General features: G+C 71.2%; 101 protein-coding genes, 1 tRNA gene and 1 pseudogene (1 of these 103 only partly in view). 42 read left to right on the plus strand and 61 right to left on the minus strand.

Annotated elements, in window-relative coordinates; translation table 11 throughout:
* A protein-coding gene (locus tag ACW9J6_RS20380; RefSeq protein ID WP_457118334.1) for an EcsC family protein crosses the window boundary here: on the plus strand, positions 1 to 123 show its 3' end. Its footprint begins 813 nt before the window's first position; only the last 123 of its 936 coding nucleotides appear in the window; its start codon lies beyond the left edge, outside the window; its stop codon occupies positions 121 to 123.
* Positions 124 to 446: 323 nt separating this feature from the next.
* On the opposite strand, the gene ACW9J6_RS20385 is transcribed toward ACW9J6_RS20380, so the two are convergent.
* Genes ACW9J6_RS20385 through ACW9J6_RS20405 form a run of 5 tightly spaced genes read right to left on the minus strand, consistent with a single transcriptional unit; the run spans position 447 to position 4284 of the window.
* A complete protein-coding gene (locus ACW9J6_RS20385; protein ID WP_457118335.1) occupies positions 447 to 1157 on the minus strand; it encodes a glutathione S-transferase in 711 nt (236 codons plus the stop codon).
* A gap of 3 nt (positions 1158 to 1160) precedes the next feature.
* Positions 1161 to 1823 carry a YidB family protein gene (locus tag ACW9J6_RS20390; RefSeq protein ID WP_457118336.1) on the minus strand — a complete coding sequence of 221 codons (663 nt, stop codon included), beginning with the start codon at positions 1821 to 1823 and terminating at the stop codon, positions 1161 to 1163.
* A 53-nt stretch (positions 1824 to 1876) separates the two neighbouring features.
* On the minus strand, positions 1877 to 2602 hold the full coding sequence (locus ACW9J6_RS20395) for an SDR family NAD(P)-dependent oxidoreductase (protein WP_457118337.1): 726 nt from the start codon (positions 2600 to 2602) through the stop codon (positions 1877 to 1879).
* Entirely contained in the window at positions 2595 to 4040 is a 1446-nt protein-coding gene (locus tag ACW9J6_RS20400) for an ANL family adenylate-forming protein (protein WP_457118338.1), read from the minus strand. Before ACW9J6_RS20400 ends, ACW9J6_RS20395 begins: the two co-directional genes overlap by 8 nt.
* Entirely contained in the window at positions 4027 to 4284 is a 258-nt protein-coding gene (locus ACW9J6_RS20405) for an acyl carrier protein (RefSeq protein WP_457118339.1), read from the minus strand. The genes ACW9J6_RS20400 and ACW9J6_RS20405 overlap by 14 nt, the downstream gene beginning before the upstream one ends.
* 85 nt (positions 4285 to 4369) lie before the next feature.
* Here ACW9J6_RS20405 and ACW9J6_RS20410 point away from each other — a divergent pair, with 85 nt between their 5' ends.
* From ACW9J6_RS20410 to ACW9J6_RS20440, 7 genes are all read left to right on the plus strand, one after another.
* Positions 4370 to 5245: a hypothetical protein gene (locus ACW9J6_RS20410; RefSeq protein WP_457118340.1), complete on the plus strand. Its 876-nt coding sequence runs from the start codon at positions 4370 to 4372 to the stop codon at positions 5243 to 5245.
* A gap of 16 nt (positions 5246 to 5261) precedes the next feature.
* Positions 5262 to 6959, plus strand: a complete 1698-nt coding sequence (locus tag ACW9J6_RS20415) for a thiamine pyrophosphate-binding protein (RefSeq protein WP_457118341.1) — start codon at positions 5262 to 5264, stop codon at positions 6957 to 6959.
* A gap of 95 nt (positions 6960 to 7054) precedes the next feature.
* The gene (locus ACW9J6_RS20420) at positions 7055 to 9643 is read left to right on the plus strand and encodes a heparinase II/III domain-containing protein (protein WP_457118342.1); all 2589 of its coding nucleotides are present in this window, start codon (positions 7055 to 7057) and stop codon (positions 9641 to 9643) included.
* Positions 9644 to 10353: 710 nt separating this feature from the next.
* A complete protein-coding gene (locus tag ACW9J6_RS20425; protein WP_457118343.1) occupies positions 10354 to 11196 on the plus strand; it encodes a transporter substrate-binding domain-containing protein in 843 nt (280 codons plus the stop codon).
* Between the two features lie 11 nt (positions 11197 to 11207).
* Positions 11208 to 11894 (plus strand): aspartate/glutamate racemase family protein, encoded by a 687-nt coding sequence (locus ACW9J6_RS20430; protein WP_457118344.1) that lies wholly within the window; start codon positions 11208 to 11210, stop codon positions 11892 to 11894.
* A gap of 13 nt (positions 11895 to 11907) precedes the next feature.
* On the plus strand, positions 11908 to 12567 hold the full coding sequence (locus ACW9J6_RS20435; RefSeq protein WP_457118345.1) for an amino acid ABC transporter permease: 660 nt from the start codon (positions 11908 to 11910) through the stop codon (positions 12565 to 12567).
* Between the two features lie 38 nt (positions 12568 to 12605).
* A complete protein-coding gene (locus tag ACW9J6_RS20440) occupies positions 12606 to 13391 on the plus strand; it encodes an amino acid ABC transporter ATP-binding protein (protein ID WP_457118346.1) in 786 nt (261 codons plus the stop codon).
* Between the two features lie 22 nt (positions 13392 to 13413).
* Here ACW9J6_RS20440 and ACW9J6_RS20445 read toward each other — a convergent pair whose 3' ends face one another.
* The 6 genes from ACW9J6_RS20445 to flhA all read right to left on the minus strand — a co-directional run bounded on the left by ACW9J6_RS20445 (position 13414) and on the right by flhA (position 18048).
* On the minus strand, positions 13414 to 13860 hold the full coding sequence (locus ACW9J6_RS20445) for a hypothetical protein (protein ID WP_457118347.1): 447 nt from the start codon (positions 13858 to 13860) through the stop codon (positions 13414 to 13416).
* A gap of 9 nt (positions 13861 to 13869) precedes the next feature.
* Entirely contained in the window at positions 13870 to 14196 is a 327-nt protein-coding gene (locus tag ACW9J6_RS20450) for a flagellar protein FlgN (protein WP_457118348.1), read from the minus strand.
* An 80-nt stretch (positions 14197 to 14276) separates the two neighbouring features.
* The gene (locus ACW9J6_RS20455) at positions 14277 to 14735 is read right to left on the minus strand and encodes a rod-binding protein (protein WP_457118349.1); all 459 of its coding nucleotides are present in this window, start codon (positions 14733 to 14735) and stop codon (positions 14277 to 14279) included.
* 74 nt (positions 14736 to 14809) lie between these two features.
* Positions 14810 to 15211 carry a hypothetical protein gene (locus tag ACW9J6_RS20460; RefSeq protein WP_457118350.1) on the minus strand — a complete coding sequence of 134 codons (402 nt, stop codon included), beginning with the start codon at positions 15209 to 15211 and terminating at the stop codon, positions 14810 to 14812.
* A 3-nt stretch (positions 15212 to 15214) separates the two neighbouring features.
* A complete protein-coding gene (fliR, locus tag ACW9J6_RS20465; RefSeq protein WP_457118434.1) occupies positions 15215 to 15928 on the minus strand; it encodes a flagellar biosynthesis protein FliR in 714 nt (237 codons plus the stop codon).
* Between the two features lie 38 nt (positions 15929 to 15966).
* Entirely contained in the window at positions 15967 to 18048 is a 2082-nt protein-coding gene (flhA, locus tag ACW9J6_RS20470; RefSeq protein ID WP_457118351.1) for a flagellar biosynthesis protein FlhA, read from the minus strand.
* 180 nt (positions 18049 to 18228) lie between these two features.
* Here flhA and ACW9J6_RS20475 point away from each other — a divergent pair, with 180 nt between their 5' ends.
* Positions 18229 to 18735, plus strand: coding sequence for a GNAT family N-acetyltransferase (locus ACW9J6_RS20475; RefSeq protein ID WP_457118352.1), 507 nt, complete (start codon positions 18229 to 18231; stop codon positions 18733 to 18735).
* A gap of 70 nt (positions 18736 to 18805) precedes the next feature.
* On the opposite strand, the gene ACW9J6_RS20480 is transcribed toward ACW9J6_RS20475, so the two are convergent.
* The 12 genes from ACW9J6_RS20480 to ACW9J6_RS20535 form a co-directional block, all read right to left on the minus strand.
* The gene (locus ACW9J6_RS20480; protein ID WP_457118353.1) at positions 18806 to 19072 is read right to left on the minus strand and encodes a flagellar biosynthetic protein FliQ; all 267 of its coding nucleotides are present in this window, start codon (positions 19070 to 19072) and stop codon (positions 18806 to 18808) included.
* Positions 19069 to 19503: a flagellar hook assembly protein FlgD gene (flgD, locus tag ACW9J6_RS20485; RefSeq protein WP_457118354.1), complete on the minus strand. Its 435-nt coding sequence runs from the start codon at positions 19501 to 19503 to the stop codon at positions 19069 to 19071. The genes ACW9J6_RS20480 and flgD overlap by 4 nt, the downstream gene beginning before the upstream one ends.
* A gap of 128 nt (positions 19504 to 19631) precedes the next feature.
* The gene (gene flbT, locus ACW9J6_RS20490; RefSeq protein WP_457118355.1) at positions 19632 to 20078 is read right to left on the minus strand and encodes a flagellar biosynthesis repressor FlbT; all 447 of its coding nucleotides are present in this window, start codon (positions 20076 to 20078) and stop codon (positions 19632 to 19634) included.
* Positions 20079 to 20086: 8 nt separating this feature from the next.
* The gene (gene flaF, locus ACW9J6_RS20495; RefSeq protein ID WP_457118356.1) at positions 20087 to 20434 is read right to left on the minus strand and encodes a flagellar biosynthesis regulator FlaF; all 348 of its coding nucleotides are present in this window, start codon (positions 20432 to 20434) and stop codon (positions 20087 to 20089) included.
* 278 nt (positions 20435 to 20712) lie between these two features.
* Positions 20713 to 21744 carry a flagellar hook-associated family protein gene (locus ACW9J6_RS20500; protein ID WP_457118357.1) on the minus strand — a complete coding sequence of 344 codons (1032 nt, stop codon included), beginning with the start codon at positions 21742 to 21744 and terminating at the stop codon, positions 20713 to 20715.
* A 3-nt stretch (positions 21745 to 21747) separates the two neighbouring features.
* Positions 21748 to 23202, minus strand: coding sequence for a flagellar hook-associated protein FlgK (gene flgK, locus ACW9J6_RS20505; protein ID WP_457118358.1), 1455 nt, complete (start codon positions 23200 to 23202; stop codon positions 21748 to 21750).
* Between the two features lie 74 nt (positions 23203 to 23276).
* A complete protein-coding gene (locus tag ACW9J6_RS20510; protein WP_457118359.1) occupies positions 23277 to 24473 on the minus strand; it encodes a flagellar hook protein FlgE in 1197 nt (398 codons plus the stop codon).
* Between the two features lie 86 nt (positions 24474 to 24559).
* Positions 24560 to 25885, minus strand: a complete 1326-nt coding sequence (fliI, locus tag ACW9J6_RS20515) for a flagellar protein export ATPase FliI (RefSeq protein WP_457118360.1) — start codon at positions 25883 to 25885, stop codon at positions 24560 to 24562.
* Between the two features lie 3 nt (positions 25886 to 25888).
* Positions 25889 to 26617, minus strand: a complete 729-nt coding sequence (gene flgF / locus ACW9J6_RS20520) for a flagellar basal-body rod protein FlgF (RefSeq protein ID WP_457118361.1) — start codon at positions 26615 to 26617, stop codon at positions 25889 to 25891.
* A gap of 5 nt (positions 26618 to 26622) precedes the next feature.
* Complete coding sequence (locus tag ACW9J6_RS20525; protein WP_457118362.1) at positions 26623 to 27879, minus strand: DUF1217 domain-containing protein; 1257 nt, start codon at positions 27877 to 27879, stop codon at positions 26623 to 26625.
* 307 nt (positions 27880 to 28186) lie between these two features.
* The gene (locus ACW9J6_RS20530; RefSeq protein ID WP_457118363.1) at positions 28187 to 29422 is read right to left on the minus strand and encodes a DUF1217 domain-containing protein; all 1236 of its coding nucleotides are present in this window, start codon (positions 29420 to 29422) and stop codon (positions 28187 to 28189) included.
* Between the two features lie 528 nt (positions 29423 to 29950).
* Positions 29951 to 30460: a hypothetical protein gene (locus tag ACW9J6_RS20535; protein WP_457118364.1), complete on the minus strand. Its 510-nt coding sequence runs from the start codon at positions 30458 to 30460 to the stop codon at positions 29951 to 29953.
* A 241-nt stretch (positions 30461 to 30701) separates the two neighbouring features.
* On the opposite strand from ACW9J6_RS20535, the gene ACW9J6_RS20540 reads away from it, so the two are divergent.
* The gene (locus ACW9J6_RS20540) at positions 30702 to 31028 is read left to right on the plus strand and encodes a PilZ domain-containing protein (protein WP_457118365.1); all 327 of its coding nucleotides are present in this window, start codon (positions 30702 to 30704) and stop codon (positions 31026 to 31028) included.
* Here ACW9J6_RS20540 and ACW9J6_RS20545 read toward each other — a convergent pair.
* The 6 genes from ACW9J6_RS20545 to ACW9J6_RS20570 form a co-directional block, all read right to left on the minus strand.
* Positions 31010 to 31690 (minus strand): response regulator transcription factor, encoded by a 681-nt coding sequence (locus ACW9J6_RS20545; protein WP_457118366.1) that lies wholly within the window; start codon positions 31688 to 31690, stop codon positions 31010 to 31012. The two genes, ACW9J6_RS20540 and ACW9J6_RS20545, sit on opposite strands and share 19 nt — an antisense overlap.
* 658 nt (positions 31691 to 32348) lie before the next feature.
* Positions 32349 to 32696, minus strand: a complete 348-nt coding sequence (locus ACW9J6_RS20550; RefSeq protein ID WP_457118367.1) for a hypothetical protein — start codon at positions 32694 to 32696, stop codon at positions 32349 to 32351.
* A gap of 211 nt (positions 32697 to 32907) precedes the next feature.
* Positions 32908 to 34803 carry a cobaltochelatase subunit CobT gene (cobT, locus tag ACW9J6_RS20555; protein ID WP_457118368.1) on the minus strand — a complete coding sequence of 632 codons (1896 nt, stop codon included), beginning with the start codon at positions 34801 to 34803 and terminating at the stop codon, positions 32908 to 32910.
* Positions 34804 to 34807: 4 nt separating this feature from the next.
* Positions 34808 to 35302 (minus strand): DUF29 domain-containing protein, encoded by a 495-nt coding sequence (locus ACW9J6_RS20560; RefSeq protein WP_457118369.1) that lies wholly within the window; start codon positions 35300 to 35302, stop codon positions 34808 to 34810.
* Between the two features lie 15 nt (positions 35303 to 35317).
* Positions 35318 to 36301, minus strand: coding sequence for a cobaltochelatase subunit CobS (cobS, locus tag ACW9J6_RS20565; protein WP_457118370.1), 984 nt, complete (start codon positions 36299 to 36301; stop codon positions 35318 to 35320).
* 207 nt (positions 36302 to 36508) lie between these two features.
* On the minus strand, positions 36509 to 37129 hold the full coding sequence (locus tag ACW9J6_RS20570) for a J domain-containing protein (RefSeq protein ID WP_457118371.1): 621 nt from the start codon (positions 37127 to 37129) through the stop codon (positions 36509 to 36511).
* A gap of 137 nt (positions 37130 to 37266) precedes the next feature.
* On the opposite strand from ACW9J6_RS20570, the gene ACW9J6_RS20575 reads away from it, so the two are divergent.
* Complete coding sequence (locus ACW9J6_RS20575; protein ID WP_457118372.1) at positions 37267 to 37545, plus strand: BolA family protein; 279 nt, start codon at positions 37267 to 37269, stop codon at positions 37543 to 37545.
* On the opposite strand, the gene ACW9J6_RS20580 is transcribed toward ACW9J6_RS20575, so the two are convergent.
* The 5 genes from ACW9J6_RS20580 to ACW9J6_RS20600 all read right to left on the minus strand — a co-directional run bounded on the left by ACW9J6_RS20580 (position 37457) and on the right by ACW9J6_RS20600 (position 41840).
* Positions 37457 to 38722, minus strand: coding sequence for an MFS transporter (locus ACW9J6_RS20580; RefSeq protein ID WP_457118373.1), 1266 nt, complete (start codon positions 38720 to 38722; stop codon positions 37457 to 37459). The genes ACW9J6_RS20575 and ACW9J6_RS20580 overlap by 89 nt on opposite strands.
* A gap of 481 nt (positions 38723 to 39203) precedes the next feature.
* The gene (locus ACW9J6_RS20585) at positions 39204 to 40370 is read right to left on the minus strand and encodes an acetyl-CoA acetyltransferase (protein WP_457118374.1); all 1167 of its coding nucleotides are present in this window, start codon (positions 40368 to 40370) and stop codon (positions 39204 to 39206) included.
* A gap of 83 nt (positions 40371 to 40453) precedes the next feature.
* Positions 40454 to 41155: a 7-cyano-7-deazaguanine synthase QueC gene (gene queC / locus ACW9J6_RS20590; protein ID WP_457118375.1), complete on the minus strand. Its 702-nt coding sequence runs from the start codon at positions 41153 to 41155 to the stop codon at positions 40454 to 40456.
* A gap of 125 nt (positions 41156 to 41280) precedes the next feature.
* Positions 41281 to 41562, minus strand: a complete 282-nt coding sequence (locus ACW9J6_RS20595) for a Fis family transcriptional regulator (protein ID WP_457118376.1) — start codon at positions 41560 to 41562, stop codon at positions 41281 to 41283.
* On the minus strand, positions 41559 to 41840 hold the full coding sequence (locus tag ACW9J6_RS20600; protein ID WP_457118377.1) for a type II toxin-antitoxin system RelE/ParE family toxin: 282 nt from the start codon (positions 41838 to 41840) through the stop codon (positions 41559 to 41561). The genes ACW9J6_RS20595 and ACW9J6_RS20600 overlap by 4 nt, the downstream gene beginning before the upstream one ends.
* Positions 41841 to 42021: 181 nt before the next feature.
* Between ACW9J6_RS20600 and ACW9J6_RS20605 the strand changes: the two genes are divergently transcribed.
* Positions 42022 to 43257 (plus strand): MFS transporter, encoded by a 1236-nt coding sequence (locus ACW9J6_RS20605; RefSeq protein ID WP_457118378.1) that lies wholly within the window; start codon positions 42022 to 42024, stop codon positions 43255 to 43257.
* Here ACW9J6_RS20605 and ACW9J6_RS20610 read toward each other — a convergent pair.
* The 3 genes from ACW9J6_RS20610 to queE form a co-directional block, all read right to left on the minus strand.
* A complete protein-coding gene (locus ACW9J6_RS20610) occupies positions 43184 to 43882 on the minus strand; it encodes a nucleotidyltransferase family protein (protein ID WP_457118379.1) in 699 nt (232 codons plus the stop codon). The genes ACW9J6_RS20605 and ACW9J6_RS20610 overlap by 74 nt on opposite strands.
* A 3-nt stretch (positions 43883 to 43885) precedes the next feature.
* Entirely contained in the window at positions 43886 to 44242 is a 357-nt protein-coding gene (gene queD / locus ACW9J6_RS20615; RefSeq protein WP_457118380.1) for a 6-carboxytetrahydropterin synthase QueD, read from the minus strand.
* A gap of 106 nt (positions 44243 to 44348) precedes the next feature.
* Complete coding sequence (queE, locus tag ACW9J6_RS20620; RefSeq protein ID WP_457118381.1) at positions 44349 to 44981, minus strand: 7-carboxy-7-deazaguanine synthase; 633 nt, start codon at positions 44979 to 44981, stop codon at positions 44349 to 44351.
* Positions 44982 to 45286: 305 nt separating this feature from the next.
* On the opposite strand from queE, the gene ACW9J6_RS20625 reads away from it, so the two are divergent.
* The gene (locus tag ACW9J6_RS20625; protein ID WP_457118382.1) at positions 45287 to 46729 is read left to right on the plus strand and encodes a D-alanyl-D-alanine carboxypeptidase family protein; all 1443 of its coding nucleotides are present in this window, start codon (positions 45287 to 45289) and stop codon (positions 46727 to 46729) included.
* A 312-nt stretch (positions 46730 to 47041) separates the two neighbouring features.
* Here the strand turns inward: ACW9J6_RS20625 and ACW9J6_RS20630 are convergent, their stop codons facing one another.
* On the minus strand, positions 47042 to 47749 hold the full coding sequence (locus ACW9J6_RS20630) for a TetR/AcrR family transcriptional regulator (RefSeq protein ID WP_457118383.1): 708 nt from the start codon (positions 47747 to 47749) through the stop codon (positions 47042 to 47044).
* Between the two features lie 75 nt (positions 47750 to 47824).
* On the opposite strand from ACW9J6_RS20630, the gene ACW9J6_RS20635 reads away from it, so the two are divergent.
* A complete protein-coding gene (locus ACW9J6_RS20635) occupies positions 47825 to 48964 on the plus strand; it encodes an HlyD family secretion protein (RefSeq protein ID WP_457118384.1) in 1140 nt (379 codons plus the stop codon).
* The gene (locus tag ACW9J6_RS20640) at positions 48961 to 50532 is read left to right on the plus strand and encodes a DHA2 family efflux MFS transporter permease subunit (protein ID WP_457118385.1); all 1572 of its coding nucleotides are present in this window, start codon (positions 48961 to 48963) and stop codon (positions 50530 to 50532) included. The genes ACW9J6_RS20635 and ACW9J6_RS20640 overlap by 4 nt, the downstream gene beginning before the upstream one ends.
* A 268-nt stretch (positions 50533 to 50800) precedes the next feature.
* Here the strand turns inward: ACW9J6_RS20640 and glnA are convergent, their stop codons facing one another.
* Positions 50801 to 52213 carry a type I glutamate--ammonia ligase gene (gene glnA, locus ACW9J6_RS20645; RefSeq protein ID WP_457118386.1) on the minus strand — a complete coding sequence of 471 codons (1413 nt, stop codon included), beginning with the start codon at positions 52211 to 52213 and terminating at the stop codon, positions 50801 to 50803.
* A gap of 106 nt (positions 52214 to 52319) precedes the next feature.
* Complete coding sequence (locus ACW9J6_RS20650; protein WP_012336219.1) at positions 52320 to 52658, minus strand: P-II family nitrogen regulator; 339 nt, start codon at positions 52656 to 52658, stop codon at positions 52320 to 52322.
* A 175-nt stretch (positions 52659 to 52833) separates the two neighbouring features.
* On the opposite strand from ACW9J6_RS20650, the gene ACW9J6_RS20655 reads away from it, so the two are divergent.
* Positions 52834 to 54321 (plus strand): NAD(P)H-hydrate dehydratase, encoded by a 1488-nt coding sequence (locus ACW9J6_RS20655; protein ID WP_457118387.1) that lies wholly within the window; start codon positions 52834 to 52836, stop codon positions 54319 to 54321.
* Between the two features lie 9 nt (positions 54322 to 54330).
* Here the strand turns inward: ACW9J6_RS20655 and ACW9J6_RS20660 are convergent, their stop codons facing one another.
* The 6 genes from ACW9J6_RS20660 to ACW9J6_RS20685 all read right to left on the minus strand — a co-directional run bounded on the left by ACW9J6_RS20660 (position 54331) and on the right by ACW9J6_RS20685 (position 64643).
* Positions 54331 to 56943, minus strand: coding sequence for a peroxidase family protein (locus tag ACW9J6_RS20660; protein WP_457118388.1), 2613 nt, complete (start codon positions 56941 to 56943; stop codon positions 54331 to 54333).
* Positions 56944 to 58009: 1066 nt separating this feature from the next.
* On the minus strand, positions 58010 to 60436 hold the full coding sequence (gene lon, locus ACW9J6_RS20665) for an endopeptidase La (RefSeq protein WP_457118389.1): 2427 nt from the start codon (positions 60434 to 60436) through the stop codon (positions 58010 to 58012).
* A gap of 265 nt (positions 60437 to 60701) precedes the next feature.
* Positions 60702 to 61973 carry an ATP-dependent Clp protease ATP-binding subunit ClpX gene (clpX, locus tag ACW9J6_RS20670; RefSeq protein ID WP_457118390.1) on the minus strand — a complete coding sequence of 424 codons (1272 nt, stop codon included), beginning with the start codon at positions 61971 to 61973 and terminating at the stop codon, positions 60702 to 60704.
* Between the two features lie 246 nt (positions 61974 to 62219).
* Positions 62220 to 62846 (minus strand): ATP-dependent Clp protease proteolytic subunit, encoded by a 627-nt coding sequence (locus ACW9J6_RS20675; RefSeq protein ID WP_457118391.1) that lies wholly within the window; start codon positions 62844 to 62846, stop codon positions 62220 to 62222.
* Between the two features lie 109 nt (positions 62847 to 62955).
* Entirely contained in the window at positions 62956 to 64383 is a 1428-nt protein-coding gene (gene tig, locus ACW9J6_RS20680; protein WP_457118392.1) for a trigger factor, read from the minus strand.
* A 175-nt stretch (positions 64384 to 64558) separates the two neighbouring features.
* A tRNA-Leu gene (locus ACW9J6_RS20685) sits at positions 64559 to 64643 on the minus strand.
* A gap of 168 nt (positions 64644 to 64811) precedes the next feature.
* Here ACW9J6_RS20685 and ACW9J6_RS20690 point away from each other — a divergent pair.
* On the plus strand, positions 64812 to 66215 hold the full coding sequence (locus ACW9J6_RS20690) for a multicopper oxidase family protein (RefSeq protein ID WP_457118393.1): 1404 nt from the start codon (positions 64812 to 64814) through the stop codon (positions 66213 to 66215).
* Between the two features lie 151 nt (positions 66216 to 66366).
* On the opposite strand, the gene ACW9J6_RS20695 is transcribed toward ACW9J6_RS20690, so the two are convergent.
* Positions 66367 to 66768, minus strand: a complete 402-nt coding sequence (locus ACW9J6_RS20695; protein ID WP_457118394.1) for a MucR family transcriptional regulator — start codon at positions 66766 to 66768, stop codon at positions 66367 to 66369.
* Between the two features lie 360 nt (positions 66769 to 67128).
* Between ACW9J6_RS20695 and ACW9J6_RS20700 the strand changes: the two genes are divergently transcribed.
* The 6 genes from ACW9J6_RS20700 to ACW9J6_RS20725 all read left to right on the plus strand — a co-directional run bounded on the left by ACW9J6_RS20700 (position 67129) and on the right by ACW9J6_RS20725 (position 72647).
* Positions 67129 to 67875: a YebC/PmpR family DNA-binding transcriptional regulator gene (locus ACW9J6_RS20700; protein WP_457118395.1), complete on the plus strand. Its 747-nt coding sequence runs from the start codon at positions 67129 to 67131 to the stop codon at positions 67873 to 67875.
* Between the two features lie 66 nt (positions 67876 to 67941).
* Entirely contained in the window at positions 67942 to 68169 is a 228-nt protein-coding gene (locus tag ACW9J6_RS20705) for a hypothetical protein (protein ID WP_457118396.1), read from the plus strand.
* Positions 68170 to 68272: 103 nt separating this feature from the next.
* A complete protein-coding gene (gene serS, locus ACW9J6_RS20710; RefSeq protein WP_457118397.1) occupies positions 68273 to 69577 on the plus strand; it encodes a serine--tRNA ligase in 1305 nt (434 codons plus the stop codon).
* Positions 69577 to 70338, plus strand: coding sequence for a 5'/3'-nucleotidase SurE (gene surE, locus ACW9J6_RS20715; RefSeq protein WP_457118398.1), 762 nt, complete (start codon positions 69577 to 69579; stop codon positions 70336 to 70338). Before serS ends, surE begins: the two co-directional genes overlap by 1 nt.
* A 5-nt stretch (positions 70339 to 70343) precedes the next feature.
* Positions 70344 to 71009 carry a protein-L-isoaspartate O-methyltransferase family protein gene (locus ACW9J6_RS20720; protein ID WP_457118399.1) on the plus strand — a complete coding sequence of 222 codons (666 nt, stop codon included), beginning with the start codon at positions 70344 to 70346 and terminating at the stop codon, positions 71007 to 71009.
* A gap of 156 nt (positions 71010 to 71165) precedes the next feature.
* Positions 71166 to 72647, plus strand: a complete 1482-nt coding sequence (locus ACW9J6_RS20725; protein ID WP_457118400.1) for a peptidoglycan DD-metalloendopeptidase family protein — start codon at positions 71166 to 71168, stop codon at positions 72645 to 72647.
* Between the two features lie 364 nt (positions 72648 to 73011).
* Here ACW9J6_RS20725 and ACW9J6_RS20730 read toward each other — a convergent pair whose 3' ends face one another.
* Both ACW9J6_RS20730 and ACW9J6_RS20735 read right to left on the minus strand, forming a co-directional pair.
* Positions 73012 to 73335 carry a nucleotidyltransferase domain-containing protein gene (locus tag ACW9J6_RS20730; RefSeq protein WP_457118401.1) on the minus strand — a complete coding sequence of 108 codons (324 nt, stop codon included), beginning with the start codon at positions 73333 to 73335 and terminating at the stop codon, positions 73012 to 73014.
* Positions 73336 to 73387: 52 nt separating this feature from the next.
* Positions 73388 to 75259, minus strand: coding sequence for an ABC-F family ATP-binding cassette domain-containing protein (locus tag ACW9J6_RS20735; protein WP_457118402.1), 1872 nt, complete (start codon positions 75257 to 75259; stop codon positions 73388 to 73390).
* A 152-nt stretch (positions 75260 to 75411) separates the two neighbouring features.
* Here ACW9J6_RS20735 and ACW9J6_RS20740 point away from each other — a divergent pair, with 152 nt between their 5' ends.
* Both ACW9J6_RS20740 and ACW9J6_RS20745 read left to right on the plus strand, forming a co-directional pair.
* Positions 75412 to 76755, plus strand: coding sequence for a nucleotide sugar dehydrogenase (locus ACW9J6_RS20740; RefSeq protein ID WP_457118403.1), 1344 nt, complete (start codon positions 75412 to 75414; stop codon positions 76753 to 76755).
* Between the two features lie 85 nt (positions 76756 to 76840).
* Positions 76841 to 77791 carry a DMT family transporter gene (locus tag ACW9J6_RS20745; RefSeq protein WP_457118404.1) on the plus strand — a complete coding sequence of 317 codons (951 nt, stop codon included), beginning with the start codon at positions 76841 to 76843 and terminating at the stop codon, positions 77789 to 77791.
* Between the two features lie 357 nt (positions 77792 to 78148).
* Here the strand turns inward: ACW9J6_RS20745 and ACW9J6_RS20750 are convergent, their stop codons facing one another.
* Together ACW9J6_RS20750 and ACW9J6_RS20755 are read right to left on the minus strand one after the other, a co-directional pair.
* Complete coding sequence (locus ACW9J6_RS20750) at positions 78149 to 78760, minus strand: c-type cytochrome (RefSeq protein WP_457118405.1); 612 nt, start codon at positions 78758 to 78760, stop codon at positions 78149 to 78151.
* 69 nt (positions 78761 to 78829) lie between these two features.
* Positions 78830 to 80089, minus strand: coding sequence for a PQQ-dependent sugar dehydrogenase (locus ACW9J6_RS20755; protein ID WP_457118406.1), 1260 nt, complete (start codon positions 80087 to 80089; stop codon positions 78830 to 78832).
* A 337-nt stretch (positions 80090 to 80426) separates the two neighbouring features.
* On the opposite strand from ACW9J6_RS20755, the gene ACW9J6_RS20760 reads away from it, so the two are divergent.
* Together ACW9J6_RS20760 and ACW9J6_RS20765 are read left to right on the plus strand one after the other, a co-directional pair.
* Entirely contained in the window at positions 80427 to 81644 is a 1218-nt protein-coding gene (locus tag ACW9J6_RS20760) for a CoA transferase (RefSeq protein ID WP_457118407.1), read from the plus strand.
* A gap of 461 nt (positions 81645 to 82105) precedes the next feature.
* Positions 82106 to 82792, plus strand: a complete 687-nt coding sequence (locus ACW9J6_RS20765) for a Crp/Fnr family transcriptional regulator (RefSeq protein WP_457118408.1) — start codon at positions 82106 to 82108, stop codon at positions 82790 to 82792.
* Positions 82793 to 82837: 45 nt separating this feature from the next.
* On the opposite strand, the gene ACW9J6_RS20770 is transcribed toward ACW9J6_RS20765, so the two are convergent.
* Positions 82838 to 83467 (minus strand): TetR/AcrR family transcriptional regulator, encoded by a 630-nt coding sequence (locus ACW9J6_RS20770; RefSeq protein ID WP_457118409.1) that lies wholly within the window; start codon positions 83465 to 83467, stop codon positions 82838 to 82840.
* Between the two features lie 137 nt (positions 83468 to 83604).
* Between ACW9J6_RS20770 and ACW9J6_RS20775 the strand changes: the two genes are divergently transcribed.
* The 4 genes from ACW9J6_RS20775 (at position 83605) to ACW9J6_RS20790 (ending at position 87127) form a co-directional block, all read left to right on the plus strand.
* Positions 83605 to 84798 carry an HlyD family secretion protein gene (locus tag ACW9J6_RS20775; protein ID WP_457118410.1) on the plus strand — a complete coding sequence of 398 codons (1194 nt, stop codon included), beginning with the start codon at positions 83605 to 83607 and terminating at the stop codon, positions 84796 to 84798.
* A gap of 59 nt (positions 84799 to 84857) precedes the next feature.
* Positions 84858 to 86369, plus strand: a complete 1512-nt coding sequence (locus ACW9J6_RS20780) for a DHA2 family efflux MFS transporter permease subunit (RefSeq protein WP_457118435.1) — start codon at positions 84858 to 84860, stop codon at positions 86367 to 86369.
* A gap of 187 nt (positions 86370 to 86556) precedes the next feature.
* On the plus strand, positions 86557 to 86835 hold the full coding sequence (locus ACW9J6_RS20785; RefSeq protein ID WP_457118411.1) for a BrnT family toxin: 279 nt from the start codon (positions 86557 to 86559) through the stop codon (positions 86833 to 86835).
* Entirely contained in the window at positions 86819 to 87127 is a 309-nt protein-coding gene (locus ACW9J6_RS20790) for a BrnA antitoxin family protein (protein ID WP_457118412.1), read from the plus strand. The genes ACW9J6_RS20785 and ACW9J6_RS20790 overlap by 17 nt, the downstream gene beginning before the upstream one ends.
* Here the strand turns inward: ACW9J6_RS20790 and ACW9J6_RS20795 are convergent.
* The gene (locus ACW9J6_RS20795) at positions 87114 to 87626 is read right to left on the minus strand and encodes a hypothetical protein (RefSeq protein ID WP_457118413.1); all 513 of its coding nucleotides are present in this window, start codon (positions 87624 to 87626) and stop codon (positions 87114 to 87116) included. The two genes, ACW9J6_RS20790 and ACW9J6_RS20795, sit on opposite strands and share 14 nt — an antisense overlap.
* Positions 87627 to 87672: 46 nt before the next feature.
* Positions 87673 to 87948 carry a DUF6894 family protein gene (locus ACW9J6_RS20800; RefSeq protein ID WP_457118414.1) on the minus strand — a complete coding sequence of 92 codons (276 nt, stop codon included), beginning with the start codon at positions 87946 to 87948 and terminating at the stop codon, positions 87673 to 87675.
* 236 nt (positions 87949 to 88184) lie between these two features.
* Here ACW9J6_RS20800 and ACW9J6_RS20805 point away from each other — a divergent pair, with 236 nt between their 5' ends.
* The 7 genes from ACW9J6_RS20805 (at position 88185) to ACW9J6_RS20835 (ending at position 93828) form a co-directional block, all read left to right on the plus strand.
* The gene (locus ACW9J6_RS20805) at positions 88185 to 88766 is read left to right on the plus strand and encodes a LemA family protein (protein ID WP_457118436.1); all 582 of its coding nucleotides are present in this window, start codon (positions 88185 to 88187) and stop codon (positions 88764 to 88766) included.
* Positions 88767 to 88776: 10 nt separating this feature from the next.
* Positions 88777 to 89553, plus strand: coding sequence for a TPM domain-containing protein (locus ACW9J6_RS20810; protein ID WP_457118415.1), 777 nt, complete (start codon positions 88777 to 88779; stop codon positions 89551 to 89553).
* Entirely contained in the window at positions 89543 to 90175 is a 633-nt protein-coding gene (locus tag ACW9J6_RS20815) for a TPM domain-containing protein (RefSeq protein WP_457118416.1), read from the plus strand. Before ACW9J6_RS20810 ends, ACW9J6_RS20815 begins: the two co-directional genes overlap by 11 nt.
* Positions 90176 to 90640: 465 nt before the next feature.
* A complete protein-coding gene (locus ACW9J6_RS20820; RefSeq protein WP_457118417.1) occupies positions 90641 to 91009 on the plus strand; it encodes a hypothetical protein in 369 nt (122 codons plus the stop codon).
* Between the two features lie 55 nt (positions 91010 to 91064).
* Positions 91065 to 92147, plus strand: coding sequence for an ABC transporter ATP-binding protein (locus ACW9J6_RS20825; RefSeq protein ID WP_457118418.1), 1083 nt, complete (start codon positions 91065 to 91067; stop codon positions 92145 to 92147).
* Positions 92048 to 93052 (plus strand): ABC transporter permease, encoded by a 1005-nt coding sequence (locus ACW9J6_RS20830; protein ID WP_457118419.1) that lies wholly within the window; start codon positions 92048 to 92050, stop codon positions 93050 to 93052. The genes ACW9J6_RS20825 and ACW9J6_RS20830 overlap by 100 nt, the downstream gene beginning before the upstream one ends.
* Positions 93049 to 93828, plus strand: a complete 780-nt coding sequence (locus ACW9J6_RS20835) for an ABC transporter permease (RefSeq protein ID WP_457118420.1) — start codon at positions 93049 to 93051, stop codon at positions 93826 to 93828. The genes ACW9J6_RS20830 and ACW9J6_RS20835 overlap by 4 nt, the downstream gene beginning before the upstream one ends.
* Positions 93829 to 93831: 3 nt before the next feature.
* On the opposite strand, the gene ACW9J6_RS20840 is transcribed toward ACW9J6_RS20835, so the two are convergent.
* From ACW9J6_RS20840 to ACW9J6_RS20860, 5 genes are all read right to left on the minus strand, one after another.
* Complete coding sequence (locus ACW9J6_RS20840; RefSeq protein WP_457118421.1) at positions 93832 to 95229, minus strand: pilus assembly protein TadG-related protein; 1398 nt, start codon at positions 95227 to 95229, stop codon at positions 93832 to 93834.
* A gap of 44 nt (positions 95230 to 95273) precedes the next feature.
* Positions 95274 to 95981 carry a TadE/TadG family type IV pilus assembly protein gene (locus ACW9J6_RS20845; protein ID WP_457118422.1) on the minus strand — a complete coding sequence of 236 codons (708 nt, stop codon included), beginning with the start codon at positions 95979 to 95981 and terminating at the stop codon, positions 95274 to 95276.
* Positions 95981 to 96544, minus strand: coding sequence for a TadE/TadG family type IV pilus assembly protein (locus ACW9J6_RS20850; RefSeq protein ID WP_457118423.1), 564 nt, complete (start codon positions 96542 to 96544; stop codon positions 95981 to 95983). Before ACW9J6_RS20850 ends, ACW9J6_RS20845 begins: the two co-directional genes overlap by 1 nt.
* A gap of 65 nt (positions 96545 to 96609) precedes the next feature.
* A complete protein-coding gene (locus ACW9J6_RS20855) occupies positions 96610 to 100980 on the minus strand; it encodes a translocation/assembly module TamB domain-containing protein (protein WP_457118424.1) in 4371 nt (1456 codons plus the stop codon).
* The gene (locus tag ACW9J6_RS20860; protein WP_457118425.1) at positions 100980 to 102932 is read right to left on the minus strand and encodes an autotransporter assembly complex protein TamA; all 1953 of its coding nucleotides are present in this window, start codon (positions 102930 to 102932) and stop codon (positions 100980 to 100982) included. The genes ACW9J6_RS20855 and ACW9J6_RS20860 overlap by 1 nt, the downstream gene beginning before the upstream one ends.
* A 264-nt stretch (positions 102933 to 103196) precedes the next feature.
* Here ACW9J6_RS20860 and ACW9J6_RS20865 point away from each other — a divergent pair, with 264 nt between their 5' ends.
* The gene (locus ACW9J6_RS20865; RefSeq protein WP_457118426.1) at positions 103197 to 104093 is read left to right on the plus strand and encodes a histone deacetylase family protein; all 897 of its coding nucleotides are present in this window, start codon (positions 103197 to 103199) and stop codon (positions 104091 to 104093) included.
* A gap of 86 nt (positions 104094 to 104179) precedes the next feature.
* Entirely contained in the window at positions 104180 to 104320 is a 141-nt protein-coding gene (locus ACW9J6_RS20870) for a TFIIS helical bundle-like domain containing protein (RefSeq protein WP_457118427.1), read from the plus strand.
* Positions 104321 to 104347: 27 nt separating this feature from the next.
* On the opposite strand, the gene ACW9J6_RS20875 is transcribed toward ACW9J6_RS20870, so the two are convergent.
* Positions 104348 to 105706 carry a leucyl aminopeptidase family protein gene (locus ACW9J6_RS20875; protein WP_457118428.1) on the minus strand — a complete coding sequence of 453 codons (1359 nt, stop codon included), beginning with the start codon at positions 105704 to 105706 and terminating at the stop codon, positions 104348 to 104350.
* Positions 105707 to 105901: 195 nt separating this feature from the next.
* On the opposite strand from ACW9J6_RS20875, the gene ACW9J6_RS20880 reads away from it, so the two are divergent.
* Together ACW9J6_RS20880 and ACW9J6_RS20885 are read left to right on the plus strand one after the other, a co-directional pair.
* The gene (locus tag ACW9J6_RS20880; protein ID WP_457118429.1) at positions 105902 to 106129 is read left to right on the plus strand and encodes a hypothetical protein; all 228 of its coding nucleotides are present in this window, start codon (positions 105902 to 105904) and stop codon (positions 106127 to 106129) included.
* Between the two features lie 148 nt (positions 106130 to 106277).
* Positions 106278 to 107117, plus strand: a complete 840-nt coding sequence (locus ACW9J6_RS20885; RefSeq protein WP_457118430.1) for a tetratricopeptide repeat protein — start codon at positions 106278 to 106280, stop codon at positions 107115 to 107117.
* A gap of 6 nt (positions 107118 to 107123) precedes the next feature.
* Here the strand turns inward: ACW9J6_RS20885 and ACW9J6_RS20890 are convergent.
* Positions 107124 to 107362: pseudogene (locus ACW9J6_RS20890) on the minus strand (1-deoxy-D-xylulose-5-phosphate synthase); the annotation flags it as partial.

A 107362-nucleotide genomic window follows, 5' to 3' on the forward strand; every position in this document is an offset into this window, starting at 1 on the left:
TTCATGGACCATTTCCAGACCATCGCCCGGGCGCATTTCACCGTGCGGCGCCTGGAGCGGCGCTACGGCAAGGAGCGGGTGCGGGAGGCCTACGAGGCGGAGCGGGCCGCGCTGGTGGGGTGAGGCTCCCCCGGTTGATGCCAATCTCCCCTTCTCCGGACGACTGTCGCGTCGGCGGACGGAGATCCGGAAACCAGCGCAAGACTCCGCGAAGCGTCTGCATTTTGCAGCGGTGCCGAGATCCGGAGCCGCTTCGCGGCAGAGTCTCGTGCTGGTTTCCGGGTCGCATTCCGCCGGCGCTGCATGCGCCCGGAAAAGGGGGAGCCCGTCACGACGCTGGTGGCTCCTGGCTTCATTCGCCGGGGTCCACGCGCCGGTGAAATCTCATCGCTCAATCGCCGCGTCGGCTCGCACGACGAGATCCGCTTCGATCAACGGATCTCGCCTCACCCGTCCAGTTCCGGATAGCGCCGAAAAATCCCGTCCTCGTTGAACGGCGGCCGCCGCGGGCTCGCCCGGTAGGCGGCGATTCGCGGGCGCCGACCGACGGCCGCGTGCAGCGCCGCCACCCGGGGCGTCGCGGCGAGCGCCCGCGCCGCTGCGACCGGGAAGGCGTACAGGAGCCCGTCCACGAGCTGGAACAGCGACAGGTCCGCGTAGGACAGGCGACGACCCACGAGGTGGTCCGCCCCCTCCGGGTTCGTCGCCAGGACGTGCTCGAAGAAGCCCAGGAAGGCCGGCAGGCGCTCCTCGCGGAACACCGTCGCGGCACGGGCCGCCTCCGGCTGCTGGTCCTCGTAGAACAGGCTGCTGGCGATCGGGTGGTGGGTGTCGTGCACCTCCGACACCGCGTCCGCCACGGTGAGCTGCATCTGGTGCGTGCGGATCCGCGCGGCCTCGCTCTCGCCGACGAGACCCAGACGCGGCCCGAGATAGAGCAGGATCGCGGCCGTCTGCCCAATCGTCAGGTCGCCGTCGCGCAGGACCGGGCAGGCGAAGGACGGGCGCGGGCCGTCCTCGGCGAGGAGGTCGTGCAGCGCGCCGAAGCCCCGCTCGCGGGCGACGTCGATGTAGGGGGCACCGGCCTCCTCCAGGGCCAGGCGCACGAACTCGCCGCGGCCCTGGATGCCCGGCCAGTAGAACAGCGCGTAGGCCACGCCCTACCAGCCCCGCACCTCGTCGTGCGTCGGCCGGCGGCCCTGGGGGGTGAGCCCGTCGATCACGCCCGGCAGAACCTGGGCGAGCTGCGAGAGCAGGTCGTCCCGGCCGAGGCCGGTCTGGCGGCTCAGGGTCTCCACCGTGTCGGAGCCGAGCGCCTGGGCGAGCTGCTGGGGCGCGATCGGCCGGTTCTGCCCGTGCCCGATCCAGGATTCGACCACGTCGCCGAGCCCGCCCTGCCGGAACCGGTCGATGAGCTGGTCGAGGCCGGCCGGACCGGCATTGTCGGGGACCTCGCGGTCGAGGCCGGAATACTGGCCCGCGCGCTGGTCGAAGGGGTTCGGGACCGCACCGCCCGGTCCGCCCGCCTGCGGCGCGGCCCCGCCCCCGAGCATGCCAGAGAATTCGGAGAAGGGGTTGTTCGGGTCGTCGCCCGGCGCGGACGGGGCCGGGCCCGCGGGCCGGAAGCCCTCGTCGCCGCGCGGATGCGGCGCCGGGCGAGCCCCGCCGCCGAAGATGTCGCCGAAGCCGCCCTGGAGGGCCTTCGAGGCGAGCAGCATCAGAAGCGCCTTCACGAGGGGCGACATCGAGGAGCCGCCCTCGCGGCTCTGCCCGCCGAAGACGTTGCCGAGCACCGACCCGATGACCTGATCCAGCAATCCCATGGGACCCTCCCGCCCTCGCCCAGCATCAACGGGGCGGGACAGACGCGGTTGCGTCACGCGGTGCTGCCGGCGTCGATGGTCATCACGCTGCCGGTGATGTTGCGGCCGGTCTCGCCCATCAGGAAGGCCACGGCATTCGCCACGTCCTGCGCCTCCGCGAGGCGCCGCAGGGCGGCGCGGCCGGCGATCTTGCGCCGCTCCGGCTCGCCGAGGCCCGCCGTCATCTCGGTGTCGATGAAGCCCGGCGCCACCGCGTTCACCGTGATGCCGAGCGGCCCGACCTCGCGGGCGAGCGAGCGCGTGAACCCGATCATCGAGGCCTTGGTGGCGGCGTAGACCGAGAGCGCGTTGTAGCCGGTCGAGGCGATGATCGAGCTGATGTTCACCACCCGCCCGGCGCCCTCGGCCATCATGGCGCGCAGGGCGTGCTTGGTCAGCACGATCGGCGCCAGCGTGTTGAGCCGCACCAGCGCCTCGATGTCGGCGAGCGGCATCATCGCGAGCAGGCCCTCGGTGCCGAGGCCCGCGTTGTTGACGAGCCCGTAGAGCGGGCCGTGGGCCTCGCGCAGGCGCCGCACGAGGTCCGGGATGGCGCCCACCTCGGCGAGGTCGGCGGCGGCGAAGTGGATCTCGCCCGGGGCGGCGGCCCGCGCGGCCTCCTCCAGCGCCTCGCTCGGGCGGCGCGCGAGCGCGATCACCCGGAACCCGTCGCCGGCCAGCCGCGCCGCGACGGCGAGGCCGAGCCCCCGGCTCGCACCGGTGACGAGCACGTTACGCATGTCCAACCTCCTGGCGGGGCGCGCCCCGCGCGAGCTTGCCGGCCTGCGTGACCGCGAGGCTCTCGGCGACGCGCAGCACCGCCGGCACCTTGTGGGCGGGCAGGGCGGCCCGGCAGGCGGCGAGGATCTCGGCCGTCACGCCCTCGGCCCCCTCCGTCCCGGAATCGAGCACCACGGTGGCGGTGACGAGCGCACCGGTGATCGGGTTGCGCCGCCCCTCGACCAGGGACATCCGCACCCGCGGGTGGCGGTTGATCACCGCCTCGACCTCCTCGGGATGCACCTTGAGGCCGCCCACGTTGATGATGCCGCCGCGGCGCCCGACGAAGTGGCAGCGCCCGTCGCGGATCTCGATCATGTCGCCGGTATCGACGAAGCCCTCGGCATCCATCAGCACCGGCGCGTCCTCGCCGAGGTAGCGCCGGGCGGTGCGGCCGGACCGGATGCGCAGGGAACCCTCCGCGACCCGCAGCTCCACCCCGGTGTCGCGCGGGCCGAGATAGCTCTCCGGGAAGCCCTCGCGCCCGTCCGTGACCTCGAACCCGACCCCGGCCTCGGTCGAGGCGTAGGCGTGGCCGACCGAGGCCGCCGGGAAGGCGGCGCGCAGGGCGTCGAGAAGCGCCTGGTCGGCGATTTCGCCCGAGAGGCGGACATAGGCGGGGCGGAAGGCGTCGAGGCCGGCGCTCATCAGGGCGCGGCGCCAATGCGAGGGCGTGCCGGAGACGTGGCTGGCGCCATGGCGTCCGAGCCGGGCCAGGAACGCGGCCACGGGCTCGTCCTTGGCGGAGAGCACCAGCGACCCGCCGCCCAGGACGCCGCGCAGGAAGATCTGGAGGCCGCCGTAGCGCCGGATGTCGTAGAAGGTGGACCAGACCGGCGCGGGCGCGCCCGGGTCGCGCGGCCGGATCGCCCCGGTGAGGCCGGCGAGGTCGTGGACGACCATCTTGGGGATGCCGGTGGTGCCGGAGGTCAGCAGCACCCACTCGGTCGCGAGCGGCGCGGCGCCGGGTTGGGGCGCGGGCGCGAGTGGGCCGATGGCGTGGACGGGGCGTCCCCCGACATCCGGCAGGGTGGCCGGGTCGCGGTCGGTGACCACGGCCTCGATTCCGGCCCGGTCGAGGAGGGCGGGGAGGTGGGCGGGGTCGAGATCCGGCGGCGCCAGGAGCAGGCGCCGGGCCACCCCGTCGAGGTCGATCAGCGCCAGGGCGGCCGGGAACTGTTCGCCGGTCGTCACCAGCACCGCCCGCCCGGCGAGCCCGTCCCGGGCGGCGCCGAGGACGCTGGCGCGCGGGAGCGCCGCGAAGGCGGCTTCCGCCTCGCGCCCGATCAGGCGGCCACCCGTCTCCCCGGCGTCCAAGAGCGCCCCGCGCAGCGAAAGAGGCGCGCCGCGCAGGGAGGGGGGCGCCCCGCGCGGAGAGATCGGCTCAGGCCGCGGCATCGACGGCGGCGCCCTCGTAGAGCGCAACGAACTCGCCGACCGTGACCGGGAACACGATCTCATCCGACATCGTGAACGGATCCACGTTCAACTCGCCTTCGAGCCGCGCCACAAGTATCGCGAAACATAAGGAATCGAGCCCGGTCTCGACCAGCGGGGTCTCGTCCGAGAGCGGGGCCAGCTTGCGCTGTTGTTCCTCGGCGATCTGCTTCATTTGCCCGAGAATTGTTAACCTTACAGACATCTGACACTGTCTCCATTTCTCGGCATCAGCTATACCAGTCGAGGCGAAAGCTCATCAAGGCGATCGCGGCGTTAGGGTGAACGGAATGGTCAGGGATGGCCGGGGCGCCGTGCGGCGGCGGCAGATCACGGAGGCCGACCTCGACGCGGTCGCCGGCCTGCTGCGGCGCGGGTTCCGGATGCGGCCGAAGGGCTACTGGCTGCGCGGCCTGCGCCGCCAGGCGAGCCGGCCGGTGCCCGAGGGCTATCCGCGCTTCGGCTACCTGCTGGAGGCCGAGGGACGGCCGGTCGCCGTGCTGCTGACGATCTTCTCCGAAGTTGAGCAGGACGGGCGGCGGATCGTGCGCTGCAACCTGTCGAGCTGGTCGGCGGAGCCGGCCTTCGCGGGTCACGCGGCGCTCCTGGTCGGCGCCGTGCTGCGCGACCCGGGCGTCACCTACCTCAACCTCTCGCCGGCCCCCCACACGGAGGCGATCATCGAGCGGCAGGGCTTCCGGCCGTTCAGCCGCGGGACCCTGCTCTGCCTGCCCTGGCTCGCCGATCCGGAGGAGCCGGTGCGCGTGCATCGGGTGCGCGGGCGGGTGCCCGCCGCGCTCGCGGCCCTGCCCGAGCGGGACCTCGTCGAGACCCACGCCGCCTATGGCTGCGTCTGCGTCGTCGCGGAGGCCGGGGACGGGCTGCACCCCTTCGTGTTCGCGCCGCGACGGATCCTCAAGCGCCTGCTGCCGACCGCGCACCTGATCTACTGCCGGGACCTCGCGGCCTTCCGGCGCTTCGCCGGTCCGGTCGGCCGCTCCCTGCTCGGCCACGGCCACCCGACGGTGCTCGTCGACACCGATGGCCCGCTGCCGGGCCTGGTCGGGCTCTCCCTCGGCCAGCGGCAGGGCAAGTACTTCCGCGGCCCCCATCCGCCCCGGCCGGGGGAGATCCCCTACACCGAGGGCGTGATCTTCGGACCCTGACGCGATGGAGACCGGAATGACGATCGGACATGCGGCGCGGAGCGCTCCCGCGGCGCGAAGTGCGGCCAGGGTGCTGGTGGACCAGCTCGTGGCGAACGGCGTGCGCCACGTCTTCACCGTGCCGGGCGAGAGCTTCCTGCCGGTGCTCGACGCGCTGCGGGATTCCGGCATCACGGTGACGACCTGCCGCCAGGAGGGCGCCGCCGCCATGATGGCGGAGGCCCACGGCAAGGCGACGGGCCTGCCTGGCATCTGCTTCGTCACCCGCGGCCCGGGCGCCACCAACGCCTCGGCGGGCCTGCACGTGGCGCAGCAGGATTCGACGCCGATGATCCTGTTCGTCGGGCAGATCGAGCGGCGCTTCCGCGGCCGCGAGGCCTTCCAGGAACTCGACTACCGGGCGGTGTTCGGTCCGATGGCGAAGTGGGCGACCGAGATCGACGACGCGGACCGGGTCCCGGAGATGGTGGCGCGGGCCTTCGCGACGGCGACCGCCGGCCGGCCCGGCCCGGTCGTGGTGGCGCTGCCCAAGGACATGCTGAACGAGACCACGCAGGCGCCGCTGGCGCCGCCCTTCCGGCCCGTGGAGGCGGCGCCCGGTGCGGACGACCTCGCAACCCTCGCCGACCTGATCGCCGCGGCCGAGCGGCCGGTCGTGGTGCTCGGCGGCAGCCGCTGGAGCGAGGAGGCCTGCGCGGCGATCGCGCGCTTCGCCGAGACCTTCGACCTGCCGATCGCCACGAGCTACCGGCGCAGCCCGCTCTTCGACGCGCTGCACCCGAACTACGCGGGCGATCTCGGCCTCGCCCCCAACCCGAAACTCGTCGCGCGCGTAAAAGCGTCGGACCTCGTGGTGCTGCTCGGCGGGCGCCTCGGCGAGATCCCCTCGCAGGGCTACAGCCTCCTCGACATCCCGGGGCCCGCGACGCGCCTCGTCCACGTCCATGCCGGCCCGGAGGAACTCGGCCGCGTCTACCAGCCCTTCCTCGCCATCAACGCCTCGCCGGCCCGCACCGCCCTGGCGCTGGCGCGGCTGCCGGCCCCGGCCCACCGCCCCTGGCGCGAGCAGGCCGCGGCCGCCCATGCCGATTTCCTCGCCTGGGGCGAGGTCGCGACGCCGCAGCCGGGCGCGGTCAATCTCGGCGAGGTCATCGTCCACCTGCGCGAGACGCTCCCGCGGGACGCGGTCCTGTGCAACGGGGCGGGCAACTACGCCGCCTGGATCCACCGCTTCTTTCGCTTCCGGACCTTCGCGGGCCACATCGCGCCGACCTCCGCCTCGATGGGCTACGGCGTGCCGGCCGCAGTGGCGATGAAGCGCCTGTGGCCGGAGCGGATCGTGGTGTCGATCAACGGCGACGGCGACTTCCTGATGAACGGCCAGGATTTCGCGACCGCCGTGCAGTACCGGCTGCCGATCGTGGTGATCGTCGCGGACAATGCGAGCTACGGCACGATCCGCATGCACCAGGAGCGCGAATTCCCCGACCGCGAGGTCGCCACCGACCTCGTCAACCCGGACTTCGCCGCCTACGCGCGGGCCTTCGGCGGCAAGGGCTGGACGGTCGAGCGGACAGACGACTTCCCGGTGGCCTTCGCGGAGGCGCTGGCCTGCGGGGAGCCTGCGATCATCCACCTCAAGATCTCCCGGGACGCCATCACCCCGGGCCAGACCCTGACGCAGATCCGCGCCAAGGCGCTGGCCGGGCGCTGAGCCCGGTCCGCGCCGCGGCTTGACAGGGTGCGGGCCCAAACGGCAGGTGCGGTGTCCCGTCTTCCACGACGCCCGCCCCTCCACCGCCCGCGAGCATGTCCGGCGCGCCACGTTTCCTGCCCGTCTCGGTGAGCTACGCCGGGGGCGCCGCCGCCGGGCCGCGTCCGGACGCGCACGTGGTCGCGCCCAACAACCGCTTCGCCCGGGTGGTGCTGAGCTTCGCGGACCTCGCCCCCGAGACCTGGGTCGAGTTCGCCTTCCAGCTCGCCTGGGATCCGGCCGAGCCCGCCGCCAACGCCCTCGACTTCGCGCTGGTGGGTGTCGACTTCCAGGCGCAGGACAAGTCGAGCCTCGATTTCGAGCAGGTGCCGGGCCTGACCCGCACGCTGCTCGACCCGCAGAGCACCTGGATCGCCGGTCCGGCCTATTGCGACGCCCCGGAGGGCACCTGCACGGCGATGGTGCGCGTCGCCTTCCTGGTGCCGGATCCCGCCCGCCACGCGGCGGTGAGCCTGCGCTCCTGGCGCAACGGCCTGCCCTTCGAGGTCGCGCGGCCGGAGCTGCGCCAGGCCGGCCCGGGCCGCGCCAAGCGGCGGCGGCGGCGGCTGAGCCTGCAGCCCGACTGGATCGACCTCGCGCTGGTGCCGAACCGGCCCCTGGTGGTGCGCGGGCAGATCCACGCCGCGCGCGCCGGCCGGGAGGGGGCGCTCGCCCGGCTGAGCTACCGGGATGCCGCTGGGGCCGTGATTCCGCCGCCCTATCCGGACACCGTCTCGACGCCGGATTTCGGGGCCGGGATCGCGCTGCCCGCCCACCGGCAGGCGCGGCGCTTCACCCTCGACCTCGTGCCGCCGCCGAAGGCCGCGGGCGTGCGGATCGGCTTCACCGCGCTCACCGTCGACGCCGATGTCGAGCTCACCGGCCCGCCGGAGATCGGGCTGGAGGATTCGCTGCGCCTGGAAGCCCTCTGCGGCGACGACATCATCGATGCCGGCACCTTCCTCGACCGGGTCGACGCGGCCTTGTCCCTGCGCGGCTCGCCGGCCCCGGCGGAGAGCGTGCCGCTACTGCTGGAGCAGTCGCGCATCCTCCAGCACGGGAAGCGGCCGGCCTGGCCGTCGCTGCGCCTCGCCCGGGCGGGCGAGTGGGAATTGCCCGAGGCGCCGAGCTGGAGCGAGGACCCGTTCGGATCGCCCGCGTGGCGGCTGGAATACCAGTCGCTGGGCTGGCTGCTGCCGCTCGCCGCCGCCGACACCGCGAAGGCGACCGAGATCGCCCTGGCGTGGTCGCGGGCCAATCCATGGGGCAGCCCGACGGACCCGCTGAGCCTGCACCCCCTCGCCATGGCGGTGCGGGCCGAGGTGTTCGTGGCGCTGCTCGCCCCCTTCGCCATCGGCTCGATGCGGGTCGAGCCCCTGCGCACGCTCGCGGGCGAGGCGGTGCGGCACGGCTTCGCCCTCGCGGAGATCGTCGGCCAGAACGCCGTGGCGCGCACGCTCCACCACGTCCAGGCCGCCGTGGCCCTGCGGGCGCTGGCCCAGGCGCTGCCGCGCTTTCCTCTCTCTGACTTCTGGACCTCGCTCGCGGCCCTGGCGCTGGAGGAGGGGTTCGAGGCGCTGAGCGCGCCCGACGGCAGCCTCACCGACCCGTCCCTGCACCAGCGGCTCGAACTCGCGAGCCTCGGCCACCTGCTGGCGGAGAGCCTCGGCGACGCGCCGCCCGGGCCGCTGATCCGCGGGCGGATCGGCCCGGGCCTGCGCCAGCTCTCCGGGCTCCTCGACCCGGGCGGGCGCCTGCCGCCCTTCGGCGACGCGCCCCAGGGGGTCGACCACCGCGCCTGGATCGGGCGACTGCTCGGCCCGGGCGAGCGGGTCGCGGTGGAGCGGGGCAGCCTCGTTCCGGCGCGGGGTGGCTCCGGGGTGATCGCCGTGCGCGCGGAGGGGCCCGGGGGGACGCGGGCGCATTTCGCCTGCCTGTTCGGGGAGCAGCGCCACGCCCACGGCCACGCGGATTGCACCTCCTTCGTGTTCTCGGCGGAGGGCGTGCGCTGGATCGTGGAGGCCGGCGGCTCGGGCCAGATCGAATCCGGCCTGGTGCGCCACTACCTGACCTCGGCGCGGGGCCACAACGTCGCTTGGCCGGACGGGCGCGAGCCGGGCGCCGGCACCGGCTGGCTCGCCGAGACGGCCCGCCTCGACGGGGCCACCGCCTACGCGATCGGCACCAGCGTGCACGGGCCCGATTACCGTCACCGCCGGGTGATCGTCACCCTGGACGACCTCACGGCGCTGGCGGTGTTCGACCGGTTCGAGACCGACGGGCGGCCGCTCTCGGTGGAGGGCCTGCTGCACTTCCCGCCGGACGTGCTGGTGGCGCTCGCCGGCCCGCGCCTCGTCCTGGCCAGCCGCGAGGTGCACCGGCTGCGGGTGGTGCCGCGGGTGGTGACGGGCAAGCGCGGCGGCCTCGCCCTGGTGAGCGGCCGCAGCGACCGGCCGGGCGGCCTGCAGGGCTACCTCTCGCTCAAGCCCGGCGTCCTCCACCCGTCGAGCACCCTGCGTTACGTCTTCCACGGCGAGGGCGCGGTCTGCGGCGGCGTCGCCATCGCGCTCGACGAGGGACGGGAGAAGGCCCTCGCCGGGCGGCTGGCGCTGGAGGCGGTGACGCGGCTGCTGGGTGAGACGTAGCCGGGACGCTGACGTCCTCTCCACCCGGAAGCGGTTCTGTCGCGCTGGAATGGAGTGTGCATGAGCTCGGCGGGCGGCTCGAGAGCCCATCGTACGGTCTCCCCGTCGGCCGGAACCACGCGGATCCGTTTGACCGGGGCGGTCATCATCCTCACCAGCATCGCGGCTGTCCGGGGACAATGTGAGGCACTTCTCCCCTCTCCCGAGTGGGCTAGCGGATCCACAGAACGCGAAAAATACACATGAGACAGATACTTACGTCGACACACAACGGTTCTCGGATATGGCGCGGGGAACCCCTCTCCCGTGCGGGAGAGGGGCAGGGGTGAGGGTCCAGGTGGTTCAGCAAGTATTCTGAAGTGTCCCGCTGCCAGCACGACCGCCCTCGCTTGATGACGGCACGGTCCGGGACCCTCACCCCTACCCCTCTCCCGCACGGGAGAGGGGATCCCGCGCCACTCTCGTTCCTGAATAAGCCACTGTGAATGCAAGACTTATTTTAGGAGCGAAGGACACCTTTGAAAGACCTGGACTGTCCCTACAGAGGCACGCACCCGGGGACAGGAGGACCCTTCGCATCATCCGGCACCGTATGAACCCCGCGGCCCCGAGGCCGCTCACCTTCGGCCTACGCGTAGCGCCGCCCGACCACTTCGCCTATGCACCGCCACCTGGGGTGCCGCCGCCTGGGAACGACGAGGGACACGACAATGGTTTCACGCAGAGATATCGCGTCGCTCCTCGGTGGCGGCACGCTCGCGGCGCTCTCGCCCGTGGGGAGCGCCCAGGCGCAGACCCCGCCCGCGGAGAACACCTTCCAACGCATCCGGCGCTCGAAGAAGCTCCGGATCGCCGCCGCAATCGGCACCGAGCCCTACTACAAGAAGGACATCGCCACCGGGCAATGGTCCGGCTTCTGCATCAGCATGGCCCAGGACCTCGCCAAGGCCATGGAGGCGGAACTCGAGATCGTCGAGTCCACCTGGGGCAACTCGGTGCTCGATCTGCAATCGAACAAGATCGACATCATGTTCGGGTTGTCGCCGACGCCGTCCCGCGCGCTGACCGTCGAGTTCACGCGGCCGATCATGAACAACACCTTCACGGTCATCGCCAAGCCGGGCTTCGAGCCGAAGACCTGGGCCGACCTGAACAAGCCGGAGGTCCGCGTCGCCGTCGACATCGGGTCGTCGCACGACCTGTTCGCGCGCCGCGTGCTCCCGAACGCGACCCTCGTCGCGCTCAAGACCCCGGACGAGGCGATTCTGTCCGTGCAGTCGAACCGTTCCGACTGCGTGATCCAGGTCGCGATGCTCTCCCTGGTGACCGCCAAGAAGAACCCGAAGCTCGGCCGGATCGTCGTGCCGACGCCCGTCAGCGCCCAGCCCACCTGCGCCGGCGTCCGCGCCGAGCCCGACCCCCGGTTCCGGACCTTCGTGGACAACTGGCTCGAGTACAATCGCGGGCTCGGTTCGGTGAAGAGCTGGATCACGTCCAGCCTGGAGATCGTCGGCATCCAGCCGCAGGACATCCCCGCGGAGATCGTGTTCTGACGAGCCGGCCGGTGCGCCCGCTGGGCATCATCATGCTCGACACCCGGTTCGAGCGGCCGCCCGGCGACGTCGGACACCCGGAGACCTGGCCCTTTCCCGTTCGCTACGCGGTCGTGCACGGCGCGACGGCGCGGCGCGTGGTCGAGGGGCACGACGCGGACCTGATCGACGCCTTCGTCGAGGCCGGCGAGGCCCTGCGCTCCGACGGCGCGGTCGGCCTCATCACCTCCTGCGGCTTCCTCGCGGCGCGGCAGCGGAGCCTCGCGCGCCGTCTGTCCCTCCCGGTCGCGACCTCCAGCCTGATGCAACTGCCACTGATCGCCCGCTGCCTGCCGCGGGGCCGGCGCCCGGCCGTGATCACCTACGACGCCGCGGCCCTCACCCCCGCCCACTTCTCGGAAGTCGGGGCCGATCCGGAGACGCCGGTCGTCGGCCTGCCGGCGGACGGACGGCTCCACGGCGTCATCGAGCGCGGCGAGCCCTACGACCGCGCCGCCCTCCGGCAGGAGGTTCTCGAAGCGGCCGACCGGCTCGTGTCCGGTCGCGACGATATCGGCGCGATCGTGATGGAATGCACCAATCTCCCACCCTTCTCGAAGGCGGTCGCAACCACGTTCGACCGCCCCGTCTACGACATCGTCACCCTCGGTCGGTGGTTCTACGAAGGCCTGGCCCCGTCCGCGTTCTCATACCCGTAGCGAGCGGTCCGCGATGTCGTACGAATGGGATTTTTCCTTTTTATTCCAATATAATAAGCTCATCCTCGTCGGGGCATTGTACACGTTGGGGTTCACGATCCTCACCTCGGTGTCGGGTCTGTCCGTCGGCGGCCTGATCGCCCTGCTGCGTCTGTCGGGCTCGACGATCGTGACGCTGCCGCTGATGGCCTGCATGGAGGTGTTCCGGTGCACGCCGGTTCTGGTTCAGCTGGTGTGGATGTACTACGCGTTGCCGATCCTGACCGGGGTCGAACTGGCGCCGGGCACGGCGGCTTTCGTAACGCTGACCCTCTACGGCGCCTCGTTCTTCGCCGAGATCATCCGGGGCGGCATCGCGTCCATCGACGCGGGGCAGTGGGATGCCGGCCGAGCCCTGGGCATGCGGCGGAGCGCCCTGATGCGGCGGGTTGTGCTGCCGCAGGCGCTGAAACGGATGATCCCGCCCCTCGTCAACCAGATCGTCCTGCAGTTGAAGAACACGTCGCTTCTGTCGGTGCTCGCCGTGCCCGACCTGCTCTACCAGGGACAGCTGATCACGTCGGCGACCTACAGGCCGCTCGAAACGTACACCATGATCGCCGTGATCTACTTCATCATCCTGTTTCCACTGACCACCCTGGCCTACGGCCTGGAGAAGAGGCTCGCCCGCTGAGCGCGGCGGAGCCGTTCGTCGATGCCGGGAGCAACGCGATGACCGACCCAGCGATGATCGAGGTCCAGCACGTTAAGAAGTCGTTCGGGACCCTGCCCGTGCTCAAGGACATCTCCGTCCGCGTGCCCCGGGGCGGTGTGGTCGCGATCATCGGTCCGAGCGGCTCGGGCAAGTCGACCCTGCTGCGCTGCCTCAACCTGCTCACCATCCCGGACGAGGGCAGCATTCGGATCGGGACGCACGCCGCCGCGTTCGGCAGGGGCCACCGGATGCCGAGGGACAAGGATCTGGCGGCCTTCCGCGCCACCGTCGGCATGGTGTTCCAGAGCTTCAACCTGTTCCCCCACATGTCGGTCGTGCGGAACGTCATGGAGGGGCCGGTCACCGTGCTCGGGCGGGGCCGGGACGAGGCGCGGGACCTGGCGCTCCGGCTGCTCGACAAGGTCGGCCTGCGGGACAGGGCGGACGCCTCTCCGGACCGATTGTCCGGCGGCCAGAAGCAGCGCGTGGCGATCGCGCGGGCGCTTGCCATGTCGCCGGACGTGATGCTGTTCGACGAGGCGACCTCGGCCCTCGACCCCGAGCTCGTCGGCGAGGTCCTCACCGTCGTGCGCCAGCTCGCGGCCGAGGGGATGACGATGGTGCTCGTGACCCACGAGATCGCCTTCGCCCGCGACGTCGCCGACACGGTGATGTTCATGCGCGACGGCTACGTCGTCGAGACGGGACCGGCCCGGGAGGTCATCGATACCCCGCGCGAGGCCGCAACGAAGGCCTTCCTCAGCCACTTCCACCGCGGGAGCGCCTCCCCGGCACCGGCCTGAGAGGCGGTCCCGCCTGCGCCCCTCACATCCGCAGGTCCTTGCGCGGCACGAAGTTGAAGTCCTCGACCAGCACGTCCTTCACGACCTCGGCCCCGAGCCGCTCGTTGACCTTGGCGCGGATTTCGTCGAGACGTTTGGTGATGTTGTACTTCGAGATCTTGCGGAAATCGAGGCTCGCGTCACCGTAGATCTGCCGGAACGCCTCGTCGATCACGAAGGAATTGGGCGGCACCGCGACCGTGTGCATGAGCTTGGCGTCCGCGGTGAACACCAGCACGGCGACAATGTAGCCCTGGAGCGCGCCGTCCGCGATGATCGGCACGTTGATGGCGCGCAGCTTCTGGTACTGGAGCCCTTCGAGGTAGGGCTCGGTCTTCTGCTGGAACAGCCCGGCGCCCCAGGTCACCACGCCGTAGCACGAGAGCAGGGTGACGATGCAGATCCACAGCCCCGTGACGACGATGCGCATGGCCGGGCCTCAGCGATGGGCCTGGGTGTAGGTGCCGTCCGATTCCGCGGCGCGCAGGGCGCCGGCGATGATCTCGGACACCTCCTCGACCGCCCGCAGGTGGAGGGCGACGACCTCCTGGTTGCGGACAAGCTTGTCCTGGACGCGCGCCAGGCAGGCGGCGAGGGCCGGATCGGCGCCCGTCTCCTCGGAGTGGCGGGCGAGGCGGGTGAGTTCGAGGAGGCTCTGGCTCTTGCGCCGGTTGATCTCCTCCTGATCGAAGGGCTGGCGCAGCAGCAGCGCCTCCGTCTCCGTGTCGAGGGTGGCTTCGAGCCGCGTCAGGGAGGCGATCAGCATGGCGGAACGTCCTGGTGTGGGGCCGGACGCGGTCCGGCGGGGGAGGGGATCGACGCGGCCGGCCCAGGTCGCCGAGGGCGCTAGCCCTGGGTCTTGTCCGTGGCGCCGGTCTGCGCCGGGTGGGACTTCTCCAGCATCTTGGCGATGCCGATGCCGCCGGCCTTGGCCACCTGGCCGCTGATCTGCTCGGCCAGCATCGACTTCCAGTAGCCGCCGGCGATGCCCTTGCCGTAGACGGAGCCCGCCTTGGCGGGCAGCATCGCCTCGACGAAGTGCTGCATCACCATCGCCTCGAACTGCCGGTAGGGAGTCGAGCGGCCCGCCGAGAGGGCGGTGTCGGTCTTGGCCGCCGTGAGCTGCGCCTGGGCGTCGTGCGGCATGTGCGTGGAGAGGCCGGCGCCGGACATCGCCGAGGCGAAGGCGGCCGGGTCGACGGGGCCGGTGGCGGTCCCGAGCTTGGAGGCGGCCTCCTGCGCGCGGGCGGGATCGGCCGCCCGGGCCACGTCGAGCACGATATCGGAGGGAGGCGTGATGCTCATGGTCGTCTCATGGGCGTCTGGCGGGTGGACGGCTGGCGCCGACGGTGAGGTGAATCGGCATTAACCGGGCTGGCTTACGGGAGGCTTGCGTCGCCGCCTGCCGCGAGCCCGTCGAGGCGCTCCAGGAGGTCGCGACGCTCGTCCTCGCGCCGGGCCTGCGCGCCGAGGCTCGCGACCTGGCGCTCGCTGCGCTTCTGCGCGAGGGCGCGCTCCCGCACCGCCTCCTGCTGCCGCTGCGCGGCCGCGTCGAGGGCGGATCTCTCGCCGGCGATGGTCCTGAGGCAGCGGGCGGCGGCTTCGAGGAACAGGCCCGCCACGGCGGTGTCGCCGAGCGAGCCGAGCAGGGCGGATTCCTGCGCGTCGGCGGCCTCGACGCGGCGGCGCGTCTCGGCAAGTTCCCACTCCGCCGCCCGGCGCATCTGCTCCTGGAGGGCCATCAGGCGCTTGGCGCGGGCGAGGCGGTTGGCGGTGCGCATCGCTCAGCCCTGCCGCAACCAGGCCGCGTAGGACCCGAGGAACTGCATCAGCACCTCGCCCTCCAGCGAGTAGACGATGAACAGCCCGCCGGCGATCACGAACGGGGTCGCGATGAAGAAGACCGGGATCGTGGGCGTCAGCTTGTTGGCGAAGCCGACCGCGAGGTTCACGATCACCGAGTAGATGATGAAGGGCGAGGTGATGCGCAGGCCGACCACGAACACGCTGGTGATCTGGTCGACGAGCTGGATCAGGGCGAATTGCGCGCCGAGCACCTGGCCCGGGGGCAGGCGGACGTAGGATTCGACGAGCCCGCGAAAGAGCTCCCAGTGCAGGTCGGCCGCGAACAGGAGCGCGGTTGCCGCCATCATCACCAGGGCGACGAGGGCGCCCTGCGGCTCGGTGCCCTCCATGGCGACGCCCGGGATGGCGTTGAAGCCGATCGCCATGGTGAGCGCGGTCGTCACGGTCTCGAGGACGAACAGGAAGATCCGCCCGAGCAGCCCGATGATGAAGCCCGTCAGGCTCTCCGCCAGGATCCACAGGAAGGTCACGGCCGGCTCCTGCCCGTCGAGGCGGCCTCGGAACAGCGGCAGGACCAGGGGGCTGAGGGCGAAGGTGACCGAGAGCGCCAGGAACAGCCGGACCTGCGGCGGGATGCGGGCGCTGGAGATGCCCGGCGCCACCATCAGGCAGGCGCCGATGCGGCAGAACATCAGGAAGATCCCGAGGAGGGCCTCGGGGGCGAAGCTGCTCACGAGATCGTCCCGAGGGAGCGGATCTCGACGCCCCGGGCGATCTCGAGATGCGAGAGCACCGGCAGCGTCGGGAAGATGCGCTCGATGATCATGCGCACGTAGGGGCGGGCGTCGGGCGCGGTGACGAGGGCGAAGCTGTGCACCTCCTTCTGCCGCGTGCGGATCGCCTCCGCCGCCTCGGTGCCGAACTGCTCGACGAGGCGCGGGTCGATGTCGAACTCCACCACCTCGCCCTTGGCGTCGCGCTTGAGGCTCTGGTGGAACGAGAGGTCCCAGCGGGCGCCGAGCCGCAGCACCGCCAGCACGCCATCCTCGGCGAGGTCGCCGCAGATCTGCTGGGCGATGCGCATCCGCACGTGCTCGGCGATCTGCTCGGCACGGCGCGCATGGGGGGTGATCTCGGCCACCGCCTCCAGGATCAGGTGCAGGTTGCGGATCGAGACGCGCTCGGCGAGCAGCAGCTTGAGCACCGCCTGCAGGCCCGAATAGGAGATCTGCGACGGGCAGATCTCGTCGAGCAGCCGCTTGTACTCGGGCTCCAGCCGATCGAGCAGGTTGCGCATGTCCTTGTAGGACAGGAAGTGGGGCAGGTTGTTGCGGATCACCTCGGACAGGTGGGTGAGCAGCACCGAGGTGCCGTCCACCGGCTCGAAGCCGGCGCGGCGCGCCTCGCCCGCGTAGGCGTCGAGCACCCAGAGGGCCTTCATGCCGAAGGCGGGCTCGCGCACCTCCTCGCCCGGCACGTCGGGCCGCGGCCCCTCGCCGACCACCACCAGGGATTCGCCCGGCCGGATCTCCTGGGTCGCCGCGAGCGTGCCGTGGATGCGGATCTGGTAGGATTTCGGCGGGACGGCGAGGCTGTCGCTGAGCTTGATGTCGGGGACGACGAACCCGTATTGCAGCGCGAACTTGCGGCGCATCTTCGCGACCCGGTGGCCGAGTTCGACCTTCGCGCCCGCCGCCTGGGCGGCGAGGTGGCGCCCGAGGCAGAGTTCGATCTCCGGGGTCTTGAGCGCCTCCTTGACCGAGTCCTTCGCGGCCGTGAGCTTGCGCTCCTCCTCGATGGCGGTTTTGGCGGCCTCGGCGGCCTTCTTCTCGGCGAGCCGGCGGGGAATCGCGTAGGCGACCGAGCCCATCAGGCCGGCGAGCACCATGAAGGGCAGGAAGGGCAGGCCCGGCACGATGGCGAAGAGGCCCATCAGCGCCGCCGCCACGGCGAGCGCCCGCGGATAGGCGCCGAGCTGCCCGAGCACCGCCTGCTCGGCGGTGCCCCGGGTGCCGCCCTTCGAGACCAGCAGGCCGGCGGCGAGAGAGACGATCAGCGCCGGGATCTGCGAGACGAGGCCGTCGCCGACCGAGAGCTTGGTGAAGACGTCGGCGGCGGTGCCGAGGGGCAGGCCGTGGCGGGTCGTCCCGATGATGATCCCGCCGAAGATGTTGACCGCGATGGTGATCAGGCTCGCCACCGCCTCGCCGCGGACGAATTTCGAGGCACCGTCCATGGAGCCGAAGAAGGCGCTCTCCTCCTCCAGCTCGCGGCGGCGGCGCTGCGCCTCCTTGTCGTCGATGAGCCCGGCATTGAGATCGGCGTCGATCGCCATCTGCTTGCCGGGGATGGCGTCGAGGGTGAAGCGGGCGCCCACCTCCGCGATGCGGGTCGCGCCCTTGGTGATGACCAGGAAGTTGACGGTGATCAGGATCGCGAAGACCACGATCCCGATCACGAAGTCGCCGCTCATCACGAATTGCGAGAAGCCCTGGATGACGTGGCCGGCGGCGTTCACGCCGGCCTGGCCGTTCGCCAGGATCAGCCGCGTCGTCGCGATGCCGAGCGCGAGGCGCAGGAGCGTGGCGATGAGCAGGACGGTCGGGAAGGCGGAGAATTCGAGGGGCTTCTGGATCCAGAGCGCCACCATGAGGATCAGCACGGAGAGCGCGATCGAGAAGGCGAGCCCGATATCGATCAGAACGGCGGGGATCGGCAGGAACAGGATCGCCAGGATCGCCACGATGCCGGCCGCGAAGCCGAAATCCCGCCGCGTCCGCTGCTCCAGCCCCACTGCCTCGACCAATGCCATCGCGGCTCCCCGCTCTCCCGTGATGGGGGGATCATTCGCGGGACAAGCTTGCGCGAGGGTGGCGGGGACCGCTCTCGAAAGGGCGAGGCGTTGCCCGACAGGGTGGTGCGGACCCTGGGTCAGCCATGATACAGCACGAACGAGGAGCGGACACGTCCATGCCGATCGCCGAGGAGAGCCGTGACGGGGATCGCGCTTCGTGGGCTGGGTGACAGCGCGAGCCCTGCGCTTCCCGACCTCCCGCCGGATCTCACTTTTACGTTGCTCGGCAGCTCTGCTGCCGACAGCGACTTCGCGTTCCAGGCCAAGCGGGAAGCGTTAGGACCCCACGTGGCGGTGCGCTGGGGGTGGGACGAGGCGTTTCAGCGCCGATTGCACGAGGAGCGCTACCGCGAGAAACCGTTCTTCGCGATCCAGCGCGGAGATCACCGCCTCGGGACAGTCTCACTCTCGGTGCTCACCACGCATGTCCGCTTCGGCGAATTCTACCTGCTGCCGGCGTTCCAGGCTCGCGGAACGGGCACGGCCGTGCTCCGTCACTGCCTGGCACTGGCTGACGGTCTTGGGCTCTCCGTGAGGCTGGAATACCTGCTCTGGAACCCGGTGGGTGCGCTCTACCGGCGCTGGGGGTTCGTGGAGCAAGGGCGTTCCGCCATCCACGCCTTCATGGAACGACCGCCGTGCTGACTGCCACCCCGGGGAGTCGACGATCGTGACCAAGGTCCGACCCACTCGCCCCGTGCGAATCAGTCTCCTTTTAGAACCCCGTCACGAGCCGCCCGTAGACCAGTTCGGTTAAGCTGTAGAGCTGCGTGCCGACGAAGGACGCGGTGATCAGCATGATGAGCAGGGTGACGACGATCTTCGGCACGAAGGTGAGCGTCACCTCCTGGATCTGCGTCAGCGCCTGGAGCAGGGCGACCACGATCCCGACCAGCATGGCGGCGGCCACCGAGGGACCGGCGCCGACCAGGATCGTCCAGATCGCCGAGCGCACCAGTTCCAGGGCGTCGATCTCGTTCACGACAGCGTCACCCCGCTGCCGAGGATCAGCGTGCGGCCGTCCCGGAGCGTCGCCTCCGGACCGTCGGTGGTGATCCGCACCGAGGACACCACGCCGCTGACCGTCCCATCCTGCGAGGTCACCGTGCGGCCGATCGCGCTGTCGGCCTGCCCCAGATAGCTGGAGGCCAGGATGGAATCGAGCTTCTGGTTCGTCTTGGTGCTCTGCTCGACCTCCGAGAAGGTGGCGAGTTCGCCCATGTATTGCGTGGAGTCCATCGGCTTGGTCGGATCCTGATTCTTCATCTGCGTGAGCAGCAGATTGAGGAAGGTGTCCGAGTTCATCGACAGGGCGGTCGAGGAGGTGGTGGCGGCCGAGGTGCCGCCCGAGGCCGCTCCGCTCGCTGCGCCCGTGCCCGCCGTGGCGGTGCTGGTGCCGGTGACCGTGGTCATCGCTGTCATCTCCTGTCGCCCGGCATCCCGCGCCGCGGCCTCGTCCGGTGTCGTGCGATCGCCGGCCGCCGGGAGCGCGACGCGGGGATCGACCTCGTTCGGGCGGCGGAGGGTCGCCGCCCGGATTCCTAGGCCGCGCGCCGGCGGCCGGGGACGGGGGTCGGCTCGGAGGAGGGCGCCTCGCCCGCCGCCACGCCGCCGCCCAGCACCGCGGCCTCGGCCGGGTAGAGCCCCCGGATCAGCTTCAGCGCCTCGAAGGGACGCCCCGCCGCGATCTGGGCCGAGGCGGCGAGAAGCCCGGCGCGGATCTCCGGATTGGTCAGCGCCGCCATCAGCCCCGCATGCAGTTCGTCGTAGAGGCGGCGGGCCTCGGCGGTCCGCGACGGGTCGATCAGCAGCACCTGCGCGGCGAAGTAGAGCTGGCGCAGGGGCGTCGTCGCCTGCTCCGGCTGCAGCACGTGCTGCTCCAGGAGGAAGGTGGCCTCGTTGAGGAGTTCCAGCGACACGCGACGGTCGACGCGCAGGACCGCTCCGTTCACGTAGACCCGCTCGCCGGATCGCAGGGAGAGGCGCATGCGCTGGCTCATCGCAGGCCGTCGCGGATGGCGGTGTTCACGTCGATCAGGGGTGCGAGGCTGCGCCGATGCTCGCGCAGGGCCTCGCTCGCCTCGCGCATGCTCCACAGGCCGATCGACACGAGATCGCTGCGCAGGGCCTCCGGCAGCCCGTTGGCCGGGCTGAGCAGATCCTCGATCAGGATGTCCCACAGGCGCTGCAGGAAGCTCACCGCCTCGCCGCGATCCTCGATCTTCGCGTCGGCGGCGTCGGCCTTGCGCAGGAGGGTCAGGGCGCGATCGAACGCCGCGCGCTCGCGCTCGCGGCACAGATCGGGCGCGTCCTCCAGGATCTCGTTGTAGGAAAAGCGGTACATCGTTGCTGATGCCTCGTCTGACTCGGACCTGGCGCGCCAGGCCGTCGGACCACCCGGTCGGCTCGAACCCGCTCCGGAAGGGAAGCGTGCGGTCCGGGCCGGGCGTTCGTCTTCAAGTATCTCAGGAGAGTTTGTGTTTAAGGTTAACACCGACGCTGCCTGAGACGGAGTTGGGTCGGATACCGTCCCGTGGGTTCACTCGACACGCTCTTCGAGCGCAGAACATCTACAGGAATGCGCGTACAAGACGGTCGTCGTAGCTGCACAACCTTCAGTGATCATCCCAGATAGCTGACGAGATTGAGTTGGCGCAACTGCGAGGTGAGAGAGTAGGAGATCTGGATCTGGGTGTTGACCTGGTCGAGCCGGGTCTTCGCGGCGGCGGTGTCGACGCCTTCGAGGTCGTTGATCCGGCTCGTCAGGAAGCCGCTCTGGGTGTCCATGCGGGTGTTCGCCGCCTTGATCTGCGCCTGCGTGGTGCCGAGGTCGGTCTGGAGCCCGATCAAGCCCTCGCCCGCCTGCGACAGCAGGTCGGTGACCTTCTTGGCGACCACGGCTTGCGTGGAACTGGGCATGGACTGGACGCCGATGCTCGACGAGAGGATGTAGGCCATGGCGAGGCTGCGGAACGGCGTCGCGTTGGCGCTCACCGAGGTCTGGGCGGTCGTGTCGGGGGCGATGCGGCTGGTGATCGCGGTGTCGGAGGCCGTCGACCAGGTCGTCTTCCAGTTGGCGTCGTCGAACAGCGTCGCGAAACGGCCGTTCAGGAAGGCGGTCATCTGGTCGGGCGTGATCGTCGACGGGTTCGCGCCGTTGAATTCCGCCGTCACCGCGGCGTCGACGGCCTGCTTGGTGGCGGAGGTCGCATCGTAGCTGGCGAGGGGCGCGGTCGAGGTGTTCAGCCCGGCGAAGATGTACTGCCCGTCGCTCTCCGCGTTGAGCGAGGAGATCAGCCCGGCGAGCCGCGTCGTGGCGAGGGACGACACCGTCGCGAATTTCTGTCCGTCCGGCGCCGCGATCAGGTTCTTGAGGGTGTCGGCCGCGTCGCTCTGGAGCTGCTGCAGCGTCGCCTGGGTCTGGTCGACGCGCAGGCTCGTCACGCTGTTGTCCTTGGTGAGCGCGTCGAGCTGGGCCTGCTGCTGGCGCAGCGTGAAGCCGAGGTTGGTGCGGCTGCCGAGTTCGAGGCCGACATCGGCGTAGCGGCCGGTCGCCGTCTCCGTCGTCAGCTTCGTGCTCTCCTGCTGCAGCCGCATCGCGGTCGTGCGCGGCGCGTTCCAGACGTTTTGCGAAGAGATGTAGCTCGTCTGCATGGACTAGACCGCCTGCATCAGGGTTTTGAGCATGTCGTTGACCGTCGAGAGCAGCTTGGCGGAGGCGGCGTAGGATTGCTCCAGCTGCAGCGCCTGCGCGCTCTCGTCGTTGGTGTTGACGCCGGTGGCGCTCGACAGGGCGTCGGAGGCCTTGCCCAGCAGCGTCTGGTTCTGGTCGGCGGTGTCGGAGGCGCTCTTGCGCTGCGCCTCCAGCCACCCGGCCGAAGCGGCCGCGTAGCTGGTGAGGCTGAACGTGCCGTTCGGCCCCGCCGGCGTGCCCATGGTCGTGGTCGCCGAGAGCGCGGCCGTGAGGGCGTTGAGCCGGCCCGCGAAGGCGGTGTTGCCCGACACCGCCGGGTTCGCCCGGTAGGTCGACCCGTTGATGCCGCCGTCGCGCAGGAGCGTCAGGGTGCCGCCCTGCTGCGGATCGACGGCGCCGTTCAGGGAGATCGTCGCGGCGAGCCCGGTCGCGGAGGCGGGCAGGGCGGAGCTGCTGCCGCTGGTGAACACACCCGCGAGCGTCGCCCCGGTCGCCGGGGGGGTCGGCGCCTCCGCGAAGGCCGAGACCAGGCCGGAGGCGATCTGGTCGAGCTGCTCGCCATAGGCCGGCGCGACCACGTCGCGCAGCTGGCTCAGGCCAGCGAGCTTGCCCGAGCGCAGGGGCATCGGCGAGTTCGGCCCGGTGACCGGGACGCCGTCGACCATCACGGCGTTCCCGGTGACGCCGGACCCATAGACCGTCGTCGGCGCGAAGGTCACGGCGCGGGGGGTGCGGTCGTAGAGCGGCACGCCGCTGTCGGTGTAGAGCGCCACGTCGCCGCCCGCCCGCGCCACGGTGGTGATCCCGAGCTGCTCGGAGAGCTTGGCGACGACCCGGTCGCGGGCGTCGAGGTCATCGGTGACGTCCACCCCCATCGCGGAGCCGCGCATCACCGCCTTGTTGGCGATGTCGAACTGCGACAGGAGGTCGTTGATGCTCGACACCGAATCGGCCATCGCCCGGTCGGCGTCCTCCTGGGTCGAGGCCACCGCCGCCGCGCCCTGGTTCAGGCTCGAGGCCACGCCCCGGGCCGCCTCGAGGGCCGCGCGCAGCTGCGTGGTGTCGTCGGGCTTATTGGCGGCCGATTGCAGGGCCGCCGCCAGGGTGGAGAGCTTCGCGGCCACCGCGGTCTGGCCGTTCGTATCGCCGACCGTCTGCTGAAGGGCCTGGAGGCCGCTGAGCAGGGCGTCGGAATTGGCGAGGTCCGAGGTCGCCCCGATCATCCGCCCGTAGAGGGCGGCATCGCTCGCCCGCGTGATCACCACCGAGACGCCGCCGCTCTGCGACACGAGGGTGGCGATCTTGCGCGAGTAGCCCGGATCCGAGGCGCCCGCCACGTTGCGCGACGTCACGGCGATCTGGCTCGACGTGGCCAGGAGCGAGGAACGCGCGGCGTTGAGCGCGAAGGAGAGGCCCATCGGGAGGCTCCGGAGGAGTCGCGGGGAGCGCCCCTCCCGAGCCGGGAGGGGCGCCGTCGTCGGTCAGGCAAGGCTCAGCGCTTGAGCTGCATCAGCGTGTCGAGCATCTCGTTGCTGGTCATGAACACCTTGGAATTCGCCGTGTAGACGGTCTGCGACGAAATCATCGAGGTGAGTTCCGTTGCGACGTCGACGTTCGACTGCTCCAGGGACTTCGACAGGATGGAGCCGCGGCCGCCACTGCCCGCGAAGCCGACCTGCACGGGGCCGGATTCGTTGGTGATCTGGAAGACGTTGCCGGAGCGCGGGTCGAGGCTGTCGGGGCTGCCGACGGTGGCGACCGGGACCTTGAAGGCGGCGATCTTCGAGTTGTCGTCATACACCGCGTAGATTGTCCCGTCCGCCGCGAACTGCGTCCCGGTGACGGCGCTGGGCTTGTTGCCGTCGGACGAGCCGGTGAGGCTGTAGTCGCCCGCGAGGTTGGTCACCTTGGAGAGGTCGACCGAGACGGACTGGCCATTCGGGAGCGTGATCGCCGCGGGCGAACCGGCGGTGACAGCGCCGTTCGTGCCGAAGGTCAGATTCGCCGGGCCGCCGGAGATCGTGGCGTCGTTCGAGGTGAAGGCCACCGACCAGCTTCCGCCGTTCCCGCTGGTCGGGGCGGCGCTGTACGTGAAGCTCATGTCGAGCTTCACGGGCTTGCCCTGCGTGTCGTAAACGACGAGCGAGCTGTTCTTGGTGGTGCCGGTAGCCGCGGTCGACGGCAGATTGCCGGTGATGGTCCCCTTCGTGGATTGCGACGGCTTCATACCGAATGGCGAGAGATCGACCGGGACGAGCCCGTCGTAGCTGTTGAGCGTCGGGTTCGCGGCATTGGCCGGGTACCCCATCAGCGTGAAGCCGCCGGCGTTCTTGTAGGTGTTGGATTGCTGGTCCAGCACGAAGTTGCCGGCGCGGGTCAGGTAGTTGACCTTGCTGCCGGCGTCCTGCACCACGAAGAAGCCGTTGCCCTGGATCGCCAGGTCGGAATCCGAGGTGGTGTTGACGATCGAGCTCGTGCCGCTGATCTCGTGGCGGACGACCGTGTCGACCGAGCCCGAATTGTAGTCGCCCCCCGAGGTCCTGGCGATCAGCAGCGACGAGAACTCGGTATCGGCCTTCTTGTAGCCGGTGGTGCCGGCATTCTGCACGTTGTCGGCGACGGTGCTGATGCGGTTCGACTGCGCGTTCATGCCGGACGCGCCGGTGCGCAGGGCGCCAAAGAGTGACATCGTGTGACCTCGGAAGGTTCCGGTTGCGGGGTACTAGACGCGGGAAGGCTTGCGCGGAGCTTGGGAGCGGCCGATCGGGCCGCCCCTCACCCGCGCAGGGACTGGGCGAGTTCCGCGAAGGCGTCGCGGGACGGGGGCTGGCCGGGCTCCTGGCGCAGGGCGTCGTAGATGCGCGGGACCAGGGCGACCGCCTGGTCGAGCTCCGCGTCGGAGCCCTGGCGGTAGCCGCCCATCAGCCGCAGATCGCGCGTCTCCTCGAAGCGGGCGATCATGCCCTTGAGCCGGCGCACGAGGTCGCGCTGCTCGGGACTCCAGACCTGGTCGGCGAGGCGGGAGATCGAGCCGAGGAGGTCGATGGCGGGGTAGCGGCCCTGGTCGGCGATGGCCCGGTCGAGGACCACGTGCCCGTCGAGGGTGCCGCGGATGCTGTCGGCGACCGGATCGTTGTGATCGTCCCCGTCCACCAGCACCGAGAAGATGCCGGTGATGCTGCCCCGCCCGTCCGGTCCCGGCCCGGCCCGTTCGAGCAGGCGCGGCAGGTCCGAGAACACGCTCGGCGGGAAGCCCCGGGCCACGGCCGGCTCGCCCGCGGCGAGCGCCACGTCGCGCGCCGCGTGGGCGTAGCGGGTGACCGAATCGACGATGAGCAGGACGGATTCGCCGCGGTCGCGCAGGCTCTCGGCGATCGCCATGGCGAGGCGGGGCGCCTGCCGGCGCATCATCGGGCTCTCGTCGCCCGTCGAGACCACGATCGCGGCGCGCCCGCGGCTCTCCGCGAGGGGACCTTCCATGAATTCCCGCACCTCGCGGCCGCGCTCGCCCACCAGGGCCACCACGACGCTGTCGAAGCCCTCCGCCCGCGCCAGCATGGCGAGCAGCGTCGACTTGCCGACGCCCGAGCCCGCGAAGATGCCGATGCGCTGGCCGGCGCAGAGAGGGGTGAAGAGGTCGAGCGCCCGCACGCCGGTCGCCAGCGGCGCGCGCACCCGCGCCCGGCCGAGTGCCGCCGGCGGGTCGGCGTCGAGGGGCACGAGGTCGGATCCCGCCGGAAGCGGGCCGATCCCGTCGAGGGGGCGCCCGAGGGCGTCGAGCACGCGCCCCTTCCAGGACGGATCGGGGCGCACCCGCGCCGGGCCGATTCGGAAGGCGCGGGTGCCGATCCCGGCCTCGATCCGCGCCTCGAAAGGCTTGAGGGTGGCGCCGGCCGCGTCGACCCGCACCACCTCGGCGACCTGGACGCGGCCGCCGGCCTCGAAGCCCATGCGGTCGCCGAGCCGCACGAAGGGCGCCACGCCCGAGACCCGGCAGGCGCTGGCCGTGACCTCGCGGACCGGTCCGCCCACCCGCACCGCCGGGAGGCCTTCGAGCCCCGCCGCGAGCGCCGCTTCGAGCCGTGCCAGGGCATCCGGCATCGATCAGCCCGTCGGCCCGAGCGAGCGGATCGCGTCCTGCAGCGACTGATCCGATTCCGTGGTCGTGGCGACCGCGTTCTCGAAGGCCCGCTGGACCGCGATCAGCTTGGTCATCTCCAGCACCGGATTGACGTTGGCGCCCTCGACGTGGCCCTGGATGACGCCGATCTTGGTGAAGTCCTGGACCGGCCGGGCCGGCAGGCTGGAGGTGACCGCGCCGACGCCCCCCCGCGTGATCCGGCTGCTCGGGTCGAGGGTGAACACGCCGATCGCGCCGACCTGGTTGCCGTTCTGCTGGATGCTGCCGTCGCGCCCGATCGCCGGGGGGCCGCCATTCGGGTCGAGCAGGAGCGGCGCCCCGCCGGGATCGAGGATCGCCTGGCCGGAGACGCTGCGCAGCTGCCCGTTGGAATCCATCGTCATGCGGCCGTCGCGCGTATAGACCGGGCTCCCCGAGGGACCCTGGACCGAGAGCCACGCGTCGCCCTGCACGGCCACGTCGAGGGGCGCGTCGGTCTTGATGATCGGGCCGGACAGGCGCGAGATGTAGGTGTCACCCGAGCTCGCGAAGGCCACCGGCCCCGACTTCGCCTTGGCGAAGATGGCCTCGAACTTCGTTTCCTCCGCCCGGAACCCCATCGTCGAGGCGTTGGCGACGTTGTTGGCGATGGTGTCGAGCCGCTTCTGCAGCGCGATCTGCGCGGAGAGGGAGACGTAGAGGCCGTTCTGCATGGGGCTCAGGCACTCGATGCGGAGGAGGGGTAGAGGACGCTCAGGGGATCGACGCTCGCGGCGGAGGAACCGTCGGAGAACAGCGCCAGCACCGGCGAGTCGCTGCCATTGGAATTCTGCGCGTCCCACAGGGCGGCGAAGCGCTCGACGAAGCTGTTGAGCTTGGTCGGATCCTGGAAGCTCGTGATGTCGACCTTCTGGCCGATCTCCTGCGCGAGTTGGTCGAGCTGGTCGCTCGATGTGGCCCCTGACGAGGTGGGCAAGCCCAGGACGGTGTTGACCACCTGGGACAGGGCGGCATCGCCCAGGATCCCGTAGGCGCTGGTGACCGTCGGTGCCGTCCGGGAGAAGTACAGGGCGAGGCGCACGCCGGTGTCGTCCTGGCCCGCCTCGTCCTCCAGGGTCTGCTGCAGGTAGGCGTCGGTGACGGTCTTGGCCTGGGCGTCCGGAGGGATGGCGGTGCCGAAGCCGATATCGACCGCGCTCTGCGTCGTGGCCGAGAGCGGCGCGTTGTCGAGTTCGAGGGTGCGGACGCTCCCCCCGGCCGCGATGGCCGCCCCGACGCCCGGCGGCTGCGCTCCCGAGGTGCGGAAGTAGATCTCGCCGGTCGCGCCGATCCGGGCATAGGCCGTCCCGGCGAGGCCGTCGGTGCCGGAGGCGGTGATCTGAGCGTTGATGGCGCTCACGATCTCGTCGGGCGTGACGTGGGCGAGGTCGGACACGTGGCCGGCGAGGGTCGCGGCGTTGAGGGTGATGCTGACCGACCGGGTGGTGGAATCGTCGAGCCGGCTGGTGAGCGTGAAGCTGGTCTCGTTCGTGCCCGAGAAATCCGTCGTGGCCGGCACGGACACGGTCCCGTCGAGCACGGCGGTCTGGGCCGGGGTCACGCTCCCGTCGGCATTGACCGCGGGATCGCTGCCGCTGGCCGAGGCGGCCCCCTTGGTGAAGTCGAAGGCGCGGGCGAAGGCGACGTAGCGCGGATCGGCGAGCCGGTTGGCGAAGCTCGACGGGTCGTCGGCGCCCCCTTCCACCACCTGGCGCATGAACGCCTTGGCGTAGGTCATGTCCTCCAGGCCGTAGGCCTTCATGGCGTAGGAGTAGAGCTGCTGATCGTTGAAGAGATCGTCGATCGACTTCACCTTGCCGATATTCGCCTGGTAATAGGCGGTATCGCGGGCGACCTCCGGCTCGGCGGCCGTGCGCTGGAGGGAGGCCGGGAGGTTCCTGGCGATGATCTGGTAACTGGTGAAGGTCGAGGTCACGGCAGATCTCCTGCGTCGGGCGCAGGGGGCATTCCACCCCGGGGCGCCGCGACATCGCATGGTGGGCCGCGCCGGAGGGTACGGGCGTTGGTCTGAAGAAGGCGTAAGCCGGCAAGCTTGCCTCAGGCTTGCAGGAGGGATCAGATCGGTCTCTCCGGCGAGAGGCTCAGTCGAAGGCCTCCTCGTTGCCGGGCTTCATTCTAATTGACCGTTACGGAAGCGCGGCATCTGCGTGCTTCCTCTCCATCGTGTTTCCCGAAACGAAGCCGTCTCGACCTGGAAAGACCGCGCGGGGAGGATCGCGGCGTTAGGAGAACAGGGCGAGGATGGGCGCCGAGGCGCTCTCGGCGCTCTTGGCGTCCCACATCGCCGCGAAGCGCTTGACGAAGGCGTCGAGCTTCGCCGGGTCCTGGAAGCTCTTGATGTCGATCTTGGCGGCGATGAGCTTGGCGCGGCGCTCCAAGGCCTCCGTGGTGTTCGCGCCGCTCGCCGAGGCGGGAAGGTTCATGACCGTGTTGGCGACCTCGCTCAGCGCCGGGTCGGCCAGGATCTCGTAGGGGCTCCGCAGCGTCGGCGCCTTGCGGCTGAAGTAGAGGGCGAGGCGCACGCCCGTATCCTCCTGCCCCGCATCGGTCTCGAGGGACTGGCGGAGATAGGCGTCGGTGACGGACTTCACCTTGGCATCCGGGGACAGCTTGGTCCCGAAGCCGATATCGACAACGGTCTGGGTCGAGGCGGAGGGCGCGATGTTGCGGATCACGATGGTCCGGTCGTGCCCCTCGCGCTTGTAGACGGTGTCGGCGGCGGCGCCGTAGCCCCCGGCCTGCCGGTCGGCGCCGAGGTCGGTATAGGCGGTGGTGGCGAGATAGAGGCTGCCCGTGATGTCCTTGCGGACCAGGACCTTGCCCTTCAGGTTGGCCTCCCCGGAGGCGTCGATCTGGGCCTTGATCGCCGCGATGATCTCGTCCGGCGTGACCTTCTTGAGGTTCTTCACCGATTTGGCCAGGGTGTCCTTGTTCAGCAGGATGGTCGCCGACACGGTGGTCTTGGCGTCGAGTTGCGAGCTGATCGTGAAGTGCACCTCGTTGGTGCCCGAGAAGTCCGTGGTGGCGGGCAGGGGATCGGCCCCCTTCAGCTGGGCCGGGCTGCCCGGCACCAGGACGGAGATGCCCTTGAACGGCATGGTCGGCGCCGCGTCCGTGCCGACCGCCTTCGTCTCCGCGCCGAAGCCGAAGCTCTGCGCGAGATCGACGTAGCGCTGGTCGGCGAGGCGGTTGGCGAGGCTCTTCGGATCGTCGGCGCCTCCCTCCAGCACCTTGCGGATGAACGCCTTGGCGTAGGTCATGTCCTCCAGGCCGTGGGCCTTCATGGCGTAGCTGTAGAGACGCTGGTCGTTGAGGAGGTCGTCGATCGACTTCACCTTGCCGATATTGGCGTTGTAATAGGCGGTGTCGCGGGAGACGGGCGCCTCGGCGGCCTTGCGCTTGATCGCGGCGGGCAGGTCGCGGGCGATGAGTTGGTAGCTCGTGAAGGTCGAGGTCACGGCGAGGCCTCCGTCGGGCGCGGCGAGACGATCACCCGACGGGCGACGACGCGTCCGCGGCTTCGGTCTCGCGGGGCCGCCCGTGAGGGGGACGGGGACGAAGCCGGCGGGCCGACGCATCCTCCGCCAGGGTCTCCGGCGTCTGGGTCTCCCACGGAAACCTTACGACACCGTTCAGAAACCCGATACGAGGCGAGGCTTGCGCCGGGCTGGTCTCGTTGCCGGCCCGACTCGCGATAGGTGCGCGATCCCGACATCGACCGAGGCGGCACGTAGCGTGCCCGCGTTCCATTCCGGGCGGATCGCCGTCAGGTCGGGGAGGAACGCGTTGGAAGCCGGCGCGCGACGCGGTCGGACGGCTCGCGGGTTCACCGTCACCTCGTACGGGCGCATGCGGCGTCTGCGGACGGAGATTCGGAGAAGGAGCATCCGTCCTCCGGCGGACGCCTCTCGCCGACCCGTCACCAGGGACGGCTGCGCGGCGCAGGCCGGTGAGGCGCGATCGGCGTCGATCGCGCGGGATCCGCCTCAGCGGGCGACCATCGGCCCATTGCCCGCGATGATCGTCTCCGAAGTGACGACGATCCAGCTCCCGCCGGACGGCAGGATCGAGAGGACGCGGCCGGCGCCCGGCAGGTCGGCGCCCGGGGCGACCTGGCGCAGGCCGCTCGGGCCCTCGACCACGGCGGCGCCGTCCACCACCCCGCGCAGGGTGTAGCCGCGCCCGGACGGATCGCCCGCGCCCCCGCGCGACGGCGGAACGGGCACCGAATCCGGGAGCGAGCCGGTGATCAGGGGGTCGAGGTCGACCGGCGGCGTCTCGGCCGCGGCCACGCCGCGCTTCCAGGTCGTCGTCGCGGCGGCGGCGGGAACGATCGTGCGGCCGCTGAAGGCGCGGGGGGTCTCGACCATCGTGTAGGCGGCGAACCCGCTCGTCACGGCGCCGAGGCCGAGGATCAGCCCGAACACCGACCGCTCGACCAGGGTGGCGCGCGCGCGCCGACGAACCTCGGCGGCGGTCAGGGCGGATTCGAACACGAGCGGCGCGCGTCCCGCCCGGACGGTCGGACGGGCGCTGGCGGCGGGACGCGGGGAGCGGGGTGCGACAGGCATGACCGGCGGACCGATGCGGGAGTGAGTGAAGAATGAGGCGGTAAGGTTGAGGGTTCGTTAACCATCCGGGCCTTGGCGGAGCACCGGGTGCGGACTTCCCCATCGGACCCGCATCGCCGTAGGGTGGTGGACCGCGATGCGAACACGCGGAGAGGGACGGAACCGGATGGGTGCGGGAGAGGCGGCGCGGGGGACGGGCGGTGAGGATCGCCGCGACCGGCCGCGGGATCGTCGGCGCAGGGTGATGCAGCAGGGACGCATCCTTCGCGACGGCGACCTCGTGCCCTGCGTCGTGTGGGACCTGTCGCGCAGCGGGGCGAAGATCCGCCTCGACCGCTTGGTCGCGCTGCCCGAACGCTTCGCCCTCTACATCGCCGGGCACGACCTGCGCAGCGTCCCGGTCACGCTGCGGTGGCGCCGCGGGGATTTCGCCGGCCTGTCCTTCGCGCCGGAGGCGCGGCCCGATCCGGGCACTCAGCCGACGAAGCTGTAGCCGACCAGCCGCTTGGCATCGATCGGATCGCGGCCGAGGCGCTGGCGCAGCTTCTTGCGCAGCTTGCTGATGTGCCCCTCGACCACGCTCTCCTCCACGTCGCAGGCGTGGTCGCCGTAGACGGCGTCGAAGATCTGCGTCTTGGTGAGCCAGCGGCCGCGGTTGCGGGCGAGGTACTCGAGGATGTGCCGCTCGCGCCGGGGCAGCATCAGGCTGTTCCCGTCGATCTCGGGGTCGCGGCCGTCGAAGTGGACGACCAAGCGCTCGACCTGCTGGGCCGTGGCCGCGCGGGGCTCGACCCGGTTCATGCGGCGGCGGATCGCCTCGGCCCGGGCGAGGATCTCGCGGACATGGACCGGACGGCGGACCACGTCGTCGATCCCGGCGGTGAACAGGTCGAGGGTCTGGGCGAGGGAGCGCGTCTCGCTGAGCGCGATGATCGGTGCCCGCGAGAGCCGGCGCAGGGCGGCGGTGTGGCTCGTGCGGTCCGCGCAATCGCCGATCAGGAAGCCCTGCACGCCCTCCAGGTCGTCCTGCGACCGGCCGTGCAGCCACGTCTCCAGGGTCCCGGCATCCAGGCTGCTGGACGGGACGCCCTGCTCGCTGAAGCCCGCCACGTATTCGGCAGCCACACCCTGCCGCTCATCGATCACGATATACACTGCCGTTGCCCCCAGAAGACATTGGCCAGTCATTCAAGCTCCGGATCGAAGCCTGTTCGTCGGCTGTCGCCGATCCGGACCGGTTCATCGTCGATTGTCGCCGGTGTTGCTTACGCTCGTCCCGGATCCTTCCGGATGAGCGTCCCGCGCCGGGACAAGTGCGACGAGGTCATGTTTCGGAGAGCGCGGTTAATGCCGGGTTAACATCCGTTGACAATTCGTGACCATGGGTTCACCCGGCCGGGTGCGGAACGCTCAGCGGGGCGGCGCGGAGGTGTTGGGGAGCCCCTGACGCAGTGGCACGGCCTCGGTCGGATGGCCGATAGAAGGCGCCTCGACGGGAGAGCCGCAGGGGAGATCCTTGCGCCGCCTTCGGATCGGCCGGCGCAGCCCGCGATCTAGGTCGTTGGCGTTAGGTCCTGTCCGCCGTCCGCCCGATCAACGTCGGCGGCGCGTGGTCGGGGCGGCGCGACGGAGCAACACGGCGCACCGAGGCGCCGCTCCGCGCGGGGGCGCGGACGCCCTCCCGCGCGTCGGTCGGGTTCATGCGAACGGCATAGGGCGCCGAGGGAGGGCCGGCGCGAGGGGTGGTGTCGGGCGGGCCCGGGGATGCGGGCGCGACGGAGCGGGGCTCTCGGAAGTGGCGAAGCCGGTCCGGTCAGTCGGGCTTGCGGGCGGCGCGGCGCGCCCGGCGGGAGACCGCCGCCGGATCCTGCGTCTTCTGCCAGCCGCTGCGGCCCTCGGCCAAGCCATGCATGCGGTAGTGCACCAGGGGGTTGATGCCGGCCTCTGCGACATCCGGGTTGGCCGACAAGTAGCCGCTGGTGCTGAACTGATCCGAGGGGTCACGCCCCTCCTTCCAGCCGAACTTCAGGTAGTGCTCCAGGGGATCGCACCCGTTCTCCGCGACGTCCGGATAGGTCGCGAGGTAGTAGACCGGGTCGAAGCCGCCCATGGCCCAGGTGGCTCCGGAGGTCGCGCGAGGTTTGGGGCTGCGAGCGGTCATCGTTCCCACTGGTCCATCTCCGTCCCGCGCCGCTCACCCCACGTCCGTCGACGTCCTTCCCTAAGGGAAGCGCCAGATCGACGGCGACCGGCAGCCCTTTACCATATCTCAACCGGATGGCCATCGCCCCGGGTCGGACGCGAATCGCGCTCGGCGGACGCCCCATGGTCACCCGGCCCCGGCCGCAGGGCAACCGCGCCGATCGTCGCCGTCAGCGGCGCCCGTTCGCCGCCCGCCGCACCGGCGCCGCCGCGTTCTCGTCGAACAGCTCCGCCAGCTTCTCGGTCATCACGCCGCCGAGTTCCTCCGCGTCGATGATGGTGACGGCGCGCCGGTAGTAGCGGGTCACGTCGTGGCCGATCCCGATCGCGAGGAGTTCGACCGGCGAGCGGGTCTCGATCTCCTCGATCACGTAGCGCAGGTGGCGCTCCAGGTAGTTGCCCGGATTGACCGAGAGGGTGGAATCGTCGACCGGCGCGCCGTCCGAGATCACCATCAGGATGCGCCGCTGCTCGGGCCGGGCGAGCAGGCGCTTGTGCGCCCAGTCGAGGGCCTCGCCGTCGATGTTCTCCTTGAGCAGTCCCTCGCGCATCATCAGGCCGAGATTCTTGCGCGCCCGCCGCCAGGGCGCGTCCGCGGCCTTGTAGACGATGTGGCGCAGGTCGTTGAGGCGCCCCGGCGCGGGCGGCTTTCCGGCCTGCAGCCAGGATTCGCGGGCCTGCCCACCCTTCCAGGCCCGGGTCGTGAAGCCCAGGATCTCGACCTTGACGCCGCAGCGCTCGAGGGTGCGCGCCAGGATGTCGGCGCAGGTCGCCGCCACGGTGATCGGCCGGCCGCGCATCGAGCCCGAATTGTCGAGGAGGAGCGTGACCACCGTGTCGCGGAAGTTGGTGTCCTTCTCCTGCTTGAAGGAGAGGGGCTGGAACGGGTCGATGACGACGCGCACCAGCCGCGCCGGGTCGAGCTGACCCTCCTCCAGGTCGAACTCCCAGGCCCGGTTCTGCTGGGCCAGCAGCCGCCTCTGCAGGCGGTTGGCGAGGCGACCGACCACGCCCTGCAGGTGGGCGAGCTGCTTGTCGAGATACGAGCGCAGCCGCGACAGCTCGTCGGCGTCGCAGAGATCCTCCGCGTGGATCACCTCGTCGAACTTCGCCGTGTAGACCTTGTAATCCGGCCCGCGGACCTCGTTGGGACGCGGGGTCGGCGGGCGCCAGGATTCCGAGGCCTCCTCCGAATCCGCGTCCTCGGCGTCGTCCGGCAATTCGCCCGACGGGGCGTCGGCGGCCTCGGTGGCGCCTTCGTCGAGATCGTCGGAGGCCTCGTCCGAGACCTCGACCTCGGCCCGGTCGCCCTGCGACTGCTGCTCGGCCTCGCCCTCGCCGGCCTGCTGCTCGTTCTCCTGCGCCTCGTTCTCGTCGTCGCTCTCCTCGTCCTCGGGGTCGAGGGGCGCGTCGTCCGCCATGTCGAGGGAGGAGAGGAGGTCGCGCACGGCGCGCGCGAAGACGCGCTGGTTCTCGATATTGCCGAGGAGCCCGTCGAGGTTACGGCCGGCGCGGGCCTCGACGAAGTCGCGCCAGAGCTCGACGATGCGCCCGGCCGCCTCCGGCGGCTTCTGGCCGGTGAGGCGCTCGCGCACCATCAGGGCGACCGCGTCCTCCAGCGGCGCGTCCGCCCGGTCGGTGATGTCCTCGTACTTGCCGCCGCGGTGGTAGCGGTCCTCCAGCATGGCGGTGAGGTTCTGGGCGACGCCCGACATGCGCCGCGAGCCGATCGCCTCCACGCGGGCCTGCTCGACCGCGTCGAAGACCGCGCGCGCCGGCGCCCCCTCGGGGGCGAGGCGGCGGTGGACCGCGACGTCGTGGCAGGCGAGGCGCAGCGCCATCGAATCCGCGTGGCCGCGCAGGATCGCCACATCGGCCGCCGCGAGCTTGCGCGGCGGCTCGGGCAGGCGCGCCTTGTCGGCGGTCAGCGCCGGCCGGTCCGAGGCGAAGGTGACCTCGATCTCGGGCTTGCGGGCGATGGCCCGGAGCGTCCCGGCGAGGGACCGCTTCAGGGGCTCGGCGGCCGGCTCGCGCTTCTCGCCGGGCTTGCGGTTGGAGATGGACATCCGGCTACTTCTTCACGGAGTCGACGTCGAAGGGACGCTCCAGGAGGTCGTCCCAGGTGTACGGGCAGACGTCCGGGAACTCTTCGGGCTGAAGATGGGTCTCGTCGGCGGCCCAGAGCCGGGCCTCCTCGTAGGCTTCGGTGAGCGCCTTGTCCCGGAGCGGCTTCAAGCTCGGGTTCTCCTCGATCAGGCGGCGATAACGCCGACGCTGCTCACGGATCGAGAAGATCCAGCTCGGCGTGCGATGCTCGGGCTGCTGGTCCCACTTCAGCATATGCATCACCAGCACGCGCAGGATGCTGTGCAGCTTGGCGCGCTCGCTCCTGCCCAAGCTCTCCAACTCCTCGGCGATATGCTCCGCATCGACCGCGTCCAGACGGCCGGCGCGAAGCAGCCGCGCCTGCTCCAGCGCCCAGGCGTGGAGGTCGCGCTCGTAGGCGGCCCGGTCCTCGGCCGGACCGGCCGCCTCGCGCCGCTCCGTGAGGACCGGATCCGCCATGCCGCGCCTCCGCTCCTAGCTCAGCGCGACGTTGACCGCGCTCTCGGGAAGCTCCTTGCCGAAGGAGCGCTGGTAGAACTCGGCCACCAGCGCCCGCTCCAGCTCGTCGCACTTGTTGAGGAAGGTCACCCGAAAGGCGAAGCCGATATCGTTGAAGATGTCGGCGTTCTCCGCCCAGGTGATCACCGTGCGCGGGCTCATCACGGTCGAGAGATCGCCGTTGATGAAGGCGTTGCGGGTGAGGTCGGCGACGCGGACCATCTTGTTGACGATGTCGCGTCCGCCCTCGCTGCGGTAATGTGTGGCCTTCGACAGCACGATGTCGACCTCGCGGTCGTGCGGCAGGTAGTTCAGCGTGGTGACGATCGACCAGCGGTCCATCTGGCCCTGGTTGATCTGTTGCGTGCCGTGGTAGAGGCCGGACGTGTCGCCGAGACCGACGGTGTTCGCGGTGGCGAAGAGCCGGAAGCCCGGGTGTGGGCGGATCACCCGCTTCTGGTCGAGGAGCGTCAGGCGGCCCGAGACCTCCAGCACGCGCTGGATCACGAACATCACGTCCGGCCGGCCCGCATCGTACTCGTCGAAGACGAGGGCGACGTTGTTCTGCAGCGCCCAGGGGAGAATGCCGTCCTGGAAGGCGGTGACCTGCTTCCCGTCCTGGAGAACGATCGCGTCCTTGCCGACGAGGTCGATGCGCGAGACGTGGCTGTCGAGGTTGATGCGCACGCACGGCCAGTTCAGGCGCGCGGCGACCTGCTCCACGTGGGTCGACTTGCCGGTGCCGTGGTAGCCGGTGATCATCACCCGGCGGTTCCTGGCGAAGCCGGCCAGGATCGCGAGCGTGGTCTCGCGGTCGAAGATGTAGTCGGGGTCGAGGTCGGGAACGTGCTCGTCGGTCTTCGAGAAGGCCGGCACCTCGAGGTTCGAGTCGATCCCGAACACCTGGCGCACGGACACCTTCATGTCCGGGAGAGCGGGTGGTGTGTCTTCAGCGAGCATAAGGGCCTCGTCGGGGCAGGGATGCGTCGGGGAGGGCGGCCCTGCGTGTGTCGCGACGGCGCGGAGCGTGCCGGCTGGCGCCGCCTTTCCTTATCGTTCTGGTGGAGCCGGCGCAAACCTGCCAGACCCCCGATATAGGTGGGAACCGCACTGTTTCGAGCCCTGCCCGCCCGGCGGCATGCCAGATCCGTGCCCGCCGCGTGCGCCTCAGCAGAGGCCGGCGGCGCGCAACGTGTCGTGGGCGCGGATGATATCGCGCAGGCGCTCCTCGAAGGTGCGGTCGCCGCCATTCGCGTCGGGGTGGAAGCGCTTCACCAAGGCCTTGTACTGCGCCTTGATGGCGGCGGCATCCGCGCCCTCCTCCAGGCCCATCACGTCGTAGGCCTTGCGCACGGGGGCGGAGTAGCGGGGGCGGGGCGGCTCGGCCTTGGCGCGGGCGCCGTCCGGCGCCACACCCGCCGCGCGCAGGATGCCGAGGGGATCGACGTAGTCCCACTCGCGCGGGGGCGCCTCGGGCCGTTTCGCGCCGCGGGGGTCGCCGTTGACGCCCATCGCCCAGGTCGGCCGGTGCCCGATCACCGCGTCCTTCTGGTAGGCCTGGACGGCGGCGTCGTTCATCCCCGCGAAGTAATTGTAGGACGCATTGTACTCGCGCACGTGCTCCATGCAGAAGCGCCAGTACTGCCCCTCCTGCTTGCGGCCCTTCGGGGCCCGGTGGAGCCCCGGCTGCTTGCAGCCCGGACGCTCGCAGGTAGGCCCCTCCGTCGCGGCGTCGTCGCACGTCGGCTTGATGCGGATGCGGTCGAAGAGGGGCGAGTTGAGATCCATGACGGCGCGATTATGAGGGGGCCCCGGCGGGGCACAAGGGCTGAGGGCCTGATGCCGCAGGGCCGCGGCAGCGGATTGACACGGGGGGCGGCTCCGCCCCGGGAATCACCCGAACGCCCCCGAAGGAAGGACGCCCGATGAGCTTGAGCGAGTGGATCAGAGGAACGCTGGAGGCGGGGTTAACGCCGACGGCCCTGACGGTCGTCGACGAGTCCCACCAGCACGAGGGGCATGCGGGATCGCGGCCGGGCGGGGAAACCCATTTCCGTCTCGATGTGGTGTCGGAGGCCTTCGAAGGGAAGAGCCGGGTCGAGCGTCACCGGATGGTCAACGCGCTCCTCGACGAGGCCTTCCGGCGGGGTCTCCACGCTCTCGCCCTGCGGGCGCGGACGCCCGCGGAGGCGGCGCCGCGCTGAGCGCAGGCCCCCGGGGCGCGAAGGCATAGAGGGCGCTCGCGGCCATCAGCGCCGTCCCGAAGGCCAGGAAGAGGCGGCCGTAGAGGGCGGCCGGGTCGAGGTCGCCCTCCCGCAGAACGAAGCCCGCCGACAGGGCCTGCACGGCGCTGGCGCCGCCCATGAACACGATGTTCATGAAGGAGACGCCGCGCCCGAGCAGGTGGGCCGGGAAGAAGCGCCGGGCATGCGCCATCACGATGGCGTAGCTCAGCCCCGCCGCGCCGACCACCGCGAGGAGCGCCACCGCCAGGATCGGGGAGCGGTGCCCGAGGAGGCCGAGGAGGACGAGGGCGACGGCGGTGACGAGGCAGCCCGCGAGCGCGGTCGTCTTCGGGTCGCGCACCAGCCGCTCCACGGGACCGTAGCCGATGCCGCCGATCACCATGGCGGCGCTCATGGCGAGCGCCCCGTTGCCGCGCGCCACCCCTTCGAAGCCGTGCACGCTGCCGAGATAGGCCCCGATCCAGAGGGAGCGGGTGGCGATCACCACGGCGTAGCTCACCACCACGACCGGGAAGATCAGCCAGAGCGGGCGCATCGCCGCCACGGTGGCGAAGCCCCGCAGCAATCCGGTGCGCGAGGGATCCGGCGCCCGTTCCGGATCGCGGATCAGGGCGAGGATGAGGGCGGCGGCTCCGACCGTAACGGCACAGAGGCCGAAGAGGATCGGCCGCCACCCGAAGGCGTGCGCCGCCAGCGCGAGGGGCGTCGAGCCCAGGAGGTCGCCGGCCGTGCCGAAGCCGACCATCAGCGAGGACAGCATGGCGAAGCGCTCAGGCGGGTAGAGCCGCCCGAACACGTAGAGGGCACCCATCAGGGCCGGGCCGCAGCCGAAGCCGATCAGGGCCATGCCCGCGAGCGCGCCGGCAAAGCCCGACGCGGCGCCGAGCAGGCCGGCCCCGCCCGCGGCGAGGAGCAGGAAACCCGCGACGGTGCGGCGGGGGCCGACCCGGTCGAGGCAGAGGCCGGTCGGCACCTGCGCGGCCGCGAAGGCGGCGAACCACCCCGAGGAGAGCAGCGCGAGGTCGGCGGCCGAGAGGCCGAGGTCGCGCGCGAGATCCGGCGCCATCATGGCGAGGAAGCCGCGGTCGAACTGGCTGATCGTGTAGCCGAGGAGCAGGACGAGGAAGGCCGTCACGGATGATCCGGGTGGGGAGAGGCGAATTGGAGTGCGGCAAGACGCAGCGGAATGAACCCGCCTCATCTAGGGCACGGCAGTGCGGGCAAAATCCAAGGCCCGTTCGAACGCGAGTTGACCTGAGAAGACACCAATTTAGTCAAAAACTACACAGGTCCAGCTCGCGCGGGATCCCCTCTCCCGAGTGGGAGAGGGGTAGGGGTGAGGGACGGACGCTTCCGCAAGGAATCTGAACCGCTGAGCTGCCAGCGGCACGGTTCTGCCTTCTTGCTGAGGCCGAGCCACCCTCACGCGGGATCTTCGATCCCCCGGCCCCTCTCCCACTCGGGAGAGGGGAGAAGTGCCTCCCATTGTCCCCGGACAGCCGTCCGCTCTGCGGGCGAGGGTGCCCATGGAGCCGGGCGGGGGAGAGGAACCCAGCTTCGAGAATTGGCCAAACCGTGGTGGAGGGCGCCAAGCTCAGCAGCGTCGCGCCCACCCCCTACTTGATGCGTTCCAGCAGGCTCACGTAGTTCGCGACGGCGACGCCACCCATGTTGAACACGCCGGCCAGCGTCGCGTCCGGGATCTGCATGCCGCCGGCCTCGCCGCAGAGCTGCATCGCCGAGAGCGCGTGCATCGACACGCCGGTCGCGCCGATCGGGTGTCCCTTCGCCTTGAGGCCGCCCGAGGGATTGACCGGCAGCCGGCCCTCCTTGGTCGTCCAGCCCTCGCGGATGGCGTCGGCGCCGCGACCCTCGGGCGTGAGGCCCATCGCCTCGTACTCGATGAGCTCCGCCACCGTGAAGCAGTCATGGGTCTCGACGAGGGAGAGGTCGTCGAGCCGCAGACCCGCCTTGCCCAAAGCCTGCGACCAGGCCTTGGCGCAGCCCTCGAAGCGCAGCACGTCGCGCTTCGACATCGGCAGGAAGTCCTGCGCGTGGGCGGTCGCCCGGAACGCCACGGCGCGGCGCAGCCGCAAAGCCGTCTCGGTGTCGGCCAGCACGATGGCGGCGGCGCCGTCGGAGACGAGCGAGCAGTCGGTGCGCTTGAGCGGGCCGGCGACGAACGGGTTCTTGTCGGATTCCGTGCGGCAGAACTCGTAGCCGAGGTCCTTGCGCATCTGCGCGTAGGGGTTCTCGACGCCGTTGCGGTGGTTCTTGGCGGCGATCATCGCCAGCGCGTCGGACTGGTCGCCGTGGCGCTGGAAGTAGCGGGCCGCGATGCCGCCGAACACGCCCGCGAAGCCCGCCGGGGTGTCGCCGTCCTCGGGCAGATAGGAGGCCCTGAGGAGGTTGCCGCCGATCTCGGCGGCGGGCGTGCGGGTCATCTGCTCGACGCCGACCACGAGCACGATCCGGGCGTCGCGGGCCGCGATGCTCTTGAGCCCCTGGTGGACCGCCGCAGAGCCCGTGGCGCAGGCATTCTCGACCCGCGTGGCGGGTTTGAAGCGGAAGCCGTCATCGGCCTGCAGCACCAGGGAGGCGGTGAAGTCCTGGGGCGAGAAGCCAGCGTTGAAGTGGCCGAGCACGATCTCGTCGACGTCGCCGGCCGCGATGCCCGCATGGGCCAGCGCCTCCTCCGCCGCGCGGACCACGAGGCTCTCGACGGTCTCGGTCGTGTGCTTGCCGAAGGGCGTGTGGCTCCAGCCGACGATGCAGGCGGTCATGGCGTGATCTCTCCCGGGGGCCGGTCGCGGCCACTCTTGTTCGGTTCCTTGTGCGGGAGGTCGCGGCGGCGCACAAGCGCGCCTCAGTCAGCCCTGAACCGCGCGTAGCCCGCCTCGCGGAGCTGGCAGGCCGGGCAGGTGCCGCAGCCGAAGCCCCAGGCGTGGCGCGCGCCGCGCTCGCCGAGGTAGCAGGTGTGCGTGTCCTCGACGATCAGCGACACCAGCGCTTCGCCGCCGAGGTCGCGGGCGAGGCGCCAGGTCTCGGCCTTGTCGATCCACATCAGCGGCGTGTGCAGCACGAAGCGCCGCTCCATGCCGAGGTTGAGCGCCACCTGCAGCGCCTTGATGGTGTCGTCCCGGCAATCCGGGTAACCGGAATAGTCGGTCTCGCACATGCCGCCGACGATGTGGCGCAGGCCGCGCCGGTAGGCGAGGGCGGCCGCGAAGGTCAGGAAGGCGAGGTTGCGCCCCGGCACGAAGGTGTTGGGCAACCCGCCCGCCTCCATGGCGATGGCGGTCTCGCGGGTGAGCGCCGTCTCGGAGATGTCGCCGAGCACGCCGAGGGGCAGCGTGTGGTCCTCCCCGAGCCGCGCCGCCCAGTCGGGCCTGAGGCCGGCCAGGCCTGCCCGCAGTGTGTCGCGGCACGCGAGCTCGACCCGGTGGCGCTGGCCGTAATCGAAGCCCAGGGTCTCGACCCGGTCGAACCGATCGAGGGCCCAGGCGAGGCAGGTGGTGGAATCCTGCCCGCCGGAGAACAGCACCAGCGCGCCTTCGCTCGCACTCATCGTCGGGTCTCCCGGAGGTCCGGTTGAGGTGGACCGCGATGACGCGGCACGCAAGGGCGGGGCCGGGCGGCACGGAGCAGCCGGACGGAGCCGTGTCCGACACGGCGCCCCAACCGAGAGGCGCGTCACGCCAGTTCGAGACGCAGTCTCCGGCCAACGGCGGAGGCGGCCCGCTGCATGGTGTCGAGTTGCACCTTGTCGTTTGCAGGATCCAACAAACGGTCGAGCTGTGCCCGGCTCGTCTTCATCCGCGTGGCCATCTCGCTCTTCGTGATCTTCTGCTCGGTCATGGCTTGCTCGATCTGCCACACGAGAACGCGCTTCAACGCATGCGTCTCAGCTTCGCTCTCCATTCCTTCCGCCTTAAGGAATTCTTCAAATGACGAACCGATGTGAGGATTTGTCATTGATCCACATCCTTTTGCCGTCCGCGCGCCGTCTCCAGATCGATTTGCGGCGTTTTCTGCGTTTTCTTGATGAAGGCATGCAGCAAGACCATGCGCCCTGCGCTGACGCAAAAAATCACGCGGGCGATGCGGCCTTGACTCAGGCTGCTGCGGACTTCCCACAACCCGCCCCCCAGGGATCTGCAGAGCGGCACTCCGAGCGGCCAACCGTACAGTCTCGCAAGGTGACGGGCTGGACGTGCGGTGGCGATCGGGGAAGGGCCTTCCCACCCTGGCACTGCCCGTCGGCAGCCGAAGCTTCGTTCGCGCCATCGCGACGTTCAGCGACCCGGCGCGCGCCGCGCCGTGAGCCTTCGGGCATTCCGCTCTGCGCCCCGAAGATCCGATTCGTCAGCAACAAACGGGATGTTGGGCCCGCGTGCGGATGCGTGGATGCGGCGCACCACTTGGAGTTCATCCGTGTCGTCCGCACCCACCCAACGGCTTCCGGCCTCCTTCCGCCGCCTCGCGGCCTCCAACCTGGCGGCCCAGCTCTCCGAACAGATCGCCTTGGCCGCAGCGCCCCTCGTCGCCGTGCTGCTGCTGCGGGCCGGGCCGGCCGAGACCGGCTACCTTCAGACGGCGCAGACCCTGCCGTTCCTGCTCCTGTCGATGGTGATGGGCGCTCTCGCCGACCGGGTCCCGCGGAGCAAGCTGATGGTGGCCGCGGAATGCGCGCGCGCCCTGTCCCTCGCCGCCATCCTCTGCCTGCTGCCGGGCGGGTTCCTCACCGTCCCCCTCCTGGCCGGCCTCGGCTTCCTCGGGGCCATGGGCACGGTCGCCTACAGCGTCGCCGCGCCGGCCCTGGTCCCGGCGCTCGTGACCTGGGAGCAGCTCGCCGCGGCGAATCGGTGGCTGGAGCTGGCGCGCAGCCTCGCCTACGCGGCGGGGCCGGCCCTGGGGGGCGTGATCGTCGGGAGCCTCGGTGCGCCGCTCGCCTACGTCCTGGCGGCAATGCTCTCCCTCGCGGCGACCGGGTTGCTGACGCGGCTGCCGGACCCGCCGAGCGCGAAGCGGGCGCGGCCGGCTATGCTGCACGACATCCGGGAAGGGGCGGCCTTCGTCCTCGACCATCCTCTCCTGCGGCCGGTGCTGATCACCGCCACCGTCTTCAACACGGCCTGGTTTATCCTGCAGGCCGTGTACGTGGCCTACGCGGTGGAGTCCCTCGGCCTGTCCGCGGCGGGGGTGGGCGTCACGCTCGGCGCCTACGGCGCGGGCATGCTGACCGGAGCATCGCTGGCGCGCCGCTTGGCCGATCACCTCAGCTTCGGAGCGATGATCGCCGTCGGGCCGGCCTCCGCGCTAACGGCCTCGCTGCTCATGCTCGCGACGCTCATCCATCCGTCCGGCACCCTGGCGGCGCTGGCGTTGTTCCTGTTCGGAGCGGGTCCGATCCTCTGGACCATCACCACGACGACCCTTCGGCAATCGGTGACGCCCGCCGCGATGCTGGGGCGCGTGTCGGCCGTCGTGATGACGGCGACCTTCGGGGCCCGCCCGCTCGGGGCAGCCGCGGGCGCGCTCCTGGCCGCCCATACCGACGTCGCCGCCTGCCTGTGGGCCTCCGCGGCGGGATTCCTCATTCAGTTCCTGGTGCTGATCGCGTCGCCGGTGCGGCACCTCGCGCGGCAGCCCGAGCCGGTTCGCGCCTGACCGGCTGGCTGCGCGGCCCCGCCGCATCCGCGGCGGCTCCGGCGTCCCACGGCTCGACCGCGAGGTCCGGCCAGATCGCGCGCATCCGCGCCGCCTTCTCGGCGTAGGTCCCCGCATTGGCGAGCGCCCGGTTCGGCCGCACGCGCATCGCGAAGAGGTCGGATAGCCCGAACGGCGCCGCGACGTCGAAGGAACCGTCCGCCTCCAGGCGCACCCCCACCGCGTGGACGATGGCGGCGTAGCGGGTGAGCCCCTCGTCCGCCGAGGCGAGCGGCGGGTAGGGCGCGCCGAAGCGCTGCGGGAACCAGAGATGCACCCGCGCTTGGTTGCGCGTCTCGACCGGGCCGGCGCAGCCCGCGACCGCCGCGGCGATCCGGCGGATGACGGCATCCTCGGCCGCGAAGCCGAGGTCCGCCGCGTCGTAATAGACGAGGTCGTAGTCGCGGATGCCGGTGCCGCGGGGGCGGCCGGTCAGCACGTTCCAGACCGTCTGGTAGAGGCAGCCGGCGACGAGCCGCCATTGCGGCAAGCCGAGCGGCCGGATGGCCGTGAGCAGCCCCATCAGGTCCGGGTCGGCGCGCAGGATCGCCTCGAACCGCGCCCGCAGCTCCGGCTCGGGTCCCATGCCTCAGGCGCCCGTGTACTCGGCCCAGGACATTGGCGTCTCGTAGACCCGCACGGCCGCGAGAGCGGGGAGGGCGGGGCGCGCACGGGTCCAGATCCAGAGCGCGATGTGCTCCGCGGTCGGATTCTCGAGGCCGGGCACGTCGTTGAGGCAGTGATGGTCGAGTTCCGCGAGGAGCGGCGCGAAGGCGCTCTCCACGTCGAAGAAGTCCACCACCCAGCCGGTGCGCGGATCCACCGGCCCGTCCAGGGTGAGTTCCACCCGGTAGGAATGGCCGTGCATGCGGCGGCAGCGATGGGTCTCGGGGACGTTCGGCAGCCAGTGGGCGGCCTCGAAGGTGAAGGCCTGCGTGATCTTCATGGCAATCGTCGGGGCGAGGCGGGGGCGCTCTCGGGCAAGCGCGGATGAGGCCCCATAGCACCCGGTGGGGGCGGACCGGAACCGCCCGCCGCGCAGGGTCGCTCCCTCAGGGGATCCCGATGATCTTGTGGGTCTGCAGGCTGAGCCGCCAGCGGGCGTTGCGCCGACAATACTCCACGGCCGCCCGCGTGTGAGCGGCCCGGTCCGGCCCGTCCATGGGCTGCAGGAAGAAGTGTCGGAAGGCGAGCCCGGAGACGTCTTCGGGCAGGAGGCCGGCCTGCGGATAGACGAGCTTGAGTTCGTCGCCGCGCGTGAGGCGCAACGGGGCGCCCGCCTTCGGGCTGACGCAGATCCAGTCGAGCCCCTCCGGCGCGTCCTGGGTGCCGTTGGTCTCGACGGCGGTGGTGAAGCCCCGGCCGCGGATGGCCGCGAGCAGGGGTGCATCGACCTGGAGCAGGGGCTCGCCGCCCGTGAACACGACGTAGCGGCCCTCGGGACCGCCCTCCCAGGCCGCCGCGACCGCGTCCGCGAGGGCCTCGGCATCCGCGAAGCGCCCGCCGCCCTCGCCGTCGGTGCCGACGAAATCCGTGTCGCAGAAGCGGCAGACCGCCGAGGCCCGGTCCGCCTCGCGTCCGCTCCACAGGTTGCAGCCGGCAAAGCGGCAGAACACGGCGGCGCGCCCGGCCTGGGCGCCCTCGCCCTGGAGGGTGTGGAAGATCTCCTTGACGGCGTAGCTCATCGGGACTCCGGGCCCGGCTCCGTCCGGGCGCATCCGCCCTGCCAGATGGGGGCGGGATCGCGCAACCGCATCCCGAGACGCAGCGGCCATGCCGCCCCGTGTGGACATTCCGCGACAGGAACGCTCTGCCTTGCTGCCGCCACGGATCCCGCGTTGATGCCGGGGAGCGCGGCGCTGTCAAAGGCCGCGCGTGTGCCCTACACTCCAGGTCGATCGGCCATCGAATGTCAGATCATGGGCGCGGTTTCGGGGACGGCGCGCCGGGGGCGGCGCGCGGCGGGATCGGCCCGACGGGGATGCGAGTGATGATGAAACCTGCCCCGCTCGCGCGGCTTTTCGGGCGTCTCGTGGGGTTGGCCGGCCTGCTGGCCGCCGGTGCCGCCGGCGCCGTCACCCAGCCGATGCTGGTGGTCGACGTCGATTCCGGGAAGGTGCTGTACAGCCAGGCCGCGACCGATCCCTGGTACCCGGCCTCGATCACCAAGCTCATGACCACCTACGTCGCCCTCGACATGGTCCGCCAGGGCCGGGTTTCGCTGGACCAGCTCATCACCATCTCGGCCGACGCGGCGGCGGAGCCGCCCTCCAAAATGGGCTTCAAGCCGGGCACGCAGCTCACCCTCGACAACGCCCTGAAGATCATCATGGTGAAGTCGGCCAACGACATCGCCTGGGCCATCGGCGAGAATCTCGGCGGCTCGATCGACGGCTTCGCCGCATTGATGAACGACACCGCCCAGCGCCTCGGCATGCGCGACAGCCACTGGTACAACCCGAACGGCCTGCCGGACCCCCGGCAATGGACCTCGGCGCGGGACATGGCGACCCTCGGGCGGGCGCTTCTGCGCGATTTCCCCGATCACCGGGACCTGTTCTCGATCTCGGCCATCCAGTTCGGCCGCGCCGTGATGCCGAACCACAACGGGCTGCTCGGCCGCTACGCCGGCGTCGACGGCATGAAGACCGGCTTCATCTGCGCGGGCGGCTTCAACGTGGTTGCGAGCGCGACCCGCAACGGGCGGCGGATCATCACCGTGGTGATGGGCCAGCCCAGCGCCCGCGAGCGCGACATCAAGGCCGCCGACCTCCTCGATTACGGCTTCGGCCAGAACGGCTGGGGCGGGACCCAGCTCTCCGACCTGCCGGCCTCGCAGATGCCGGCCCCGCCCGACATACGCCCCTACGTCTGCGACAGCCGCAAGCCGATGCCGACGGACGCGGATTCCTCGGCCGTGACGGCGAGCTCGAACAACGACACCACCGCGGCGCAGCTGCTGGGCGCGGCGGCCCCGCCCTCCGCGACGCTCGCCTTCGCGACGATGAGCAGCGCGGCGCTGAAGGGGCGGACGCTGCCGCCCCGTGCGCCCCTGCAGCCGGTCCTGGTCTGGATCGGCCGCGACCCGGCCGAGGGCGCCGCCCTGGCGGCCGCGGACGAGGACGCGAAGGCCGCCCGGCGCGCGCCCCGCGTGCGGGCCGCCCGGGTGAAACACGCGCCGGCCCCGAGCCGCGCCATCGCGGCGAGCGGCGCGACGGTGCCGCAGCCGAAGCTCCTCGCCCGCAGCCGCGGCGCGGCCCCGGCCGCCGCCTCCGCCTACGCCGCGGCGCCCCGCACGACGACGGTGATCAGCGACGCCAAGGGTGCGAATGCGGTCGCGAAGCCCGCGCCGAAACACGCCGAGAAGGGCAAGAAGGCCGAGAAGCCGAAGGCCGTGGCCGCCAAGGCGAACGGGGCGAAGAAGAACAACTGAGGGGGGAGGGTCGGCTTTCCCCCCGCGGCAAGGTTGCCCGGGAAGGAGAGAGGCGATGCTCCTGCTTCCGCATGAGCCCCCAGACGCGTCTGGAGCGCACGACACCCCTCATGCTGAGGTGCCGCGCAGCGGCCTCGAAGCACGCCAGACCAGAGATCCAAGACAACGGCTGCTTGGATACCTTGTTCTGCGGTGCTTCGAGGCTCCCTGCGGTCGCACCTCAGCATGAGGACGTGAGTTTATCGCCAGAACGCGGGTCTGCGACGGCAGCTCACCACCGCCTGGCGGGATGAGACCTGTCGGTCTTCAGCCTCATGGGACTTGATCAAGCGTCGCGATGTCCTGCCGCGCCCGCACCCCATTCAGGAACAGCGTCACGGCGGCCTGCCGCCGCCGCTCCCGCGTTTCCGGATCGGGGTGGATGCCGTAGAGCGCCAGCCGCGAGTCGCGGCCCAGCACGAGGTTCAGGAACAGGTCGGCGGCAATCTCCGGATCGTCAACCAGGATCTGGCCCCGGTCGGCGAAGCCCTGGAGCAGCGCGCCGACCGCCCGTACCCCGCGCAGCCATCCCTCCTCGTGGGCGAGCCGCGCGATATCGGGAAACTGCATGGCCTGCGCGACGATGCAGCGCTTGAGCGCGTCCGCTCCCGTATTGCTCGCATGGGCGAGGAGGGTCCGGCTGAGGTCGTGCAGCGCACTCTCCACGTCGGCCGGGCCGGCCTGCTGCGCCAGCGCCTCGGCCGCCGCCGACAGCGGTGCCAGCCACTCCTCGATGCGTTGGCGCACCACCGCCGCGAACAGGGCGCGCTTGTCGGCGTAGCGCCCGTAAACGGTCGGCTTGCTCACACCCGCCGCCTCGGCCACCGCGTCGATCGAGGTCCCGTCGAAGCCGCGTTCCATGAAGAGCTGCGTCGCGACCGCCACGATCCGGGCATCGCGCAGCGCCGCCTCCTCGCGCGTCGGCCGCCCGCCGCGTCCCCGCCGCACGTCACCGGGCGGGTCCAGCACCTCGTTCGTCATCCCGAGAGACTCCTTGCCACCCTCGATCTCCCCGCTTATTAAAACGATACCGTATCGTTTTGATTCTGGCCACCCATGGACGCCCGGCGCACCGAAAGCTTCGAGACCGCCACGCCCGTCGCCCCGGGAGCGGCCCCACCTCCGCGCCGCCGCCGGCGCCTGGTTCTTCCGCTCCTCGTGCTCCTCATCCTGGCGAGCGCCGGTGCCTATGGCTGGCACTGGTGGACGATCGGGCGGTTCCTCGAGACCACCGACGACGCCTATCTGCAGGCCGACAAGGTGACGGTGGCGCCGCGCGTCGCCGGATACGTGGCCGAAGTGCTGGTCGGCGACAACCAGGCGGTGAAGGCCGGCGCCGTCGTCGCCCGGCTGGACGATCGCGAGGTCCGGGTCGCCCTCAAGCAGGCGGAGGCCGAGGTCGAGAAGAACCGGGCGCAGCTCCTCGGCTTCGCGGCGGCGATCCTGCAGCAGCAGGCGCAGGTGGCCTCGGCCCGGGCCGACCTCGTCAACGCGGAGGCGGCGCTGACCTTCTCGCAGCAGGAATACACCCGCTACCAGGACCTGATGAAGACGGGCTCCGGCACGGTGCAACGCCAGCAGCAGGCGGACGCGGATCTCCGCCAGCGCAGGGCCGCCCGCGACAAGTCCGCGGCCTCCCTCGACGCGGCGCAGAAGCAGGTGGAGAGCTTCCGGGCCCTGGAGACCAGCGCCCGCGCGAGCCTGGAGGGCGCGCAGGCCAAGGTCGAGCAGGCGCGGCTGACCCTCTCCTACGCGACGATCACGGCACCGATCGCCGGCGTGGTCGGCGACCGCTCCCTCCGGGTCGGGCAGTTCGTCTCCGCCGGGACCGGGCTCCTCACCCTGGTGCCGATGGGCCGCGACATCTACCTCGTGGCGAATTTCAAGGAGACGCAGGTCGGCGCGATGGCCGAGGGCCAGCGGGTGAGTTTCACGGTCGACGCCTTCGGCGACCACGTCTTCGCAGGCCGCGTCGAGAGCTTCGCCCCGGGCACCGGCTCGCAATTCGCCCTGCTGCCGCCCGAGAACGCCACCGGCAACTTCACCAAGATCGTGCAGCGCGTGCCGGTGCGCGTCGCCCTCGACGACGACCCGTTGCTGGCGCGGCTGCGGCCCGGCCTCTCGGTGGAGGCGACGGTGCACACGCGCGGCCGGATCGAGACGGCGCCGCGGGTCGCGCAGGCCCTCGACCAGTGAGCGACTCGGCGGCGGGTGTGCCGGCGCGGGCGAGCACCCGCGACTGGCTGGCGGTGTTCGGGGCGATCCTCGGCGCCTTCACGGCCATCCTCGACATCCAGATCACCAACTCCTCGCTCGCCGACATCCAGGGCGCGCTCGGCGCCTCGGCGGAGGAGGGGAGCTGGATCTCCACCGCCTACCTGATGGCGGAGATCATCGTGATCCCGCTCACCGGCTGGCTGTCCTCGGTGGTCGGCCTGCGCCGCTACCTCGCGACGAACACGATGCTGTTCATCGCCTTCTCGGTGGCCTGCGCGCTCTCGACCAGCCTGCCGCAGATGATCCTGTTCCGGGCCGGCCAGGGCTTCACCGGCGGCGTGCTGATCCCGACCGCGATCGTGATCGTGCGCACGCGGCTGCCGCGGGCGCAGCAGGCGGTGGGAATCGCCCTGTTCGGGCTCACCGCCACCTTCGCGCCGGCGATCGGCCCGACGGTGGGCGGCTACCTCACCGACAACCTGTCCTGGCACTACATCTTCTACCTGAACCTGCTGTTCGGGCCGGTGGCGGTGGCGATCCAGCTCTCGGCCTTCGACCCCGTGCCGGCGCGCTGGAGCGAACTCCTCAAGGGCGACTGGCTCGGCATCGGCCTGATGGCGACGGGCCTGCCGGCCCTGACCTTCGTGCTGGAGGAGGGGCAGCGCAAGGACTGGTTCGGCTCACCGGTGATCGTGGACGCCGCGCTGATCGCGGCTTCGGGAATCGTGGGCTTCATCATCCGCGAGCTGACCGCGGCCCGGCCCTTCATCAACCTGCGCGTGCTGGGGAACCGCTCGGTCGGCGGCGCCTGCCTGCTGATGACCGTGCTCGGGGCCGTCTCGTACGGTTCGATCTACATCATCCCGCTCTACTGCGCCCAGATCCAGGGCTACAACGCCCAGCAGATCGGCACCGTGGTGATGTGGTCGGGCCTGCCGCAGCTGATTCTGTTTCCGGCGATGCCGCTGATCATGCGGGCCGTCGACGCCCGGTTGCTGGTGGTGACCGGCACGCTGTTCTTCATCGCGAGCTGCTGGATCAATGTCGGGCTGACCCACGATGTCGGGATGGACCAGCTGATCCTGCCGCAGCTGATGCGGGCGATCGGCCAGCCGCTCTTCACCATCCCGCTCTCGCAGCTCTCGACGGCGGGGCTCGCGCCGCGCGACACGGCGGACGCCTCGGCCCTGTCGAACATGATGCGCAACCTCGGCGGCTCGATCGGCATCGCGATGCTCTCGACGATGATCGACCGGCGCGAGCACCTGCACTTCTCGGTGCTCGCCGAGGCGATCACCCGCAACGCCACCCGCACGCAGGACCATCTCGCGATGCTGGCGGCGGGGCTGCATGCGCGCATGCCCGACCCGGTGGCCGCGAAGAGCGCGGCGATCGGCATGCTCGCCCAGCAGGTGCGCCGCGAGGCGACCGTGATGGCCTACGCGGACGGGTTCTGGCTGGTGGGGGTGAGCCTCGTGCTGAGCCTGGCGGTGGTGGCCCTGCTCAAGAAGCCGGCGCGGGCGGGCGGGCCGGTGGAGGCGCATTAGAGCGGCTGTACGCTGCCTCACCCTCCCCCCTCTGCGGGGGAGGGTGGCGAGCGGAGCGAGCCGGGAGAGGGGCCGGCGCGACGATCCTTCAGCGAGCGCCGTTCACCCGCCGTTGAGTTCCATCCTGAAGCGCGGTTCCCCTCTCCCGCCCCACTCCGTGGGGCACCCTCCCCCGCAGAGGGGGGAGGGAGACGATGCGAGATGGCTGAGACTAGAAAAAAGGGACCGGATCGCTCCGGCCCCCTTCCCAATCTACCGTCCTACCTGCTCAGAGCGAGTAGTAGTGCACGAACTCGATCGGGTGCGGCGTCATCTCGAAGCGCAGCACCTCGGTCATCTTCAGCTCGATGAACGAGTCGATGAAGTCGTCGTTGAAGACGCCGCCAGCCTTGAGGAACTCGCGGTCGGCATCGAGCGAGCTCAGCGCCTCACGCAGCGAACCGCACACGGTCGGGATCTCCTTCAGCTCCGCCGGGGGCAGGTCGTAGAGGTCCTTGTCCATGGCCGGACCGGGATCGATCTTGTTGGCGATCCCGTCGAGGCCCGCCATCAGCATGGCCGCGAAGGCGAGGTAGGGATTCGCCATCGGGTCGGGGAAACGGACCTCGACGCGCTTGGCCTTCGGCGAGGTCGTCCACGGGATGCGGCAGGAGGCCGAGCGGTTGCGGGCCGAGTAGGCCAGCAGCACCGGCGCCTCGTAGCCCGGCACCAGCCGCTTGTACGAGTTCGTCGACGGATTGGTGAAGGCGTTGAGCGCCTTGGCGTGCTTGATGATGCCGCCGATGTACCAGAGGCACTCCTGCGACAGGTCGGCGTACTTGTTGCCCGCGAACAGCGGCTTGCCTTCCTTCCAGATCGACTGGTGGACGTGCATGCCCGAGCCGTTATCGCCGTAGACCGGCTTCGGCATGAAGGTCGCGGACTTGCCGTAGCTCTGGGCGACGTTGTGGATGCAGTACTTGTAGATCTGCATCTGGTCGGCCATCAGCGTCAGCGTGTCGAACTTCATGCCGAGTTCGTGCTGGGCCGACGCCACCTCGTGGTGGTGCTTCTCGACCTTGACGCCCATGGACTGCATGGCGGCCAGCATTTCGCCGCGCATGTCCTGCGCCGAATCCTGCGGCGGGACCGGGAAGTAGCCGCCCTTGGTCTGGATCCGGTGGCCGAGGTTGCCGCCCTCGTACTCGGTCTGGCCGTTGCTCGGCAGCTCGATCGAGTCGAGCTTGAAGCCGGTGTTGTAGGGATCCGCCGAGAAGCGCACGTCGTCGAACACGAAGAACTCGGCCTCGGGGCCGACGAAGACGGTGTCGCCGACGCCGCTCGCCTTCACGAAGGCCTCGGCCTTCTTGGCGATGCTGCGCGGGTCGCGGCCGTAGGGCTCGCCCGTGGAGGGCTCCAGCACGTCGCAGACGATCGACATCGTCGCGGCCGAGAAGAACGGATCCATGCAGGCCGTCGCCGGGTCGGGCATCAGCAGCATGTCCGACTCGTTGATCGCCTTCCAGCCGGCGATCGAGGAGCCGTCGAACATCGTGCCTTCCGCGAAGATGTCCTCGTCCACGAGCGACACGTCGAAGGTGACGTGCTGCCACTTGCCGCGCGGATCGGTGAAGCGGAAGTCGACGTACTTAACGTCGTTGTCCTTGATCTCCTTCAGGACTTCCGTGGCAGTCTTGGCCATTCCCTTTGGACCCCTTCCTAGAGCCGGCGCGCGGCCGTGACGAAGCCGCGGTCCGCCGGGCGGCCGCGGCCTTGAGATGCCGGAGGAGGTCAGGCGGACGGGGAACTCAGATCGCGTCGGCGCCCGTTTCGCCCGTGCGGATCCGGATGGCCTCCTCGATCGACGACACGAAGATCTTTCCGTCGCCGATGCGGCCGGTCTGCGCGGATTTCCGGATCGCGTCAACCGCCCCGTCCACGAGGTGGTCGGGCAGCACGATCTCCAGCTTCACCTTGGGGAGGAAATCAACCACGTATTCCGCGCCGCGGTAGAGCTCGGTATGCCCCTTCTGCCGGCCGAATCCCTTCGCCTCGATCACCGTAATCCCCTGGAGGCCGACCTCCTGGAGGGCTTCCTTCACCTCGTCGAGCTTGAAGGGCTTGATGATCGCTTCGATCTTCTTCATGCCGAGCGGGCCTGGTTCTGCAACGGTTCCAGCCGCATTCCTACCATCGCAGTGCGGCGACCGCCACGAGGATTTCCGGGGTGCGCTGCGAGAAACGCCCGCGGAATGGGCGCGCCCTGCGCGATTGTCGTGCAGCTGCCGCGTCCCGAGACCGGCCCGGAATCGAGGAGAGGCGATGGCGACCACCGAGCTGCTGACCAATGCCGAGATGCGCCGGGCCGACGCGGCCGCGATCGCGGCCGGCACCGACGGGTTCACGCTGATGCGGAGGGCGGGCGCGGCGGTGGCGGCCCGGGCGCTCGCGCGCATTCCGGGGGGCGCCCGGGTGCTGGTCCTGTGCGGGCCCGGCAACAACGGCGGCGACGGCTTCGTGGCGGCGGCGGACCTCGCGGCGGCGGGCCGGCAGGTCGCGGTGGCGCTGCTCGGGTCCCGCGACGCCCTCAAGGGCGACGCCGCCGCGGCCGCCGCGTCCTGGACCGGCCCGGTGGCGGATGCCGCGCGGGCGGACCCGGCCGGGCACGACCTCGTGGTCGACGCGCTGTTCGGCGCCGGCCTGACGCGGCCCCTCGACGGGGCGGCCCGGGCGCTGGTCGAGCGGGTCAACGCCTCCGGGATCCCGGTGCTCGCGGTCGACGTGCCCTCCGGCCTCGACGGCGATACCGGCGCGCCCCGGGGGACGGCGATCCAGGCCGCCGAGACCGTGACCTTCGTGCGGCTCAAGCCCGGCCACCTGCTGCTGCCGGGGCGCGGGCTGTGCGGGCCTGTGACCGTCGCCGATATCGGCATCACGGACGCGATCGTGGCCGGGATCGGCGGGATGATCGCCGCCAACGCGCCGCCGCTCTGGGATGCGGCGCTGCCGCGTCTCACCGCGGCGAGCCACAAATACACGCGCGGCCACGCGCTCGTGGTCTCGGGCCCGGCGACCCGGACCGGCGCGGCGCGGCTCGCCGCCCGCGGGGCGCTGCGGATCGGGGCGGGGCTCGTCACGGTCGCCTCGCCGCCGACGGCGCTCGCCGAGAACGCGGCCCACCTGACCGCGATCATGCTGCGGCCGGTCACCGGCGCGGACGACCTGGAGGACATGCTGGTCGACGAGCGGCTCAACGCCATCGCGGCGGGTCCCGGACTCGGGACCGGGAGCGCGACGCGCGACATCGTGCGGGTGGCAGCGGAGGCCGGGCGCGGCCTCGTCCTCGACGCGGACGCGCTCACGAGCTTCGCGGGCCGGGCCGGCGACCTCGCCCAGCACCTGCGCGAGGGCGGGGCGCGGGCCGTGCTGACGCCGCATGCGGGCGAGTTCGCGCGGCTCTTCGACGGGGTGGCGGCGGTGCCCGAGGGCTCGAAGCTCGAGCGCGCCCGCGCGGCCTCGGCCTTCCTCGGGGTCGTCGTGGTGTTCAAGGGCGCCGACACGGTGATCGCGGCGCCGGACGGGCGGGCGGCGATCAACCGGAACGGGACGCCCTGGCTCGGCACGGCGGGCTCCGGGGACGTGCTCACCGGCTTCGTCGCGGGGCTGCTGGCGCAGGGCATGCCGCCCTACGAGGCGGCCTGCGCGGCGGTGTGGATGCACGCGGAGGCGGGGGGCCGGCACGGGCCGGGGCTGATCGCCGAGGACCTGCCGGAGCTGATCCCGGGCGTGCTCGCCGGGCTGCTCGGCTGAGCCCGGCTTTCAGGCCGAACCGATTCGCCGCCAGGGCTTGAAGCCGTTCTCCACTCCGTAGAGGGCCGGCGCCAGTTCGGGAAAGTGCCGCCGGATCAGTCCGGCGAAGCTGTTGCCGTTGACCCAGGCGATGCCCTCTTGCGTGTAGACCTCCGGCACGAAGTCGCGGGCGATAAAGCGGTCGCTCTTCAGGCGGCGCGAGGCCATCAGCACGAAGACCCGGAAGGCGGTGTCGCTGAAGCCGAAGCCGGGCGGCACCACCTCGGCGAACAGCCCGACCATGAGGTCGAGGCGGTCGACGTTGTCGCGCCCCGCCGTCTGTCCGTAGATCCGGCGCAGCGCCTCGGGCAGCCGCGGATGCAGGGGGTTCTCCAACTCGTCGAAGCTGCGGATCGGCGCCTTGTGGAACAGCTCCCGGAACCGGTTGTAGCGCGGCACGCCGCGCTCCCGGTCGCGCAGGATGTCGATCGTCGCGAGGTCGACCCGCTCCCCGTCCGGCCGCACCAGCGCCCGCAGGAAGTCCGGGTAGTTGTGCAGGGTCACGGCACCCGGATGGGAGACACCGAAGGAGTAGAGCACGTCGGCGAAGCCCCAGCGGGGATCCCGGAACACGGTGAGCTGGTCGAGGTTGCCGACGAGGCCATCCATCATGGCGATCCGCGCGAGGTCGGCGCCGGTGGCGGCCGAGCGGATCGTGAGATCGTCACGCATCAGCGGGTGCAGCCGGTAGACGGAGACGAACTCCTCGGTCAGGCAGTAATCCGCCCCGTGGTGGTTCACGCCCGAGAGCGGGATGCCGGAGAAGCCCTCGTTGTCGCCGATCCGGCCGAGGGCCCGCTGCAGCCGCTCGCCCTGCAGGCCCCACCAGTTGGTCGTCATCACGGTCTCGATCGCCGGCATCGAAAGGATCGCGGGCGTCCACTCCACGGTGTGGATCTTGGCCATCAGGGCCGAGTTGATCATCCGGGCAGTGCCGAACAGCCGGTCGCTGTCCCAGCCCGGATAGAGCGGCCGGAGGTGGTCGCAGATCGCGTTGTGCTCGCGCGCGAAGAGCGTGTGCAGCAGGCTCAGCCCCGCCCACCAATTGCCGGAGAAGCCGGTGAGCGCCCGCTCATTGGGGTCGAGGCTCGCCGGATCGAGGATCAGGTCGCCCTCGGGCAGGTAGAGCTTGCCGTCCGGAAGGGCCTCGCCGGTCGGCACGGGGCGGCCGTCCACGATCCGGTAGTCGCTGCGCAGCCGCGCCGTGGTCTCGCGGTTGCTGCCGTAGATCTGCGAGGCGTCCCACCAGTGCGACTCGGCGTTGGCGTAGGTCGGCGGGTCGCGCAGCCGCCCGCCATTCGCCGCGCGCTCGGCCGCGTAGTCCCGGGTCGGGTCGGGGCGCGTGCGCCGCACCGCCATCGTCTCCGCGCCCCAGGGATCGCCGGGCGCCACGTCGATGCGGAACGGGTCCTCCGCCGGGGGCTCGCCGTGGTTGAACCAGTCGTGCGTCTGGAATTGGATCCAGGCCGCCGCCAGGACATTCAGGGAGGTCGCCTCGATCAGGTCGCGCCGGGCGAGGAGCTCGTTGCTGATCAGGCGCGGGTTCGGGGTCAGCAGGGCCTGCTCGTCCTCCGGGAAGGCCTCGGCCAGGGGCACGTTGCGGCCGAACCGGGCGCCCGGGTTGCTCACCGTGAAGTGCATGCTCTCGTGGTCGGCCAGCGCGGGATCGCTCGCCGAGCCCATCGCCGGCTTGGCGAGGTCGTTGAAGTAGCCGTCCAGGTTGCGCTGGACGAGGTCGGCCGGGGCCAGGGTGTGGGGGGCCGAGAGGCCGGCGGGGTTCGTCACCGGGATCGACGACGTGTCGTGCAGGTTGTCGCGCCGCAGCACCTCGCGCAGGCCCGCGAGGTTCAGCACCGCGAGCGGGGTCGGCAGCCGGTACCAGGGCACCACGCGGTTGAGCGCCTCGAACGCCCCCACATAGGCGCGGCCCGAAACCGAGGCCGGGTCGAAGGGACGGACCACGATCCGGTAGGCGACGGCGGCCAGGGTCCCGGCGAGGAGCAGGAGCCCCGCGGCGCGGACGGCGTCGCGACCGGAGACGACGAGCGTCACCGTCAGCGCGGCGCCGAGGACGAGGGCGTGCAGGATGCCCCGCACGACCTGCGCGACGGGGCCGGGCTTCCGCAGGCGCCACGCGAACACCACGTCGAGCCCCCACCAGAGGGCGAGCAGGCTAGACGCGACGGGGTGGTGGAGGCGGGGCGGCCGCACCGGATCGTCGAAGACGCCGCGCAGCCCCGGCAGCACGCCGGCCGTGCCGATCGCGGCGTGGATCAGGAAGGCGAGGAGCGCCAGCGTCCAGACCACCAGCCAGGCGGGTCCCGGGTCACCCGCACGGCGCAGGAGGTGGAGGCCGATCGCGGGGATCAGCAGCAGCGTCATCACGATGGCCGCGTCGACGGTCAGGAAGTACGCCAGATCCGGCCGGCTCGGCCCCTTCCATAGCGTGGTCGGGATCGGGGGATTGCCCGCCGCGAGCCACTCCGCCGCGGCCCCCGCCTGGAGCCAGGCGCAGGCCACCGCCACCGCCATCATCAGCAGGAACGCGGCCGTCGCGCCGATCAGGAGTGTCTTGTCCGGCATCACGACCCCCCATTTCGTGGATCTCACATGAGTGAACTGAGACGCGATGCCCTTGCGTGCCGCCTCACGGACGTTATGCAGCCTCACGCCGACACAGATGGACTGACAATGATCCAGTTTTTATGTGGATTTGCAAGCGAATAGGGGCACTTGATGATTGCCAATCCATGATCCATGCTTTGGATCGAAGTGAAATCATACAAAATAGACATTTAGAAGAAACCCGACCGGTTCGCCGAGCAGTGTAAAGTTGCGCCACTGTTAAGGTTTTGTCAATTGATTTGTTAGGTCGACAGCGCCGAGAGCTCGCGAGGCACATTGCCCAGGAGAACGACTCACGATCGCGTCGTGGCAGCGGTGACTTCCCTTCGATCATCCTCGCGACGCCCCGCCCTCCCCCCTCTGCGGGGGAGGGTGCCCGGCGGAGCCGGGCGGGAGAGGGGAACCCCGGTTCAAGATAGAGCGGGCCCGTCGTGATGGGTGCTCCCTGGAGGATCGCCGCGCCGGCCCGCCCCGCAGGCCACCCTCCCCGCAGAGGTGCTACCGTGCGCACACAGTATAGGAAAACATGTTCCGTATCGAAAACATGATCGTTCCGATGGATCAGACTTCGAGCGGATCCGTCATCCCTCGGCCGCACCCGCTGCGCGATCGCGCGCAGGGTATTGCAACGCTCAATCGACGGCGATCGACCTGAAGTTCGGTTGATTTCATGCCGTCAGGTGATCGTGAGCCACAGCTTGAAACCCGGCTCATGGCAACAAACCCCCCTCCTCATGCTGAGGTGCGACCTTAGGGAGCCTCGAAGCACCCCGGAACAGCGGATCCAAGGCACGTTTCTCTTGGATAGACGGTCAGGGGTGCTTCGAGGCTCCCTTTGGTCGCACCTCAGCATGAGGAGTGTTGTGTCTTCCAGAAGCGGTCCAATGATGAACCGGCTACAAAGATGTGCACACGGCAGCGCAAAGGGGCGAGGGTTCGGGCGTGGCCCCATCCCACCCTCCAACAGGAAAGGCCCCGGACGTCGCCGTCCGGGGCCTCTCTCACGCCGTCACGCCGGTCAGGGTCAGTGCGCCACCAGCCCACCCGAGGCATCGTCCTCGGGCCGCGCCGGGGCGGCGGGCGCCATCCGCTCGTCCCACTCGATCGCGACCGGCAGCCGGATCAGGGCCTTCTGCAGCACTTGATCCATGCGCGAGACCGGCACGATCTCCAGACCGTTCTTCACGCTCGCCGGGATGTCGGCGAGGTCCTTGGCGTTCTCCTCGGGGATCAGCACCGTCTTGATGCCACCCCGGAGCGCCGCCAGGAGCTTCTCCTTCAGCCCGCCGATCGGCAGGACGCGGCCCCGCAGCGTCACCTCGCCGGTCATGGCGATGTCGCGCCGCACCGGGATTCCCGTGACCACGGAGACGATCGCCGTCGCCATGGCGATGCCGGCCGAGGGCCCGTCCTTCGGGGTCGCCCCCTCCGGCACGTGGACGTGGATGTCCCGGCGGTCGAACATCGGCGGCTCGACCCCGAAATCGACCGCCCGCGAGCGGACGTAGGAGGCCGCCGCGGAGATCGATTCCTTCATCACGTCGCGCAGGTTGCCGGTGACCGTCATCTTGCCCTTGCCGGGCATCATCACGCCCTCGATCGTGAGCAGTTCGCCCCCGACCTCGGTCCAGGCAAGACCCGTGACCACACCGACCTGGTCGTCCGTCTCGACCTCGCCGTAGCGGAACCGCGCCGGGCCCAGGAAGGTGTCGAGGTTCTCGGCCGTCACCGCGACGCCCGCGACCTTGGAGATCAGGATCTCCTTGACCGCCTTGCGGATCAGGTTCGACAGCTCGCGCTCCAGGTTCCGCACGCCCGCCTCGCGGGTGTAGCGGCGGATCAGCAGCAGCAGGCCGTCGTCATCGATCGACCACTCCTTCTCCGCGAGGCCGTGCTTCTTCAGCGCGTTCGGGATCAGGTGGCGGCGGGCGATCTCGACCTTCTCCTCCTCGGTGTAGCCGGCGATGCGGATCACCTCCATGCGGTCGAGGAGCGCCGGCGGGATGTTGAGCGTGTTCGCCGTCGTCACGAACATCACGTTCGACAGGTCGTAATCGACCTCGAGGTAATGGTCGTTGAAGGTGGCGTTCTGCTCGGGATCCAGCACCTCGAGGAGCGCCGCGGAGGGGTCGCCGCGGAAGTCCATGCCCATCTTGTCGATCTCATCGAGCAGGATGAGCGGGTTCGAGGTCTTGGCCTTGCGCATCGACTGCACGATCTTGCCGGGCATCGAGCCGATATAGGTCCGCCGGTGACCGCGGATCTCGGCCTCGTCGCGGACGCCGCCGAGCGACATGCGCACGAACTCGCGGCCCGTGGCCTTGGCGATCGACTTGCCGAGCGAGGTCTTGCCGACGCCGGGCGGTCCGACGAGGCACAGGATCGGGCCGGTGAGCTTGTTGGCGCGCTGCTGGACCGCGAGGTACTCGACGATGCGCTCCTTGACCTTGTCGAGACCGAAGTGATCGGAATCGAGCAGGTTCTGCGCGCCGACGAGGTCCTTCTTGATCTTCGAGCGCTTGCCCCACGGGATGCCGAGCATCCAGTCGAGGTAGTTGCGCACCACCGTCGCCTCGGCCGACATCGGCGACATCTGGCGCAGCTTCTTCAGCTCCGCCATCGCCTTGTCGCGAGCCTCCTTCGACAGCTTGGTCTTCTCGATCTTGTCCTCGAGCTCGGCCAGCTCGTCGCGGCCGTCCTCGTCGCCGAGTTCCTTCTGAATGGCCTTCATCTGCTCATTCAGGTAGTACTCGCGCTGGGTCTTCTCCATCTGCCGCTTGACGCGGGTGCGGATGCGCTTCTCGACCTGGAGCACGGAGATCTCGCTCTCCATGAGCGAGAGCACGCGCTCCAGCCGCTCGGCGACGGTCGGGATCTCCAGGATCGCCTGCTTGTCGGAGATCTTGACCGCGAGGTGCGACGCGACCGTGTCGGCGAGCTTGGAGGGCTCGTCAATCTGGATCACCGCCGCCACCACCTCCGGCGAGATCTTCTTGTTCAGCTTGACGTAGTTCTCGAACTCCGAGATCACCGAGCGCGCCAGGGCCTCGGCCTCGATGCGGTCGCCGAGGTCGTTGGGCAGGGTCTCGGCATCGGCGGCGTAGTACTCGTCCGAGCGCACGAAGGAGCGGATCTTCGCCCGGCCGCCGCCCTCGACCAGCACCTTGACGGTGCCGTCGGGCAGCTTGAGCAGCTGAAGGACCGAGGCCAGCGTGCCGATCGTGTAGATCGCGTCCGTGGCCGGATCGTCGTCGGTGGCGTTGACCTGGGTGGCGAGCAGGATGTGGCGGTCGGCGCGCACCGCCTCCTCGAGCGCCCGGATCGACTTCTCGCGGCCGACGAAGAGCGGCACGATCATGTGCGGGAAGACCACGATGTCGCGCAGCGGCAGGACCGCGTAGGTCCCGGTCGAGCCGGGAACGACGGGCTGGCGCGATTTCGGCTGGGTCATGGGGGGTTGTCCTTGATGGTGACTCCCGACGCTCCGCGCCTTCCAAGAGGGGCGAACAGCACGCGGAACGGGAGGCCGACCGGGCCGCGGGGGTCGGAGGGGGAGGCGGCCGGGCCGCGGCACCGCACCTCCGAGTGAGCATGCGGCCGCCGCGTTCTGAACTCAGGTGGTTCCTGGCGCCGTGACTTTCAAGCGCCCCACCAGAACGGCCGCATAGGACTGGTACGCAACGGGAAAAGGCCGCCGCGAACGCGGCGGCCCCGTCTCACGCGCTGACGCTCGCGGGGGCGTCCTTCGCGCGGTCCCCGTGGATGTAGAGGGGTCTCGCCTTGCCCTCCACGACCTCGGGGCCGATCACCACCTGCTCCACGGAGTCGAGGCCGGGCAGGTCGTACATCGTCTCCAGCAGGATGCTCTCCAGGATGGAGCGCAGCCCGCGGGCGCCGGTCTTACGCTCGATCGCCTTGCGGGCGACGAGGGTCAGCGCCTCCTCCTGGAACGTCAGGTCGACGTTCTCCATCTCGAACAGGCGCTGGTACTGCTTGACGAGCGCGTTCTTCGGCTCCTGCAGGATCCGCTTGAGGGCGGTCTCGTCGAGGTCCTCCAGGGTGGCGAGCACCGGCAGGCGGCCGACGAATTCGGGGATCAGCCCGAACTTGAGCAGGTCCTCGGGCTCGACGTTCCGGAAGATCTCGCCGGTGCGGCGGTCGTCCGGGGCCTGCACGGTGGCGCCGAAGCCGATCGAGGTGCCCTTGCCGCGGGCCGAGATGATCCGCTCCAGGCCCGCGAAGGCACCGCCGCAGATGAACAGTATGTTGGTCGTGTCCACCTGCAGGAATTCCTGCTGCGGGTGCTTGCGCCCGCCCTGCGGCGGCACGCTCGCGACCGTGCCCTCCATGATCTTCAGCAGGGCCTGCTGCACGCCCTCGCCCGACACGTCGCGGGTAATCGACGGGTTGTCGGACTTGCGGGAGATCTTGTCGATCTCGTCGATGTAGACGATGCCGCGCTGCGCCCGCTCGACGTTGTAGTCGGAGGCCTGCAGCAGCTTGAGGATGATGTTCTCGACGTCCTCGCCGACGTAGCCGGCCTCGGTCAGCGTCGTCGCATCCGCCATCGTGAAGGGCACGTCGAGGATGCGGGCGAGCGTCTGCGCCAGCAGCGTCTTGCCCGAGCCCGTCGGCCCGATCAGCAGGATGTTCGACTTCGCGAGCTCGACGTCGTTGTGCTTCGCCGCGTGCGCCAGCCGCTTGTAGTGGTTGTGCACCGCGACGGACAGCACCTTCTTGGCGAAATCCTGCCCGATGACGTAATCGTCAAGGACCCGGCGAATCTCCTTCGGGGTCGGCACGCCGTCCCGCGACTTCACCAGCGAGGACTTCGATTCCTCGCGAATGATGTCCATGCACAGCTCGACGCATTCATCGCAGATGAAAACGGTCGGACCCGCGATCAGCTTGCGGACCTCGTGCTGGCTCTTGCCGCAGAACGAGCAGTACAGCGTGCTCTTCGAGTCGTTGCCGCCAGCCTTGCTCATATGGGTCTCCAAGTCCCCGACGGGCCCCTGCCGCGAGGGCAGTGGGCGCGTCCCTCTCGATATAGTGACACCCGACTGAACAAACAGTCACCGCCTTCGACGCACGCGCGCCGGGTGCCCGACGCAGAACCCCGATGCAAACACGCAGCCACCTCCGGATCAATCCCGTGAGAGCGACACGGCCTCGCCAAAAGGCCGCATCGCCTACGGGATCGTTAATCCGTGCGGGGCGGCGCCCGTTCCGGGTCAGGCGGACGGCGCCTCGGCGCGCTTCTGGAGCACCTCGTCGATGAGGCCCCACTCCTTGGCGGCGTCGGCGGTCATGAAATTGTCGCGCTCCAGGCCCTGCTCGATCGTGTCGTAGTCCCGGCCCGTGTGCTTCACGTAGATCTCGTTGAGGCGCCGCTTCAGGGCCTCGATCTCGCGGGCGTGGATCAGGATGTCGGTCGCCTGGCCCTGGAAGCCGCCGGAGGGCTGGTGGACCATGATGCGCGCGTTCGGCAGGGCGAAGCGGTGCCCGGCCTCGCCGGCCGCCAGCAGCAGCGAGCCCATGGAGGCGGCCTGGCCGACGCAGAGCGTCGCCACCGGGCAGCGGATGAACTGCATCGTGTCGTAGATCGACAGCCCCGACGTCACCACCCCGCCCGGCGAGTTGATGTAGAAGGAGATCTCCTTCTTCGGGTTCTCCGCCTCGAGAAACAGCAGCTGCGCCACGATGAGCGAGGCGGAGTAGTCCTCGACCGGCCCGGTCAGGAAGATGATGCGCTCGCGCAGCAGACGCGAGTAGATGTCGAAGGCACGCTCGCCGCGGCTCGACTGCTCGACCACCATGGGGACGAGCGCGCTGTTGTAGAAGTCGACGGGGTCTCTCATCGGGATGGCCCTGGTTCTGGAAGGCCCGGCCGCGCCGCTGCGGCCGGGGGTCGGCGAATCGGTGAGCCCGCGGGCCGCCCCTCCGCCGCCCGTCAGGGCCGCGGGCGGGTCAGGCCGCGCCGGTCTCGTTCGGGGAGGCTCCGGTCTCCTCGGAGGCCGCGGACTCGGACGCGGCGGGGGCCGCCTCGTCCTCGTCCTCCTCGTCGGCGAACAGCGCCTCCTTGGAGACGGGCTCCTCGACGAGTTTGACCTGCCCGAGGACGTGGTCAACCACCTTCTCCTCGAACAGAGGAGCGCGCAGCTCGGCCATCGCCTGGGGGTTCTTGCGGTAGAAGTCGTAAACTTCCCGCTCCTGGCCGGGGAACTGGCGGAGCCGGGCGATGAGCGCCTGGTTCACCTCTTCGTCCGGAACCTTGATATCGGCGCTCTCGCCCATCTGCGCAAGGACCAGGCCGAGCCGCACCCGGCGCTCGGCGATCCGGCGGTACTCGCCCTGCGCCTTCTCCTCGGTGGTGCCCTCGTCCTCGAAGGTCTTGCCGCGAGACTTCAGGTCGGCCTCGACCTGCGCCCAGACGGCGGCGAATTCCTGGTGCACCAGGGTCGGGGGCAGGTCGAAGGCGTAGCGGGAATCGAGGGCGTCGAGGAGCGCCTTCTTGACCCGGCGGCGCGAGGCGGCGTCGAGCTCCCGCGACAGGGAGGTGCGCACCGCCTCCTTCAGCTTGTCGAGGTTCTCCAGGCCGAAGGTCTCGGCGAGCGCGTCGTCGATCTTGGTTTCGCCCGGGGCCTTGACGGCCTTCACGGTGACCTCGAAGACCGCCTCCTTGCCGGCGAGCTGCTCGGCCGGGTAGGCCTCGGGGAAGGTCACCGTCACGGTGCGGGCCTCGCCCGCCTTGGCGCCGACGAGCTGGTCCTCGAAGCCCGGGATGAAGGTGTTGGACCCGAGGTCGAGATCCGCGTCCTCGGCGGTGCCGCCCTCGAAGATCTCGCCGCCGATGCGGCCGACGAAGTCGATCGTCACCCGGTCGCCCGTCTGCGCGGCCTCGCCCTCGGGACGGTCCGCGAAGGAGCGGTTCTGCTCGGCCATGCGGGCGATCGCCGCCTCGACCTCCGTGTCCTCCACCGCCGCGACGGGCTTCGTCAGGGTGACGTCGGAGAGATCGACGAGGTCGAAGGTCGGCATCACCTCGACGGCGACCTGGAAGGCGAGGTCGGCCTTGGCGTCGAGCGCCTTCTCGATCTCGGCCTTGTCCTCCGGCATCTTGATCTGCGGCTCGAGGGCGAGCTTGAGCTTGTTGTCCTCGACGATCTTCTGGTTGGCCTCGTTGACGGCGTTCTGGAGCACGTCCGCCATCAGCGAGCGGCCGTAGACCCGCCGCAGGTGCGCGACCGGCACCTTGCCGGGGCGGAAGCCCTTTATCTGGACCTTGTCCTTGATGCCGGCGAGTTCGGTGGTCAGCCGATCCTCGAGTTCGGCCGCGGCGAGCACCACCTGGTACTCGCGCTTCAGGCCTTCGGACTTGGTCTCGGTCACCTGCATCGTCGTCGTTCCGCCTCTGAATCGAATCCGGACCGCCTGCGGGTCCCGGACGGCGTGGAGGACGCACCGTGCGACGGGAACCGTCAGTGTGGCGGGCCGGCCCTGATGTGAAAAGCCAATCCGTCGTGTCGCCTCGCGGCGTCTCTCATCCCGCGGCGCCGAAGGCCTGGCGGAATGGTGCGGGCGGAGGGGCTCGAACCCCCACGACTCTCGTCACTGGAACCTAAATCCAGCGCGTCTACCAGTTCCGCCACGCCCGCAACGCGCGCGCCCGGGTTCGCCGCGGCGCTCGGGCGGCGCTCTATAGCACGCTCTCGCGAACGCGCAGCAACAATTTTGGGCGCTCTCGCGGGAGGCTCGCGCGCGCCTCCCGCGCCCGCTACAAGGCCGCTCGCCGCGCGGAAAACCGCTCCATCTGCCGAGGTGCCATGACGTTCCACCCGCCGACCCGCCGCGCGCTGCTCGCGGGCGCCGCGCTCGCCCTGGTGCCGGCCCGGCCCCGCGCCGAGACCCCGGCGGCGGCTCCGGCCGCGCGAGAGCCCCGCATCCTCGCGGCCGGCCCGGCGCGCACGGCGCTGCGCCCCGACGGGGCCGCGACGCCGGTCTGGGCCTTCGACGGCAGGGCCGAGCCGCCGCTCCTGCGCGTGAAGAAGGGCGAGGCCGTGCGCCTGCGCCTCGACAACCGCACCGACAAGCCGCTCTCCCTGCACTGGCACGGCGTCCGCAATGCCAACGCCATGGACGGGGTCGGGGGCGTGACGCAGGCGCCGGTCGCGCCGGGCGCGAGCTTCACCTACGCTTTCACGCCGCCGGATGCCGGCACCTCGCTGATCCGGCCGCTGGTGGTGGGCGGTTCGAGCGAGCCCTCCGGCCGCGGCCTCGCCGGGCTGCTGATCGTCGAGGAGGAGAGGCCGCCGCTCGTGGACCGGGACGTGGCGCTGGTGCTGCAGGATTGGCGGATCGAGCCCGACGGGACGCTGACGCCCTTCGGGCAGGTGCCCTTCGCGGCGAGTTCCGGGCGGCTCGGCAACGCGCTCACGGTGAACGGCCGGCCGGTGCCGGAGACTATCGCGGCCCCGCCGGGCACCCGGCTGCGGCTTCGCCTCGCCAATGCCTGCAACGCCCGGGCGACCCGGATCCGCTTCGACGGGCTCAAGGCCTGGGTGGCGGCGGTGGACGGGCAGCCCACCGATACGTTCGAGCCCCTGCGCGCGACGCTGCCCTTTCCGCCGGGCACCCGCTACGACCTCCTCCTCGACGTGCCCTCGGAGAAAGAGGGCAAGGGGACGGTCGCGGCGCTGATCGGGCCCGGCATCCCGCTGGCGGTGGTGGTGCCGCAGGGCGAGGCGGTCGCCGCGCGGCCGCCCGTGGCGGCGATCGGCGAGAACAAGCTGCTGCCGCCCGAGATCAAGCTCCAGAACGCGACGCGGCGCGACCTCACCATCGCGGGCGGGGCGAGCCTCGATCGGGGGAAGCCGGAGGCGCCACCGGTCTACACCGGCGACCCGGCCCGGATCTGGACGGTGAACGGGGCGGCGGGGAGCGCGGGCGGGGCGCCGCTCTTCTCGGTGAAGCGCGGCACGGTGGTGGTGCTGGCGCTCACGAACCAGACCGCCTTCCCGCAATCGCTGCACCTGCACGGCCACGTCTTCCGGCTCCTGCACCCGCTCGACGACGGCTGGGAACCCTACTGGCTCGACACGTTCCAATTGCTAGAAGGGCGCACGGCGCGGATCGCCGTCCTGGCCGACAATCCCGGGCGCTGGCTGGTGAGCGCGACCGCGCTGGAGCGCTTCGATACCGGGCTGTGGACGTCGTTCGAGGTGACCTGAGCGCGTCCGCTCCCCCTCGGACGGCCTGCACGTTCACGGTTCGCCGGAGGAAGCGCAGGTTTCTCCTCTCCCCGCGTGCGGGGAGAGGGCATGCGCACGACACGGCGTGTGAATCGGCGAGCCGCGGAGGGGGAGGGGAGACCGCGCTCGCTCAGGCGCGGCGACGGCCCAGGCCGCTGTTCTTCGCCAACTCGCTGCGCTGGGCGGCGTAGTTCGCCGCAACCATCGGATAGTCGTGCGGCAGGCCCCACTTCTGGCGGTACTGCTCGGGCGTCAGGCCGCGGGTCGAGAGGTGGCGCTTCAGCGACTTGTAGTGACGGCCGTCCTCGAGGCTGACGATGTAGTCGGGCGTGATCGTCTTCCTGATGGGCATCAGCGGGACGGGCTTCTCGGGCGCCGCCGCGGCGGGCTCGCGCAGCCGCACCAGCGAGGTGTGGATGGCGCCGATCAGGCCCGGAAGCTCCGCGACAGGCACGGAGTTGTTCGACACATAGGCGGCGACGATGTCGGTCGCGCGTTCGATCAGCTCGATCTGTTGATTCTGGTCCTGCATCCATCCGCTCCGGTTGGCAGAAGCGAGCCCCCATGCGTTTTCGCGAAGCCCACGTCAATATTCATTTTCGCGATTGCGACAGTCTTACACGAGCGAAACGAACCGGAAGCAGCACGATACGAAGAGATGCGAAACCGTCCGGCGGCTCTGGTCGCGCGCGCGCGCCATGCAGCTAGGTAATATAGGGCCTGCACGGAGCTGCCGGCTCGGGGGGACGCCTGCCCGTCGACGGTGCGACGGCAACCGATTGTGCTCCGGCGCGCGCCGCCTCTATAACCGCGCGCTGTCTCATCAGGCGCGACCCGCGTCGAGCGCCCCCGCCCGGAGCGCTCCGCCCGCGCCGCCGCCCCGGGGAGTGCCATGGCAGGCCATTCGCAGTTCAAGAACATCATGCACCGCAAGGGCCGCGTCGATGCGGTCCGCTCCAAGGTCTTCGGCAAGCTGGCGCGGGAGATCACGGTCGCGGCCAAGCTCGGCGTGCCGGACCCGGCCATGAACCCGCGCCTGCGCGCCGCGATGCTCGCCGCCCGCGCCGAGAACATGCCCAAGGACAACATCGAGCGGGCGATCAAGAAGGCGACCGGCGGCGAGGGCGAGAACTACGAGGAGATCCGCTACGAGGGCTACGGCCCGGGCGGCGCCGCGCTCATCGTCGAGGCCCAGACCGACAACCGCAACCGCACCGCGTCCGACGTGCGCTCGGCCTTCACCAAGGCGGGCGGCAGCCTCGCGGAGACCGGGGCGGTGTCCTTCATGTTCGATCGGGTCGGCCTCGTCGCCTTCGACGCCAAGGTGGCGGATCCCGATGCGATGCTGGAAGCGGCCATCGAGGCGGGGGCCGACGATGTGAAGTCGGACGAGACCGGCCACGAGGTGACCTGCGACCAGGGCGCTCTCGGGGAGGTCGCCAAGGCCCTGGAGGCGCGCTTCGGCGAGCCGAAGCGCACCGGCCTCGTCTGGCGGCCCCAGACCACCGTCGAGGTCGACGACGAGACGGGCGAGAAGCTGATCCGCCTCGTCGAGATGATCGAGGACCAGGACGACGTCCAGAACGTCTTCGTGAACTTCGCGGTCTCCGACGCCCTCGTGGCGAAGATGGAGGGCTGAGGGCCGCACGGCGTCGTGACCGGGACTGCCGCCGAGCCGCCCCATTCGGGTGGTCTCAAAGCGGGCATGACGGACTGGAACGCCCCGGCGCAGCTCGTGGTCTGGCCCGACGAGGGCGGCGGCGACGACGAGCGCCCGACCGTGACCCTCCGCGAGGCGCTCCTCGCCGCCCGGGCGGTCACCGGCGCGCGGCGCGCCTGGATCATCACGGCGAGCGGCCACATCCTGCGGCCGGGTGAGATCGCGGAGCTCACCGCCGCGCTGATGACCCTTCCGCCCGCCGAGGGCGGATAGGCGGCGCGCTCCCGCCCTTGTCGCGGCCGGCCCGATGCTGCAAAGCACCGTCGCCTCCACGCAGGGACGGCGGGATCCCCGCCGTCGGACACGGTCTCCAACGATGCACGACATCCGGGTCATCCGCGACAACCCCGCCGCCTTCGACCAGGGCTTGGCGCGGCGCGGGCTCGCGCCGCTCGCCGCCGAACTGATCGCCCTCGACGATGCCCGAAAGAGCGCGATCTCGGCCGCGCAGGCCGCCCAGGAGCGCCGGAATGCCCTCTCGCGGGAGGTCGGCGCCGCCAAGAAGGCGAAGGACGAGGCCCGCGCGCAGGCGCTGATGGCCGAGGTCGCGCGCCTGAAGGACGACGCGCCGGGCCTCGACGCCGCCGCCGCGGAGGCCGCGCGCCTGCTCGACGAGCGCCTCGCGGCGATCCCCAACATCCCCAAGCCCGAAGTGCCGGACGGCCGCGACGAGCACGACAACGTCGAGGTCGACCGCTTCGAGGGGCGGGGCCGCGCCGAGGGCGGGCGCCAGCACTTCGAGATCGGCGAGGCCGCCGGACTGATGGATTTCGAGGTGGCTGCGAAGCTGTCGGGATCGCGCTTCGTGGTGCTGAAGGGGCACCTCGCGCGCCTCGAACGGGCGCTCGGCCAGTTCATGCTCGACCTGCACACCACCGCTCACGGCTACACCGAGGTCGCCCCGCCGCTCCTCGTGCGCGACGAGGCGATGTTCGGGACGACGCAGCTGCCGAAGTTCCGCGACGACCAGTTCGCCGCCATGCCGGGCGCGGTGGAGCCCGGCACCCCGAACCGCTGGCTGATCCCCACCGCCGAGGTGCCGCTCACCAACCTCGTGCGCGAGAGCATCCTGGCGGAGGATTCGCTGCCCCTGCGCTTCACCGCGCTGACCCCCTGCTTCCGGGCTGAGGCCGGGGCGGCAGGGCGGGACACCCGCGGCATGCTGCGCCAGCACCAGTTCACCAAGGTGGAACTCGTCTCGATCACCGCGCCGGAGCAGTCCGAGGAGGAGCACGAGCGCATGCTCGCCGCCGCGCAGGCGGTGCTGAAGGCGCTCGACCTGCCCTACCGCACCATGGTGCTTTGCACCGGCGACATGGGCTTCGCCTCGCAGAAGACCTACGACATCGAGGTCTGGCTGCCGGGGCAGGGGACCTACCGGGAGATCTCGTCCTGCTCGGTCTGCGGCGACCTGCAGGCGCGGCGCATGCAGGCCCGCTACCGGGGCCGGGACGGCAAGCCGGCCTACGTCCACACGCTCAACGGCTCGGGCGTGGCGGTCGGCCGCGCGCTCATCGCCGTGATGGAGAACTACCAAAACCCCGACGGCAGCGTCACGGTGCCGTCGGCGCTCGCGCCCTACATGGGCGGCGTCACGCGAATCGAGGGACCGCAGGCCTGATGCGCATTCTCGTCACCAACGACGACGGCATCCACGCGCCGGGGCTGAAGGTCCTGGAGGAGATCGCCCGGGAGCTCTCGGACGACGTCTGGGTGGTCGCCCCGGAGACCGACCAGAGCGGCGTCTCGCACTCGCTCTCCCTCAACGATCCCCTGCGCCTGCGCCAGGTCTCCGACCAGCGCTTCGCCGTGAAGGGCACGCCCTCCGATTGCGTGATCATGGGGGTGCGCCACATCCTCAAGGAGCGCGGGCCGGACCTCGTCCTGTCGGGGGTCAATCGCGGCCAGAACGTCGCCGAGGACGTGACCTATTCGGGCACCATCGCGGGCGCCATGGAGGGGACGATCCTCGGCGTGCGCTCGATCGCCCTGAGCCAGGCCTACGGGGCGGCGGGACGGGCGCACGTGAAGTGGCAGACGGCCGCCCATCACGGCGCCCGCACGGTCCGGCGCATCCTTGAGGCGGGGATCGAGCCCGGCATCCTCGTCAACGTCAACTTCCCCGATTGCGAGCCGGACGCGGTCGAGGGGCTCTCGGTCGTAGCGCAGGGCATCCGCAACCAGCAGCTGCTGGCCGTGGACGAGCGCCTGGACGGGCGCGGCAACCCGTATTTCTGGCTGGCCTTCGCCCGGGCGCGGTTCGAGCCGGCCAACGGCACCGACCTCAAGGCCATCGCCGAGAACCGCATCGCGGTGACGCCGCTGCGCCTCGACCTCACCGACGAGCCGACCCTGACCCGCTTCGCCCAGTCGCTCGGCTGAGCCCGGTGCGCGACGGGGCGGAGGATCCCGGGGCGGTCGAGGCCGCGGCCTTCGCGCTCGCGCTCCGGGCGCGCGGGGTGCGCGACCCGGCGGTGCTCGGCGCCATGGAGCGGGTGCCGCGGGACGCCTTCGCGCCGGAGGCCTTCCGGTCCCTCGCCCGGCAGGACATCGCCCTGCCGCTGCCCTGCGGCCAGACCATGACCGCGCCGGGCACCGCGGCGGCCATGCTCACCGCCCTGGAGGTCCGCCCGGGCACCCGCGCCCTCGAGATCGGCACGGGCTCCGGCTACGTGACGGCGCTCCTGCTGCGGCTCGGCTGCACGATGGTGGAGAGCCTGGAGCGCTACGCGAGCCTCGCGGCGGACGCGCAGGGCCGCCTCGACGCCGCCGGGCTCGGCGGGAGCGTGCGGCTGCGCATCGCCGACGGCTGCGCCCGGGAGAAGGACGTCACGCCCTTCGACCGCATCCTGGTCAACGGGGTGCTCCCGGCGATTCCCGACCATCTCGGCCAGCGCCTCGCGCCGGGGGGGCGCCTCGTCGGGGCCGTTTCCCTGCCGGGCGGCCCGCGCCTCGTGGTGGTGGAGCGGGACACCGAGGGGTTGCGGCGGCGGGTCCTCGACACCGCGCTGCGGCTCGGCCCGCTCACCGCCGGCCGCGCGGCCGTGCTGTAGCCGCGGCATCCGGGCAAAAGCCTGCAACCTCGGCGCTTTTCGCGCCGTCCGCCGGGGGGCGGCCAGGCCCCGAGACTGCGCTGCGCGCAACGGAAGCTTAACCTGAATGGGATTTGAATCGGATCCATCGGGTTGCGTGGATGTACGGGTGCGTCGATGCGGGATCGCAGAGCTGGCTACGGGATGCGGACGCTGTCGCGCCTGGCTCTCGTCGGGCTGATCGGAGGGGGAGCCGCGGCCTGCAGTTCCGACACGATGCGGTTCGGGGATCCGTTCACCAACCCCTTCGCGTCGAGCGGTGCGGAGCCGGGAGCGACCGGCAGCCTCCCGGAGGAGCAGCCGGCCGCGCCGATGCACACCGCGCCGATCCGGTCGCAGGCGCTCGGCGCGCCGGTGCCGGCCACCCACGCCGCGCCCATGCCGCTGTCGAGCCGGCCGGTCCCGGCCGCGCCCGCCCAGAGCCCGCGCGCGGTCGCGGCCGCTCCGGTCGGGGGCGGGAAGGCCGGTTGGAGCGCCGAGGGCGGGTCCAGCATCACGGTCGGCCCGGGCGACACCCTCAACCAGATCTCGACCCGCTACGGGGTGCCCCCCGCGGCGATTCTGTCCGCGAACGGCCTCTCGGGCGCGGCGCAGGTGACGCCCGGCCGCCGGCTGGTGCTCCCGGTCTACAATGCGGGCGGGTCCGCGGCGCTGACGCCCCGCGAGACGCCGCCGGCCCAGCCGCGGATGGTCCTCCAGCAGGGCCGGCCGGCCGCCGAGCCGGCGCGCAAGGTGGCGGAGGCCCGCGAGGAACCGGCCCCTGAGCCGAAGGCGCACCCGCGCCCCGGCCGCGCCGCCGCCATCCCGGCCAAGCCCGCGGCCGCCGAGCGCGCCGCCAAGCTGACCGCACGCACGCCCGCGCCCGTCAAGGCCGCCAAGGTCGAGGCCAAGGAGGAGGCGCGGCGCGAGGTCAAGGAGGCCAAGAGCGAGGCCAAGCACGAGACCAAGCGCGAGGCGAAGGACGCCAAGCGGGACGCGAAGCACGAGGCCAAGGAGGCATCGAAGGAGACCGGCAAGCGCGAGGCGAAGACCGCCCCCGCCAAGGCCGAGCCGAAGATGACCGCCAAGGCGGAGCCGAAGAAGCCCGTCGAGGCGCCCAAGGTCGTCGCCAAGGCCGAGCTCCCGAAGCCCGAGCCGAAGGTCGAGGCGGCGAAGCCCGTCAAGCCGGCCGAGAAGCCGGTCGCCGAGAAGGCACCGGAGCCGGCCCCGGCTCCCGCCGCGGCGGCCGACGACTCGGCCTTCCGCTGGCCGGCCCGCGGCCGGGTCATCGCCGGCTATGGGTCGAGCGGCAACGAGGGCATCAACATCGCGCTGCCCGAGGGCACGCCGGTCAAGGCCGCCGAGGAAGGCACGGTCGCCTACGCGGGCAGCGACGTGAAGGGCTACGGCAAGCTCGTCCTGGTGCGCCACTCCAACGGCTACGTCTCGGCCTACGCGCATAACGGCGAGATCGACGTGCGCCCGGGCGACAAGGTCAAGCGCGGCCAGGTGATCGCGAAGTCCGGCGCCTCGGGCAACGTGACCTCGCCGCAGCTGCACTTCGAGATCCGCAAGGGCGCGACCCCGGTCGACCCGATCCCGAAGCTCGCCAGCAACTGAGCGGGACGCCGAAGGCGTCGGAAGGGGCGGCTCCGCAAGGGCGCCGCCCCTTTTTGCGTAGTGGTGCGCCAGATCAACGGAGCAGAAACGCGATTTTCTGCCTTGTACGAATAGCCTTCAATCCAGAGCGACATGGAATTCGGATCGGCTCCTCATCCTGAGGTGCGACCGAAGGAAGCCTCGAAGGACCCCTGAACGATGTGTCCGAGACACCATTGTCTTGGATGAACGAATCAGAATGCTTCGAGGCTCCTGCGGAGCACCTCAGCACGAGGAACGTCGTGTGTTCTATGTCGGTTTATTTGATAGATCTATCTCATAATCGTAGAGATGACGGTCTGCGAATGCATCTCCAGCAGCAGACTCACAAATCGATTCCCTCTCGGCGGATCTCGTGCATCAGCGGCATCCGGGCATCGCCGTAAACCTCCGCCCGGTAAGGCATCGCGTGGATGAATTCACCGGTTTCGTCGAGCAGATCGGTGCTGAGATCCGCGAGCCGCTTCATCTCGGTCCACCGATCCGGCATGTCACGCAGGAAGACCGCGACATCGTAATCCGAATCGGGCCGACAATCCCCGCGCGCCCGGGAGCCGAACAGCACCAGCCGATCAAGACGGTCGCCGTAGAGGTCGGCGACCGTCCGGCGGAAGCGGGTGAGGACCGGATCTGCACCGGGATCGATCATGCGGCATCCTTAGCACACGACCGCGAGTCCTTCACCGCGGCATCACCCGGCCTCACCCCTCGGCCGCCTCCAGTTCCCCGCTGAGCGCCAGCCAATCCTCCTCGGCGGCGCCGAGCGCGGTCGCGGCCTCGGCCCGCATCCGGGCGAGGTCCCCGGCCTTGGCCGGATCCGTCCGGAAGGCGCTGCCATCCTCCAAAGCCGCGTCGATCTTGGCGATGGCGTCCGAGAGCTTCGCCATCCGGGCCTCCACCGCATCGAGGCGCTTGCGCAGGGGCGCGAGCGCCGCCCGCCGCTCCGCGTTGCTGCGCCGCTCCACCGCCTTGGCGCCGCCGGTCGCCTCGTTCGCGCGCCCGGCCTCCGGCTCCGGCCCGGCGAGCACGAGGCGGCGGTAATCATCCATGTCGCCGTCGAAGGGCTTCACGCTGCCGTTGCGCACCAGCCAGAGCCGGTCGGCGCAGGCCTCGACCAGGAAGCGGTCGTGGCTCACCAGGATCACCGCCCCCTCGTAGTCGTTGATCGCCTCGACCAGCGCCTGCCGGCTCTCGATGTCGAGGTGGTTGGTAGGCTCGTCGAGGATCAGCAGGTGCGGCCCCGCGAAGGCCGCGAGCCCCATCAGCAGCCGCGCCTTCTCGCCGCCCGAGAGCTGCGCCACCGGCGTCTCCGCCTTCTGGCCCGGGAAGCCGAGCCGGGCGGCGGCGGCCCGCACCTTCGATTCGGGCACGTCCGGCATCAGGTCGCGGACATGCGCGTAGGCGTTGTCGGCCGGGCGCAACTCGTCGAGCTGGTGCTGGGCGAAGTAGGCGACCTCCATCTTGGTCGAGCGCCGGACCTCGCCGGCGAGGGGATCGAGGCGCCCGCCGATCAGCTTGCAGAAGGTCGACTTGCCGTTGCCGTTGGCGCCGAGCAGCGCGACCCGGTCGTCGGGCGCCAGCGTCAGGTTGAGGCCCGAGAGCACGATGCGCTCCCCGTAGCCCGCCGCCACGCGCTCCATGGCGACGAGGGGCGGGGAGAGGGGCCGCGGCGGGCTCGGCAGGTGGATCACCGGCACGTCGTCCTCGATCAGCGCCGCGATCGGCTCCATCTTGGCGAGGCGCTTCATGCGCGACTGCGCCTGGCGCGCCTTGGTGGCCTTGGCCTTGAAGCGGTCGATGAAGCTCTGGAGATGGGCGCGCTCGGCCTCCTGCTTGACCCGGGCCTTGGCCTGGAGGCTGCGCTTCTCGGCGAGTTGGCGCGCGAAGGAGGTGTAGCCGCCCCGGTAGAGGGTGAGCTGGCCGCGGTCGAGGTGCAGGATGTGGTCGACGCTCGTGTCGAGCAGGTCGCGGTCGTGGCTGATGATGACCGCGGTGCGCGGATAGCGCTCCAGGTAGTCGTAGAGCCAGAGCGTGCCCTCGATGTCGAGGTAGTTGGTCGGCTCGTCGAGGAGGAGCAGGTCCGGCTCGGCGAACAGCACGGCGGCGAGCGCCACGCGCATGCGCCAGCCGCCCGAGAAGTCGGCGCAGGGGCGCGCCTGCGCGGCCGCGTCGAAGCCGAGCCCGTGCAGGATCGCGGCGGCCCGGGCGGGGGCCGAGTGGGCGTCGATGTCGACGAGCCGCGTCTCGATCTCGGCCCGGCGCAACCCGTCGGCGGTCTCGGCCTCCCGCAGCAGGCGGGCGCGCTCGGTGTCGGCGGCGAGCACGACCTCGTGCAGGGTCTCGGGACCGGCGGGCGCCTCCTGGGCGACGCCGCCGATCCGGGTGCCCTTCGGCAGGGAGACGGTCCCGCCCTCGGTGGCGATCTCCCCCTGGATCAGCCGGAACAGGGTGGTCTTGCCCGCGCCGTTGCGCCCGACGAGCCCGACCCGGGCCCGCTCGGGGATGGTGAAGCCGGCGCGGTCGAGGATCAGCCGGTCGCCGATCCGGTAGGTGAGGTCGTTCACGCGGAGCATGGCCGGTCTTGTGGGGGGCGCGACGGCGCCAGGCAAGGGGCCAGGCAAGGGGCCAGACACGAGGCCGGGCCCTGCGGCGGGCCGCGGCCGCGTTTGACAGCCGGGCCCCCGCCCGCCCAAGACCGCCCCTGGCGAAGCGGAGCGGGTCGGGCATGGGGCAGGGCAGCGGGACGCGGGAGAGCGACGTCGCGGGCAGGATCGCGGCGCGCGAGGCCCTGATCGGCATCGTCGGGCTCGGCTATGTCGGGCTGCCCCTGGCGCTCGCGGCGCTCCGCGCCGGTTTCCCGGTCCTCGGCTTCGACATCGACGGGCAGCGCGTCGCGGCGCTCAACCGCGGGGAGGGGGCCTTCCACCACATCCCGGGCGAGGCCCTGGCCGAGGCCGTGGGCGCCGGGCGCTTCGCCGCCACCGGCGACATGGCGCGGCTCGCCGAGACCGACGCCGTGCTGATCTGCGTGCCGACGCCGCTCACCCGCCACCGGGAGCCGGACCTGAGCTTCGTCGAGGCGACCGCCCGGGCGATCGCCGCCGCCCTGCGGCCGGGTCAGCTCGTGGTGCTCGAATCGACCACCTATCCGGGGACGACCGCGGAGGTGCTGCGGCCGATCCTGGAGGCGGGCGGCCTCGCGGTGGGCCGCGACGTCTTCCTCGCCTATTCCCCCGAGCGCGAGGATCCCGGCAACGCCACCTTCTCGACGGCGCAGATCCCGAAGGTGGTGGGGGCCGATGACCCCGCCTCGCGCCGCCTCGCCACCACGCTCTACGACGCCCTCACGGTGGCCACGGTGCCGGTGTCGAGCGCCGCCGCCGCCGAGGCGGTGAAGCTCACCGAGAACATCTTCCGATCGGTCAACATCGCCCTCGTGAACGAGCTGAAGCTCGTCTACGACGCGATGGGGATCGACGTCTGGGAGGTGATCGAGGCCGCCTCCACCAAGCCCTTCGGCTTCATGCCCTTCCATCCGGGGCCGGGGCTGGGCGGGCACTGCATCCCGATCGATCCCTTCTATCTCTCCTGGAAGGCGAGGGAATTCGACGTGCCGGCCCGGTTCATCGAACTCGCCGGCGAGGTGAACACCCGGATGCCCTACCACGTGGTGGAGCGGCTCGCGGCGGCGGTGGACCGCACCGGGCGGCCCTTCTCGGGCGCGCGGATCCTGGTGCTGGGCCTCGCCTACAAGCGCAACATCGACGACACCCGCGAGAGCCCGTCGCTGCGCCTGATGCGCCTGATCGAGGCGCGGGGCGCGGCGGCCCTCTACCACGACCCCCTGGTCCCCGTGCTGCCGCCGACCCGCGAGCACCCGGACCTCGCCGGGCGGCGCTCGCAGCCCCTCGACGCCGGGACCCTGGGGAGCGTGGACGCCGTGCTGATCGCCACCGACCACGACGGGGTCGACTACGCCCTGGTGGCGGAGCGGGCGCGGCTCGTGGTCGACACCCGCAACGTCATGGCGCGTCACGGCCTCGCCGGCCCGACGATCCTCAAGGCCTGAGCCCGGCCGCGATTGCGGCGCAAGATTCGGGTCGCGCCCCGGGCGGCGCGGGGGCATGGAGGGGCGTCGCCACCGGAACCCCCGCATGGACCCCGCCTCCCGCCGCCCCATGACCGCCTCCGACTGGGGGCTGCTCCTCGTCCTGTCGGTGCTCTGGGGCGGCTCGTTCTTCTTCATCCGCGTGGCGCTCGACGCGCTGCCGCCCTTCACGATCGTCGCCCTGCGGCTCGCGCTGGCGGCCCTGATCCTCAACGCCCTGGTGCCGCTCCTCGGGGCGCGGATGCCGCGCGACCGGCGGGTCTGGGCGGCCTTCCTGGGGATGGGGCTCCTCAACAACGCGATTCCGTTCTCGCTGATCGCCTGGGGGCAGACGCACATCGCCTCCGGCCTCGCCTCGGTGCTCAACGCCACCACGCCGCTGACCACCGTGGTGGTGGCCCATCTCCTGACCCGCGACGAGCGGATGACCGGGCGTCGCCTCGCCGGGGTGCTGCTCGGCCTCGCGGGCGTCGCCGTGATGATGGGCCCCTCCGTTCTCGGCGGGATCGGGGCGGATGCGCTGGCGCAGGCCGCGGTCCTGGGGGCGGCGTGGTCCTACGCCTTCGCGGGGGTGTTCGGCCGGCGCTTCGGGCGGATGGGCGTGCCGCCCCTCGTCACCGCGGCCGGGCAGGTGACGGCCTCCGCGCTCCTGCTGGGGCCCGTCGCGCTCCTGGTGGACCGGCCCTGGACGCTGCCCGTCCCGGGTCCGATCCCGCTCGCCGCGGTGCTCGGCCTCGCCACCCTCTCGACGGCGCTCGCCTACCTCATCTTCTTCCGCATCCTGGCGCGGGCGGGGGCGACCAGCATCGCCCTCGTCACCTTCCTGATCCCGGTCTCGGCGATCGGCCTCGGGGTGCTGATCCTCGGCGAGCGGCTCGACCCCCGGCAGGTCGCCGGCATGGCGCTGATCGCGGCGGGGCTGGCGGCCATTGACGGGCGGGTCCTCGACCGGTGGCGGGACGCCGGGGGGCGGTCGCTGCGACGGTCTCCGCGCTGAGCCTATTCCGACGCGATGGATGCCGGTTCGTCGCAGACAAGGCGGCGGAATCAAAGACCGAGAGCAGCGCCCGATGGCACCGCGATCGGACGCTGCTCTCGGGGCGGAGGTCGGTCGCCTGGAGAGACACCGGCGTGCGGGGCGGTCGGATGGTGCGCAGGTTCCCCTCGAACTCCCCGTTCCCGGACGCCTGCAGCATCACGCGAGGAGCTCCGGACGCCGGCACGGGACACGCCGCGAAGCGATCCCGGAGAGTGGCAGCGGCGCTGACGGACGGACGCGATGCCCCGTGGTTTCATCCGTCAGGGCTCCCTGTTCCGGTGAAAACACGGACCGTGCGCCCTCCTGCACGCCCCCTCAGGGTCGTGGAGCTTGCTCCTTCGCAGCGCCGTCCGGCTGGTACTGCGCGAGGTAGCGGGCGAGGATCGGGATATGCTCGTCCCGGATGTCCCGTGAGACCTCGTTCATGGCCGGATTGTAGCCGGGGCGCGCGTTGGTCTTGTAGCCCTCGAGCGCGGCCGCGAGATAATCCTCGCGCTGACCGGCGATCCTCGGAATCTGACCCTGCCCGGCGAGATCGGCGCCGTGGCACGACCCGCAGCGGTAGCGCGCGATGAGGCCGCGGGCCTCCTCGGCGGCCGCGGCGTCGATCGGGGCCGAGGGCTGCGGCGCCGGCAGCTTGGCGATGGCGTCGGCGAGCGACTGCAGGTCGTCGTCGGACAGGCCCGCCGCCATGTCGTTCATCGGCGGCGCGACCCGCTGCTTCTCCCGGAACATCAGGAGTTGCGCGATCACGTAGTCGCTCTTCTGGGCGCCCAGGGACGGCACGCGCTCCGTCTGGGACGTCCCGCTCTCACCGTGACAGCCGAGGCAGACCGGCAATGGCTCCGGGGCCGGCTGCGCCCGCGCCGGTGCGCCGATGATCCCGATGAGGACGAGGGCCGGGAGACCGATACGAGGGAGGTGCACGGCGGCTCCGATCGCGGAGAGGGGGGCGTCGGGCCGGGGCAAGGCGAATCCTCGCCCCGGCCCCGTGACTCAGGATCCGGTGTGCGTGATGCGCCAGATCGCGCCGTTCCAGTCGTCGGAGACCAGCAGCGACCCGTCGGGCATCGGCTGCACGTCCACGGGACGTCCCACGTAGGTGTTGTTCTGGAGGAAGCCGGTCAGGAACGGCTCGTACGAGGCCACGGTGCCGTCATCCTTGAGCTTGACGACCACGACGTCTCCGCCGAGCTTCTCCGTCCGATCCCACGACCCGTGCCGCGCCAGGAAAATGGCGTTCTTGTAGCTGCTCGGGAACATGGTGCCGGTGTAGAACCGCATCCCCAGCGTCGCCACGTGCGGCCCCATCAGGCCGGCCGGCTTCGCGAAGTCCTTGCACGAATGGCCCCAGCCGAATTCCGGATCGGTGAAGTCGCCCTGGTGGCAGTAAGGATAGCCGAAATTCGGCGCCGCTGCGCCCGCCTTCACCAGATGCAGCGTGTCGTTCGGGATATCTTCCGACAGCCAGTCGCGGCCGTTGTTGCTGAAGTAGAAATCCTTCGTGACCGGGTTCCAGTCGAAGCCGACCGAGTTGCGCACGCCGGTCGCGACCATCTCGACGTTCTTGCCGTCCAGGTCCATGCGCCGGATCTGGGCGTGGCGCGGTGACGGCATCACGATGTTGCCGGGCGCGCCGATCGGCACGTACAGCTTGTTGTCCGGGCCGATGCCGATGAACTTCCAGCCGTGAGGCTCGTCCGTCGGCAGATCGTCGTAGACCAGGACGGGCTTGGGCGGCTGATCGAGTTTCTCCTCGATGTTGTCGTAACGCCAGATCTTCGACAGCTCCGCGACGTAGAGCGAGCCGTTGTGGAAGGCGAGGCCGTTCGGCCGGTGCAGGCCGCTGGCGATGACCTTGACCACGTTGCCGTTCGGCCCCGGCACCACGGCATAGACCTTGTCCCGCACGCGCGACCCGACGAACACGGTGCCCTTGTCGCCGATGCGCATGGAGCGTGCGTCCGGCATCCCGCTGGCGAAGACCTCGACCTTGAAGCCTTCGGGCACGTGCAGCATCGCGGTCGGCAGCTTGTCGGGTCGCGTGGGCAGCACCGGCCCGTCCACCGGCGCGAGCTTGAGCGCCGCGGGGCTCTCCGGTTGCCCGATCAGCGGATCGCCCGGAGGCAATTGCTGGCCGCGCTGCGCGACGGTCGGCGGCTGCGAGGGCGGGGTGGTTTGCGCCAGCACTGGTCCGGCGAACACGATAGATCCTGCGGCGATGGCGGCCACCGCCCGGCGTCTTTCGCCCAGCATGTCGATCCTCCCGGTTGTGCGCTTTCCGCGCCCATCAACATGTGTTGCACGAAGTCGGACTGTCCAGTCGCGACGATCAGCCGAGCCGCGAACCTTCTCGTGACCGCGGCGTCCGGCCTCATCGGGCGAGATCGGGTGCGTCGGGCCGCTCCGGGATCCCGGCGCGGCGGGTGGCCGGGACCGTGACGCGCTGTTCGGCGACGCTGGTTCCGGCCGTTGCACCGGTGCGATGTCCCGCGACGGCCGCACCGCCGCCCCGGTCCGCCGCCCGATCACCGGGCGCTTCTCACCGTCGGCCGATCTTCGTAAGACAGGGTGTCGATGCGCGGGGGACGCGATGGTCAAGATCCTGGAGGGATTGCGCATCGTCGAAGGCTCGGCCTTCGTGGCCGCGCCCCTGGCCGGCATGACGCTGGCGCAGATGGGCGCCGACGTGATCCGGTTCGACCGCATCAAGGGCGGCCTCGACCACGCGCGCTGGCCCGTGACCGATCAGGGCCGCAGCCTGTTCTGGGCCGGGTTGAACAAGGGCAAGCGCAGCCTCGCGGTCGACATGACCACCCCGCGCGGCCAGGAGGTGGTGACGCGCCTCATCTGCCAGCCGGGCGAGGGCAACGGCATCTTCCTCACCAACCTGCGCGTGCGCGGTTGGATGGATTACGACGCGCTGCGACGGCACCGGGACGACCTCATCATGATGTCGATCACCGGCGACCGCCACGGCGGGCCGCAAGTGGACTACACGGTCAATCCGGCCGTGGGTTTCCCCTTGGCCACCGGGCCGGAGGGTGCGTCCGAGCCGGTGGGGCACGTGCTGCCGGCCTGGGACTGCATCACCGGGCAGCAGGCGGCTCTGGGCATCCTGGCGGCCGAGCGCCACCGGCGCCTGACCGGACGCGGTCAGGTGGTGGAACTCGCCCTCAAGGACATGGCCCTCGCCATGCTCGGCAACCTCGGCATCATCGGCGAGGTGACCGTGAACGGCTCCGACCGGCCCAGGGTCGGGAACGCGCTCTACGGCGCCTACGCGCAGGATTTCATCTGCCGGGACGGCGAGCGCGTGATCGTGGTCGCCCTGACCCCGCGCCAGTGGGACAACCTGCAGGCGGCCACCGGCACGAGGGGCGAGATGGAGGCCCTGGCTGCGCGGCTCGGCGTCGACCTCGGCCAGGAGGGCGAACGCTACCTGCACCGCCACGCCATCACGCAGGTGCTGACGCCCTTCTTCGCCGCGCGGCGACTGGACGAGTTTGCCGGCGAGTTCCAGGCCAGGAGCGTCACGTGGTCCCGCTACCGCACCTTCCGCCAAGTGGTGGAGGAGGATCCGGACTGCTCGACCGACAACCCCATGTTCTCCCGGCTGGAGCACCCGGGCATCGGCTCGTACCTGACACCGGGCAATCCCGTCGTGTTCTCCGACGTCGAGCGCGTGGTCCCGACCCGCGCGCCGAGCCTGGGGGAGAACACGGACGAGATCCTGGCCGAGATCGGCTACAGCGACGCGGACGTGGCGCGCCTGCACGACGACGGGGTGGTCGCCGGACCGCGTCGGTGATGCGGGGAGAGGGATCGCCGGCGAGCATTCCGGCGGTCGAGCCGGCCACTGCCCCACCCTCATCCACCGTCCGCGCCGTCCAGGTCGCGTGCGCACGCCCGGCGCCCGCCCGAGCCCGTCCAGCACCGCGTCGAGTTCGCCCGGCTCGACCGCCGCGCTCCCCAGAATGGCGACGAGCTCCACCTCGCCCTCGGCGGGCTCCTCGACGCCGATGCCGCTCACCGGGTCGCTGGCCGCCCCAGCCGCTCGGCGAGGAGGTCGCGGGACAGCCGTCATGTCGGATTCGCCCGTCCCGCCGCGGAAGCCGGCCGCTCTGAGAGCATCGGCGCGCGGGGCGAAAATCCTGCCCGCGGCGGCGCTTCCGTCCGGACGTCGCCCCCGGAGAAGTTATCCCCAACCCTGGCAAGACCGTCCGCATCGTGGCAAGAACAGCAGAGTTGTGCGGGGTTCGGGGCGTCGTCATGGGTCGTCTGGGGGTATTTCCATTCTTCAAGGAAGCGGGCGTCGACCTCGCGCCCTTCGAGACCCGCTGCATCTGGAGACGCTTCGAGCCGAACGAGGTGCTCGTCGATTTCGACGATGCCTCGACGGACGTCTACTTCCTCGCGGCGGGCGAGGTGCGAATCCTCAACCGGACGCAGTCGGGCAAGGAGGTGATCCTGGGGGAGATGCGCGGGGGCGAGTTCTTCGGCGAGCTGGCGGCGATCGACGGCGTGAGCCGCTCGGCCAACGTCACGGCGCTGACCCGCGGGGAACTCTGCGTGGTCCCAGCCCCCGTCTTCCGGCAGATCGTGTTCGCGGCCCCGCCGATCGCCGACCGGCTGCTGCGCCTCCTCGCCAAGCGCGTGCGGGCGCTGAACGGGCGCCTGATGGAGCACGCCGTCCTCGACCTGCGCCACCGCCTCTACGCGGAGCTGCTGCGCCTGTCCTCGCCGCGGGCGGGGGCCGACGGGGAGCGGGTCGTGACGCCGCCCCCCTACCACCACGTCCTCGCGGCCCGGATCGGCTGCCGCCGCGAGCAGGTCACCCGGGAATTCACCGTGATGGCTCAGGAGGGCCTCGTCGACCGCACCCGCGGCGCGCTGATCCTGCGCCGCCCCGACCTGCTGGAAGCCCGGGTCGCCGAGGCCCTGCGCGAGGACGGCTGAGCCCCCGGCGGATCGCAGGAGCAGAGGCGGGGCCGCCCCGACCCGTCAGCCCTCCGGCCCGTACGCGGCGAAGAACACCCGCACCGCCTCGCCGATCAGATAGGCGGACTCGGCCGGGGTCGGCGGATCGCCCACCGCGAAGAGCAGTCGGCGCATCGCGTTCGCCGCGCAGAGATCGAAGAAGTGGCGCGCGGCCAGCGTCGTGTCGCAGGGGCGCAGGCGCCCGGCCGCGACCTGCGCGTCGAAATACGCCCGCAGGCGCTGCGTCCCCGACACCGGTCCCGCCTCGTAATAGGCCCGCCCGAAGCGCGGGAATTTCTCCGAGGCCCCGATCACCATGCGGATCGACGCGATGTGGTCCGGCCGGCACATCTCCTCGATGAAGGTCAGGCCGAGCCGCCGCAGCACCGCCGGCACGTCCGGATCGTCCGCATCGAAGCGCAGGAGGGTCTCCGCGAGGCACCGCTTCTCCTCGATCGTCAGCGCCTCGAACAACGCCTCCTTGCTGTCGAAGTAGACGTAGAGCGTGCCCTTCGAGACGCCGGCGGCCTTGGCGATGCCGCCCATGCTCGCCCCGTCGAAGCCGCTGGCGAGGAAGACCTCGCGGGCCCCGTCGAGGATCTGGCGGCGCTTGTCGCTCTCCGCCGCGTCGAGGGTGGTGGGACCGTTCGCCATGCCCTGAATCATTCCGTGCCGGTCCGGAGTGGTCAAGCCGACCCTTCGGCATAACTCGTTGACCGAACCGTTCGGTCAATCTATACGGGGAGCCGTCGGCCGGGGTCAACCGGCCGGGACGTGTCGGGGGACGGGCGATGGCCTATCGGGACCAGTTCGCGCAGGGGCAGGGGAATCCGGGCGACGTCGCGGCCCCGGCCGCGGAGGCGGCGCCGGCCAAGCCGCGTCGGCGGCTGCGCCGGGTGGTCCTGCCGCTCGTGCTCCTCGCGGCGCTCGGAGCCGGCGGCTACGAGGGCTACGACTGGTACACGACCGGCCGCTTCATGGTCTCGACCGACGACGCCTATGTGCAGGCGGACATCGCGACCCTCGCCGCCAAGGTGTCGGGCTACCTCGCGGCGGTGCCGGTGGTGAACGGGCAGGCCGTGAAGGCCGGCGAGGTGATCGCCCGCATCGACGACGGCGATTACCGCCTCGCGCTCCGCGCCGCGCAGGACAAGCTCGCCACGCAGACGAGCACCATCGCGCGCATCGCCCGTCAGGCCGAGGCGGCCCGCGCCCAGGTGGCGCAGGCCCGGGCGCAGGTCGACGCCACCCGGGCCGACCAGGTGCGGATGGCCCTGGATTACCAGCGCCAATTGCAGCTCGCCCAGTCGGAATTCGCCGCCCGCTCGCGCCTGGAACAGGCCAAGGCCGACCGCGACCGCTCGGACGCCACCGTCAAGGGCGCCGAGGCGGCCCTGCTCGCGGCCCAGGCCAACGTGGCGGTGCTGGAGGCGCAGGGCCGGGAGGCGGAGAGCCTCGCGGCCGAGCTGAAGACCGCCGTGGACCGCGCCGCCCGCGACCTCTCCTTCACCGAGCTGCGCGCGCCCTACGACGGCGTGGTCGGCAACAAGGCCGTCGAGGCGGGCGCTTACGTGCAGCCGGGCTCGCGCATCGCCGCGCTGGTGCCGCTTGAGAGCGTGCGCGTCGACGCGAACTTCAAGGAGACGCAGCTCGCCCGCATGCGGCCGGGCCAGCCCGTGCATATCCGGGTCGACGCCTGGCCCGACCGGGACATCCTCGGCACCGTCGAGAGCTTCTCGCCGGCCTCGGGTTCCGTCTTCAGCCTGCTGCCGCCCGACAACGCCACCGGCAATTTCACCAAGATCGTGCAGCGCCTGCCCGTGCGGGTGCGGGTCCCGGCCGAGGTCGCCCGCGAGGGCCTGCTGCGGCCCGGCCTGTCGGTGGTCGCCAAGGTCGACACACGCGGCCTCGCCGAGGGGTCCGCCGCCGACCGCCAGCTCGTCTCGCAGGGACCCTCGCTCAAGACCGCCGCGGCGCGGGAGTAGCCGCCGTGGCCGGAGCACCCGCCCTCCCGGCCACCGAGCCGCCCCTCGACCGCCGCCGCATGGTGGCGTTCATCTGCATGGTGTTCGGGATGTTCATGGCGATCCTGGACATCCAGATCGTCTCGGCCTCCCTGGCGGAGATCCAGGCGGGCCTCTCGGCCTCGGCCGACGAGATCCCCTGGGTGCAGACGAGCTACCTCATCGCCGAGGTGATCTCGATCCCGCTCTCGGGCATGCTCTCGCGGGTGCTCTCGACCCGCTGGATGTTCGTGATCTCGGCGGGCGGCTTCACCCTGATGAGCCTGATGTGCGCCACCTCGTCCTCGATCGGCGAGATGATCCTGTGGCGCGCCCTCCAGGGCTTCATCGGCGGGGGCATGATCCCGACCGTCTTCGCCTCGGCCTTCACGATCTTCCCGCCGTCCAAGCGCAGCATCGTCTCGCCGATGATCGGCCTCGTGGCGACGCTCGCCCCGACCATCGGCCCGACGGTCGGCGGCTACCTCACCGACCTGTTCGACTGGCACTGGCTGTTCCTCGTCAACATCGTGCCGGGCCTCTTCGTCACCGTCTCGACCTGGGCGCTGGTCGACTTCGACAAGCCGAACCTGGCGCTGCTCGACCGCTTCGACTGGGCCGGCCTCGCCTTCATGGCGGGGTTCCTGGGCTGCATCGAGTACGTGCTGGAGGAAGGACCCGCGCACGACTGGTTCGAGGAGGAGGCGGTGTTCGCCGCGGGCGTGGTGGCGGCGGTCTCCGGCGTGCTGTTCTTCTGGCGGGCCTTCACGGCGTCGCAGCCGATCGTGGACCTGCGCGCCTTCGCGGACCGCAACTTCGCGGCGGGCTGCGCGTCGAGCTTCGTGCTCGGGATCGGCCTCTATGGGCTCACCTACCTCTACCCCGTCTATCTCGGGCGGGTACGGGGCTACTCGGCCCTGCAGATCGGCGAGACGATGTTCGTCTCCGGCCTGTGCATGTTCGCCACCGCCCCGATCGCCGGGCGGCTGAGCGGACGGGTCGACCCGCGGATCATGATGGCGGTCGGCTTCACGGGTTTCGCCGCGGGGACCTACCTCGTCACCGGCGTGACCAAGGACTGGGATTTCGGGGAGTTGCTGCTGCCGCAGATCCTGCGCGGCTGCTCGCTGATGCTGTGCATGATCCCGATCAACAACATCGCGCTCGGCACGCTCCCGCCCGCGCGGATGAAGAACGCGTCCGGACTCTTCAACCTCACCCGCAACCTCGGCGGGGCGGTGGGGCTCGCGCTCATCAACACGGCGCTCAACGACCGCTGGGACCTGCACCTCGCCCGCCTGCACGAGCGCTTCACCTGGACGAACCCGATGGTGGTGGAGCGGCTCGACGCGCTGTCGCGGAGCTTCTCCGGCCTCGCGGGCGACCCCGACGCCATGGCGCTGAAGGCGATGATGGGCACCGTGCGCACGCAGGGGCTGCTGATGAGCTTCTCGGACGTGTTCCTGCTCCTCACCGGCCTGTTCCTCGCCATGGCCTGCGCGACGCCGCTGATCCGCAAGCCGCGGGCGGGCGCCGGGGGTGGCGGGCACTGACGCGGAGCCCATGATACCCATTCCGGATGAAATCGTCCGGAATGGGTATCACGAGCTCGCAGGGCGCCTGAGCGAGCCCGGTTTCCGCATCGCCAAGGGATCCGACAGGATCGCCTGAAGCGATCAATCGGACACCGTATGACGGGCCCGGCTTTGCCTCGGCAGTCAGATCGCACATGCAATCTGCATGCGGGTCGAGTGGGATGAGCGGAAGCGGCTGGCGAACATCGCCAAGCACGGATTGGATTTCGCGGAATTCGCATCGGGTTTCGATTGCGCATCGGCCGTGAGGGTCGAAACGAAGCCCAGCCGCACGGGCCGCTCACGCTTCAAGCTGATCGGCTGGCTCGACGGCAGGCTGGTCGTCGTCGCCATCCTGCCACCCCTCGGCTCCGAAGCGTTGTCCCTCGTCAGTCTCCGCCCCGCCGGCCCGAAGGATGGAATCCTCCATGCCCAAAGCTCCTGACCATGCCCCCGGCTACGTGCCGAACCCGCACTACACCCAGGACGACTGGGACGAGGTGAGCGACAATCCCCCTCTGACCGAGGAGGAGATGCGCACCGCGCGACCGTTCCGGGAGGCGATGCCGGAGGCCTACGCCGCGCTGACGCGAACCCGCGGCCCCCAGAAATCGCCCACCAAGGTCGCGATCTCATTGCGCGTCGACCGCGACGTGCTGGAGCGGTACCGCGCCACCGGACCGGGATGGCAGGGCCGGATGAACGATGCCCTCAGGAAGGCTCTCAGCCAGGGATAGGGTTGCTCCAATAGAAGGGCCGATCGACGTGCCGTCCTGCCGGGTCCCGCGGCCGTCCCGTCATGGCCTTTTTCGGGGACCGCAAATCCGGCGACCTGACGGCGTGGCGATACCAGACCAGCGTGAGAGCCAGGACGAGCAGGGCGCTCCCTTCGCCATAGGCGGGGATCAGATATGTGAAGTCGCGGAGAGACACCAACAGCAGGAAGAGAGAGGCGCCGGTCTCCAGGACGGCCCGCCGCCACCCGCTCGCAGCGGACCGTCCCGGCCGCGTGCCGGCGCGATCGAAGATCGGGCGCGCGAAGAACAACATAGCGAAACCGAGCGCGATCAAGACTGCGCTCACGCCATGCCAGGGTCCGACCTCCAGCAGGGCGGGGAGGTGGAGCAGGACGACGACGAAGGTCAGCGTCGCGCTCGCAAGCCGGCAGCACAGTTTCCGTTGCGACAGGAGGCGATCCTCTCGCCCCGGATCCCCGGCCTGAGGCAACTCCCCCATCCGCCACGCCTCCCACGGCGTGACGAAAGGGCAAGATTCCCCAACGTCACTGTCGAGCGGGGCGGCTCTTGACCCGCCGCGGCGGCGGCTCCGGCTCCAGATCCGTGAACGGCACCTCGAACAGCGGCCGGTGCGCCTCATCGGTAACGGCGAAGCGGTAGCGGGTGAGGACCGGGTTGCGGGCACATTCGTCGTGCGAGGTGAAGCCGGCCCCGTGCCGGGCCACGGCGAGGGCGGCCGCGTCGTCGGGGCAGTCGAGGCCGGAGAAGTCCTGGCAGACGAGGCCCGAGCCGGACTGGACGTCGAAATGGTAGCGAGGCATCCCACTCTCCATGCGCATCCCCCGCGGCGGGCGCTGGTCTCCGCCCCTCGCCGCCCGGAGAGCCTGCCCGTTTCCGCGCGTCCTGTCACGACCCCGCCCCTCGCCGCGACTTGACGCTGGGCAACGGGGCGGGCAAGTCGAGGGTGCCCGGCGCGGGAGCGCAGCCCCGAGGAGGACATCGCATGCACGCGGAGCGGAGGGGAGGCGTGCGGCGCGGCCGCGCGTGGCCGTCGCGGATGGCCGGTGCCGTGGCGCTGCTGGCCTTGGCGACCGGCCTGTCGGGCTGCAGCGCCGTCAACCGGGTGCCGGTCCTGGAGGAGCAGGCGAAATCGGCCTGGAGCGAGGTGCAGAACCAGTACCAGCGCCGCGCCGACCTGATCCCGAACCTCGTCGAGACCGTGAAGGGTTACGCCCAGCAGGAGAAGGACGTGCTGATCGGCGTGACCGAGGCTCGGGCCAAGGCGACCAGCGTCAAGGTCGACGCGGGCACGGTCAGCGACCCGCAGAAGTTCAAGGAATTCCAGGACGCCCAGAACCAGCTCTCGGGCGCGCTGGGCCGCCTCCTCGTCACGGTCGAGCGCTATCCCGACCTCAAGTCGAATCAGAACTTCTTGGCCCTGCAATCGCAGCTCGAAGGCACCGAGAACCGGATCGCCGTGGCGCGGCGCGACTACATCACGGCCGTGCAGGCCTACAATACCGAGGTGCGGACGATCCCCGGGCGCTGGATCGCGGCCGTGCTCTATCCGGACGCCAAGCCCATGGAGACCTTCACGGCGACGCCCGACGCCGCCCGGCCGCCCAACGTGAAGTTCTAGGCGCGCCGCCATGGCGGCCGCCCCCTCGGCGCTGCGACTCTCCATCGCCGTCCTGATCCTGGCGCTCGCCACCGCGGCGGCCCTGGCGGCGGACCTGTCCTTCCCGCCGCTCACCGGCCGCGTGGTCGACGCCGCGGGGCTGCTCACGGCGCAGCAGCGGGCCGACCTCGACGCCAAGCTCAAGGCCCACGAGGACAGGACCTCGGACCAGGTGGTGGTCGCGACCGTGCCGGGTCTCCAGGACACGACGATCGAGGACTACGCCAACCAGCTGTTCCGCGCCTGGAAGCTCGGCCAGGCCAAGACCAACAACGGCGTCCTGCTGCTCGTCGCGCCCAAGGAGCGCAAGGTCCGCATCGAGGTGGGCTACGGCCTCGAAGGGGCGCTCACCGACGCCCTGTCCAAGGTCCTGATCGCCAGCGCCATCGCGCCGCGCTTCAAGACCGGCGACTTCGCGGGCGGGATCAACGCGGGCGTCGACGGCATCCTGTCGATCCTGGCCGGCGATGCCCAGGAATGGCAGCGCAAGCCGCAGGTGCGCTCCGACGAGGTCGACCCCGCCCAGGTCGTCCTGTTCATCGCCTTCTTCCTGCTCGTGGTCTTCGTGCTGTGGCGGATGAACCGGGCCGGGCGCGGCGGCCTCGTGGTGCTGCCCGGCCCCGGTTCGGGCGGCTGGAGCGGGGGCACCTCGGGCGGCTGGAGCGGGGGCGCCTCGGGCGGGTTCGGTGACGGCTTCTCGGGCGGGGGCGGCTCGTCGGGTGGGGGAGGGGCCTCCGGTGACTGGTAGGGCCCGCGATCTCCTGTCGGCGGAGGCCTGCGCGCGGGTGGCGCAGGCGGTGGCGCGGGCCGAGGCCGGCACGGCAGCCGAGATCGTCGTGATGGTGAGCGCCCGGGCCGGGCTCTACCGCTCCGTCGTGCTGACCGCGGCCCTGGTCGCCGGGCTCGCGCTGCCCTGGCCGCTCCTCTGGCTCACCGGCTGGAGCGCAGGCCTGATCCTGCTCGCGCAGGCCGCCTGCATCGCGCTGATCCTGTCCCTGAGCGAGGTCGAGCGCCTGCGCCTCGCCCTGGTGCCCCGCGCGCTGCGGCGGGCGCGCGTGCGCCACGCCGCGCGGCTGGCCTTCCGCGCCCGGGGCCTCACCCGCACCCGGCAGCGCACCGGCCTGCTGCTGTTCCTGGCGCTGGCGGAGCGGCACGCCGAGATCGTGGCCGACGAAGGCATCCTCGCCCGGCTGACGCCGGAGGCCTGGAGCGGCCTCCTCGCCGAACTCGGCGCCGGCCTGCGGCGCGGCGAGGCCGAGGCGGCCCTGATCGCGGCCGTGACGCAACTCGGCGCGCGCCTCGCGCCCGTCCTGCCGGCCGCGCCCGACGACCCCGACGAGTTGCCCAACCGGGTGATCCTCGATCCGTGAACCCGCGCGATCCCGCCACGAGGCGAGAGGGCGTCTCTCTCCGGCAGGGAGAGAGACGCCAAGTCGCGACACGTCTCGGGAGGAGAGTGCGGATCCCGCCAGGGTCGAGGAAAGCGACGCGGGATCGACGCGTGTCATCTGACGAATACACGGCGACCTCGCTCATTCACAAGATAAGGCCGCCCCCCACCTTGGTCCGGGGTTGCCCGCGCGGGGCGCCGCACCCGCGCGGATCCCCCGGGCGGGCGAGGGTTGCGCCGCGAGGCCCGCTCTCCGTCGCCGGTCCGAGGCCGGACCGGTGCCATGCGCCTCATGGCGCGAGAGCCTTTTCCGACGAAGGGGATGCCGGTTCGTCGCAAAAAACGCGGCGAAAAACAAAGACCTGGAGCGGTGCCCGATTGCAACGTGACCGGGCACCGCTCTAGCCTGCGAGAGCGGGCCCTTCGCTCGCCACGGGAGGCCGGGATGCGTCGCCGCACCAGGATCACGGTGGCTCTGCTGCTCCTCGGCGGTCCTGTCGCCCGCGCCCAGACGGTGATCGATCAATCGGGCGGCGCGCTGCTGCCGGCCGAACTCGCGATGGTGCTGCGCAATCTCGGCACCGAATCCCGCGATCCGGCAGGAATGCGGCTGCGCCACCTGCGGCGGCGCGCGGGGCCGCCGGTGGTGCTGTGCGGCGAGATCAGCACGCGGGACGACCTCGGCGTGCCGACGGAGTTCCGGACCTTCGCGGCGGTGCCCGACCAGGACATGGTGTTCTCCCCCTTCGACGTGGCGGGCGGCCCGTTCCCGATGTTCGACTCCCTGATCCGCGCCCATTGCGGCACGCCTTGACGGATGGCCGCGTTCTTGGCTGAAAGGGCGACCGCCCCGGCCAGACTCCGCGCCCTTGCCCGATTCCTCCCTCCCGCTCCCCGGCCGGCTCCGTTTCGAGAGCGTCAGCAAGTGCTTCGGGGCGCTTGCGGCCGTCCAGGACGTCAGCCTCGACCTGCCGGCCGGCGAGGTCTTCTGCCTGCTCGGCCCGTCCGGCTGCGGCAAGTCGACCCTGCTGCGCATGCTGGCCGGGTTCGAGGACCCCACCGGCGGGCGCATCCTCCTCGACGGGCAGGACCTCGCGGGCGTGCCGCCGCACCGGCGGCCCGTCAACATGATGGTCCAGTCCTACGCGCTGTTCCCGCACCTGAGCGTCGCCGACAATGTCGGCTACGGGCTGCGCCGCGCCGGGCTGGCGCGGCGTGCGGTGGCCGAGCGGGTCGCGGCGCTGCTGCGCCTCGTCCAGCTCGACGGCTTCGAGGCGCGCCGGCCGGACCGGCTCTCCGGCGGCCAGCGCCAGCGGGTGGCGCTGGCCCGGGCCCTGGCCCGGAGCCCGCGCGTGCTGCTCCTCGACGAGCCCCTGGGCGCCCTCGACCGCACCCTGCGCGAGCAGACCCAGGCCGAGCTGCGGGGCCTGCAGCGCCAGCTCGGGACCACCTTCGTGGTCGTGACCCACGATCCGCCGGAGGCGATGATGCTCGCCGACCGCATCGGCGTGATGGATCGCGGCCGGCTCGTCCAGGTCGGGCCGGCCGCGGACCTCTACGAGCGGCCCGCCACCCGCTACGTGGCGGGCCTGCTCGGCGACGTGAATCTGATCGAGGGCCGGCTCGGCCCGGGGGAGAGGGGCGCGGTGCGCCGCCTCGATACGCCGCTCGGACCCCTCACCGGCACGGACCACCACGGCGCGGGTCCCGAGGGTGCGGCGGCGCTCCTGGCCCTGCGGCCCGAGCGGGTGGCGCTGAGCGCGGACGGGGAGGGGCTGCCCGCCACCCTGACCGGATCGACCTTTCTCGGCGATCGGATCCTCTACCGGGCGCGGCTGGCGGACGGTCGGGAATGGCGCGCCGCGCGGCCGGCGGGCGCCGCGCCGCTCGATCCCGGCGGCGCCGTGCGCCTCGGCGTGCCGGCGGGCGCGGCCGGGCTGGTGCCCGCGTGAGCCGAGCCGACCGCCTGCGCGCGGCCCTGGTCCCGGCGCTGCCCTTCTGCTGGCTGCTGCTGTTCTTCGGGGTGCCGGTCCTGATCGTCCTCAAGATCAGCCTCTCGGACCCGGCGACCGCGCTGCCGCCCTACACGCCCGTCCTCGACCTCGACGCGGGCGTGGCCGGCTGGGCCGACTTCCTCGCGGCCCTCGACTTCGAGAATTACCGCACGCTCGCGGCCGACCCGCTCTACCTCGACGCGGCGCTGACCTCCCTCCGGCTCTCGCTCGCCGCCACGGGGCTCCTCATCCTCGTGGGCTATCCCATCGCCTACGGCATGGCGCGGGCGCCGCGCCGGCGGCAGCCGCTCCTCGTGGCGCTGATGATCATCCCGTTCTGGACGAGCTTCCTGATCCGGGTCTACGCCTGGATCGCGATCCTGAAGGCGGACGGCTTCCTCAACCGGGCGCTGCTCGCGCTGGGCGTGGTCGCGCACCCGGTCGAGATCCTGAACACCCCTGCGGGGATCCTGATCGGCCTCGTCTACGCCTACCTGCCCTTCATGGTGCTGCCCCTCTACGCGGTGCTGGAGCGCCTCGACCGCGGGCTCGTCGAGGCGGCCCGCGACCTCGGGGCGACCCGCCTCACGGCCTTCGTGACCGTGACGCTGCCCCTGTCCCGGCCCGGCCTCGTGGCCGGCGCGCTCCTCTGCTTCATCCCGATGATCGGCGAATTCATCATCCCGGACCTCCTGGGCGGGTCCGACACGCTGATGCTGGGCCGGGTCCTGTGGAGCGAGTTCTTCTCGAACCGCGACTGGCCCCTCGCCGCCGCTGTGGCGATGCTGATGCTCGTGATCGTCGCAGGACCCGTGGTGCTGTTCCGCGAGGCGGAGGCCCGCCAGGCGGAGCGCCCCCGATGAGCCCGCGCGCCCACCCGCTGGTCGTGTCCGCCCTGGTCCTCGGCCTCGCCTTCCTGTACGGGCCGATCCTGCTCCTCGTCGCCTTCTCGTTCAACGCCTCGCGGCTGGTGACCGTGTGGGGGGGCTTCTCGACCCGCTGGTACGCGGGCCTGGCGGCGGACGGGCCCCTGGTCCAGGCGACCCTCACCAGCCTTGAGGTGGCCTTCGCCTCGGCGGCGCTCGCCACGGTGCTGGGCACGCTCGCGGCCCTCGCCCTCGACCGGCGCGGGGGCTTCCCGGGCCGGGTCCTGTTCTCGGGGCTCGTCGTCGCCCCGATGGTGATGCCCGAGGTGATCATCGGGCTCTCGCTGCTGCTGCTCTTCGTGGCGCTCGGGATCGACCGCGGCCTGTGGACGATCGTGGTCGCCCACGCGACCTTCACGCTCTGCTTCGTCGCCGTGGTGGTGCAGGCGCGCCTGCGGGGCCTCGACCGCGCGCTCCTCGACGCGGCGGCCGATCTCGGCGCCGCGCCGGCGACGGTGTTCCGCACCGTGACCCTGCCGCTGATCCTGCCCGCAATGCTCGCCGGCTTCCTCCTGGCCTTCACCCTGTCGATGGACGACCTCGTGATCGCGAGCTTCGTCTCGGGGCCGGGCGCCACCACCCTGCCGATGCGGCTCTACAGCCAGATCCGCCTCGGGGTGACGCCGGAGATCAACGCGATCTCGACCCTGCTCGTCGGCACCGTGGCGCTCGCCGTCGCGGCGGCCTCGCTGCTCACCGCGCGGCGGGGGTGAGGGTCACTCGGCGAGATGGGTGACCTGGTTCGCCTGGAAGAACATGGCGTCGAGCGCCTTGTCGATGGCGTCGGGCGACCCCGCTGTGTGGAAATAATCGGGGGATGATGCACACGCGGAGAGGGCATTGGGAACAGAAGGGCTGAAGGCGTTCACTTTCTTGTTCTCCGCAGCGACTCCGCCGCCCCTATCGACGAATTCGATCCGAATGTAGGGGATGTAGAGTATCGATATTGTAGCACCAGAATTCTTCAATGCTGTGCATAGAGACGGATCGATCACAGAGGGTTGCGAGCCACCGTCCGACCACCTCGCATCTCCATATTCTCTGAATCGAGACGGATTACCTGAGTAGATATATTTACCACTCGAAGAAACAATGAATCTCTGATTGTTCTGCATACCATCGGTGATCAAGAAGATGAACGGTTTTGGCTTGGCCTGGGTGAGGCCGTCACCGAAGCCGTTGCTCGCCGCTATCGTCGTGGCGATGTCGCGGAGCACAGCCTCAAAATGCGTTCCGCCGCTACCCGTCCCGGTCGATGGGTCGCCATTGACGGCAAGCTGCGTTACTCCCGTGTCGAGAAGCTCGGTGAAGACGGCGGGATTGTTACTACCACATCCGGCTTTGCTGGAAAGCGCCGACATGTTGAGGCTGATCGGCTGCAGCGTTGCCATCTCCGAAATGAACGGATAGAGCCCGATACGGTATTGATTGGCGACGAGCGGCTTCGAGGCACGGCGAATTAAATTGCAGACTGCAACGTTTACCGCACCCGATCGCAATTGTATTCCATACTTGAGCGCCAGATCGTATCCATTATATCCGGGAAAATGGCAGGCAAATTGACAGCCCTGCTTATAGTCGCCGAACATATCATTATTGTAGCTCGCCAGGCTTGACTGCCCTTCAGGGGTTGAAGGCAATCCCATCGACCCGGATACATCGATCAGCAAAAAGAAATCTAAGTAACTAGGCACATCGGTCCTGGCAACGGCCTTGCCTTCAACGGCCATGCTGCGAATACCAAAGATCGGACCGAACTTAGCCGCCATGCTACCGCTATAGGACACCGTTGCGCTGAGGGTGCGGCCCGACTTCTGAAGGTCGATTGGGGCAAGAGTATACTGGGTGAAGGGCGTCGTGCCCGCATTCACCGCGAAGGTATTCGCTCCCTTGGTCCTGCCGACCTCGATGCCGGACTTCCAAGCGTCCGGGGCCGATGCGTTGGCCGCGATGTAGGCCTTGGCCGTCGCAACGGCCGCGAGGGCGGCAGCGTCGGCGGCGGCGTCGAGCTTGACCTTGCTGCTGATCGCCAGGCCGTAATCGATGCACAGGCCGATCAACCCGACGAAGGGGATCAGGCAGAAGGCCACGATGAGACCCACGTTGCCGCTCACCGCAGCGCCGAATCCGGTCCTGCCGCGGGGACGGGTCCGCCATCTCAGGATTCGGGACATGTGAGGACCATTCCCTGGGTGGTCACCGGGTCGGCGCTGATCAGCGTCGCGTAGCGGGGCTGCAGGTAGACGGTGCGGGCGACGCGCACCTTCGGTACCAGTTGCGTTCCGACGACCGGTTCGTAGTCGAACGCAACATCGACGGCGATCACGGAGCCTGGGCCAAAGATCGAGCGGGGCAGCGTGTCGGGCGCCGGGGGGTCCTCGTTGGGCGCGGCCCTGAGCGGAACGCCGCAGGCACGGTGATTGGCATCGATCTTGGTCGTCCACACGACCGTCGCCGCGTAGCAGCGGCTCATGTCGGCGCTGTCGCCGCAAGAGGGAGCGGCGGCGACGGGCGTGAACCGGATGCTCGCCGCGTTGATCGAGATCGCCGACGTCCAGGACAGGCCGCGGCGGGCCGCATCCTGCAGCACGTAGGGGAACAGGACCGTCGCGGCGCCGGCGCTGATGAGGAGATCGTTCGCGGTGACCAGCGCGGTGTTCGCGTCACCGGAATCCGCCTGCGTGAGCATCTGGCCGACCGAGGCGGCCACCCGCTCGACTCTCCGGACGCTGTCGATGTAGGCGACCAGTTGGAAGCCGCCGAGCGAGATGGTCAGCAGCAGCGGTAGGACCAGGGCGAACTCGACGGCGGCGATTGCCCGGCGCTCGGCCCCGAACGCCCTCCAACGGGGAAGCGCCGGGGCCATCAGTACTTCTCGTTTCGGAAGGCCGCGGTGGCGATGGCGAGCAACGCCGGGCGGCCGCGATAGGTCGCGGTGGCGCTCGTCAGGACGCTGCTGAGCACCGGTGGGATCATGGTCACCGGGTAGACGGCAATCATGTATTGATACTCCCCCTGATTGCCGAGTTCGAAGGTTTCTTGGCCGCGATCGAGCGGTGGAATTTTGATGTTCGTCCAATTATCGTTGATAAACTGGAAGTAACCTGCAGTATAAGATGATATATCGACTTTATAAACATTGATTACAACGTCATCACAAGAAATTGTGCTGGATATATCCTTGCAAAACACGTCGGAACGGAATTTGTCCCTGGTCAATCCCTTCAATTGAACGGCGCCGGTCATGATCTGACGCGCTGCCCGGCTCGTCGCGAGGTCCAGAGACTGACCGACGAAGGTATTGAAGCCGAAGACCATGATGAATGCGATGATGAGCGTCAGCATGGACGACACAATCGCGAACTCGACGGCGCTCGCCCCGTTTCGCTGACGCAGGAATTCTGAGAGGCGAGCCATGCCCGCCATCATGGAGATGATCTTCTAACGCTGCGTAAAGGGACTCTCCGAAAGGCCGCCGCATCACGCGCCGGCGCTCAGTACTCCCATTCCGCCCCGACCCCGACGGCCGCCGCCCCGTTCGCGCCGGCCTCGCCCTGGACCTTGATCCGGCCCGTGACGTCGTAGGTCAGGGTGGCGCCGCTGTCCTCCGGACGCGCGCCGGCCTTCACGCCCAGCGAGAGCTTGTCGCCGAGCGCCCGCGATAGGCCGACCGCCGCGCCGCCCTTCGACCCGCCCTGCACGTCGAGCGCGTCGAGGCCAAGTCCCTTGCGGGCGCTCTCGAAGGCGTCCGGCCCGCCCCCGTTCCCGGAGAGCTGGGCCGCCGCCTGCGCGAGCTGGAGGGCCTGGAACGGCGAGAGGCCGCCCGAGGCCTTCTTGAACAGCAGGCGCGAGAGCACCTCGTCCTGGGGCAGGGCCGGGTCGGAATTGAGCACGAAGGCGGGCCGGTCAGCCGGTCCGCTGACCGTGATGCGGGCGGTGACGTCCCCGGCCTGGGTCCTGGCCTCGAAGTCGAGGTCGGGCGCCGCGAGGTCGCCCGCGAAGGTTAGGCGGCCGCGGTCGAAGTCGAGGCGCTGGCCGACGATCTGAATCCGCCCGCGGCGCAGGGCGAAGGCACCGTTGGCGAGGGGCGCCCGCGAGGTCCCGGTGAGGCGCAGCGCCCCGCCGAGCTCCGCGTCGACGCCCCGGCCGCGGACCGCGATGCGGCCCGGCGCGTTCACGGCGATGTCGAGGCTCGCGTCGAAGGGCAGGGCCTTGCGGCCGGCCCGCGCCTGCGCCCGCTCCCGCGCCGCGAGGCGGCGGCGCTCCGGCTCCGGCACGTTGACGTGGCGGATGCCCGGCAGCGGCTGCACCGTGGCGGGCAACCGGTCCGGGATGCCGACCTCGAGCGAGACCACGTCGACCCGGCCGCTGATCCGCGGGGTGCGGGCGAGCGGGCCGGACAATGCGAGATCGAGGCCGGCCACGGCGGTCATCAGCGGGCTCGACACCAGTTCGGCCTTGTCGGCCCGGATGGTCAAGCTGCCGGGGAACCCCGCCTCGGGCGCCACCGCGACCCGGCCCTCCGCCCGGATCGTGCCGCCGTTGCGGGTCGCCGCGGTGAGCCGCTCGATCGCGAGCGCGTCGCCGCGCCCGCTCACCCGGCCCTGGATGTCGGTGAGCCGGATGCCTTGGAGGGGATCGCTGAAGCTGCCGCCCGCGAGCGTCGCGCTGCCGCCGACCCGGGGCGCGGCGAGCGTGCCCGCGACCTCCCCGTCGAGCGTCACCCGGCCCGTCACCCGCTGCCCGCCGGTGGCGAGGAGCGTGTTGGCCAGAGCCGCGTCGAGGCTGCCGCGGGCGGTCAGCGCGAGCGCGCCGCCCGGATCGACCGGCAGCGAGCCGCCGAGGGTCACCTGCATCCCGCGCCCGGCCGCCACCGTGCCGTCGATCCCGGCGCGCCCGTCGCGGATCGGCCCCTGCAGCCGCGCCTCGATCGGGGGCAGGCCGGCGGACCGCGTCTCCGGCGTCACCAGCCGCGCGACGCGCAGCGCGTAACGCCCCTCCGGCTGCGCGGCCGGCCCGGCCAGCACCGCCTCCCCGTCGAGGGTGCCGGAGAGCGCGAGGCGCGGCGCGGCGAGCCGCGCCAGCGAGAGCGGCACGCCCGCGAGGGAGAGGCGCAGGTCGAGCCGGGAGCCGAGCCGCCCGTCGAGGCTGGCGCGGCCGGAACCGGCCGCCACCGCGAGGCGCTCGACGACGAGGTCGCGCCCGTCGAGGGTGAGGGAGGCCGGGCCGGCGAGGGCGAGGCGGTCGCCGCCGCGCTGGGCGGTGAGCCGGGCGAGGTCGAGGCGGGGCCGACCCGCCGCCCCCAGCCGGCCGGCCCCGTCGACGGCGAAGCCGCGGGCGCGGGCCTGAAGCGTCAGGTCGCTCGCCTCCCCGGCCGGAACGGCGTCGAAGCGGATCGTCTCGACGGTCTCGCCCGCCACGGCGAGGCGCTCGGCCGCGAGCCGCCCCTGGAGGCGCGGCGCCGCCCGCAGGTCGTGGCCGGCGAGGTCCGCGTCGAGCCGCGCCAGGGTCAGGCCGGCGGCCCGCAGCCGCTCGCCCGTCGCGCGCAACCGGCCGCCCTGACGTCCCTCCGCGCGGTCGAGGCTGATGGCGGCGTCGAGCCGGCCGCCGAGCCGGGTCAGCGCCAGCGCGGACAGGTCGTCGAGGTCGCCGGCCCGGAGGGTCAGCTCCGCCTCGGCGAGCCCGCTCTCCGCCCCGAGCGCCGCCGACCCGCGCAGGTCGACGGAGCCGAGCCCGAAGACCAGCCGGTCGAGCACCCAGTCGCTGCGCGCGCGGGCGAGGTGGGCCTCGCCGGCGAGGGGCTTGCCGTCGACGCGGCCGGAGAGGCGCAGCGTGCCCTCGGGCCGGCCGGTGACGTCGCGCAGCAGCGCCTCGGCGCCGAGGTCGCGGACGGGACGTCCGAGCGCGCGGGCGGCGGGTGCGGCGGCCCGCAGCGCGAGGTCCGGCCGCTCCAGCGAGCCGGTGAGGGCGGCGGTGAGGCGGGCAGCGCCCGACAGGTCGGGATGCAGGGTCGCGAGGTCGGCGAGGGCGAGTTCGGCGCTGAGATCCGCCTGGGCCAGGGTGGCGCGGCCCGCGGCGGTGCCGCTCACCGCCGCGCCGTCGAGGCGCGCCGCCTCCACCGCGTAGCCGTCGGGCAGGCGGATGAGGCGGCCGCTGAACCGCGGCGCGGGGCCGAGCGTCCGGTCGAGGGCGGGGGTGCCGAGGGCGAGCCGCTCGCCCGCCGCCTCGACGGACGCGGTCACGCCGCCCCGGGTCGGATCCCCCGACAGGAGGGCGGTGCCGGTGAGGCGCCCGGCCAGGGGCCGCCCGGCGACGAGCGAGAAGGCCGCGAGGTCGCCGAGTTCCGCGCGCAGGGTCCCGGTCACGTCGGTGCGGCCGAGGCGGCCCGCGTAGTGCAGCGTCGCCTGCGGCGCGTCGAGGGCGAGCGTCCGGAGATCCGCGATCCCGTCCGGGCGCAGCTGCCCCCGGAGGGTGAACCGGGCCTCGCGGCCGACCGCCCGGCGCAGGCCCGGATCGGCGAGGTGCAGCCCCTCGACCGCGGCGTCGGCGGAGAGCGCGAAGGGCTGGCCCTCGGCGGTCCGGGCGAGGGGCTCCACGGCGAGGTCGGCGCTCACCCGGTCGAGATGGCTGTCGGCGGCGCGCAGCCCCGCGGCCCGCAGGGTGCCGCGCAGGCGCGGCGCGGCCAGCGGGCCCTTGAGGCTGCCGTCGAAGGTCAGCGCCCCGACCTCGCCCGCCCCGGTCCGGGTGACCCCATCCTCGGTCGGGAGGGCGCGGGCCGCGAGGGTCAGGTCGGCGGTCGAGGCCGCGTCGAGGCCGCCCGTCGCCGTGAGCGTGGCGGTGCGGGAGGTGAGGGCGAGGGTGTCGATGCGGACCGCGCCGTCGTCGCCGAAGCGCAGCGCCCCGTCGAGGCGGGTCGTGCCCGCGAAGATGGCGGCGGCGGGGCCGGGCACCAGGCCCTCGATCCGCGCGGCGAGGTCGAGACCCATGCGCCGCTCGGCCGCGACGCGGTCGATCCGGGCCTTGCCCTCGGCGCCGATCCCCTCGCCCGCTCGGAAGGCGAGGCGCGCCGCGAAGGCGTCCAGGGGGCCGCGCCCGTCGAGGCTGAGTGTCACCGGCGGCAGGTTCGGCAGGTTGAGGGCCCGCGCCGCGAGGCCGCCCTCCGGCTCGTCGTGGGCGAGCGTCAGGTCCAGCGTCTGCCCCGCCGGCACGTAGGCGAGCTTGAGGGTGACGGTGCCGGGCCGGTCGAGGCGGCGGATCCCCAGCGCGAGGTCGAGCCCCTCCCGCGGGTCGCCGAGGCGCGCCTGTCCGGCCCCGGCGAGCCGGGCGGCCTGGCCGAGGACCGGCTCGCCGAGCGCGAGTTCGTCGAGGGTGAAGGCCTTCACCTCGACCTTCACGGGCAGATCCGGGAGGAGCGGCTCGGTCGACGGGGTGGCGACGGGGTTCGGGAGGGGCCGGCGCAGCACCTCCAGGCGCCCGATCTCCAGCCGGTCGATCTCGAGCCGCCGGGACAGCAGGGCGGTGCGCCGCCAGATCAGCCGGGCGCGGTCGAGCTTCAGCCAGACGCCGTCCCGGTCCGCGACGGTGACGTCGCGGATCGTGGCGTCCGAGGAGAGCGCCCCGTCGACGGCGCCGATCGCCACCCGCGAGGCGGGCGTCGAGAGGGCGCGCGAGAGGAGATCGCCGAGGATCGTGGTCTCGCCCTCGGCGGCGCGCCCGATCGCCGAATGGCCGAGCCAGGCGAGGCCGAACAGCAGCAGCAGCGCCAGGGCGGCGAGCGCGCGCAGCCCCGAGGCCTTTCCCCCCAGAGGGCGGAGCGATCTGGCGGCATCGCCGGCGGCGTGGGCGCCGGTCCCCTGCGTCTCCATCAGAAGGCCTGCCCGATGCTGATGTAGAGCGCCACCGGCGGCTGCTTGAGCGCCTTGTCGGGGTTGAGCGGCACCGCGAGGTCGACGCGGATCGGGCCGATGCCCGTGTAGTAGCGCAGGCCCAGGCCTGCCGCGTAGCGGATGCGCTCGTTGAAATCCGGCAGGCTCGACGCGAAGGCGGTGCCGGCGTCGAGGAACGGCACGATGCCGATCGTGTCGGTGACCTTGATCCGCGCCTCCACCGAGCCTTCGAGGAGCGAGCGCCCGCCGATCGGGAGCTGGAACGGGCCGATCGGCCCGACCGTGCGGTAGGAATAGCCGCGGATCGAGCCGCCGCCGCCCGCGAAGAAGCGGATCGAATCCGGGATCGCCGCGAGGCTGGCGCCGGTGATCGAGCCGAAGCCGATCCGGGCGGCGAGGATGGTGTTCGCCTCGTCGTCGAGGGCCAGATAGGTCGAGCCCTGCGCCTTCGCGACGAAGATCCCCGGATCCGAGCCGAGGACGCTCGGATAGGGAATGGCCGAGGCGGTGAGGCGGATGCCCTTGGTCGGATCGAGGAGGTTGTCGGTCGAGTCGTAGGCGACCGAGACCGGCAGGCCGACGAGGCGGTAATCGACTTTGCCCAGCGCGTCGCGGGACGAGCCGACCTGGCCCTCGATCCCCGCCTGCGCCGAGACCGTGTCGCTGAAGCGGTGGCGCAGCGCGACCGTGCCGCCGGCGGCGTCGCTGAGGTAGGATTGCTGCACCTCGCGCCCGATGAAGGCGCTAGCCAGGAGGTCGTTGCGGCTCCCGAACAGGGCCGGCTTGACGAAGGTCGCCGCGAAGCGCCCGCCGAGTCCGTTGGTCTCGATCCCGGCGAGCTTGCGGCGACGGGCGTAGTAGTCCTGGCCAAGGCCCAGATAGGACAGGTCGGCGTCGAGGCGGAGCGACTCGCCGCCGCCGAACAGGTTGCGGTTGGCCCAGTAGCCCCGCACGCCCGGCCCGTCGACCGTGGAGTAGCGCGCCGAGACGCCGAGCAGGTTCGGCGCCCGCTCGGTGACGTCGACGAAGACCGGGAGCTGGCCGTTCGCGTCGAGGGCCTCGCCCTCGCGCACCCGCACGCCGCCGACCGCCTCGACCCGCGTCACCGAGCGGCGGATGCCCGCGATCGCCTCGGGCGAATACGGATCTCCCGGCTCCGCATAGATGAAGGAGCGCACCACCGCCGGGTCGAGGTCGCGGGTCCCCCGCACCGTCACGGCACCGAGCGTGGCGTGCGGCCCGGGATCGACCTTGAAGGCGACGTCCATGGCCCGCGCCGCGTGGTCCACCACCGGCTCGCGCCGCACCACCTTGGCGAAGGGATGGCCCTCGGCGCGGAGCGCGTCGACGATCCGGGCCTCGCGGGCGAGCACGGTGGCCGATCGGGCCGGGACGTCGCCCTCGAGGCGGGTGACGCGCGGCGGCAGGTCAAGGGGGAGCCCGCCGGCGTCGCGGACCGTGATGCCGCGCAGGTGGTAGACCGGCCCGGGCTCGACGCCGATCCGCACCGCCACGAGGCGGCGGCCGCGGGCCGCCTCGGCGGCGCGCACGGCGCCCCGGGCCGCCGCCTCGCCGCCCAGCACCACGTCCTCGATCCGCACGCTCACCGCGCCGGAATAGTGGCCGAAGCCCCAGAGCGCGTCGACGAGGCGGGTCGCGTCGGCCTCGGCGCGGCGCAGCAACCCCTCGGCGTCCGGCGGCGGCTCGTTGCGCAGGCGGTAGAGGGTCGAGGCGTCCTGGAGCGCGGTGAGGAGGTCGTCGTCCTCGACGCCCTGGAGGCGCACCGCGTAGGGCAGGGCGTCCGCGCGCGGGGCGGGCGGGGCCTCCTCGGTCCCGAACAGCCCGAACAGGTCGAAGGCCCGCGCCTCCTCCGGCACGCCGCTCAGACCGGCCACCAGCGCGAGCGCGAGCGGCCGGCCCTGCGACCCCATGCGGCGCGCTCCGCGCGCGCGAAAAGCCGTCCGTGTCCGTCCCGGCATGCCCCCGGCTGCTCGTTGCCCCCGCCGCCCGTCCACTCGGCCGCTGCCGCAAGGGTCGGTGAGGTTCGTGTTCAAACCGTGTCCACGCCGGAGCGCAGCCGCCCCCACCTTGGGCCGAACGCAGCGTCACCTCAACCCCGCCCGGGCGGCTTGCGGCGTGCGGTCGCGCTCCGGCCGTGGAGGACCAAGCCCATCTTGCCCCCACGGGGAGGGTGCATGCTGCCGGTCGTCTTCCATCCGGCCTACGAGGCCGCCCTGCCCGCGGGCCACCGCTTCCCGATGCGGAAATACGGGCGGCTCGCCGAGATCCTCGCCGTGCGCGGCCTCGTGCCGGCGGGCTTCGTGCGGCCCGAACCCGCGGACGCGGACACGGTCGCGCTGGCGCATGACCGCGCCTATGTCGAGCAGGTGCTCACCGCGACGGTGCCGCCGGCCGTCGAGAAGCGGATCGGCCTGCCGGTGGACGCGGGCGTGGCGCGCCGCTCGCTCGCCTCGGCGGGCGGGACGCTGCTCGCCGCGCGGCTCGCGCTCGCGGGCGGGCTCGCGGGCAGCACCGCGGGCGGCAGCCATCACGGGCGCCGGGTCGGGGGCGGGGGATTCTGCGTCCTCAACGACGTGGCGGTGGCGGCTTTGCGGCTCCACCGCGAGGGGGCGATCCGGCGGGCGCTGGTCATCGACCTCGACGTCCACCAGGGCGACGGCACCGCCGATTGCCTCGCGCGGGAGCCCGACCTCTTCACCTTCTCGATGCATGCCGAGAAGAACTACCCGACCGACAAGGTGCCGGGCGACCTCGATATCGGGCTGCCGGACGGGCTCGACGATGCCGGCTACATGGCGGCTCTGGTCCGGCACGTGCCGCGCCTCCTCGACCTCCTGCAGCCCGACCTCGTCTTCTACAACGCGGGGGTCGACCCGCACCGGGACGACCGCCTCGGGCGCCTCGCGCTCACGGACGAGGGCCTGCTCGCCCGGGACCGGCACGTGGTCGGCGAGGCGCGCCGCCGCGGCATCCCCCTCGCGGCGGTGATCGGGGGCGGCTACGCGGCGGATGTCGACGCGCTCGCCGCCCGCCACGCCCTGGTGTTCCAGGCCATGGCGGAGTGGACGTGAGGCGCGTCCGCGCGGAACGGCTGAGCCTGTCTCCTCGTTGACTCCCGGAACTGGGCAGCAAGCGCCCGCCAGCGAAGGGGACCGCCATGAGCTTGATCGGCCGCATCGTCACCAAGATCCTGGGCAACGACGACCCGAACCTCCGGCCCGAGGACCGCTACGACACCCGCAACGCGGATTCGAGCACCCTGGTCGGCCGCATCGTCACCAAGATCCTGCGGCGCTGACCGCCGCCCGCGTCCGGCGGCCGCGGCTCAGCCGTAGCGCCGCCGGACCAGCGCGTGGACCAGCCGGGCGGTCTGCACCTCCCCTCCCTCAGGGCGGCCGGGCTTGGTGCTTGGGTTCCAGCCGTAGAGGTCGAGATGGGCATGCGCCTTCGCGGCCCCGGCGAAGCGGCGCAGGAACAGCGCGGCCGTGACCGCCCCCGCGAAGGGCCCGCCCGAGACGTGGTTGATGTCCGCGATCTTCGAGTCGAGCAGGCTCGCGTAGGGCGCCCAGAGCGGCATCCGCCAGACGGGATCGTTCACCGCCCGGCCGATCTCCGCCATCTCGGCGGCGAGCGCGTCGTCCTCGGTGAAGAGCGCCGGCAGGTCGGGGCCGAGCGCCACCCGGGCCGCGCCCGTGAGCGTCGCGAAATCGATCAGGAGGTCGGGGCTCTCCTCGTCGGCGAGCGCGAGGGCGTCGGCGAGGATCAGGCGCCCCTCCGCGTCGGTGTTGCCGATCTCGACGCTGAGCCCGCGGCGGCTGCGCAGCACGTCGCCGGGCCGGAAGGCGCTGCCGGAGATGGCGTTCTCCACGGCCGGGATCAGCACGCGCAGGCGCACGGCCGCGCCGGTCCCCATGATCATCTCGGCGGCGGCGAGCGCGACGGCGGCGCCGGCCATGTCCTTCTTCATCAGCAGCATCGCGGCCGAGGGCTTGATGTCGAGCCCGCCGGTGTCGAAGGCGACGCCCTTGCCGACCAGCGTCACCTTCGGCCCGGCCGGGTCGCCCCAGGTGAGGTCGATCAGGCGCGGCGCCCGGTCCGAGGCGCGGCCCACCGCCGCGATCATCGGGAAGTCCCGCTCCAGCGCCTCGCCCGACACCACCGCGCAGGAGGCTCCCGCGCGCTCGGCGAGGGCGCGGGCCGCCGCCTCGATCTCGGCCGGGCCGAGGTCGTTCGCCGGCGTGTTGATGAGGTCGCGGCCGGCCGCCACCGCGTCGGCGACCCGGCCGATCTCCGCCGGATCGACCCCCTCGGGGATCTCCAGCACGGCGCCGGGGACCGGGCGGTCCCGGTAGCGGCCGTAGCGGTAGGCGGAGAGCCGCCAGGCCAGGGCGGCGAGGGCAGGGTCGGGCGGCGGCGCGGCGAAGCGGTAGCGGCCCTCGGGCAGGGCGTCGGCGAGCCGGCCCGCCGCGAAGGGGTCGCCCTGCGGATCGATCCCGGCCACCACGCCGGCGATCCCGCCGGCCTCGTCGGGCAGCACGCAGTGCGATCCGGGCTTGCCCGAAAAGCCGGTGGCGCGGGCGAAGGCGGCGGCCGCCGCCGGGAGCGTCTCGGCGAAGGCGGGCCATTCCTCGGCCGCGACGCACCAGATCGGACGGACGGGGGCGGCATCGGGGGTGAGGGTCACGGGCGGATCCAGGATTGCGGAGGGGCCGGAACCGAAGGGGTAGCGCAGCCGGCGCGTCCCTGCCACGGGGACCACCGCCGCCGAGGCGCCGAAGGCCTCCGTGCCGGCCCGCACGGCGGGACCGGGCGGCGGCCGCTAGGACAGCCGGGCGTCGCGCGGACACGGTGCGGTCCGGCGGCGGGAGACCAGCCCCCCATGCGCAAGACGCTCATCCTGACGGCGGCCGCCCTCGCCGCGGCCGCTTCCCTCTCGCGGGCGGCCTCGGCCCGCGACTGCCGCTGGTACGGCGGCCCCTCCAACCGCCTCTACGCCTGCCAGGACACGAGCGGCTACGGCGAGCGCATGAAGCAGATCAACGCCGCCAATCACCGGCCGGGCCCGATGCTGACGCCGATCTACACCCAGGGGTTCGGCAAGCGCTGAGCGGGCCCGCGCCCCGGGGCGATGCGCGACGAAAAATTCCCCAACGAAATCAAAGGCTCATCGTTAACCGCTGGTTAGGGTTAACGGTCTATCCCCGGAGAGCGCGGCGAGACCCGTCTTTCGCCCGCGCCCGCCTGAGGAGAGCCGGATGAGGTCCGCCCGCACCCTGTCGCGTTCCGCGCCGATGCGCCTTCTCGCGGCCGGAGCCCTGGCGCTGGCCGTGTCCGGGTGCCTGTCGCACTCGCCGACGACCACCGGCTCGATCGGCGCCATCGATCTGGGAATCGGCAAGCGGGAGGAGCGCCCGAACCTCGACCGGCTGGCCTCGCGCTACAACAACAACCCGGGCGATGTCGGCAACGCCATCGCGTATGCGGCGGCCCTGCGCGCCACCGACCAGACCTCCCAGGCCGCCGCCGTGCTTCAGCAGACCGCCCTGCGCAACCCGCGCAACCCGGCGGTGCTCGCCGCCTACGGCAAGACGCTGGCGGAGGCCGGACGCTTCGCGGAGGCCGCGGAGGTGCTGCAGAACGCCCACAGCCCGGCCAATCCCGACTGGCGCGTCCTCTCCACGCAGGGCGCGGTCGCGGACCAGCTCGGCGACCACGACCAAGCACAGCGTTACTACGGGGCCGCGCTGAAGATCGTCCCCGGCGAGCCGGGCGTCCTGTCCAATCTCGGGCTGTCCTACGCCCTCGCCAAGCGCCTGCCGGAGGCCGAGAAGGTGCTGCGCGAGGCCGCCGCCGACCCGCGGGCGGATGCGCGGGTGCGCGAGAACCTCGCCCTGGTGCTCGGCCTGCAGGGGCGGTCCGCGGAGGCCGAGGCGATCATGCGGCCCGACCTCGGCCCCGAGGCGGCGGCCCAGAACGCCGCCGCGCTCCGGGCCTTCGTATCGCAGCCGAACGGCTGGCAGGCGATCCGCTCGGCGGATGCCCGCAAGCGCAAGCCCGCCGCGCGGTCCGTGGCGTCGGGCCCGTCCGGGACCTGATTTCGCTCAGCGCGGACGGCGCGAGACGCTGACGACGTTGGAATCGCGGCTGGGGCGCTTGGCCGCCCGCGGCTCGTCGGGGAGGACCGACTGCACCGTCTTGACGATGGCGGCGGCATCGAGGCCGGCCTCGGCGTAGAGCCGCTCGGGCGTGTCGTGGTCCTGGTAGGCGTCCGGCAGCGTCAGCGTGCGCACCCGCACCGTGCCCCCGTCCAGCGCCCCCTTCGCCGACAGCAGGTGCAGCA

It is taken from the genome of Methylobacterium sp. JK268 (genome assembly GCF_054052225.1).

Bases quoted from the DNA above. Each gene is read 5' to 3' on its own strand.
- ACW9J6_RS20460 (WP_457118350.1), bottom strand. From the start codon at position 15,211: ATGCGCACCGCCAACCGCCTCGCCCGCGCCAAGCGCCTGATGGCCCTC.
- ACW9J6_RS20835 (WP_457118420.1), top strand. From the start codon at position 93,049: ATGAGCCCGCGCGCCCACCCGCTGGTCGTGTCCGCCCTGGTCCTCGGC.
- cobT (WP_457118368.1), bottom strand. From the start codon at position 34,803: ATGTCCATCTCCAACCGCAAGCCCGGCGAGAAGCGCGAGCCGGCCGCC.
- ACW9J6_RS20845 (WP_457118422.1), bottom strand. From the start codon at position 95,981: ATGGCCCCGGCGCTTCCCCGTTGGAGGGCGTTCGGGGCCGAGCGCCGG.
- ACW9J6_RS20725 (WP_457118400.1), top strand. From the start codon at position 71,166: ATGCGGGATCGCAGAGCTGGCTACGGGATGCGGACGCTGTCGCGCCTG.
- ACW9J6_RS20690 (WP_457118393.1), top strand. From the start codon at position 64,812: ATGACGTTCCACCCGCCGACCCGCCGCGCGCTGCTCGCGGGCGCCGCG.
- ACW9J6_RS20415 (WP_457118341.1), top strand. From the start codon at position 5,262: ATGACGATCGGACATGCGGCGCGGAGCGCTCCCGCGGCGCGAAGTGCG.
- ACW9J6_RS20455 (WP_457118349.1), bottom strand. From the start codon at position 14,735: ATGAGCATCACGCCTCCCTCCGATATCGTGCTCGACGTGGCCCGGGCG.
- flhA (WP_457118351.1), bottom strand. From the start codon at position 18,048: ATGGCATTGGTCGAGGCAGTGGGGCTGGAGCAGCGGACGCGGCGGGAT.
- tig (WP_457118392.1), bottom strand. From the start codon at position 64,383: ATGCAGGTGACCGAGACCAAGTCCGAAGGCCTGAAGCGCGAGTACCAG.
- ACW9J6_RS20570 (WP_457118371.1), bottom strand. From the start codon at position 37,129: ATGGATCTCAACTCGCCCCTCTTCGACCGCATCCGCATCAAGCCGACG.
- queD (WP_457118380.1), bottom strand. From the start codon at position 44,242: ATGAAGATCACGCAGGCCTTCACCTTCGAGGCCGCCCACTGGCTGCCG.
- ACW9J6_RS20560 (WP_457118369.1), bottom strand. From the start codon at position 35,302: ATGGCGGATCCGGTCCTCACGGAGCGGCGCGAGGCGGCCGGTCCGGCC.
- ACW9J6_RS20510 (WP_457118359.1), bottom strand. From the start codon at position 24,473: ATGTCACTCTTTGGCGCCCTGCGCACCGGCGCGTCCGGCATGAACGCG.
- queC (WP_457118375.1), bottom strand. From the start codon at position 41,155: ATGAGTGCGAGCGAAGGCGCGCTGGTGCTGTTCTCCGGCGGGCAGGAT.
- queE (WP_457118381.1), bottom strand. From the start codon at position 44,981: ATGAGCTACGCCGTCAAGGAGATCTTCCACACCCTCCAGGGCGAGGGC.
- ACW9J6_RS20610 (WP_457118379.1), bottom strand. From the start codon at position 43,882: ATGGGACCCGAGCCGGAGCTGCGGGCGCGGTTCGAGGCGATCCTGCGC.
- ACW9J6_RS20635 (WP_457118384.1), top strand. From the start codon at position 47,825: ATGGACGCCCGGCGCACCGAAAGCTTCGAGACCGCCACGCCCGTCGCC.
- ACW9J6_RS20785 (WP_457118411.1), top strand. From the start codon at position 86,557: ATGCGGGTCGAGTGGGATGAGCGGAAGCGGCTGGCGAACATCGCCAAG.
- ACW9J6_RS20760 (WP_457118407.1), top strand. From the start codon at position 80,427: ATGGTCAAGATCCTGGAGGGATTGCGCATCGTCGAAGGCTCGGCCTTC.
- flbT (WP_457118355.1), bottom strand. From the start codon at position 20,078: ATGCGCCTCTCCCTGCGATCCGGCGAGCGGGTCTACGTGAACGGAGCG.
- ACW9J6_RS20740 (WP_457118403.1), top strand. From the start codon at position 75,412: ATGGGGCAGGGCAGCGGGACGCGGGAGAGCGACGTCGCGGGCAGGATC.
- ACW9J6_RS20705 (WP_457118396.1), top strand. From the start codon at position 67,942: ATGACGGACTGGAACGCCCCGGCGCAGCTCGTGGTCTGGCCCGACGAG.
- ACW9J6_RS20550 (WP_457118367.1), bottom strand. From the start codon at position 32,696: ATGACCGCTCGCAGCCCCAAACCTCGCGCGACCTCCGGAGCCACCTGG.
- ACW9J6_RS20700 (WP_457118395.1), top strand. From the start codon at position 67,129: ATGGCAGGCCATTCGCAGTTCAAGAACATCATGCACCGCAAGGGCCGC.
- flgK (WP_457118358.1), bottom strand. From the start codon at position 23,202: ATGGGCCTCTCCTTCGCGCTCAACGCCGCGCGTTCCTCGCTCCTGGCC.
- ACW9J6_RS20630 (WP_457118383.1), bottom strand. From the start codon at position 47,749: ATGACGAACGAGGTGCTGGACCCGCCCGGTGACGTGCGGCGGGGACGC.
- ACW9J6_RS20400 (WP_457118338.1), bottom strand. From the start codon at position 4,040: ATGCCGCGGCCTGAGCCGATCTCTCCGCGCGGGGCGCCCCCCTCCCTG.
- flgF (WP_457118361.1), bottom strand. From the start codon at position 26,617: ATGCAGAACGGCCTCTACGTCTCCCTCTCCGCGCAGATCGCGCTGCAG.
- ACW9J6_RS20625 (WP_457118382.1), top strand. From the start codon at position 45,287: ATGATGAAACCTGCCCCGCTCGCGCGGCTTTTCGGGCGTCTCGTGGGG.
- ACW9J6_RS20855 (WP_457118424.1), bottom strand. From the start codon at position 100,980: ATGGAGACGCAGGGGACCGGCGCCCACGCCGCCGGCGATGCCGCCAGA.
- ACW9J6_RS20735 (WP_457118402.1), bottom strand. From the start codon at position 75,259: ATGCTCCGCGTGAACGACCTCACCTACCGGATCGGCGACCGGCTGATC.
- lon (WP_457118389.1), bottom strand. From the start codon at position 60,436: ATGACCCAGCCGAAATCGCGCCAGCCCGTCGTTCCCGGCTCGACCGGG.
- fliI (WP_457118360.1), bottom strand. From the start codon at position 25,885: ATGCCGGATGCCCTGGCACGGCTCGAAGCGGCGCTCGCGGCGGGGCTC.
- ACW9J6_RS20755 (WP_457118406.1), bottom strand. From the start codon at position 80,089: ATGCTGGGCGAAAGACGCCGGGCGGTGGCCGCCATCGCCGCAGGATCT.
- ACW9J6_RS20860 (WP_457118425.1), bottom strand. From the start codon at position 102,932: ATGGGGTCGCAGGGCCGGCCGCTCGCGCTCGCGCTGGTGGCCGGTCTG.
- serS (WP_457118397.1), top strand. From the start codon at position 68,273: ATGCACGACATCCGGGTCATCCGCGACAACCCCGCCGCCTTCGACCAG.
- ACW9J6_RS20805 (WP_457118436.1), top strand. From the start codon at position 88,185: ATGGCCGGTGCCGTGGCGCTGCTGGCCTTGGCGACCGGCCTGTCGGGC.
- ACW9J6_RS20865 (WP_457118426.1), top strand. From the start codon at position 103,197: ATGCTGCCGGTCGTCTTCCATCCGGCCTACGAGGCCGCCCTGCCCGCG.
- ACW9J6_RS20765 (WP_457118408.1), top strand. From the start codon at position 82,106: ATGGGTCGTCTGGGGGTATTTCCATTCTTCAAGGAAGCGGGCGTCGAC.
- ACW9J6_RS20870 (WP_457118427.1), top strand. From the start codon at position 104,180: ATGAGCTTGATCGGCCGCATCGTCACCAAGATCCTGGGCAACGACGAC.
- ACW9J6_RS20445 (WP_457118347.1), bottom strand. From the start codon at position 13,860: ATGCGCATCGTCGTCACGGGGCTGTGGATCTGCATCGTCACCCTGCTC.
- ACW9J6_RS20395 (WP_457118337.1), bottom strand. From the start codon at position 2,602: ATGCGTAACGTGCTCGTCACCGGTGCGAGCCGGGGGCTCGGCCTCGCC.
- ACW9J6_RS20800 (WP_457118414.1), bottom strand. From the start codon at position 87,948: ATGCCTCGCTACCATTTCGACGTCCAGTCCGGCTCGGGCCTCGTCTGC.
- ACW9J6_RS20435 (WP_457118345.1), top strand. From the start codon at position 11,908: ATGTCGTACGAATGGGATTTTTCCTTTTTATTCCAATATAATAAGCTC.
- ACW9J6_RS20575 (WP_457118372.1), top strand. From the start codon at position 37,267: ATGAGCTTGAGCGAGTGGATCAGAGGAACGCTGGAGGCGGGGTTAACG.
- ACW9J6_RS20810 (WP_457118415.1), top strand. From the start codon at position 88,777: ATGGCGGCCGCCCCCTCGGCGCTGCGACTCTCCATCGCCGTCCTGATC.
- glnA (WP_457118386.1), bottom strand. From the start codon at position 52,213: ATGGCCAAGACTGCCACGGAAGTCCTGAAGGAGATCAAGGACAACGAC.
- ACW9J6_RS20675 (WP_457118391.1), bottom strand. From the start codon at position 62,846: ATGAGAGACCCCGTCGACTTCTACAACAGCGCGCTCGTCCCCATGGTG.
- ACW9J6_RS20450 (WP_457118348.1), bottom strand. From the start codon at position 14,196: ATGCTGATCGCCTCCCTGACGCGGCTCGAAGCCACCCTCGACACGGAG.
- ACW9J6_RS20500 (WP_457118357.1), bottom strand. From the start codon at position 21,744: ATGCAGACGAGCTACATCTCTTCGCAAAACGTCTGGAACGCGCCGCGC.
- ACW9J6_RS20830 (WP_457118419.1), top strand. From the start codon at position 92,048: ATGGCGCGCCGCGCGGCCGGCGGGCGCCGCGCCGCTCGATCCCGGCGG.
- cobS (WP_457118370.1), bottom strand. From the start codon at position 36,301: ATGCTCGCTGAAGACACACCACCCGCTCTCCCGGACATGAAGGTGTCC.
- surE (WP_457118398.1), top strand. From the start codon at position 69,577: ATGCGCATTCTCGTCACCAACGACGACGGCATCCACGCGCCGGGGCTG.
- ACW9J6_RS20540 (WP_457118365.1), top strand. From the start codon at position 30,702: ATGGGTGCGGGAGAGGCGGCGCGGGGGACGGGCGGTGAGGATCGCCGC.
- ACW9J6_RS20795 (WP_457118413.1), bottom strand. From the start codon at position 87,626: ATGGGGGAGTTGCCTCAGGCCGGGGATCCGGGGCGAGAGGATCGCCTC.
- ACW9J6_RS20660 (WP_457118388.1), bottom strand. From the start codon at position 56,943: ATGCCGGACAAGACACTCCTGATCGGCGCGACGGCCGCGTTCCTGCTG.
- ACW9J6_RS20440 (WP_457118346.1), top strand. From the start codon at position 12,606: ATGACCGACCCAGCGATGATCGAGGTCCAGCACGTTAAGAAGTCGTTC.
- ACW9J6_RS20425 (WP_457118343.1), top strand. From the start codon at position 10,354: ATGGTTTCACGCAGAGATATCGCGTCGCTCCTCGGTGGCGGCACGCTC.
- ACW9J6_RS20695 (WP_457118394.1), bottom strand. From the start codon at position 66,768: ATGCAGGACCAGAATCAACAGATCGAGCTGATCGAACGCGCGACCGAC.
- ACW9J6_RS20420 (WP_457118342.1), top strand. From the start codon at position 7,055: ATGTCCGGCGCGCCACGTTTCCTGCCCGTCTCGGTGAGCTACGCCGGG.
- ACW9J6_RS20850 (WP_457118423.1), bottom strand. From the start codon at position 96,544: ATGATGGCGGGCATGGCTCGCCTCTCAGAATTCCTGCGTCAGCGAAAC.
- flaF (WP_457118356.1), bottom strand. From the start codon at position 20,434: ATGTACCGCTTTTCCTACAACGAGATCCTGGAGGACGCGCCCGATCTG.
- ACW9J6_RS20745 (WP_457118404.1), top strand. From the start codon at position 76,841: ATGGACCCCGCCTCCCGCCGCCCCATGACCGCCTCCGACTGGGGGCTG.
- flgD (WP_457118354.1), bottom strand. From the start codon at position 19,503: ATGACCACGGTCACCGGCACCAGCACCGCCACGGCGGGCACGGGCGCA.
- ACW9J6_RS20770 (WP_457118409.1), bottom strand. From the start codon at position 83,467: ATGGCGAACGGTCCCACCACCCTCGACGCGGCGGAGAGCGACAAGCGC.
- ACW9J6_RS20730 (WP_457118401.1), bottom strand. From the start codon at position 73,335: ATGATCGATCCCGGTGCAGATCCGGTCCTCACCCGCTTCCGCCGGACG.
- ACW9J6_RS20595 (WP_457118376.1), bottom strand. From the start codon at position 41,562: ATGACAAATCCTCACATCGGTTCGTCATTTGAAGAATTCCTTAAGGCG.
- ACW9J6_RS20790 (WP_457118412.1), top strand. From the start codon at position 86,819: ATGCCCAAAGCTCCTGACCATGCCCCCGGCTACGTGCCGAACCCGCAC.
- ACW9J6_RS20410 (WP_457118340.1), top strand. From the start codon at position 4,370: ATGGTCAGGGATGGCCGGGGCGCCGTGCGGCGGCGGCAGATCACGGAG.
- ACW9J6_RS20655 (WP_457118387.1), top strand. From the start codon at position 52,834: ATGGCGACCACCGAGCTGCTGACCAATGCCGAGATGCGCCGGGCCGAC.
- ACW9J6_RS20390 (WP_457118336.1), bottom strand. From the start codon at position 1,823: ATGGGATTGCTGGATCAGGTCATCGGGTCGGTGCTCGGCAACGTCTTC.
- ACW9J6_RS20405 (WP_457118339.1), bottom strand. From the start codon at position 4,284: ATGTCTGTAAGGTTAACAATTCTCGGGCAAATGAAGCAGATCGCCGAG.
- ACW9J6_RS20780 (WP_457118435.1), top strand. From the start codon at position 84,858: ATGGTGGCGTTCATCTGCATGGTGTTCGGGATGTTCATGGCGATCCTG.
- ACW9J6_RS20880 (WP_457118429.1), top strand. From the start codon at position 105,902: ATGCGCAAGACGCTCATCCTGACGGCGGCCGCCCTCGCCGCGGCCGCT.
- clpX (WP_457118390.1), bottom strand. From the start codon at position 61,973: ATGAGCAAGGCTGGCGGCAACGACTCGAAGAGCACGCTGTACTGCTCG.
- ACW9J6_RS20820 (WP_457118417.1), top strand. From the start codon at position 90,641: ATGCGTCGCCGCACCAGGATCACGGTGGCTCTGCTGCTCCTCGGCGGT.
- fliR (WP_457118434.1), bottom strand. From the start codon at position 15,928: ATGTTCTGCCGCATCGGCGCCTGCCTGATGGTGGCGCCGGGCATCTCC.
- ACW9J6_RS20650 (WP_012336219.1), bottom strand. From the start codon at position 52,658: ATGAAGAAGATCGAAGCGATCATCAAGCCCTTCAAGCTCGACGAGGTG.
- ACW9J6_RS20585 (WP_457118374.1), bottom strand. From the start codon at position 40,370: ATGACCGCCTGCATCGTCGGCTGGAGCCACACGCCCTTCGGCAAGCAC.
- ACW9J6_RS20885 (WP_457118430.1), top strand. From the start codon at position 106,278: ATGAGGTCCGCCCGCACCCTGTCGCGTTCCGCGCCGATGCGCCTTCTC.
- ACW9J6_RS20775 (WP_457118410.1), top strand. From the start codon at position 83,605: ATGGCCTATCGGGACCAGTTCGCGCAGGGGCAGGGGAATCCGGGCGAC.